This window comes from Duganella aquatilis (genome assembly GCF_009674565.1).
Classification (GTDB): Bacteria; Pseudomonadota; Gammaproteobacteria; order Burkholderiales; family Burkholderiaceae_D; genus Rugamonas; species Rugamonas aquatilis.
In genome coordinates this window covers 1-115099 of record NZ_WKJL01000006.1, presented here as the reverse complement: position 1 = coordinate 115099, position 115099 = coordinate 1, and the positions used below count along the sequence as shown (strand labels likewise).

Sequence of the window (115099 nt, the reverse complement as noted above, 5' to 3'; positions counted from 1 at the left end):
GCATCGAACAGCATCACAGGAACCACAGGATGGGTGCCCGGCTTGATGGTGAAACCGAGCGCTTCGATCTCTTTGCGGAAGTAGGCGGTGTTCTCGTGCAGGCGGTCGCGCAGCTCGGTCGACTGCGACAGGCGCTCCAGCACGGCCAGCGAAGCGCCGGCGATCGACGGCGCCAGCGTGTTCGAGAACAGGTAAGGACGCGATTTCTGGCGCAGCATCTCGATCACCTCCTTGCGGCCCGAGGTGAAGCCGCCCATGGCGCCGCCCAAGGCCTTGCCCAGGGTGCCGGTGATGATGTCGATCTTGCCGACCACGTTGTGGTGCTCGTGCGTGCCGCGGCCGGTCTTGCCCATGAAGCCGGAGGCGTGGCATTCGTCGATCATCACCAGCGCGCCGTATTTGTCGGCCAGCTCGACGATCTTGTCCAGCTGGGCGATGGTGCCGTCCATCGAGAACACGCCGTCGGTAACGATGACTTTATGGCGCTTGTCGGCGGCCGCCTGCAGTTGCTTCTCCAGGTCGGCCATGTCGTTGTGGGCGTAGCGGAAACGCGCGGCCTTGCACAGGCGGATGCCGTCAATGATCGATGCGTGGTTCAGCGCGTCGGAGATGATGGCGTCGTTCTCGTCGAACAGCGGCTCGAACACGCCGCCGTTGGCGTCGAAGGCGGCCGCGTACAGGATGGTGTCTTCGGTGCCGAGGAATGTCGAAATCGCCTGTTCCAGCTGCTTGTGCACGGTCTGGGTGCCGCAGATGAAACGCACCGACGACAGGCCGTAGCCGAATTTTTCGGTCGCATCGATGGAGGCTTGCGCCACCCACTCCTGGCCGGACAGGCCGAGGTAGTTGTTGGCGCACATATTAATCAGCATTCGACCATCTTCGCTCATCACTTCCGAACCCTGGCGGGAAGCCAGGACGCGCTCCGGCTTGTACAGGCCCTGTTCGCGCAGTTGATCCAGGTTTTGCTGGAGGCCGCTATAGAAGGTGTTTTTTGCTTGATTGCTCATGATGGTCCTTGTCTGTGATACGATTTCGCCATCTTATGCGAAATTCGTTATTTCGAATTCAAATTCGATATATTGAATTTTATCGAGAACCAGTGAACTCCGCAACCCAAACAATGAAAACAACTGTATCAACCAATGCGCCGCCGGAAGTTGGCGCCGCTTTGCAGCGCCTGCGCCTGGCGCGCGGCCTGACGCTGGAAGACCTGTCGCGCATCGCCGGCGTGTCCAAATCAATGTTGTCGCAAATAGAACGCGAGAAGGCCAACCCCACCATCGCCATCACCTGGCGCCTGGCCAATGCGCTGGGCGTGCAGATCGGCGAACTGCTGGCCACCGCCGAGCGCGAGACCGAAACCATCCGCGTGGTCGACGCCCACGAGACGCCTACCCTGCCCGGCCTGCATGCCGGCTACGTGCTGCGCATCCTCGGGCCGCTGGAACTGGCAAGTAAGTATGAATGGTATGAGCTGACGCTGTCGCCGGGCGGCGAGCTGGCTTCGCAAGGCCACGATCCGGGCGCGCAGGAGCACCTGACGCTGCTGCACGGATCGGTCGAAGTGGAAGTCGGCAATGACAAGAAGAAGGTCAAGCTGGGCAGCACCGCGCGCTACCCCGGCGACCAGCAGCACATCATCCGCAACGCCGGCAAGACCGAGGCGAAGGCGCTGCTGGTGGTGATCCACCGCTGAACTGCGGTCAGGCTCAGGCCAGCCAACAGCAATACCCAGCTTTCCGGTTCGGGCACAGGAAGCGCAGGGAGCGCTGCAACGCTGAAGTCATAGCTGATGCTTTGGACTTCGGCAACCGCTCCCCAACCGCCGGTGGAGGCGGCTAAAGCATTCAGGTAACCGTCGACCGCCAAAGCAGCACTGCCGGCGGTCGCGCCCGAGGAAAAAGCATAGTCTTCATAAGCATAATCGGAGGTGGTGACCACCTGGTACACCCCTACCGAGCCAGCGGACGAAAAGACGCCATTGGCAAAGGAGCCAATATTCAAATTCCCTCCGGAATCGACAGTGGCATAGCCGCGATCCTGCACGGCGGTGACATTATTCAAGTGCACCGCCATACTGGACAGCAGTTGATAACTGGCGTGGGCAACAATCACCAGGCCGGCCGTATAGCACAACAGTATCAAATTGAGTATATTTTTTGATATCTCCTGGCGAACACGCCGCGTCACCAGTTGGCTTCGCGTTCCGGCGTCGAGCTGATACGGTGGATCGACAGGTCGGCGCCCTGGAACTCCTCCTCCGGATCGAGCCGCAGGCCCATCGTCGCTTTCAACAGGCCGTAGATGGCGAAGCCGCCAGCCAGCGCGATCGAGACGCCCATCACGGTGCCCACCAGTTGCGACAGCAGCGACACGCCGCCCATTCCGCCCAGCTCCTTGTGACCGAAAATGCCGGCGGCGATGCCGCCCCAGGCGCCGCACAGGCCGTGCAGCGGCCACACGCCCAGCACGTCGTCGATCTTCCATGTGTTCTGCGCCAACGTGAAGGTCCAGACGAAGATCGCGCCGGCGATGCCGCCCACCACCAGGGCGCCCAGCGGGTGCATCAGGTCGGAGCCGGCGCACACCGCCACCAGCCCGGCCAGCGGGCCGTTGTAGGCGAAGCCCGGATCGTTCTTCCCCATCAGCAGCGCCACCAGCGTGCCGCCGACCATCGCCATCAGCGAGTTGACCGCTACCAGCCCGTTCATCTTGTCCAGCGCCTGCGCGCTCATAACGTTGAAGCCGAACCAGCCCACCGTCAGGATCCAGGCGCCCAAGGCCAGGAACGGGATCGACGACGGCGGATGCGCTGCCATCGCGCCGTTCTTCATGTAGCGGCCGCGTCGCGCGCCCAGCAGCAGCACCGCCGGCAGCGCCACCCAGCCGCCGACGGCGTGCACCACCACCGAGCCGGCGAAGTCGTGAAAACCGGCGCCAAACGCCTGCGTCAGCCACGCCTGCACGCCGAAGCGCTGGTTCCAGGCGATGCCTTCGAAGAATGGGTAGACCAGGCCGACCAGCAGCGCGGTGGCGATCAATTGAGGGTGAAAGCGCGCCCGCTCGGCGATGCCGCCCGAGATGATGGCCGGGATCGCGGCCGCAAACGTCAGCAGGAAGAAGAATTTGACCAGCTCGTAGCCGTTCTTGACGGCGAGCACTTCGGCCGAGGAAAAGAAATTGATGCCGTAGGCGATGCTGTAGCCGACAAAGAAATACGCAATCGTCGATACCGCGAAATCCACTAGTACCTTGACCAGCGCATTGACCTGGTTTTTTTTGCGTACCGTGCCCAGCTCCAGGAAGGCAAAGCCGGCGTGCATCGCCAATATCATGATGGCGCCGAGCAAAATGAATAATGCGTCGGCGCCGTCTTTATGTCCATCCATCAAATCACTCCCCAAAATAATGCAAAAAATTAAAACAGATGTAGACCAAAGCAATATCCGTTCCAATTTGGTGCAAATTTTAAGTCTATGATTTAACTATATTTTTATTTTTGGGAAAGTTATGCACCGACAGCGTGCGCACCGAAATATGGCATCATTTTGGTGCGCACGCCGTCAACCGCCTAGATCGGCGCGCCTGGCGGCACCACCGGCAGCGAGCGCAGCTTGACGCTACGTGGATCGTTCAAGTACGCGGCCATGTGCTCGGCGGCCTGCCTGCGGCTGTCGGCGATCACGCCCTTGCCCGGATTGTTGTTCAGCCACCGCACCAGCTCGCGCACCGACGCCCGCACTTCCGCAGCGGCCTGCGGATGCAGCTTGGCGCCGTCGAGCAGATTCAGCAAACCATCGACCACCACCCAGTCGGCCGCCAGCTGTACCGCTTCGCCGCCAACCACGGAGGCCGGCACCGGCTCGCGCCTCCAGGTTTTGGCCAGCAGCAGCGACAGCGCCTCCTGCACGCCGGGCTGCTGCGCATCGCGCGCGTGCTGCCATGCGAGGCGGTTGACGCGACCGGCGTCCAGCAGGAAACCGGCGGTCTGCGCGGCGCCGGCCTCGGCGATCGAGAAGGCGTCGAACACCGAGTCCATGCGGGTGGCGAAGTATTCGCGGCCGCGCTCGTAGCCAGCCGCCGGTGGCGTCAGCACGTCCAGCACCTTGGCCGGCAGCGCCAGGTATTCGGCGCGCAGGGTGTCGGTCAGCTTGTTCAGCGCCTGGCGCTGCACCGCCGCCGGCGTGACCTTGACGCCGGCGCTGGCGATGCCCGCCTTGATGTCGCCGGCACTGGCGTAGTCGAATTCCCCGCCGCCGATCAGGCGCGCCACGGCCTCGCCTTGATAGCGCTGCAGCAGGTAGACCGGCACCAGACGCGCTTCCAGTTCGCCGATCTGGCGCGCGTCCGGCAGCACATCGGGCGAGAAGGTTTGCAGCGCGCGCTGCCGCACCGCGCCCAGCTGATCCCAGGTCTTCAGCGTATCCGGACCGAAGTCCCACAGCAGGCCGTCGGGATGGCTGGCGCCCGGCAAGCGGTCGTCCTGGTCGCTGGAGTACAACATGCCGGCCGCGTGGGCGTCGCCGCGCAGCCTGGCCAACGCAGCCTGTTCCTGCGCGCCGCCGCCGAAATCGCCGTAGATGTACTTGACGATGTAATCGTCCCACGGGCCGACGCCGACGCCGTAGGCGTTGGCCAGGTCAACTTCGCCTTTGTCGTTCAGCTTGAGGATGGGATGCGGATAATCCATCACCGAGCCATTGCCCATGCGGCTGGCGGCGAAGTTGTGCGCGAAGCCGAGCGCATGGCCGACCTCGTGCGCGGACAGCTGGCGCAGGCGGGCCAGCGCCATTTCCTCGGCCAGCTTTTGCTTGTCGGCCGGCGCATTCTTGCCGTAGGGAGCCAGCAGGCTCTCGGCGATCAGGATGTCCTGCCGCACGCGCTGCGATCCAAGCGTGACGGCGCCGCGCAGGATCTGGCCGGTGCGCGGATCGGTCAGCGCGCTGCCGTAGGACCAGCCGCGCGTGGCGCGGTGCACCCAGTGGATGATGTTGTAGCGAATATCCATCGCATCGACGCCTTCGGGCAGCAGCTCGACGCGATAGGCGTCCTTGAAGCCGGCCTTTTCGAAAGCGCTGGCCCACCACGAGGCGCCTTCGATCAGGGCCGAGCGCACCGGTTCGGGCGCACCGCGATCGACGTAAAAGACAATCGGCTTCTTGACCGTGCTGACGGCGGCGGCCGGATCGGTCTTCTCCAGCCGATGGCGCACTTGCCAGTGCACGTCGATGCTGCTGGCCAGCGGCGTGGCGAAATCGAAGTAGTTGACGTCGAAGCCGCCGGAGAACGGGTGATAGGCGCGCGGCTGCCAGCCGGAACTGGCGTCCAGGCGCGGCAGCCGCACCATGCTGATACGCTGGCGCAGCGACAGGCTGGCCGGATCGGCGGCGACTTGCCGCACGTAGTCGGCCTGCCCCGGACCGGCGCAGGTCAGCAGCGATTCGAGTTCGACATTGTCGGGAAAGGCTCTGGCGTCGGCCGCCAGCACCGCGCTGCGCGCCACATCGACCGCATACGCGCCCTGCCTGGCGGCGGCCAGGCGTGCGCCGACGCCGTGACGGTCGGCCAGCAGGAAGCTGGAGAAGTCGATCAGGTAACGGTCGTTGTCGCTGGCGACGATATCGCCGGACCACAGCACCGCGCTGGCGAACGACTCCTTGACGGCGGCGCGTTCATCCTTGTCCTCCGAGGCGGCGATGTAGCCGGTGTTTTCCTGCACGAGGAACAGCCTGGCGCCGTGCTTCTCGAAATGCACCATGCGCATATCGCCCGGCTGGCCGCGATCGAGGCCGACGTCGTTGGAACCCAGCGCATACGGCAAGGAACTTAGCAACAGAAACGGCTGTTCCAGCGCGGCGACCGACAGCAGCACCCTGCCCTTGTCGGTATCGCGCCAGACGTCGATAAAGCCGGGCTGCGCTTGCAGGCCGCGCGTGGCTTCGGCGATCGGCCTGGCGGCGGGACCGTTGGACGTCGTGGCGGCGGGCGCGGAGGCGGCGGCAGCCGGCGCAACCGCCATCGGTACGGCGCCCATCATCAGCGCCGCCAACAGCAGCGGCGCGGCGGCTGGCGCGGCCCGCATCACTGCTGCCCCAAAGCTTTGGCGACGTCGGCGCCGGCATCCATCTTCAGCGCGCGCGACAGGAAGCCCCAGCGGTCCGCCACTTCCTCGATCTGCTTGGTGGTCGGCTTGCCGGCGCCATGACCGGCCTTGCTCTCGATGCGGATCAGAATCGGCGCGCCGCCGGGCGCCTGGTCGGCCTGCGCGGTGGCGGCAAACTTGAAGCTGTGGGCCGGCACCACGCGGTCGTCGTGGTCGGCGGTGGTAATCATGGTGGCCGGGTAGCAGGTACCCTTCTTCAGGTTATGCAGCGGCGAGTACTTGACCAGCGCCTTGAACTCGTCCGCGTTGTCGGACGAGCCGTAGTCCGAGGTCCATGCCCAGCCGATGGTGAATTTGTGGAAACGCAGCATGTCCATCACGCCCACCTGTGGAATCGCCGCCGCGAACAGGTCCGGACGCTGCGTCATCGCCGCGCCCACCAGCAGGCCGCCGTTGCTGCCGCCGCCGATCGACAGCTTGGCCGGCGACGTCACCTTGTGCGCCACCAGCCATTCGGCCGCGCCGATGAAGTCGTCGAACACGTTCTGCTTTTGCAGCTTGGTGCCGGCCGCGTGCCACGATTCGCCGTATTCGCCGCCGCCGCGCAGGTTGGCCATCACGTAGACCCCGCCCATTTCCAGCCACGCCAGGTTGGCCACCGAGAAGCTCGGCGTCAGCGAGATATTGAAGCCGCCGTAGCCGTACAGGTAGGTCGGGTTGCTGCCGTCCAGCTTCAGGCCTTTTTTCGAAACGATGAACATCGGCACCTTGGTGCCGTCACGCGAGGTGAAAAACTCCTGGCGGGTTTCAAACGCCGCTGGATCGAAGTCCACTTTCGGCTCGCGGTACACGCTGCTCTTGTTGGCCTTCAGGTCGTAGCGGTAGATGGTGCTTGGCGTGGTGAAGCTGGTGTACGAGTAGAAGGTCTCGGTGTCCGCGCGCTTGCCGCCGAAACCGCCGGCGGTGCCGAGGCCCGGCAGTTCGATGTCGTGCAATGCCTTGCCTTTCAGGTCGTAGACCTTGACCAGGCTGTGGGCGTCGCTCAGGTAGTCCACCAGCAGCTGGTTGTTGACCACCGACGCCGACACCATGGTGTTGCCGCCTTCGGGGACGATCTGCTTCCAGTTCAGCACACCCGGCTTGCGGGTGTCGATGCTGACGATGCGGCCGCGCGGCGCATTGCGCTCGGTGCGGAACAGGAACACCGCGCCGTCGTTGCCGATGAAGTCATAGGCGGCGTCGAAGTCCTCCAGCAGGCCGACCACCGGCGCATCCTTCCTGCTCAAATCCTTGTAGTAGACGCGGTTCTTGTTCTCCGTCCCTTGCGAGGCGTTGATGATCAGGAAGCGGCCATCCTCGGTGACCTCGGCGCCGAAGCCCCAGTCCTTGTGGTCCGGACGTTCGTACACCAGCGTGTCCGCGCTTTGCGGCGTGCCCAGTTTGTGGAAGTACAGCTTCTGGAAGTAATTGACGTCGGCCAGCTTGGTGGCTTCCTTCGGTTCGTCGTAGCGGCTGTAGAAGAAGCCGGAACCGTCATGCAGCCACGCGGTGCGCGAGAACTTGACCCACTTGATGTGGTCCTCGACATCCTTGCCGCTGTCGATGTCGCGCACCTTGATTTCGTTCCAGTCGGAGCCGGAAGCGGCCGTGCTGTAGGCCAGGTATTTGCCGTTCGGGCTGACCGCCAGTCCGGCCAGCGCCACGGTGCCGTCGGCGGCCAGCGTGTTCGGATCGAGCAGCAAACGCGGCACGTCGGCCAGCGTCTTCATGGTGTACAGCACCGACTGGTTTTGCAGGCCGTCGTTACGGCTGTAGAAATAACGGCCGCCTTCCTTGAACGGCACGGTGAAGCGTTCGAAGTTCCAAAGCTTGGTCAGGCGCGTCTTGATCGCCTCGCGGTTCGGAATCTGCGCCAGATAGCTCTGGGTCAGCTGGTTTTGCGCCACCACCCAGTCCTTGGTCTCGGCGCTGTTGGCATCTTCCAGCCAGCGATAGGGATCGGCGATGACGGTGCCGTGGTAGTTGTCCTGCTGGTCCACGGTGCGCGTCACCGGATAGTTGATTGCGGGGCCGGAGACCGGGCAGGTTTGCGCCATGGCGGCCTGGGAGATGATCAATGAAGCCAGAAGTGCTTTTCGTTGCATGTGTGATCCGTATCCAAGTAGGGTTCATCAGGAACACAGATCATAACTGGAAGCGGCCATCTTAGCAAAACGGCAAAGTCCTTTATTTGGCGTAGCTGACATCCGCCTCGTCGGCCGGCGCCGCGACGGATACCGGCGGCCGCCATTTCTCCAGCCACGGGATCATCTGGTCGGCCGGAATCGGACGACTCATGAAGTAGCCCTGGCCCTGGTCGCAGCCGAGTTCCGCCAGCAGGCGCCACACCGCTTCGCTTTCGATGCCCTCGGCCACCACGCGCAGGCCCATGTTGTGGCCAAGGTCGATGGTGGAGCGCACGATCTTGGTGTCGCCCTCGTCCTTCTCCATGTTCAGCACAAAGGATTTGTCGATCTTCAGTTCATCCACCGGCAGCCGTTTCAGGTAGGCCAGCGACGAATAGCCGGTGCCGAAATCGTCGATCGACAGGTCGAGGCCCATGGCGCTCAGGCGCTCCAGCGTATGCTGCGCGCGCACCGGATCGTCCATGATGGCGCTCTCGGTGATCTCCAGGCAGAACGAGCCAGGCGTCAGCTTGTGGCGCGCCAGCAGGTCGGCGAATTTGGCCGGCAGGTCCTGGTCCAGCAGGTCGCGCGTGGACAGGTTGACCGACACCTTCAGGTGATGGCCCTTGCTGGCCAGCTCGCGGCACAACTCGGCCGACTTTTCCATCACCCAGCGCGTCAGGATGCGGATGAAGCCGGTCTGCTCGGCGAATGGAATGAACTCGTCGGGGAATACGTTGCCGCGCTCCGGATGCACCCAGCGCACCAGCGACTCCATGCCCACCACCTTGCCGGTGTCGAGCGAAATCTTCGGCTGCACGTGCAGGCGGAACTCGTGGCGCTCGATGGCGTTGCGCAGTTCCGTCAGCAGCGACAGGCTCTTGGCGCTGGACTTGTCCATCGCCGCGTCGTACACCACGGCGCCATCGTTGCGCTGCTTGGCGGCGTACATCGCTACCTCGGCCATGCTCAACAAGGTCTCGCCGTCGTCGGCGTGTGCCGGATAGCCGGCGATGCCGAGGCCCGCGCCGATGTCGACCATCTGGTCTTCCAGCGACAGCGGGGTTTCCAGCGCCTGCAGGATTTCGGCGGCCATCTGCTGCGCGGCGTCCATGTCTGCGGCCGGCAGCAGCACGGCGAATTCGTCGCCGCCCAGGCGCGCCACCTGCGCCGACGACTGGCGGCGGTTCGCCAGCAGCAGCTGCAGGCGGCCCGCCACCTGGCGCAGCAGCGCGTCGCCGAAACTGTGCCCCATGACGTCGTTGACGTGCTTGAAGCGGTCCAGGTCCATCATCAGCACGAACAAGGCTTCCTCGCGGCCGCGCGCGTTGAGCAGCGCGTCGTTCAGCAGCAGCACGAACTGCGCGCGGTTCGGCAGGTTGGTCAGCGTGTCCCAGTACGCCAGGCGGCGGATTTCCTGTTCGCGCTTGGCGATCCCTTCGCGCATGGCGTCGAAGGCATGCGCCAGCTGGCCGATTTCGTCTTCGCGCCGGCTGTCGATCGACACCTTGTAGTCGCCCTGCTCCAGCCGCTTGGCGGTAACCGCCAGCTCGCTGATCGGCTGGGCGATGCGCTTGGCGGTAAACACGATGGCCAGCGCCGAGGCGAAGATGCCGCCCAGCGTCAGGCCGATCAGCCAGCGCTCCAGGCGGCGGTATTCGGCGGTGGCTTCATCGATGGAACGCGCCAGCAGCACGCTGGCGGTCTGGCCGTTGTCCTCGCCGATCGACATCAGGCGCGCGCTGTACTGCGAGGCTTCCACCGTGATGTCGAACGGGCCGTCGGGCGCCTTGGCGCCGCGCGCCTGCAGCTGGTCGACCACTTCCTGCGCCGACGGACCAACAAAGGTGGAACCGGCCGACAGCCACTTGCCCTGCGTGTCGCGGGTCAGCACCGTGGTGTGCAGCGAACTGACTTCGCGCATGTCGCCGGCCAGTTGGCGGTCGATCGGGAAGGTCATCACGATCCAGCCGATGGTGATCGGCGCCTTGACCGGCATGGCGACGATCTGGAACGGCCGGTGGTCGACGATGGCGATGCCGATCGCGCCGTCGGCCGCTTCGGCCGCGTCCAGCATCGACAGCGCCATTTTTTCCAGCCCGGCCGCCTGCGCCGGGTTGGTCGAGACGCTGATCTTGCGGTCGTCGCCGATCAGCATGGTCAGCGACGCCTTGATGCGGCGGCCGCTGTTGGCCAGCGCCGACTCGATGGTGGCGCGGTCGCTTTCGTCGTTGTTGCCGATGGCGGCGACGAAGGCCGTGTCGCGCGCCAGCAGGCGCGCGCCGAAGCGCAGGTTCTGCGCATTCTGGTCCAGCAGGCGGCGGAAGATCTTGGAGCCGTTGCCCAGTTCACTGCTGATGGCGAGGCGGGCGTTGTTGTCGATGCCGCGCTGGATCACCAGCAGGCCGACCACCTGGACAGCCACGATCAGCGCCAGGAACAGCGTGACGATACGGGTTTCGAGGCTGCGAAAACGGAGACGCATGCTCAGGCCAGTCCTTTAAAGCGCGGCGTCGTCGGCCGCGGTGGGTTTCATCGGCAGCTTGAAGACGGCCGTCGTCAGGTCGCCCGCCTTCACCGTCAGCGTCTGCTCCGGCGTGGCGCCGCCCACGGTGTTGTAATGCCAGGCCTTGACCACGTACTTGCCGGCCGCCGGCAGCTCGATGCGGACGGCGCCGGAGCCGTCGGTCTTGGCGAAATACGGCGTGTCGACCACCTTCACGTAGGCGATCATTTTGTCATGAATATTGCAGCCGAGGACAACCGTGCCAGCCTTGTCGAACACCTGCGGCGACGCCGCCTGGCCGGAATACAGCTTCTGGTCGAATTTGTGCGCCGGCGAGAACGAATAGATGTGGTGGCGCACCTTGTCGTTGTTGGGGAAGTTGATGGTGGCGCCGGTCTGCACCACGGTCACCAGCGGCAGGAATTTCAGGCCCTTCTGCTCGATCTGCGCGGTGGCCGGCTTGCCGGCCGGCGATGCGCCGCCTTCGAGTTCGACATAGACCACGGTATCCGGTAGCACCTTGCCAGTCGCGTCCTGCACCTGCACTGCAATGCCGCTGGCGCCGGCGCTGGCCGCGCTAAACAGGCTCAAGCAAAAAACGAGGGAACGACCATGCATAAATACCTGCTCTCTTAAACGACGGTGTGATTGTCAATTGTAGCGCGTGTCCAGGACAATATGTTTCTTAAATTCATCATCCGGTAACAAATTGCTTCTATGATCGTACAGTTAAACTGATATTTGGCAAACGATTCATCGTGAATTCCGCACTCCAGCCGTCCGCCGGCGCCACAGTCACTTACCTGACGCCTCGCGACGAGGACGGGGAGGAAGCGCTGCTGCGTTCGCAGTTGTACGAGATCCTGGCGCGCAGGCAGCTCAGTGCGGTGTTCCAACCGATTGTACACATGCAGAGCGGCGAAATCATCGCTTATGAAGGTTTGATACGCGGGCCGTCCGGCAGTCCGTTGCATTCGCCGATGAATCTGTTCAAGGCGGCGCGCGCCAACGGCCTGACGGCGCAGGTCGAGAACCTGTGCCGCAAGGTGGTGCTGGAGCGCTTTGCCGAGCTGGCCCTGCCGGGCCAGCTGTTCCTCAACGTCAGCCCGGAGTGCCTGCTGCAGCGCGATGCGCGCCATGGCGAGACGCTGGAAATCATCCAGCAGATCGGCATCCATCCCGGGCGCGTGATCATCGAGCTGACCGAAAACCAGCCCACCTGCGACTACGCCCTGATGCGCGAGGCGGTGCTGCATTACCGCCAGATGGGCTTTCAGATCGCTATCGACGACCTCGGCGAGGGCTTTTCCAGCCTGCGGCTGTGGTCGGAATTGCGGCCCGAGTATGTCAAGATCGACATGCATTTCATCCAGGGCATCAATCATGATCCGGTGAAGCTGCAATTCGTGCGCTCGATCCAGGAAATCGCAGAGAAATCCAACACGCTGGTGATCGCCGAGGGCATCGAGACGCAGCCGGAGCTGCTGGTGCTGCGCGACGTCGGCGTCGCCTACGGCCAGGGCTACCATCTGGGCCGGCCGCAGCCGCTGCCCGCGCGCAGCGCGCAGCCCGAGGTGGTCAAGGCGCTGTCGCGCAACGGCGTCGCCGTATATCCGCAGCGCCTCAACGACCAGCACGCTTCCAGCATCCACAAGCTGCTGCACGAGGTGCCGGCGGTGACGTCGAGCATGAACAACAACGAGGTGTACGCGATCTTCCAGCGCGACCCGAAGCTGATGATACTTCCGGTGGTGGACGACGGCCAGCCGCAGGGCCTGATCAACCGCTTCGACATGATCGAGCACTTCGCCCGCCCCTACGAGCGCGAGCTGTACGGCAAGAAGTCGTGCCAGCAGTTCATGGACCGCACGCCGCTGGTGGCCGACCGCAACACCAGCCTGCAGGAACTGAGCTACCGCATGGCCAAGGCCGAGGCGCACCACCTGTTCAACGGTTTCATCATCACCGACCAGGGCCGCTATCTGGGCATGGGCACCGGCCACGACCTGATGCGCGAGATCACCCAGATGCAGATCCATGCCGCGCGCTACGCCAACCCGCTGACACAGCTGCCGGGCAATGTGCCGATCACCGAACATATCGAGCGTCTGCTGGAAAGCGGCGCCCGCTTCTGGGTCTGCTATTTCGACCTCGACCATTTCAAGCCGTTCAACGACATCTACGGCTACCGCCGGGGCGACGACGTGATCCAGCTGACCGGCAACATCCTCAGCGGCTATTGCGATCCCGACCGCGACTTTGTCGGCCACATCGGCGGCGACGACTTCATGGTGCTGTTCCAGAGCGAGGACTGGGAACGGCGCTGCCAGGCGGTGCTGGACGAATTCGGCCACAACGTGCTGGACTTCTACAGCGCCGACGACCGCGAGCGCGGCGGCTACCTCAGCGAAGACCGCCAGGGCAAAAAAGTGTTTTACTCGTTGATGAGCCTGTCGATCGGCGCGATCCGCGTCGAACCGCACCAGTACCACACCCACCACCAGATCGCCACCGCCGCCGCCGAATCAAAGAAGCAGGCCAAGAAAATCCACGGCAACAGCCTGTTCCTCGACCGCCGCCTGCCCGCCCGGGCCTGAGTCAGTCCGACGCCCGGTTGTGCGGCACGTAGCAGGCGCGCGCATGGGTGTCGCGCCATGCGTGCACCAGCGCCTGCGCCGCTTCGATGGCCTGCGGCGTCATCACCAGCGCCATCTTGCGGCGGTTGCTGACCGCCGCCACGTCGCCTGCCTGCGCCGCCAGCGTCAGCCACATGAAGGAGCGGGTCGGATCGCGCTCGACGCCGCGTCCGCAGCCATACATTCCGCCCAGGTTGAACTGCGCCAGCGCATGGCCCTGCTCGGCAGCCTTGCCGTACCAGTCGACCGCCTGCGCATCGTCGCGCTCGACGCCGACGCCGTTGGCGTACATCACTCCGAGGTTGTTCTGCGCGCTGGCGTCGCCCTGCTCGGCGGCGCTGCGATACCAGACGGCGGCCAGCGCCTCGTCGCGGGTCACGCCGTTGCCATTGGCGTACATGACGGCAACGTTGAACTGCGCATGCGGCGTGCCCTGCTCGGCCGCGCGCCGGTACCACTCCAGCGCCATGCCCTCGTCGCGCTCGACGCCGCGCCCGCGCGCGTACAGGCCGCCGAGGTTGTACTGTGCCAGCGCGTGGCCGGCCTGCGCCGCGCGCCGATACCAGGTGAACGCCAGCTCGTCGTCCTGCTCCACGCCCTTGCCGTTGGCCAGCATCACGCCGAGATTGAACTGGGCGTCGGCGTCTTCCTGCTCGGCGGCGCGCAGCAGCCAGGCGTAACCGCGGCGGGCGTCGCGCGACACGCCCAGCCCTTCGGCATAGGCCACGCCGACCAGGCGCTGGGCCACCGCATCATCCTGCGCCGCCGCCTGCCGGAACCAGGCCACCGCCTGCGCCTCGTTGCGCGGCACGCCGCGCGCGTGCTTGTACATCAGTCCCAGCTGCAACTGGGCGTTGGCGTCGTTTTGCAGGGCGGCTTTGCGGAACCAGGCCAGGGCCAGCGGATAATTTTGCGTCACGCCATAGCCGTTGCAGTACGCTTCGCCGACCAGCGTTTGCGCGCTGGCCAGGCCCTGCTCTGCGGCACGGCAAAAACAGGCCAGCGCCACTTCGTCGCTCTGCGGCACGCCACGTCCCTTTTTGTACATGAGACCGAGATTCTGCTGGGCCGACGCTTCGCCCTGGCGGGCGGCGCAGCGGAACCAGTGCGCGGCCAGGTCGTCGTCGCTGTCGACGCCGCGGCCGTAGTAGTACATGGCGCCCAGCTGATTCTGGGCGTAGGCCAGCCCCTGGGCCGCCGCCTTGCTCATCCAGCGGCAGGCCTGCGCTTCGTCGCGCGCCACGCCCTCGCCTTTTTTGTACATCCGGCCGAGATTGAACTGCGCATAGGCGTTGCCACGCTCGGCGGCGTCGAGGAACCACAGGTAGACGTCATGACCTTCTTTGGCCGTACACTGTTTTTTCACGATATGCCTCTGACCAACATGACAACACAGTTGATCAAAGTGTAAAACGCGGCCCCGGACGGGATTTGACAACGCTCAAACGGGCTGGCCGCGCTTTTGCAGGAATTGCGGCACCTTGGCGGCCGCCAGCTTGTTGACCGACACCAGCAGTTCACTGTCAACGCGGTGGATGCCGTACGTTGAACGAAGATGGCCGCCGATGTGCACCAGCAGCCTGGCGGCGACCTCGGCATCGGCCTCGGCCCGGTGAGCCGCGCTGTTGAAGCGGATGCCAAGCGCGCCCGACAGATGGCCCAGCTTGTAACTGCCCAGCTCCGGGAACACGCGGCGCGACAGTTTCAGCGAGCACACCAGCGACGCATGGCGCGGCGTCAGGTCCAGCCGCTCGGCCTCGGCGCGCAGGAACTTGTCGTCGAAGCTGGCGTTGTGGGCGGACAGCGGATCGCTGCCGATGAAGTCCAGCAATTGCGGCACCACTTCGTGCACCGGCGGCGCCTTGTCCACCATGGCCTGGGTGATGCCGGTCAGGCCGGTGATGAAGGATGGAATGCGCACGCCGCAATTGATCAGCGACACATAGCGCTCGACCACCTCGCCGTCGACGATGCGCAGCGCCGCCACTTCGGTGATGCGGTCGCCCATCGCGGGCGACAGGCCGGTGGTCTCGAAGTCGAGCATGACGATGGGCTGGTCGAGCATGGGGCTTATCCGAACTTTCTGACGGCATCCAGCGCCAGGCCGGCGCCGATGCTGCCGAACAGATCGCCTTCGACCTTGCGCGCGGCCGGCACCAGCGCACCGATGCGTTCGCGCAGCTTGCGCACGCCGCTGGAACCACCGGTGAAAAACACAGTGTCGACGTCTTCCGGCTTGACGCCGGCGTCGCGCAGCAGGTTCAGCACGGTCGACTCGACCGAGCCGACCAGGTGGTCGATGGCGCCGTCGAACTGGTCGCGGTTCAGTTCCAGCGTCACCGGCGGCGCCAGGCGGTCCAGTTCCAGCTGCACCTGGGCGGCGTCGGACAGGGCGATCTTGCCCTCTTCCGCCTTCATCGCCAGCCAGTGGCCGGCGCGCTCGTCGATCAGGCGCTGCAGGCGGCCCAGCTTTTCCTGCTCGGCCGAATCGCGGATCAGGTCGGACAGCTGGGTCCACATCTTCTTGGTGTAGACCTGGTTGATGGTGTGCCAGGTGGCCAGGTTGAAGAAATAGCTGGACGGCACTTCACTGTTGTTGCGCAGGCGGCTGCCATAGCCCAGCAGCGGCATGATGGACGACAGGCTCAGGTATTTATCGAAGTCGGTGCCGCCGATGTGGACGCCGCCGTTGGCCAGGATGTCGTCGCGCCGCTCGGCCTTTTTGGCGCGTTCGGGCGACAGGCGCACCAGCGAGAAGTCCGAGGTGCCGCCGCCGATGTCGGCGATCAGCACCAGCTCCTCGCGGTCGATCTGCGATTCGTAGTCGAACGCCGCGGCGATCGGCTCGAACTGGAAGGCGATGTCCTTGAAGCCCACCGAGCGCGCCACTTCGGCCAGCGTGGTTTCGGCCAGTTGGTCGTTTTCCTGGCTGTCGTCGATGAAGTGGACCGGACGGCCGAACACCGCCGACGAGAATTGGCGGCCGGCCGAACGCTCGGCGCGCTTCTTCAGCTCGCCGATGAACTGCGCCAGCAGCATGCGGAACGGCAGCGCGCGACCGCCGACCTCGGTCTGGCCGTCGATCAGGCTGGTGCCGAGCAAACTCTTCATCGAGCGCATCAAACGCCCTTCGTAGCCGGCCAGGTATTCGGCCAGCGCAGCGCGCCCATAGGTGACTTCATCGTCGTCCGCATTAAAGAAGACAACGGACGGCAGGGTGACCTTGCCATCCTCCAGTCCCAGCATCACCGGATGGCCGGGACGCACCCAGCCGACGGTGGAATTGGACGTGCCGAAATCGACGCCGCAAGCTATGGCCATCTTGCCCCTTCCTTAATCACATCAGTTCAGCTAAAGGGGCGATATGCTATCAGAAAAACCCCCTCAACAGGATAAATTGCGTCATAGCCACATGGGAGAAGATATTTCTTTGTAGAAATGCGATATTTATTGCCATCCGGTAAGTTTTTAATTATGCTCGTTTCACTGACAAAAATGCAAACAAAACGGCTTCAGTCCCAAACACCAGACGATGACCAAAACCAAGCTGACAGTTGAGCATTGCGCAACAGAAGTGAAATCCGTGATCGCCCGCGAGAACCGTCGCGTTACGTCCTATGACGTGGCGCTGGTGGCCGGCGTATCGCAATCGGCCGTGTCGCGCTGCTTCAAGCCGGGCGCCAGCGTGTCCAAGGCCACCTATGCGCTGGTGATGAAGGCCGCCGCCCTGCTCGACTATATCCCGAACGCCGCCGCGCGCAGCCTGATTACCCGCCGCTCCAACATGGTGGCGCTGATCATGACCAACCAGGCCAACCTGTATTACCCGGAACTGCTGGCCGAACTGAGCCAGCAATTCACCGCGCACGGCAAGCGCGTGCTGCTGTTCACGCTGCAGCGCGAGGCCGATGTCGACCGCGTGCTGGCCGATGTCTGGCAATTCCAGGTCGACGGCGTGGTCGCGGCCGCCCGCCTGACGCCGCAACATATCGCCGAATTCGAACGCCGGCGCATGCCGCTGGTGCTGTTCAACCGCACCCTGCGCGACGCCTCGGTCAACACCGTCACCTGCGATCACCTGGAGTCGGGCCGCATGCTGGCCTCGCGGCTGGCGGCGGCCGGCCATCGCCAGTTCGGCATCATCGCTGGCAGCGAGGACTACAGTGTGGCCAGCGAACGCCAGCGCGGCGCCTGCGAACGCCTCGCCGAACTGGGCCTGCCAACGCCGGTGGTGGTGCCCGGCGCCTACGATTACCGCAGCGGCGCGCTGGGGCTGAAAGCCATCATCGCCCAGCTGGGCAGCGTGCCGGACGCCGTCATCTGCGGCAGCGACGTCATGGCCATCGGCTGCCTGGACTGCGCGCGCCACGAGCTGGGACTGGACGTGCCGGGCCAGCTGTCGGTGGCCGGCTTCGACGCCGTCGAGCCGTCCAACTGGATCAGCTACAACCTGACCACGCTGCGCCAGCCGATGCCGAAAATGGCCGCCGCCGCCGCCGACCTGCTGTGCGCACGCATCGACCACCACGAAACCGACACCGAACGGCGCGTTTTCAACGCCCAGTTCATCGAAGGCGCCACCGCGCGCCTGACGCCGGCCGGCGCGCCGCCGGCGCTGACCGCTACCGGCCTGCGGCTGCCGGTCGCTATAATGTAGCGGATGAACCAGCCCAAACCGCCCAATTCTCCCCGTTTCACTCCGCAAGGCCTGATCCCCACCGCTGAACAGCACGCCATCCAGCTGGCGCAGAACAAGGTGGTGCTGGTCGACGCCAACGCCGGCGCCGCCAAGACCACCACGCTGGCGCTGCGCATCGGCGAAGCATTGGCGCGGCAACTGGCGCCGGAACAGATCCTGGCGCTGACCTTCACGCCGGAAGCGCGCGACGTGCTGCGCCGCCGGCTGGTGGAAGTGGGCGTGCCGCCAACGCTGGTGGAACGCGTGGCGGTGCTGAGTTTCGAGGATTTCTCGGCCTGGATGATGGACCTGGCCGACAACGACGATGTGCGCCAATGCCGCGACGTGCGCGCGCTGAAGGACTACGCATTGCAGGCGACGGACCGCACCGGCGAGCGCTACGCCGGCAGCGTCGACGGCCTGGAGCTGCACACCCACAGCCTGGCGTTGAGCCAGTTCCTCGACGTCCAGCTGGGCCTGAAAGCCACCATGGCGCTCGACAGCGACGTCGAATTCATGGGCCACGACGAGGCCGCCGAGCAGCTGGGCATCACGCTGACCGACTATCTGGTCACGCTGGAATACGAGGCCATGCGGCTGGACGGCGGCGCCGGCGCGGTGTTCCGCGGCCCGTTCGACGCCACCTACGACCTGGCCTGCAACCTGCACGCCGGCGCGCGCCTGGCCGAGCAGTTCCCGGACTACCGGCTGGTGCTGTGCGACGAGCTGCACGACCTGAACGAAGCGGCCTTCCGCATCCTGGAAGCGCTGATCGACCGGCCGCAGTGCTTCTTTGTCGGCGCCGGCGACAAGGACCAGGTGATCCACGCCAAGCTGGGCGCCAGCGAGGAATACCTGAACCGCCGCTTCGCCGAACGCTTTCCCCGGCTGGTGCGCTATCCGCTGACGCAGACCTGGCGCCACGGTCCGCACCTGGCCTACGCCATGGCCGAGTTGAAGCACAAGCCCGTGGAATCAGGCCTACCGCTGCGCACCGAGATCCTGCACGCCCACTACGACAGCGCCGCCGATTGCGCCCAGCGCGTTGTCGCCGCCGTGCGCCAGTGGAAGGCCGACGGCCATGCCTACGACGGCTGCGCCATCCTGATCCGCGACCGCCACCAGTCGATGGCCATTGAAAACGCGCTGATCGAAGCCGATATCGACTACCGCACGCCGCCGATGGCCGGCTACCTGCAACGCGATGAAATCCTGTTCCTGCGCGGGCTGCTGGCCATTGCGCTGCGCGATTTCGCCGCCGTCAAGTCGGAGCAGGTGCGCGTCGCCATCGTCGATGCACTGGTGGCGTTCAGCGAAATGAAGTTCTCCACGCGCAGCATGGACAACTTCAAGCAGCAGATCCTGAAGAGTCCCGACCTGCTGGGCGAACTGTTCATGATCGAGGACGAGCGCCGCGACGGCGTCGAGCCGGGCTACCGCGACGTCGCCAGCCAGGCCACCAAGCGCGCCGTGATCGATGCGCTGGCGTGGCTGGCGACCGTCGATGCCGACGCGCCGGCCGCCGCCGTGCTGACCGAATTGTGCGAGCGCGTCAAGCTGGCCGCCACCGCGCGCCGCATCTTCGTGCGCGCCTACGACGCCAGCGTCATCACGCGGTCGATCGCCAGCCTGCTCGAATCGGCGGCCGCCTCCGGCCAGAGCCTGCGCGAATTCTGGAGCGCGGTGAACGCACGCGAAGCCTTCATCCGCCGCAAGCGCGACCGCAAGTCGGTGCTGATTGAATGTGCAGCCAATGCCAAGGGCAAGGAGTTCGACCACGTCATCCTCCCCTTTCTGGAGGAGGGCGAATTCCCCCACCCGGCCCATCCCAGAAGGGAGGAGGAAAACCTGTTCTATGTGGCGGCGACACGCGCCCGTGCGCGCCTCACATTGATGTCGCCGGCCGACGCCGGCGCGCGCAGCAGCTTCATCGCGCAGATGCGACTGCCTAAATCTTCAGCAGCTGCCGAGGGTGCGCTAGAGCGAAACCAGAGGGCGCCAGCCCCTGCGCCGGCCTCGCGCCACTACCTGACGGCCAGTTTCCACGACAAGGACGAGGTCAAGGCGCTGGGCGCAAAATTCGACATCGCGCGGCGCGCCTGGTATGTCGAAAGCGGGACCGATCTCACGCCATTTTTAACTTGGATGAAAAAATAATGCAAGGGACCAATATTTCCAAGGGAAACCCTTATATAATACCGGTCGCGGGCTGCGGAACAGCCTCACACCTAGCGTGTACACACCATGTCCCCCAAACAAAATCAATTCGGGAGTATTTCGATGAAAGCTAAAACCAATATCCTGCTGGCAGCCTGCACCATCGCTCTGTTGAGCGCTTGCTCGACCCCAGCACCAGCCCCTGCACCAGCACCGGCGCCAGCACCAGTTGCTGCGCCAGCACCAGCACCAGTGGCCGCACCAGTGCCAGCACCAGTTGCCGCACCGCTGCCAGCCTACCTGGACCCAAACAGCTCGATCTACAAAAACCGTAGCGTCTACTTCGACTTCGACAAGTACACCGTCAAGCCAGAATTCGATGCACTGGTTGCTGATCACGCCAAATTCCTGGCCGCCAACCCGAACGTGGCGATCAAAGTCGAAGGCAACACCGATGACCGCGGCGGCGCAGAATACAATCTGGCCCTGGGTCAGAAGCGCGCTCAAGCCCTGATCACCGCCCTGAAAGTCCAAGGCGTGAAAGAAGGTCAAATGGAAGCCGTCAGCTACGGTAAAGAAAAATCGACCGGCACCGACGACGCAGCACGCGCCCACGACCGTCGCGACGACATCATCTACCCAAGCAAGTAATTCAGCTTGATCAAGCGCCCGGCACTGCCGGGCGTTTTTCATTGTGACTCTCTCTTTTGAGAGCGGCGAAAAGCAGTTGTAGTCGTTATGCTGGAAGTTTCCATTCATCCCATTCAGGCGAAGGAAGTTTCATGAAGAACCTCACTACTGCGGCCGGCGCTCCGGTCGTCGACAATCAAAACACCCAGACCGCCGGTCCGCGCGGCCCGGTCCTGCTGCAGGACGTATGGCACCTGGAAAAGCTGGCGCACTTCGCGCGCGAAGTCATCCCTGAGCGCCGCATGCACGCCAAAGGCTCGGGCGCCTTCGGCACATTCACCGTCACCCATGACATCTCCAAGTACACGCGCGCCGCGCTGTTCTCGGAAGTCGGCAAGAAAACCGATATCTTCATGCGCTTTTCGACCGTTGCCGGCGAACGCGGCGCCGCCGATGCGGAACGCGATATCCGCGGCTTCGCCGTCAAGTTCTACACCGAACAAGGCAACTGGGACGTGGTCGGCAACAACACGCCGGTGTTCTTCTTCCGCGATCCGCTGAAATTCCCGGACCTGAACCACGTGGTCAAGCGCGATCCGAAGACCAATCTGCGCAGCGCCGAAAACAACTGGGACTTCTGGACCCTGCTGCCGGAAGCCCTGCACCAGGTCACCATCGTCATGAGCGATCGCGGTATTCCGAAAGGCTACCGCCACATGCACGGTTTCGGCAGCCACACCTACAGCTTTATCAGCCCGGCCAATGAACGCTTCTGGGTCAAGTTCCACTTCGTCTGCCAGCAAGGCATCGAGAACTTCAGCGACGCGGAAGCCGCGGCGCTGGTCGGCGTCGACCGCGAAAGCTCGCAGCGCGACCTGTACGACGCCATCGAGAACAAGGACTTCCCGCGCTGGAAACTGGCGGTGCAGATCATGCCGGAAGCCGATGCGTCGAAAGTGCCGTATCACCCGTTCGACCTGACCAAGGTCTGGCCGAAAGGCGACTACCCGCTGATCGACGTCGGCGTGCTGGAACTGAACCGCAATGCCGAAAACTACTTCGCGGACGTGGAGCAGTCGGCCTTCTCGCCGGCCAACGTGGTGCCGGGCGTGAGCTTCTCGCCCGACAAGATGCTGCAATCGCGCCTGTTCTCATATGGCGACGCGGCGCGCTACCGCCTGGGCGTGAACCATCATCAGATTCCGGTGAATGCGCCGAAATGCCCGTTCCACAGCTACCACCGCGACGGCGCCATGCGCATTACGCCGAACGGCGGCGAGCACACGCCATATGAGCCGAACAGCCGCGGCGAGTGGCAGGAAAGCCCGCAGTTCAAGGAACCGCCGCTGTCGCTGGAAGGCGCGGCCGATCACTGGAATCATCGCGTCGACACCGACTACTACTCGCAGCCGGGCAACCTGTTCCGCCTGCTGACCGCCGAGAAGAAGCAGCTGCTGTTCGAGAACACGGCGCGCGCGATTCATGGCGTATCCAAGCCGGTGCAGGAACGTCACATCTACAACTGCACCCAGGCCGATCCGGCCTACGGCGCGGGCGTGGCCGCCGCCATCGCGGCACTCGAAGGCAAATAAAGCCGGTACAATGAGGCGGCCCTCAACCGCCTCATTTGCCGATGCCTGTAATCTTCCTGATTCTTGCGCTGTTCGTTTCCGCTGCCGGCAATGCGGCTGATGCGCAGCGCATCGCATGGTTGTGGGACGGCGCCGCGTTGCCGGCGTGGTCGCAACCGGAAGCCGCAGTCCTCCAGCGTCATATTCTCCTGAGCGGCGACACCGCCCTCACCCGCCCGCGTGCACGCTGGCCGAACGCGTCGCGCAGCACGCCCGTCGTCCACGTGGAAGTCAGCAGCGTCAATCCGCCTGTCGATATCGAAAGCCGGCGGGCCATGATCGTGCGCGCGATGCACGAAGCGGCCGACGCCAGCACCTCCGGCTGGGTGCAGCTGGACATGGAAGCGAAACCGTCGCAGCGCGTGTTCTATCGCTCGCTGGTGCGCCAGCTGCGCGACGAGCTGCCGCCGCAGATCAAGCTAAGTGTGACCGCGCTGGCCTGGTGGTGCCGTTCGCCCGCCTGGCTGGACGATCTTGGCGCCGACGAAGTGGTGCCAATGTTCTTCCGCATGGGGAAAGACAGCGCGCGCCTGCGTGACATCATCCAGCATTCGCCGTCCACGCTGCACGCCAGTTGTCGCAACGTGGCAGGCTTTTCGCCGCAAGAAGCGTTTCCGTCCGAGGTGACGGCGCGCTATCCTAAAACCTACTGGTTCGACCGCTACGCGTGGAAGCGTGGCACGGACATTGAGAGCACTCCATGACACGTTCCCTTCGAATCGGCGCGTTGGCTGCCGCGCTGCTTGCCATCGCCAACGCGGGCGCCAGCGGCGATGTGCCGTACGACCGTTACGCCGGCCGCTACGCGCCGGACATCGCGCTGGAGCGCTATCAGGCAGGCCAGCTGGGTGTCGTGCTGCCGACATATGCACGCATGTATCTCTACACCGCATGGCGCGACGTGATGCTGGGCGCGCGCGACCTGAAAGCCTCGCCCGGCATTGAAAGCGGCCTGACCGTATCGGTGCACGGCCGGCCCGGCGGCTATGGCGACTGGCGCCAGAACGCGCCGGATGATGTCTACGCCGGCTGGCGCAAGGCGGTGAGCGCCGCAGCGAAACGCGAGCTGCTGCCGCCGGCGGACAAGGACAATGTCGCCACCACCTATCGCGCCTGCCCGGACAGCAGCTACGCCTTCGCGGCGCAGACGCTGACCGATCTCGCCAGGCGCAGCGACGCCACGCCGGCACGGCTGGAAGCGTGGATCGCCACCCAGCGGCAGGTGTTCCGCATTTGCGGCGACGATCCCGAAGTGCGCCGTCCCGGCTACGGCCAACCCAAGCTGGCGGCGGCGCAGCCGGTGGCGCTGCCGGCATCCGAAGCGCTGTACTGGCGCCAGATGCAGGAGTATCAGCTGGCGTCGGCCGCTTTTTATGCCGAAGATTACGCTGCCAGCGGCAAGCTGTTTGCCCGCATCGGCGCGACCGACAAGCATCCGCTGCGCCATTGGGGCGCATATCTGAGCCTGCGCTCGCAGGCGCGTGCGGCGAGCTATGTTCCGCCATCGGTGTCCCAGGAGGAGCGCTGGAAACAGCGGCAGGCGATCGCGCAGGAAGGCCCGCAGGCCGCCGCCGCGCGCCAGGCAGCGCAACAGAAGAAAGTGGACGCCATCCAGGAAACCATCAATGGCATTCTGGCGGATGCATCGCTGAAGGATCTGCATGAAGACGCCCGCGCCATCGGCCGCAGCATGCGCGCTGAACTGACGCCCAATACGCGCTTCGCTGAACTGAGCAAGGCGCTGGACGACCCGCGCGCCGATCCATACATCGACGACCAGCTGGGTGACTGGCGCCTGCTGGCAAACCAGCTGCTGCCCGTGCCCGCGCTGCGCAAATCGGCAGGCTTCATCGACTGGATACAAACCATTCAGCAGTGCTACGGCTACAAACCGGAATACACCTGCGCGCAAGAGCACGAACACGCGCTGGAACAATGGCGGCGCTACGCCAAGGACAGCAACAAGCCGCAAGCGCGCGTGTGGCTGATGGCCGCCGCCATGGGCGGCGACACGATGCCAGCGGACCTGGAGCAAGCCAGCCTGCAGGTCGCTGCCGACGCGCCGGAATACCTCACCGTGCGCTATGCGCTGGCGCGTCACTATCGCACCAGCAAGCAGGCCGACAAGGCGCGCGCGCTGGAAGACGCGGTAATGGCAAGTCCGCAACTGGCCGCTACCGCATCGTCCAGCGCGCGCAATCTGTTCCGCCAGGAGCGCCTTGCCATCGTTGTCACGCCTGCGGAAGCCGTGCCATACCTGCTGCGCACACCGACCGAATCGCGCGATGCCGACAGCGGCGAAAAAGCCTCCGCCAAGCCAACCGGAGAAGAACTGGCTTCCGACGGTCAGCGCTGGCTGAACAGCGGCCTGGCGACCGCCGACCTGTACGCGCTGAGCGCCGACAAGCGTCTGCCGGCCGCGCTGCGCGCGCGTATCGCCATCGCCGCATGGATGCGCTTCGACTTGCTGGGACAGGAGCCGCAAGCCATCGCCGCCGCGCAGCGCATCGAACAAAGCGTGCCGGCGCTGGCTGCCGACATGCGCAAATATCAGACATCCAACACGCAGGAACGCCGCCATCTGATGCTGCTCAGCGCCATGAAATGGCAACTGGCGCCAACGCTCACCTGGTACAACGCCACGCGCGACGAATTCGCGCAAGCGAATCCGGACGATGTCACGGCCAGCATGTGGTGCAAGCTGCCGGCCAAGCCAGGCGTCACGGTGGACGAAGACACCAGCATCGAGCTCGCCCCGCCAGCGCCGGAGACCGGCAACGCCGTGGTCCGCGACAAGGAACTGGCGCAGCTGGGCGCCTTAAAAACCGCCACCGGCTTCGTCGGCGACCACGTGCTGCGGCGCGTGACGGCGGCGCCGAGGGATCCCGATCTGCCATGGCTGCTGTACGTGGTGGTGCAATCCACGCGCGGCGGCTGTCTCGATGCGGATGCCAAGGCGTTGTCGAAGAACGCCTTCACCGTGCTGGGCAAACGCTACGGCAACACCGAGTGGAGCCGCAAGACGCCTTACTACTATTGATCCGTCTCAAACGCGGGGCATGGCGCCGGCCTAAGCTAAGATTTTTGGAGGCGCATCATGCAAACACTGGCCCAGCCCCGCGCTATTTCATGCTACGACAACGATTGGGTACTGTGGATAGACGCGCAGGTCCGCTTACTGTCGGAAAGAAGGCTCTCGGACCTGGACATCGAGAACCTGGTCGAGGAGCTCGACGGCATGAAAAAACAAGAACTACGCACACTGAAAAACAGGCTGAGAGTTCTCATCATGCACCTGTTGAAGTGCCAATTTCAGAAGTCCTATCCGCAGAATAAATGGCACTCCACGCTGATCGAACAGCGCTTGCGCATTCACGCTCTGCTCGACAGCAGCCCCAGTCTGCGCCGCAGGCTGGAAGAGTTCGCGCAATCAAACTACCCTCGACCACGACTTCACACCGTGACCGCGACGCCCGAGCGTTGCAGCAGCGCTTCACAGCGCTTGGACAGGTGCAGCACCCGCAGCGTTTTGCCCGCCTTGGCATAGCGCTCGCTCAGCGCAGCCACCGCCACCACCGCCGAGTGATCGACCAGGCGCAGGTAACGGCAATCCAGCACCACCTGCTGCGGATCGTCCTGCAAGTCGAACAATTCATTGAAATGTGCCACCGATGCGAAGAACAGCGTGCCATGCGGCGTATAGGTTTTGACGCCGGCGCCCTGCTCCACGTCGGCACGGATATCGCGCGCATGACGCCAAGCGAAACTCAACGCCGCAATCACAATCCCGCACAATACCGCCGTGGCCAGATCGGTCGCCACGGTAATCGCCGTCACCGCCACAATCAGCAGCGCATCATGACGCGGCACCTTGCCCAGCACCTGCAAGGAACTCCAGGCAAAAGTCTGCTGCGCCACCACGAACATCACCCCCACAAGCGCGGCCAGCGGAATGCGCTCGATCAGCGGCGATAAAAACAGTATAAACAATAAAATCATGATACCGCTGACCGCACCCGACACCCGCGTGCGGCCGCCGGAACTCAGGTTGATCATGGTCTGGCCGATCATCGCGCAGCCGCCCATGCCGCCGAACAGGCCGGACGCCACATTGGCCGCGCCCAGCGCCACGCACTCGCGATTCGGCAGGCCGCGCGTCTCGGTGATTTCATCGGTCAGGTTAAAGGTCAGCAGCGTTTCCAGCAGGCCGACCACCGCCATCAGCAGCGCATAAGGAAAGACGATGTGCAAGGTCTCCAGGTTCATCGGCACATCCGGCAGCGCGAACACCGGCAGGCCGCCGGCGATATGCGCCATGTCGCCCAGCGTGCGCACCGGCAGCGCCAGCGTCGCCGACAACACGCCCACGCCGACAATCGCCACCAGCGCCGGCGGCAGCGCCTTGGTCAGGCGCGGCAGCAGATAGACGATCAGCATGGTCAGCAGCACCAGGCCGCACATCCACACCAGCGAAGCCCCCTGCAACCAGGCGCCATCCGCCTTGAAGTGTTGCAATTGCGACCAGGCGATGACAATCGCCAAGCCATTGACGAATCCCAGCATTACCGGATGCGGCACCATCGTCACCAGTTTGCCGAGCCGCAGCACGCCAAACAACAGCATGATCAGGCCGCTCAACACCACCGTCGCCAGAAAATATTGCAGTCCGTGCTGGGCTACCAGCGCAACAATCACCACCGCCATCGACCCGGCGGCGCCGGAAATCATGCCAGGACGACCACCAAAAATGGCCGTGATCGTGCAAATGAAGAACGCACCATACAAACCGGTAAGCGGATTCAGATGCGCCACCAGCGCAAAAGCGATGCATTCGGGAACTAACGCGAAGGACGTGGTCAGACCCGCCAAGGCGTTTTTAGAAAAATTGGAAGACCACATGGGGGAATAAGCCGCAAAGAATCGATGCTAAATAGCAACAGCGGGTGTATTTTACACGTGCTGGGCTGTTTACTCATCGTCTTGGGTGAAGTGGCGCACATTCAGAATCGGGGCAAGACGGGCACAATGGCAACGCATCTCCGAATAACCCAGCCCGGTCAACTACGCCATGACTACCTTGATATCTGCCAGCTACGCCCTGCAACGCCAGAAAATCGCCGTGGAAAGAACGCTGTATGCGCGTTCGGCCGAAGAATCCCAGCTGGCGGCCCGCTGGGCCAGCGCCTGGCACAAGCTGGTGCAGCGCAAGCTGGATCAGGATCTGGCGGCCCGCATGCCTGCGCGGATGGATTTCGGCGGTTTCCTGATCGCTCCGCCGTCCCGCGTCCTGCACTAAATTCCTCTCTTACGCTGCGTAACGTGGCTGTGCCGGAGTCGCATTGATGATGCGGCCCTGGTAGCAGCTGCCTGCGCGGCGTTCCATCGCTTCACGGTCCAGTACGGTAACCAGGCCGCGACGGTAGATAATCAGTCCTTCCTGTGCCAGCTTGCCTGCCGCGCCCGTGATGCTTTCGCGACGCACGCCCAGCATGTTGGCGATCATTTCCTGGGTCACCTTCAGCTCGTTGGACAGGGAACGGTCCAGGCGTTCCAGCAGCCAGCGGCACAGCTTCTGCTCAATGCTGGTGTGACGGCTGCCGGCGACGCTTTGCGCCAGTTGGGCGAACATCATGCTGGTGTAGCGCATCAGTTGCTGGGCCAGAGGGCCGCCGGTGTAGAAGACTTCGCGCAGCATGGCGGTTTTCAGGCGGTAGCCGTAGCCGGCGGTCTGCACCACGGCGGCGTAGCTGGCGCGTTCAGTGGGATGCAATGCGACGCCGACGACGCCTTCACGGCCGACGACGGCGATTTCGGTGGTGGCGCCGTCTTCCATCACGTACTGCAGAGAAATAATGGCGTTGGTCGGGAAGTAGGTGTACTCGACGGCATCGCCATAATCGAACAGATGCTTACCTTCCGGCAACGTGACCAATTCCAGGCTGGCGAACAGGGCCAGCAGATCGTCGCGTGACAGCGCGCGCAGCAGGTCGTTCTGTTGAGCGCCGATCAGGCTGATTTGTGGCGCTGCAGCTGGAGTGGTGTGAAGTGCGTTCATGGTAAGCCTCGTAAGTGTCTGTCTGGTTGATGTAGACACTATATCGATCGGCCCACCCCGCCGGTATAGGAGCAACTTGTCGTCCTATGTAGGCTGCGAACATTGCAGAATGTCATCTTAGTCCTACGCACACTCCGGGGTCAGGTCCCTCATTTCTACACGGGCTGATCCATGCCAAGGCTTTCCGCGGCAGACAGGCTATTGTTGGGCGATGACCAGACCTCTTCGATTGGAATTCCCCGGTGCGCTGTACCACGTCACCAGCCGTGGCGACCGCAAGGCGCTCATCTATATGGATGACATCGATCGCTCAGTATGGCTGCAGACTTTGGGGGATGTCTGTGCGCAGTTCCGCTTCGCCATACATTCTTTCTGCCAGATGGGTAATCACTATCACCTGTTGGTGGAAACCTTGGATGGCAGGCTGGCGCTCGGGATGAGGCAACTTAACGGCGTTTATTCGCAGTATTTCAATCGTCGGCATAATCTGGCCGGCCATGTCTTCCAGGGACGCTACAAGGCGATTCTTGTCGATAGGGAAAGCTACCTGCTTGAACTGGCCCGTTACATCGTCCTCAACCCGGTACGCGCAAAGCTGGTTGCGGAGCCTGGGGATTGGCTGTGGAGCAGCTATAACCTGACTTTGGCGGAGGCGCCGCCGCCCGCCTGGCTGCACACGAATTGGTTGCTGTCGCGATTCGGCGATCGGAAGCAGAACGCCAAAGACGCCTATCGTCAATTTGTACTCGATGGCGTCGGTGTCGCAAGTCCTTTGACCAAAACATTCCAGCAAACAGTGCTGGGCAGCGAACAGTTCATCGCGCAACTCCAATCGGCAACCAGCGCGATCGCGCTAGCCGGCATCTCCCGCGCACAACGCAGTGCACTGGCGCCCACGCTCAACGAATGCCAGTTGATGTATCCCAATCGAGATGACGCGATGGCCTTCGCATACAGCACCCGTGCCTACACGCTGACGGAAATCGCCCACCACTTCGGCGTATCGCACGCAACGGCAAGCCGCGCCGCGAAAAAGCGTGGCTAACCGTTGAGCTCGTGTAGAAATGAGGGACCTGACCCCGGAGTTTTAGTAGGTGACGCGGAGTTGAACGTAGCCGGTGCGGGGCGCGCCGGCCATGCGACCGGCGTTGCCGTCGACGTTGCGGGTGTAGTAGCGCTTGTCGGCGATGTTGTTGACGCCGGCCGCCACTTCGTAGCCGCGCTGTTTCCACGAGACGTTGGCGTTCAGCAGGCGGAAGCCGGGAATCAGGCCGGCGGCGCCGTTGGCCGTCTCCGTCACCGTGTTGGCGGTGTCGGAGTATTGCTTGGTCTGGTGCGTGGTCGACAGGTTCGCGGTCCAGGCGCCGACGCGGTAGCGCGCACCGATGGTGTCGGTGGTCCGCGAGTAGAACGGCACGTCCAGCCCCGCGGTCGCGCCCGATTCCTGGATCGCCTTGGTGTAGGTGTAGTTGGCGTACACGTTCAGGCCCGCCAGCGCGCTGGCTTCGTCAAACGTGTAGTCGGCCGCCGTCTCGATGCCGTCGTGCTTGGTCGCGCCGATGTTCTGGAACGTCGCCGGCGTGATGCCCGGCACTTGCACGATCTGGTTGTCGAACTTGAGCTTGAAGGCGGTCACTTCGGCACTCACCGAACCGCTCTTCCAGCGCGCACCCAGTTCGGCCGTCTTGGCCAGTTCCGGCTTCAGCGGATTGGCCGGCGTCTGCGAATTCAACTGCGTGTTCTGCACCGGACCGAACGAGGTGGTGTAGTTGACGAACACGGTCAGCGCCGGATTCAGCAGGTAGGCGACATTCAGCGACGGCAGTGCCTTGGTGTTGTCGGTTTCAAAGGTGGATTTGGCGGCGACGTCGTTGCGCGTCGACGAGATCTGCTCGTAACGCACGCCCGGCGTGATGCGCCACGCACCCAGCGCGATGCGGTCGTCGATGTAGGCCGCGTGCGCGTCGGTGCTGTTGATGAAGCGGGTGATGGCGCCATTTACGCCGGTCGATACGGTCTGGATGTAGTTGTTGTCGTCGCCGCGCTCGCGCAGGTAGCGGTAGCCGACGGTCACGTCATGCAGCATGCCGCCGCCGTTGAAGCGTTGCGTGTAGCGCGGTTCAATGCCCAGCACTTCGTAGTTACGCGGCTGCCAGGTAATCTGCGTCTTGGCGGCGTTGATCAGCGCGCTCTGGCGGAAGCTTTCGTTGTAATACGCCTTGATCTCGAATTCCTGCGCAGCCGAGATGGTGTTCAGGTAGCCCACGTCCACGCCATGGCGGTCGCCGCTCCAGAAGTCGGTCGGACGGGTGTTCTGGAACGGGTCGGCGTTGTACTGCGCCACCGTCAGGCCACCCGGCGTGCGCGACAGCACGTCGTAGTAGGACACCTTGCCGTACACCTCGCTATGATTGTTCAGCGGGTAGCGGAACTTTAGCGCCACGTCGTTGACGCGCTCGTCGCTGCCCTTGCGCCATTCCGAACCTTCCATGCCCGAATACATCAGCGCCACGCCCAGGCCGTTGCTGGCGGTGCCGCCGACGAAGGCGCTGTACTGGCGGTTGCCATCGCCTTCGCTGAAGTGGTTGTAGCGCACGCTGGCGTCCCCGCTGATGCCCTCGCCTTCCGGAATCCCGCGGCTGCGGAAGTTGATGATGCCGCCGACGTTCTGCGGGCCGTAACGCACCGCGCCGCCGCCGCGCACCACGTCGATCGATTCAATATTGTTCAGGCTGACCGGCGCGAACGACAGCTGCGGCTGACCGTACGGCGCCACCGCCAGCGGGATACCGTCCAGCAGCACGGTCGAACGCGGCGAGTAGCGGCCGGTCAGACCGCGAATGCCGATGTTCAGCGAGATGGCGCTGCCGGCCGTGCCCGAGTTGTCGGTCGACTGCACGCCGGGAATGCGGCGCAGCACGTCACCGATGTTGGCCGCGCCGGTCTCGTCGATTTCTTCCTTGTTGACCACGGTACGTGCGCCGGCGAAGTTCTTCACGCTGTTTTGCAGGCCGGAGCCGAGCCAGCTGCCCGACACCTGGATCGATTCCATCGGCGCGTCTTCCGTCTGTTGGGCGTGCAGCGCGAACGGCGCCATCAGCAGGGACACCGCGGCGGCCAGGGCGGTCAGTTTGAAAGGCGCGACATTCAGTTGCAGTTCAGACATGTGAAGAATAGTTGTTGTGTGATAATAATTTGAATGATAACAGTTCTCATTAACAATTACCAGACTCGCAAGCTGTCAGTTATAATTTGCGGATGCTCTATTTCGTCAAACGCCAAACGCTGCACATCTGGATCGCCATGCTTGGCGTTCTGTTTGCCGCGCTGGCGCCGACGGTATCGCATGCCCTGGCTTCCACCACCACCGCCGCCCTGGCGGAAATGTGTACGGTGGACAGCGGCGCCAAGAAGGCGCCCACCAATATCATGCACGGCATGGAGCATTGCGCTTATTGCGTGATGCATGGCGGCGCGCCGGCCTTGCCGCCGTCGGCCCTGGGCGGTTTCGCCGTCATCGACGGCCATGACTTTTATCCACCGCTGTTCTACACCGCGCCGCAGCCGCTGCACACGTGGCGCGCCGCCAACCCTCGCGGACCTCCCGCCTTTTCCTGATCGTTAGTTCGTGCTCCGCCATCGTTGCGACGACGGCGGCTATCTATCCGTATCATCAGGAATACCATGAAAACCACCATGTCTCCCTTGGCATTGGCGCTGCTTGCCGCCTTTGCCACCCAGGTCCACGCCGATGAAGACGTGCCGCAGCATCAGCTGGGCACCGTCACCATTACCGGCAACCGCCCTACTTCGCTGCCGACGCAGATCCCGACCACCATCGAAGGCATCACGCGTGAAGAAATCGAGCGCGATATCAACGCCACCGATGCCGAAGACGCGCTGAAATACCTGCCCAGCCTTCTGGTTCGCAAGCGCTACATCGGCGACTACAATCACGCCGTGCTGTCCACGCGCGCTTCCGGCACCGGCAACAGCGCGCGCTCGATGGTCTATGCGGACGGCATCCTGCTGTCCAACTACCTCGGCAACGGCGCCACCTTCGCGCCGCGCTGGGGCATGGTCAGCCCGGAGGAAATCGAGCGTGTCGATGTGCTGTATGGCCCGTTCTCCGCAGCCTACGGCGGCAACTCAGTCGGCGCGGTAGTCGATTACGTCACGCGCATGCCGACCAGATTCGAGGCGCACGCCAAGCTGACGCTGACGCATCAGCCGTTTAAACTCTACGGCACCAACGACAATTACGACGGCAAGCAAGGCAGTTTCTCGCTTGGCGACCGCCAGGGCGCGTGGTCCTGGTGGCTGGCCCTGAGCCGCACCGACAGCGAAGGCCAGCCGCTGACCTTCCCGACGCGCGCGGTGTCCGCCGGCGCGGTCGGCAACGCCGGCACGCCGGTCACAGGCGCCGTCGCCGGCCTGGATCGCACCAACACGCCGTGGTATCTGTTCGGCGCCGCCACGCAGTACCACACGACGCAGGATCAGTTGAAGGCCAAGCTGGCCTATGACTTTTCGCCGACCATGCGCGCCACCTATACCTTCGGGCTGTGGCGCAACGATTCGGAAGGCCGCCCTTCCACTTATCTGCGCGATGCGGCGGGCCAGCCGGTCTACAGTGGCGTCGTCAACGTCAATGGACGCAGCTACACGCTGGCGCCGACCGATTTCAACCTGTCCAACGAAGACCTGCAGCACTATATGCACGGCCTGACCGTCAAGACCAACACCAAGGGCGTATTCGACTGGGAAGTCGCGGCCAGCCTGTATGACTACAACAAGGACCAGCTGCGCGCCGCCACTGTCGCCATGCCGGCCGCGTTGTCCGGTGGCGCCGGGCGACTGGTGAATCAGAGCGGCACCGGCTGGAACACCTTCGCCGCCAAGGGCGTATGGCGTCCGGACGTGGGGCACGTGGCGGAATTCGGCTATCAGCGCGAAGCCTACAAATTGAGCAGCACCGAGTCACCCACCACCGACTGGATCAATGGCGCGCCAGGTGGCGCCGCGACCTCCCGCTTCGCCGGCAGGACCGAAATCAACAGCCTGTACGCACAGGACACCTGGAAGTTCGCCCCGCAGTGGAAGACAGTACTGGGCGCGCGCTTCGAGCAATGGCACGCGCATGACGGTGTGACGGCCAATGCGCTCAAGGCCGTATCGCATGTCGAGCGTACCGAGAACTATGTGTCACCCAAGGCGGCGCTGGCCTACCAGGCCAGCGAGGACTGGGTGCTGAAAGCCTCGCTGGGCCGCGCGGTGCGCATGCCAACCGTATCGGAGCTGTACCAGGGCGGCGTCAACGCGGCCGGCCAGCTGACCAACAACGATCCGAACCTGAAGCCGGAAAAGTCCTGGACCACGGAGCTGAGTGGAGAACGCAAGCTGGCCACTGGCTACCTGCGTCTGACGGCATTCGGCGAACGCACCACGGACGCGCTGTATTCGCAGACCAATGTGCTGGTCACGCCCAACGTCACCAACATCCAGAACGTGGACCTGATCCGCACCAAGGGCCTGGAAGTTTCGTACGGCGCCAATGATGTGGGCCTGCGCGGACTGGATCTGAGCTCCAGCCTGACGTGGACCGACTCGAAGATCATCCGCAACGACAAGGCGCCGAGCAGTGTGGGCAAATGGCAGCCGCGCATTCCGGAATGGCGCGCCACCGGCGTGGCGACCTACACCGTCAACGACAAGCTGTCGGCGACGCTGGCGGCACGCTACAGCGGCAAGCAGTATTCGACGCTGGACAATTCGGATATCAACGGCTTTGCCTATCAAGGCGCCAGCAAATACTTCACCGCCGATGCGCGCGTGCGCTATCGCTTCAACGCGCAATGGAGCATGGCGGTGGGCATCGACAATCTCAATAACTACCAGTATTGGAACTTCCATCCTTATCCGCAACGTACCTACGTCGCTGAGCTGAAGTTCGATATCTAAGTCCACGGGCGCTGCCGGAATTTCGGCGGCGCCTCGTGCACACTTAAACATTCATATGTTATACTTGTTTTCAACGTAATCTCATAAAGATGAAAACACCATGCTTAGCACCGAACACAAAGCCATCATCACCGCCACCGTTCCAATCCTGGAAGAAGGTGGCGAAGCCCTGACCCGCCATTTTTATAAATCGCTGTTCCGCGACTATCCGCACGTCAAGCCGCTGTTCAATCAGGCCAACCAGCACGAGGGCCACCAGCAACGCGCACTGGCCAATGCGGTTCTGATGTATGCGAAGAACATCGAAAAGCTGGAGAAGCTTGGTCCGCTGGTCGGCAACATCGTCAACAAGCACGTGTCGCTGCAGATTCAGCCGGAGCACTACCCTATCGTCGGCGCCGCGCTGCTGAAGGCGATCCGCGAAGTCCTCGGCGAGCAGGTAGCCACCGATGCGGTGATTGAAGCGTGGGGCGCGGCTTATGGCCAGCTGGCGGATATCCTGATCGGCGCCGAGGAAAAGGCCTATACGGAGAACGAGCAGGCCGAAGGCGGCTGGCGCGGTGCGCGCGCCTTTAGTGTGATTTCCAAGACGATGGAAAGCGACGAGATCACATCCTTTGTGCTGGCGCCCGTCGATGGTGGCAAGGTGCTGCTGCACAAGCCGGGCCAGTACGTCGGCGTACTGGTGAACGTGAATGGCGATGAGCAGCGGCGCCAGTATTCCCTGTCCGCCGCGGCCAATGGTACGAACTATCGTATCAGCGTCAAACGCGAGCCGGGCGGCTTGGTGTCCAACTTTCTGCACGACCATGTGCAGGTCGGCGATAGCATCAATCTGTTCCCGCCATCGGGCGACTTCGTGCTGGCCGATAGCGACAAGCCGCTGGTGCTGATCAGCGGCGGCGTCGGCATCACGCCGACGCTGGCGATGCTGACGGCAGCCCTGACCAGCAACCGCTCTATCCACTTCATCCACGCGGCGCGTCACGCCGGCGTGCATGCGTTCCGCGATCATATCGATGCGCTGGCGGCCCGGCATCCGCAACTGCAACGCTTCTATTGCTATGAGTCCGTGGATGCGCACACGCCGCAGCCGCACGCCACCGGGTATCTGAATCCCCAGCAGCTGGCCGAGTGGCTGCCGGCGACGCGCGATCTGGACGCTTACTTCCTCGGCCCCACGCCGTTCATGAAGGCGATCAAGGCGCACTTGGCGGAATTGGGCGTGCCGCCGGCGCAGACTTATTACGAGTTCTTCGGCCCTGCACAGGCGCTGGCTTGATGCGATTTTCAACTATGTAAAGCTGGTTTTCTTCGTGTACCAGAAAGAGAGTGGATGTAATACTTTATGCATCCACTCCTCATATTGGGAACACATGAAGCGCAGAACCCTGTTGAAGCTGGCGGCCGGTAGTGCCGCCTTGTCCGGTTTGTCTCCTGTATCGCTGGTCGTTGCCGCGCCGCTGAAGGAGCTGCGGCTGGACTATGCCTATTATTCGCCTGTCAGCCTGGTGCTGCGGCGCTTTGGCTGGCTGGAGGAGGAGTTCAAGGCGGACGGCGTGCAGGTGCGCTGGGTGCTGAGCGCCGGCAGCAATCGCGCGCTTGAATATCTGAATGCGAACAGTATCGATATCGGCTCCTCGGCGGGCCTGGCTGCGTTGCTGGCCAAGGCGAATGGCAATCCGATCAAGACGCCGTATATTTTTTCGCGTCCGGAGTGGACGGCGCTGGTGGTGCGCAAGGATTCGCCTATCCGCACCGTGGCGGATTTGAAGGGCAAGAAGGTGGCGGCTACCAAGGGTACCGATCCTTATCTTTTCCTGCTGCGGTCTTTGCAGACAGCGGGCTTGAAGCGCAGCGATATCGAGCATGTGGGCTTGCAGCATGCGGATGGCCGCGCGGCGCTGGAGCAAGGCAAGGTCGATGCGTGGGCCGGCCTCGATCCGCATATGGCGGCCAGTGAGCTGGAAAGCGGCTCGAAGCTGATTTATCGGAATGTGGCGTTCAACACCTATGGATTCCTGAACGTGCGCGAGGATTTTCTGGCGACGCGGCCGGCGGAGGTGGCGCGGGTGATCAAGGCCTATGAGCGCGCTCGGACCTGGGTGCGGGCGAATCCGACGGAGGCGGCCAAGATTTTGTCTGAAGAGGCGAAGGTATCACTGCCGGTGGCGCTGTTGCAGGTGAAGCTGCGCAGTGATTTCAGCAATCCGCAGCCGGGCAGCGAACATGTGAAGGCTTTGCAGGTCGCGGCGCCGATTTTGAAGGAAGAGGCGCTGGTCAAGGCGGATACGGATTTGAACCGCGCCATCGCGGAGCTGGTCGATACCCGCTTCGCGCAGCCTTATATCACGCGGGCGTAGGAGCGTAAAACATGAGCAGCCAGGCAGCCGCGCAATCGCCAGGCATCCGGCCCGCAGCACAGCGCCCGGCGCCACAGGACACGCCCGCGCAAACTGCTGCCGCCAACGCTGCAGCGGACGCAGTGTCGCCTGTAGCAGCGGCGGACGCAAGGCGCGCTTCTTGGGTGCTGGCCGCCGCTTCGGGACAGCGCGTGCGGAGGATCTTGCTTGGCTTGCTGTTGCCGGTGACTGGGCTGGTCGCTATCGAACTTTCTGTTCGCGGTGGGCTGATTCCAGCCAATATGCTGCCGGCGCCGTCGCAGATTCTGGAGACGCTGCGCGATCTCGGTGCGCAGGGACTGCTCGGCCATATCGTCGCCAGCACGCTGCGCGTGTTCGCCGGCTTCGTGGCCGGTGCGCTGCTGGCGGTCCTGCTGGGCGCCGCTGTTGGACTGAGCCGCCACGCGGAAGCGATTCTCGATCCGACCTTCCAGGCCCTGCGCGCGATTCCGTCGCTGGCGTGGGTGCCGCTGTTACTGCTATGGCTAGGTATTGACGAAGCGCCGAAGATCGTCTTGATCGCCATCGGCGCCTTCTTCCCGGTCTATATGGGCGTGGCTTCCGGCATACGCGGCGCGGACCGCAAGCTGATCGAAGTCGCCCGGCTATACCAGCTCTCGAACATCGCCCTCACCCGCCGCGTGCTGCTGCCAGCCGCCCTGCCGGCCATCCTCACCGGTTTGCGCAACGGTCTCAGTCTGGCCTGGATGTTCATGGTGGCCGCCGAACTGATCGCCGCCAGCAAAGGCCTTGGCTACCTGCTATCGGACGGCCGCGAAACCAGCCGCGCCGACATCGTCCTCGCAGCCATCGCCCTGCTGGCCATCCTCGGCAAAATCAGCGACAGCCTGATGGCCGCCATTGAAAAACGCAGCCTCGCATGGCGCGACAGCTACGCATGACCATCGCCCTCGACATCCACATCAACGAAAAACGTTACGGCGCACGCACCGTGCTGCGCGACGTCAGCCTGCAATTGCAGGAAGGCGAAGTGGTCAGCCTGATCGGCGCCAGCGGTTGCGGCAAAAGCAGCCTGCTGTCCATAGCCTCGGGCCTGGACCGCGATTTCGACGGCGAGATTAAACTGGACCGCAAGCCGCTGCACGGCGTCAGCCGCGACATCGGCTTCATCTTCCAGGAACCAAGATTGTTCCCGTGGCTGACCGTGTCCGAGAATATCGCCTTCGACAGCAACAACGCGCCGTCGTCGCAACGGCTGGTCACACGCCTGCTGACTGAAGTCGGCCTGCAAGACCATGCCCAAGCGCTGCCGAAACAGTTATCCGGCGGCCAGGCGCAACGCGCCGCCATTGCACGCGGCCTGTTCACGCAACCGCGTGTGCTGCTGCTCGATGAACCGTTTTCCGCCGTCGACGCCTTCACCCGCATGAAACTGCAAGACCTGCTGCTGAAGGTCGCCTACCAGCACAAGCTCACCGTGCTGCTGGTCACGCACGACATCGACGAAGCGCTCTACCTGAGCGACCGCATCGTCCTGCTGGACGGCGGCCTGACCGAGTTCCATCCCGGCCCCGCGCCTCGCAAACGCGGCGACATCGGCGCCGCCAGACTGAAGGCCGCCATCCTCGACAGCCTTCACGTCTGAGCCATCAGAACTTGGCGCGCACGCCAAACACCACGTTACGGCCCGGCAGCGGCGAGATGTCCTTCAATACCGAGGTCGATACGCGGATCTCATCGTTGGTCAGATTCTTCGCGAGCAGGAACCAGGTCAGGTCGTAGCCGTCTACTTTCTGCGTGTACGACAGGTTGGCGTTTACCTGGTTGTAGCTTGGCGTATCGCTGGTTTCAAACGACGCCAGGCGATCCTGCGACTGCGCGTGCACCAGCGACAGACCGGCGCGCCATGCACCCATCTTGTACGCGGTGCTGACGCCGATGCGGTTGGCCGGTTGCAGCGGCAGGCTGCCGCCGCGATCCAGCTTGCCATGCGAGGTGTCGCCGAACAGGCGGCCGGACCAGCCGGCGCCGGTCGGGTTGTATTCCAGCTCCGCTTCCACGCCCTGGATGGTGGCGTCGGCCTGCTCGAAGATGCGCTCGCGCAGTTCGCCGCCCGGATTGCCTTCCGCGTCCACCTGGTTGCCGGTGACGTGGCCGTAGATGAAATCACTGACCTTGTTGCGGAAGACGTTGGCCTTCCAGCGCACCAGGCCTGTGGTCTTCTGCACATTCAACTCGATATTGCGCGAGGTCTCCTTCTTGAAATCGGCGTCGCCGATATCGAAGGTGACGGTGGCATCGTGCGGACCGGCCGAATACAACTCTTCGGTCGACGGCGCGCGCTGCGCGTAGGACAGCGTTGCGCCCACCGCGTAACCAGGAACGAACGGCCACATGGCGCCCACCGATCCCGATTGCAGGTTGAACGAACGGTTCACGCCCGTCACCGGCTCGCGCTTGACGCGCTCCACGCGGCCGCCGGCATTGAACTTGATCGGACCGAGGTCGGTTTCCTCCACCAGGAAGGCGGCGTTGGAGGTCGAATGCGTGACCGGCACGGTATCCGGGCCGCCCTCCGCGCTCAGTGCGGAGAAGTTGGTGTTCTCGGTCTGCACGCCAAAGGTGCCGTGCCAGCCGGCCACCGGCTTGTGCGTCAGTTCGAAGCGGGTTTCGGTCGAGTGGTTCTTGAACAGGACTTCCGGCGCGCCGTCTTCGCCGATTTCGGCGTGCTTGTAGTCGGTATAGCCGGCCTTGAACTTGAATGTCTCAAAGCCTTCAAACGGCGCCTTCACCATGCTGTCGATATCGTAGCGGGTCTGCTTCTGGTCGATTTTCGAACCTTCGTCGCTAGGAATGCCGTAGACATTGGACAGGCGCGAAACCGAAGCGCCGATGAAGCCCCAGCTGTCCACCCACGAACCGCCGATGCCGCCGGTGCGCTCGCGCGTGTCGGAGTGCGGCAGGCGGCCGGACGCCGAATCCGGATCGCCCAGCACGCGATTGCCCGGAATCTTGTAGTCATCCGCATTGCGGAAATTACCGTCGATGTGCCAGGCCAGCTTGTCAACCGAGCCGTCGATGGTGCCGGACAGATTGCGGCCGCTGTCGACCGTGCTGGCGCGCGCTTCCATCTGGCCGGTCAGTTTCGGTTCCAGCGCGGTGGGAATGCGTTCGTTGACTACGTTGACCAAGCCACCGATGGCGCCCGAACCGTACAGCAGCGCCGCCGGGCCGCGCAGGATTTCGATCTGCTGCGCCACCGCGCCTTCCGCCGCTACCGCGTGGTCGTTGGACAGGCCGGAGACATCGGAGACGGCCATGCCGTTTTCCAGCATCTTGACGCGCGCGCCTTCCAGGCCGCGAATGATGGGACGCGAAGCACCGGCGCCAAACGCCGATGCCGACACGCCCAGTTCCTGCGACAGCGTTTCGCCCAGCGAGCTGCCGGTCTTGTCGCGCAGTTCGTCGCCGGCCAGCACCTTGGCCGGGGCCAGGATCTGGTCATTGGCGGTTTTGCCGAATGGATTGGCGGTGACTACCACCTGCGGCACAACAGGTTCGGCGGCCTGGCCGAAAGCCAGTGTGGAATAGGCGGACAGGATCGCGCTGGCCAGCAGCGTGCGTTGAATCTTCATGTAAAACCTCTAGCGATGTAAGTGACAGCCGCGCGAACGCGCATGACAATGCGTGGCAAAGCCTTGCGGCCCGCAGCGGCAAAAAATCTCAATATTCAGAACGGATTTCGGGTGTCAGGCCAGAGGGGGTGCGCGCGGCTGGAAAACGCAGGTGGTGCGTTCGCAGGCCGGCAGCGTGGACGGCACGGTGACCGGGCCGGTGCTGAGGGTGGAAATGGCCAGCGTCAGCGGCGAGCTGGTGATGGCCGCGGCCATCTGCGCCACCGACACGCATTCCGCGCAGACCTTGTGAACGGCCACGCGCTTGCGATGCTCGGCGTGGTCCTCTTCGGTCAGCTGGATGTTTTGCGGCTGCTCGATGCCGCTCCAGTGCGAATAAACGTGCGTTACCCCGACCTGTTGCGTCAGGAGCAGCAGGAGCGCGAGGAACACATGTGTGAGGGAGCGGCGAATCATGGCCGGTATTCTAACCGCAATACGGGGCGTGTTACCATAGCGGGATGCACACAGATATCGCCGAATCCCAGATCCGAGCCACCGGCGCCCGCGTCACCCGCCAGCGCGTGCTGGTTCTCGACTTTTTACTGGGCCAGAATAAATCGCTGACTCATCACGAAATCCAGGCGCATCTCGCCAAGACCGCGCACGAAGAGCTGGACTCCGTCACGCTCTACCGCGTGCTGGAATGGCTGACCGACAATGAACTGATCCACCGCATCGCCGGCGCCGACCAGGTGTGGCGCTTCAGCGCCGGCGCCGGCCACCACGCGCACGAGCATGCGCACTTCCAGTGCACCAAGTGCGAACAGGTGACCTGCTTCACCGAAGTGGCGCTGCCGCGCAAGATCAAGCTGCCGGACGGCTTCCAGACGCAGGAAATCGACTTCCTCATCAAGGGCACCTGCCCGAGCTGCTCGCGTAAAAACTGAAAAATTAATTAACGCAAGTTAGTTGCGTTAACATTCGAATCCGCTTAATATGCAACTCGATTGCATTTATTAAGCGAGATTCAGCATGTCCAATCCAGACCCACGCCTGCCCGTCACCGTCCTTTCCGGCTTCCTGGGCGCCGGCAAAACCACCCTGCTCAACCACATCCTGGCCAACCGCGACGGCCTGCGCGTGGCCGTCATCGTCAACGACATGAGCGAAGTGAATATCGACGCCAGCCTGCTGCGCGACGGCAGCGCAAGCGCCGGCGCCGCCCTGTCGCGCACCGAAGAACGCATGGTCGAAATGAGCAACGGCTGCATCTGCTGCACGCTGCGCGAAGACCTGCTGCTGGAAGTGCGCAAGCTGGCCGCAGAGGGCCGCTTCGATTATCTGCTGATCGAGTCGACCGGCGTCGGCGAGCCGATGCCGGTTGCCGCCACCTTCGACTTCGAGGATGAACACGGCCGCTCGCTGAACCAGGTGGCGCGCATCGACACCATGGTGACGGTGGTCGACGCCCTCAACCTGCTGGCCGACTACAACAGCACCGACTTCCTGGCACAGCGCGGCGAAACCGCCGGCGAAGGCGATGATCGCACGCTAGCCAGCCTGCTGTGCGAGCAGATCGAGTTTGCCGACGTGGTGGTGGTCAGCAAAACCGACCTGGTGTCGATGGAGCACCTGGGCGAAGTGCGCGCGGTGATCAAGGCGCTCAATCCCGGCGCGGCCATCACCTACGCCGAGCGCGGCCAGGTGCCGATGCATAAAATCCTCGGCACCGGCAAGTTCGATCTGGAGAAAGCCAGTGAAATGGCCGGCTGGGCGCGCGAGCTGGCCGGCGAGCATACGCCGGAAACCCAGGAATACGGTATCTCCAGCTTTGTGCTGCGCGAGGAGCGCGCCATTCATCCGCAGCGCTTCAACCACTTTCTCGATCAAGCCTTCCCCGGCCTGCTGCGCGCCAAGGGCTACTTGTGGCTGGCCACTCGGCCGGAATGGGCGGTGGCGTATTCGCGCGCCGGCCGTATCGCATCGGTGGAGCCGGTCGGCCGCTGGGCCGAGCCTTACGACGAGCGCTTCAACGAGGTGGTGTTCATCGGCCAGAACCTGGACCGCGCCGCGATCGAGGAAGCGTTCTCTTACTGCGTGCTGACCGATGCCGAGCAAGCGGCCGGCGAAGCAGCCTGGAAGCGCTACGCCGATCCTTTCCCTGAATGGGTCGTTGAGTGATGATATGATGCGCGTCCATGAAAAAGACCATCATCACTCTTATCAGTGCGCTCGCCCTGGGCGCCTGCGCACAGCTTCCCGTCCAGCAGCCGAACACGGTTTCCAGCCTGCGCTTCATCGGTGAGCAGCGCCTGCCCTACCGCATGCAGTTCCAGGGCACCATGGTCGGCGGCCTGTCCGGCATCGACTACGACGCCGCCAACGATGAATGGGTGATGATCAGCGACGACCGCTCGCAGCACAATCCGGCGCGCTACTACCGCGCCAGGCTGGCGTTCGACGAACATGCGTTCCAGCCGGTGCAGCTGACCGGCGTGACCATGCTGCTGCAACCGGATGGCAGCGTTTATCCACCGAAGGAAGGCTACAAGGCCGGCCATGGCGTGGTGCCGGACCTGGAAACCATGCGCGTCGATCCGCGGGACGCCAGCATCTGGTACGCCAGCGAAGGCGACGTCAAGCTGGGCCTCGATCCGTTTGTGCGCCACGCCACGCGCGATGGCCGTTTCATTTCCGAGCTGCCGCTGCCGCCGCTGTTCACGGTGTCGAAGGAACGCAAGTTCGGGCCGCGCGACAACCAGGCATTCGAAGGTTTGAGCTTTGCGCCGGACGGTCGCACGCTGTGGGTATCGCTGGAAGGTCCGATGTACCAGGACGGCCCGGAGCCAGATCCGACGCATGGCGCGATCAACCGCATCACCCACTTCACGCGCGACGGCAAGGTGCTGGGCCAGTACGCGTATCCGCTGGATGCGATTCCGGCCACACCGGGCAAAGGCAAGGCGGCCGACAACGGCATCTCGGAGATGCTGTCGCTCAGCGATACGCGCCTGCTGACGCTGGAACGCTCCGGCGTGCAGGCCGATGACGACAGCTACAAGACCTATGTGCGCATCTACGAAATCGACGCCACCGGCGCCAGCGACATCCAGAACCTGCCGACGCTGCAAGGCGCACAGTTCACGCAGATGAAAAAACGCCTGGTGCTCGATCTGGCCAGCGTCGGCCTGCCGATCATCGACAACCTGGAAGGCATCGCCTTTGGCCCGCGCCTAGCCAACGGCCACGCCAGCCTGATGCTGATCTCGGACGACAACTTCAGCAAGTCCCAGGTGACCCAGTTCCTGCTGTTCGAGGTGATCCCCTGAGATGACCGGTGGCGACTGGCAGTTGTCGCAGCGGCAGCACTTCTCGAAACCGGGAACCGGGTCGCCGAAGTAATCCAGCAGCAGCTTCCAGCGGCAAAAGCCGCTTTGCGCATAGTTGATCATGCGTTCCAGCTTTTCGCGGTCGAGTTCATGCTTCTCGTCGGGCGCCTTGCTCTTCATCAGGAAGAACTTCTGCAGGCGGGTGTCGTCGTGGTAGTACAGCAGCGTGCACTCGGCATCCTCACCATCGCGGCCGGCGCGGCCCGATTCCTGATAATAGGCTTCCAGATTGCCCGGCACCTGCAGGTGAATGACGAAGCGCGTATCGGTCTTGTCGATGCCCATGCCGAAGGCATTGGTCGCCACCATCACGCGGCGTTCGCCGTTCATGAACAGGTTCTGGTTCTCGCTGCGCTCCGCCGCCTTCAGGCGGCCATGGTATAGCGTGACGCTTTCGCCAGCCTCCGCCAGCAAGGCGTAGGTCTCCTTCACCGCCTTGACGGTGGCGGCGTAGATGATGCCGACGCCGGGCGTGTTACGCACCAGCTCCAGCAGCACATCGTTCTTTTCATCAGGATTGGTCACCTGGCGCACGCGGTATTGCAGGTTGGGCCGGTAGATCCCCGTGTTCACCACGCGCATGCGCGGCCGCGCCAGCTGCGCGCGGATGTCGGCGATCACGTCGTCGGTGGCGGTGGCGGTCAACGCCAGCACCTGCGGCTTGCCCAGCGCGTCCAGCGCGGCGCCGATTTCCAGGAAGGCGGGCCGGAAGTCGTGGCCCCACTGCGAAATGCAGTGGGCCTCGTCGATGACCACCAGCGCAATCTCCTGCTGTTGCAGCAGCGCCTGGAATTCGGCTGTCGCCAACCGTTCGGGCGTGCAGAACACCACATCCTTGCCGGCGTTTTCAATCGCCTCCAGCGCTTCCAGCTCGTCGGCGCGCGACAGGCTGCTGTTGACCTGCGTGGCGCTGGCGATGCCGCCCTCTTCCAGCCGCTCCGCCTGGTCCTTCATCAGCGAGATCAATGGCGAGACGACCAGCGTCATCCCCTTCATCAGCCGCGCGGGCAACTGGTAGCACAGCGATTTGCCGCTTCCGGTCGGCATGACGGCCAGCGTGTCGCGGCCGGCCAGCACGCTGTCGATGACGCGGCGCTGGCCATCGCGCAGCGCTTCGATGCCGAAGACCTTGCGCAGCAGCCGGTCCACCTGTTTGTCGAGTTGTGTAGTCATGCTGCCAACGTAGCAAGAAACACAGTGCCCGTATGTGCGGCAGCACACGGCGCTGGCCGAGGGGGATGCGGATCTGTCATACTACTGCTTTTAGCGGCTATCCCAAAAAACGATGGACCCGAGACGAGAGCATGTAAGGCGCCTGCTTCAGGTGGACGCCTACATCACTGACACCCATGGCAAGAACACAACGCCCACGCAGATTATCGATATCTCGCGCATGGGCGTCGCCTTCGTCAGCGACCATGCGATGCCTACCGATGAACAACTGCTATTGAATTTCTGCTTCCCCGGCAGTTCGATCCGCAACGAGATCACGCTGACCGTGGTCCATAGCAGCACCGTAGGCACGCACGGGCGCTTCCGCAACGGCGCCCGCTTCATCGCCATCTCCGAGGCCTGCGCCGACCGCATCGTCGACTACGTCACCACCGCGCCGGCCTGACGCCCTACCACCCGATATCCCTGAGCAGCGGATAGGTCAAGTCGAATGGCGGCTTCACTTCGTGCGTCAGATCGGCGTTGATCGCCGGTTCCATCAGCAGGTTGGGCGTGGCGCTGGTGTCGTAATGCGAGACCGATGATCCAGGCTGATTGGGCCGCGGCGCATACATCAGCATCCGTCCCAGCGGATCGGCGCCGGCCCGCACGCCGAGATTCACGCCGAGATTGGCGAACATGCCCGAATGCGTGCGCGTGCGCTTCGCCAGCGCCTGCTTCAGCACCTGGCCGTCCTCCTGCGTGATGCGCACCGCCGGAATGACAATCGACGGATCGCTGCCGCCCAGGCCGGGCGGCGGCGCGCCGGCCACATTGTCGACCACAATCGCGCCGATGGCGCCGGCATCCTGCACATTGCGGATCTTGACCACGAAGGTGCACACGCCGCGGTCGACCAGCGCGATCTTGCCCTTGACCGCCAGCAGGTTGAGCGGCGACAGCGGTGCGCAGGCCAGGCCCAGGTCCGGCGGCGTATCGACCACCGGCATCACCTCGCCGGTCAGGCCCGGACTGGACAGCGGCGGGCCGAAGCCGGCGGTGCCGACCTGGTAGACGCCCGCCACTTCCGGCGGCGTCAGCACCGTCAGGATCGGCGTGCCGCGCTGGAGCACGCTCTGCGCGGCGGCCGTGACCAGTACGCCATTCCACACCAGCTTGCCGGATTTGATGGCTGACGCCGCCCGCTCGGCGTCGGTCATGTCCTTCCACACCTTGCCGGTGCTGGTGTCGAGCAGGAAGTAGTCCCAGATGCTGGGGATGCCGGCCAGCAGTTCGCCGCTCTGGTCGTCGGTGTAGGTCTGGAAGCCGAGGCCGTGCGCAAACTCATGCAGCAGCACGGTCACCAGGTCGGTGTACGGGCCGTGCTGGTTGTCCAGCCCCAAGTAGAACGGCGAGCCGGTGAAGCAGCCGGGCTGGCCGAGATTGACGTTGAAGCGCGCACGGATGTCCGGCGTGTCCGGGTCGGCGTCGAAACCGATCAGCTTGTTGGTTTCGGCCTTGCCGTACCAGGCGTTGGGCTGCGGCGCGCCGGGGAAGTCGGAAAACACTTCGAGCGCGCCGGCGCTGCCCAGCACGGCGGCGGTGTCGGTGCACGGCAAGGCGTCCCATGTCGCCAGCACGCGGATGGGCACGGTGCTGGTCAAGGTTTCGCCCCACTTGCTGGCGGCGGCCTGGAACGCGTTCAGACGCTGCGCGCCAAGCGTGATGCCGCTGTTGCCGCCCACCGGCGTGACCAGCGTGGGATCGTTGAAGCCGACACCCGGCGGGTCGCCGTTGACGATGGTGATGGTGGCTGCGGCCCAGCTGGTGGAGCCCAGCAGCAATGCAATCAGGAAGGTCAGCAGCTTGTTCATTGCTGTTCTCCCGGCTTGGGTTCGCAGGTTTCGGTGATGCTGCCATCGGCGGCCTTGCGCGCCACGGCGTAGCGGGCCTGGCGGTCGTCCAGCTTCAGGCTGACGCCGCCATGCTGCGCGCGCGCCACTTGCGGCGGCGCCTGCCTGGCGATGGGCGCGACCGCGCGGGCGGATGCCGTCAGCAAGGCGGCCTGTTCGGCGTTGGGGCCGGTCAGTTGACCGGTGACCGGGTCTTTATAGGCCATGAAGCCGCCCTGCTGCGGCGCGGCGGCCGGCGCCGGCTGCTGTACGATCTGCACGTGCGGAAAACTCATGACGCCGTCGTTCTGTGGCGATGCCGCCTGCGCGGCCAGCGCCATGCCGCCCAGGCCGGCGGCCAGCCAGCCGCGGCGGATGCGCTTGCGTTGACGCAGCGCCAATGCGCCCAGGCACACCAACGCTATCGTGGCGGGTTCCGGCAGCGCATTGATGCTGACGCTGTCGATGCCGACGTAGTTTCCGTTGAGGCTGGTGTCATCGACCACGTAACGGAAGCCGAAGCGGCCGCTGGCCGGCGCGGTCAGGCCGTTGATCAGTACGGTTTGATCTTGCCAGCCCGTATCGCTATCCGATTCGAAAGCCGCCAGGAACGAGAAATCGCCGCCAACGTCGGTGCTGGCGTCGCTGTCGCTGAAGTAGACTTCAACGCGGTCCAGCAGCCCTTCGCCGAGCAGACGCAACGAGAAGTTCAGCGATTCGCCATTGACCAGCACCACCTGCGGCGTCAGCAGCCAGTTGCTGACCTCACCGCCGAACGCGGCGTTGTTGAAGTTGGCCGCGATGTAGGAATCAGCCGGTCCGGCCGCTGCCGGGAAGAATGCCGGCTGTCCCTGGAACCAGCCCGTGCTGCCGGGCGGTGAGCTATTGTTGAGGAACACCCAGCCGCGTGCAGACAGTGTCGCCACATCATTAAAGCCCTCCGTCAACAGAGGCGCGCCTACGGCGGAGCAACTGGCGGCGGCCACGAGCAGCCCCGCCAGATGTTTAGTCAGGTCCATATCATCTCCCGGAAGTGGTTATACGGCTCAACTTGCTTTGGTTAGACCAAGCGCCAGCTGTACCAGTTCCCGGAAATGATAAAAATGATCAGGCGTAAAGGGTGTCAGTAACACCCTTCGTCTAAAGCTACAGCATCGACTTGCCCAGAGGAGATACTCGCAATTTTGGAATGTTCAAAATAGAACCTGAAGGCATACTTCTTATCAGGAGAGCTGATTGTGACTTGCCTATCCTCCACTGAACTATTTTGATTTGTAAACACTGCGTCCTGATAGTGGCGCTTCAACACAGCAAAATCGTCGCCAATTCGGACGCCACTTTTAGTTTGTCCGGTTTTTTTGGTCAGATCAATTCGGACAAGATGGTCGTGTCTGAACATCAGTGTCACGCCAGGATGATTCGTTGGCGATACGTGATAGCAGTCTGGCGATGCTTTAAGGCCAGGGGGTATCGGTTTAATTTCACTGGGCCAAAGTTTGGACACTTCATCAAACGTCTGTCCAATTTTAATGTCACCGATTCCATCGAATCTGATCCGATCAGAAGCAGTTGGTGCAGCAGAACAGAGTGCCGTGACAACTACGCACATACAAAATAGCAACGCGTTCTTGCTCATAGGGCCTCCGTGTCTGAATTGGTCTGGTGCGGCAAATCACGATCGGTGCGCTCAGCCGAGCGTGGTATCGATGCGCAGGCCGGCTTTGAGAGTCAGCGTGACAGGCGTCTTCTCGGCGATTTCGGCCATGCGGGCCTTTTGTTCGGCGTCCACTTCGCCCTGGATGGTCAGCGCGCGGCGGACCAGCATGGCGCCGTCTTCCGCGTGGGTCAGGTGCAGCTGGACATCGACCGATGTCACCGGCCATTGCTTGCGGTCGGCATACATGCGCAGCGTGATGGCGGTGCAGGCGCCCAGCCCCGCCAACAGGAAGTCATACGGCGCCGGCCCGGCGTCGTGGCCGCCGTTGCGAACCGATTCGTCGGCCGTCAGCGCGTGGCCGCCGACCTCGATTTTGGTGGTGTAACTGTCCTTGCCGATAGAAGCCGTTCCGCGTGCCATAGCCTATGTCCTTGTAATGTAAAGCCCGGGTAAAGAAGCGTAAATGCCGTCAATTCACGAATATTCAACTGGTATAATGGCAACTCTACCGTACAGAGACGGTGTCCCGTCCGAATCATGCAAAAGATACTGCTTACTTGCTGCCTTACGGGCAGCGCAATTCTGCCAGCTTACGCTCAAACCACCGTCCCCGAAAAGCCAGCCGCCAAGCCAGCCACCGCGACCATCAAGGCCAAAGACGCCAAGGAAGCCGCACCGGTTGTGCCGGAAGTAACCGTATCCGCAGAACGCCCAACCAACCGCATCGACCGCCAGGTGTATGACGTCAAGTCCGACATCTCCAGCACCAACGGCACCGCTGCCGATGCCCTCAACAACGTGCCGTCGGTCAACGTGGACCCGGACGGCACGGTCACGCTGCGCGGCAGCACCAACGTCCAGATCATGGTGGACGGCAAGCCGTCGGCCATGCTGCAAGGCGACAACCGCGGCCCGGCCCTGCAGGCGATGGCGGCCGACGACATCGAATCGGTCGAGGTCATCAACAACCCCGGCGCGCAATTCGGCAACGAAGCCGGCGGCGGCCCGATCCTGAACCTGGTGATGCGCCGCAACCGCAAGCCGGGCGGCACGGCCACCGTCAACGGCAACGCCGGCACCGCCGGCCGCTACAACAGCGCCGTCAACGGCAGCTACAACGAAGGCGCCTGGGGCTTCCAGGGCAGCGCCAACGTGCGCCACGACGGCCGCAACTCGACCGGCGAAACGGTGCGCGACACGCTCGACACCCGCACCGGCCAGTTCGTGCACAACACCCAGGATTCGGTCGGCCGCGGTCTGAACGACATGGCCGGCCTGAACGGCACGGTCAGCTACAACCTGAACCAGAACGACACCCTGACCGGCAGCCTTTCGTACAACAGCCGCACCAACGACCAGCGCTCCAGCGACCACTACGTCAACGGCGCCACCAGCCTGATCCCGGCGGCCGACTATGTGCGCACCACCGCCCGCAACGGCGACAGCAACAACTTCGGCTGGGGCGCACGCTACGACCACAAGGGCGAGCTGCCGGGCGAAACGCTGAAGATCGACCTGCGCGTCTCGGCCTCGGAAAACGACAACACCAACCGCTACACCAACGATTACGCCACGCCGGGCTGGATCGACACCATGGCGCACCAGCACAACCACAACGACACCCGCATCGTCGACTTCACCGGCGACTACGAGCGTCCGCTGTGGGGCGGCACGGCGAAAGCGGGCTACAAGGTGGCGACCAACGACAACAGCGTCGACACGCTGTACACCGACATCGATCCGATCACCGGCGTGGCCACCGTCAACAACGGCCGCACCAACGCCTACGAGCTGGATGAAACCGTGTACGCGCTGTATGGCACCTACCAGATGCGCCTGAACGACCGCTGGGGCGCGCTGGCCGGCCTGCGCGCCGAGTACACCGACATGGACATCAATCAGATCACCGGCAGTGTCGAGGCGAAGAACCACTACATCAATTACATTCCGAGCGCCTACGCTACGTACAAGGTGAGCGACAACGCCAACGTGCGCTTCGCCTACGCGCGCCGGATCCGCCGTCCGAACGCCAACGACCTGAATCCGTACGTGACCTACCGCGACGAGTTCAACGTGTTCTCGGGTAACCCCAACCTGAAGCCGACCAAGACCGACTCCTTCGAGGTGGGCTACGAGACCAAGATCGGCGGCCTGGAAACCAATCTGCGCGGCTACTACCGCAAGGACACAGATTCCATCGTCGACTACCGCTACTTCGTCGCGCCCAACGTGCTGCTGACCACCCGCGCCAACGGCGAAGGCAGTCATTCGAGCGGCCTGGAATTCACGGTCAGCGGCAAGCTGACGCCGTCGCTGACGCTGAACACCAGCGGCAACCTGGCGCGCTCGCAGCAGAGCTTCTACGACGACAGCGGCAATCTGATTACCCGCACCGCCAACTCGCTGAGCGGCCGCGCGCGATTAAACTATTCGTATGATGCCGCCAACCAGATCCAGATGGCGCTGCAAATGATGGGCAAGACCTTGTCGGGCCAGGGCTACCGTTCGGCCAACCACACCTTCAACATGAGCTGGCGCCACACGGTGACGCCGCAACTGACGCTGGTGGCCAATGTGACGGATCTGTTCAATACCAACAAGATGCAGACCATCATCGACAGCGATACCTTGCGTGAGACCAGTACCCGTCGCTTCGATGGCCGCGTGTTTTATGTGGGCTTGTCGTACCGCTTCGGCGGCACGGCGTCGAATGCCGAGAAACGTGAAGAAGGCTGGGGGCCACGTCCGGGTGGCCCGGGCGGTCCTGGCGGCCCAGGTGCTGGCGGACCACCGCCAGGCGCGTAATAACAGTTTGCAGCCCCCCTACCAAAAGGGTCTGACCCCGTACGGGGTCAGACCCTGGCAGCAGCGAAGTGCGGGTTTCAGGGGTGCCGCATGCCGTTACTGCATCATACTCAGGCTGCCGGAAACACCACCGTAACGCATAACCCTCGCCCCGCCTCCGCATCGCTGAGCCGAATCTCTGCCCGATGGTGATCGGCGATATTACGAACTATCGACAAGCCCAAACCACACCCCCAGGCATCATTACCATCCGGCCGGAAGAATCGATCGAACAACCGCGCCCGATACTGCTCCGGCACTCCCGGCCCATTGTCCCGCACCCGCAGCAGCGGCCTGCCATTCTCATAAGCCGACTGCAAATCCACCCTGCCGCCCTGCTGCGTGTACCGCAGCGCATTGTCCACCAGGTTATTCAGCAGCACGCGCAAACCATCCGGGTCCGCCGCCACCACCACCTGCGCCGGCGTCTCCACGCCAAGATCAATCGCCCGACTATCCGCCAGCGCGGAATGATCCGCCACCGCCGATTCCAGCAACAGCCCCAGGTCCACCGGCCGCAGCGCCGCCACCTGCGCATTCTCATGCCGTGCAAGACTCAACAACTGCTGCACCAGATGCGTCCCGCGATCCAGCCGTTCGTGCAGCTTGCCCAGCGCCGCGCGCCGCGCCTCGTCGCTGCCGGCCCGCTCCACCAGCTGCAATTGCAGCTTCAACGCCGTCAACGGCGAACGCAGTTCATGCGCGGCATCCGCCACAAATGTACGCTGCGCCGTCAGCGCCTCCTCAAATTTCTGCATCAGGCTATTCAGCGCCTCCACCACCGGCCGCATTTCCGGCGGCACCTGCTCCGCAGCCAATGGCGTCAGCGTATCAGCCGACCGCCCCGCCACCGCCTGCGCCAGACGATTCAACGGCCGCAGCGCACGTCCCACCACCGCCACCATCAGCACCGCCAACAGCAGCGCAAACACCAGCAGCGGCGCTCCCGCACGCAAGGCCATTTGCGCCGCCAGGTGATAGCGCGCCGACGTCGGCTGCGCCACCTGCACATAACGCCCATGCCGCGTTTCGCCGTACAGGCGCCAATGCTGGCCGTAGGCCGACACCCGCGAATAGCCCTGCACCGCATAACGCGGCAGCTGCGTGGCCGCCGACAGCTGCGGCAGCGGCTTGCCGGCTTCGTCCCAGGCTTGCAGCACAAATTCTTCTTCAGGGTCTTCGGCGGCCGGCGCAAATTCATGCGGCAGCGTGGCGGCCAGTTGGCGCAGCTGCAAATCGGCCAGCTCATTGGTCTCGTTGAGCAGCGAGCGATAAAGCGACGCGCCGGCGCCCAGGGTGCAGAACAGCGTCGCACCCAGCAGGCCAAGCAGCAGTTGGCGGCGGATGGTGCTCATGGCGCCGCCGGAATCTTGTAGCCGACGCCGCGCACGTTCTTGATAAAGTCGGCGCCGAATTTCTTGCGCAGGCGGTGGACGTAGACGTCGACGGTATTGCTTTCGACTTCGGTATTCCAGCCGTACAGCTTTTCTTCCAGCTGACTCTTGGACACCACGCTGCCGGGATTGTCCAGCAAGGCGCGCAGCACGGAAAACTCGCGCGCCGACAGCTTGACCTGTTCGCCGCCGAAGCTCACCTCGTGACTGGCCAGATCCAGCGTCAGGCCGCCATGTTCGACCACGGAACGGGTGCGATTGACCCGGCGCCGCAGCAGCGCGCGGATGCGCGCCAGCAGTTCGTCCAGGTCGAACGGTTTGACCAGATAGTCATCGGCGCCGGCATCCAGTCCTTCAACGCGGGCCGGCGTGCCGTCGCGCGCCGTGATGATCAGCACCGGCAGATCGTCGCCGCGGGTGCGCGCCGAGCGCAGCACCTCCATGCCCTGCTTGACCGGCAGGCCCAGATCCAGCAGCATCAGGTCGTAGGCGACACCGCCCAGCGCCAGTTCCGCATCGCGGCCGTCGCGTACCCAGTCCACGGCGTAGTTCTCGCCGCGCAAGCCATCCACGATACTCTCGCCGATCATCGGATCGTCTTCCACCAGAAGCAGGCGCACGCCGCTACCCCCATGCCATTGAACAAACGGTATTTTACTCCCTAGTTCATCAGCGCCCTGGCATCGGCGACCTGGCCACGGTAAGCATCGAAGATTTTCTTCAGCGCGTCGGCCATGCTGGTGGTGGGCTGCCAATCCAGCTCTTCGAAGGTGTTGGTGATCTTCGGCACGCGGTTCTGCACGTCCTGGTAGCCGGCGCCGTAGTAGGCGCCGGACGTCGTCTCGACGATGCCGACCTGGCTGGCGCCGGCGGCGTACTCCGGGTACTTGTCGGCCAGCTCCAGCATCATGCGCGCCAGTTCACGGATCGAGTAGTTGTTGACCGGGTTGCCGATGTTGTAGATCTTGCCGGTGGCGGCGCCGTTCTTGTTCTCGATGATCTTCATCAGCGCGTCGATGCCGTCGTCGATGTCGGTGAAGGCGCGCTTCTGGTGACCGCCGTCGACCAGCGAGATGTTCTCGCCACGGACGATGTGGCCGAAGAACTGGGTCACCACGCGCGACGAGCCTTCCTTCGGCGTGTGGATCGAATCCAGGCCGGCGCCGATCCAGTTAAATGGGCGGAACAGCGTGAAATTCAGGCCTTCCATGCCGTAGCCCCAGATCACACGGTCCATCAGCTGCTTGGCGTTGGAATAGATCCAGCGTGGCTTGTTGATCGGGCCGCAGATCAGCTCCGAGTTCTCCGGATCGAATTCCTCGTCATGGCACATGCCATACACTTCCGACGTCGATGGGAACACCAGATGCTTGCCGTACCTCGCGGCGGCGCGCACGATCGGCAGGTTGGCCTCGAAGTCCAGTTCGAACACGCGCAGCGGCGCTTTCACATAAGTCGATGGCGTGGCGATGGCAACCAGCGGCAGAATCACGTCGCACTTCTTGACGTGATAGTCCACCCACTCCTTGTTGATGGTGATGTCGCCTTCAAAGAAGTGCATGCGCGGATGCGCCAGCAGATCGGGAATACGGTCGGTGTTCATGTCCATGCCGTACACCTCCCAGTCGGTGGTTTCCAGAATGCGTTTCGACAGGTGGTGGCCGATAAAGCCGTTGACGCCGAGGATAAGAACTTTTTTCACTGCTGCACCATCAGGGTTAATCTTGAGAACTCGCCATTTTGCATGAGCCATCATGAACGGAACATTAAAGGTCCATGGCTAACCAGGCCGTCTTCGATTATGCTAGGCGTATCAGTGCCTATCAACCGGAGTAGATTCACCATGATGCTGCATATCCCCGAAGTCCTCACCCGCGAACAGGTTGCCTTCATCCGCCGCCGCCTCGACGAAGCCGATTGGGTCGATGGCCGCGCCACCGTCGGCACGCAAGGCGCCAAGGTCAAGCAAAACCGCCAGTTGCCGGAAACCTCGCCGGTGGCGCGCGAACTGGGCCAGATCGTGCTGGACGCGCTGGCCAACAGCCCGCTGTTCTTCTCGGCCGCGCTGCCGCTGCGCACCTGCCCGCCGCTGTTCAACAGCTATGCCGGCGGCGAGCATTACGGCAATCACATCGACGGCTCCATGCGCCGCATCCCCGACACCAACCAGTGGCTGCGCACCGATGTCTCCACCACGCTGTTCCTGTGCGATCCGGAAGAATATGACGGCGGTGAGCTGATCGTCGAAGACGCCTATGGCGTGCATGAGGTGAAGCTGCCGGCGGGCGACTTGATACTGTACCCGTCTACCAGCGTGCACCGCGTCGAGCCGGTCACGCGCGGTGCGCGCGTCTGCTCCTTCTTCTGGACCCAGAGCATGGTGCGCGACGATGGCCGCCGCGCGCTGCTGCTGGAGCTGGACCGCAATATCCAGGCGCTGCGCACGCGCCTGGGCGACTGCGACGAGATGGTCGGCCTGACCGGCCACTATCACAACCTGCTGCGCCAGTGGAGCGAAGTCTAGATCCTCAGTTCTTGCTGCATGCCGCGCAGCGCGACACGACCACCAGTTCCTGCTGCGTGTTGTAGCCTTCATGTTCGGCGGCGGCAGCCAGCTGCGTCGCCAGCGCCGGTTCGGCCACCTTGCGCCGCCGGCCGCAGACATCGCACTGAAAACAGCAGGCGCGCTTGTGCTGCGGTCCAAGCTTGACTGCGTAGCACGAACGGGTGCCCAGCGAATTGTGGTGCCATTCGCGTTCCACCAGCGCGTGCTGTTCCAGTTCCTTGAGAATGCGGTAGACGGTGGCCAGACTGGTCGGGTTGCCCTGCTCCACCAGCCCGCGCAGCACCGCTTCGGCGTCCACCGGTGTTTGGGCCTGCGCCAGCACCTTGACCACCGCCATGCGGCCTATCGTCAGGCGCAGCGGCGTTTTACGCATCCACTCCTGCACGCGCCGGCCGACTGGATCGTTGTCCCATTCGGGTGGTATTGCACATGGTAAGAGCATCGGTTGCATCCTTTCCCTCCTTTGCCAAGCGAGACGCGAAAAGGGGAACTATTTCAACGGCGATGTCACCACAACCACGCCGTCACCACGTGCACGTTCGATCATCGGCAAGCCGCGCAGACGCATGACGCCATACAGGTCTTCGCGGACGATGGCGTATTGCGGCACGCCACGGCCGGCGCTCAGCAGCCAGCGACCATAGAATTCATCCATCGACGCGACGCCGCGCCAGGATTCCTGCTGCAGGCCGAAATCCAGCTCGCCGGTGTAATGCACCGGGATCACGATGTGATGCATGTAGAACGTCATCGACTGCTCATACGTGCCGACCGAGTAAACCGGCGTATCCGGTTTCAGTTCGGCGCGGATGCTCAGCGCCGCGTCGCGCCCAGCCTGATGGCGGCCTGCCGGCTCGTAGGAAGCCATGCTCAGTTGCGTCAGCATCCAGCCGCCCAGCGCCGCCAGCAGCACCATGCCGGCGCGCTGTCCGCGCCATTCGGCCAGCCACGCCGCCGCACCGCAGATGATGGCGGCGGCAAAGCCGGCGCCCAGCAACAGCCTGTCGACCACCGTGATCAACGGCATGCACGCCAGCCCGACGACGCCGACGACGATCAGCAGCCCCGCCGGCGCCAGCGCGGCCTTGCGCGAAGCCCGTTCCAGGTAGACGCCCGCCAACAGCGCCATCGCCGGGAACACCGGCAGCATATAGCCCGGCAGCTTGGAGCTGGAATAGCTGAAGAACAGCAGGATGAAAGCGGTCCACACCAGCAGCAGCAACGGCGCCTGGAAGCGTCCGGCCACGCGCATGCGCGCGGCGGCCAGGCTGGCCGGCAGCGTGAGCAACCACGGCATGGTGGCCGGCACCAGCAGCACCAGGAAGTAGTACCACGGCCCTTCGCGGTGGTGCGTCTTCAGGAAGAACCGGTCCCAGTGCTCGTGGATGAAGAAGAACTGCGGCTGCTCGGGATTGCGCGCCGCCACCAGCAGGAACCACGGCAGCGACAACAGCAGGAACAGCGCCAGTCCGGTCACGGGATGCAGGCGACGCCAGATGCCACGGTCGCCGCTCACCAGCGCGTACACCAGCAGCACGCCGCCCGGCAGCACGATGCCGATCAGGCCCTTGGCCAGCAGCGACAGCGCCATGGCGGCCCAGCACAGCAGCATCCAGCGGCGGCGCTGCGCCACATCGGCGCCGTCCTGCTGTGCGATCAGCAGCGCGCACAGGGCCAGCGTCATGGTGGCGGCCACCGGCAGGTCCAGCGAATTGAATTGCGACGCCGCCGCCCAGAACAGCATGGAAGCCAGCACCATGGCGCCATACAGGCCGGCGCGGCCGCCGAACACGCGCTGGCCGGTGTAGGCGACCATCAGCACGCCGCCGATCCCGCATACGCCGTTCCACAGGCGCGCCTGCCATTCGCCGATGCCGAACAGCCCGAAAGCGACGGCGCTCATCCAGGTGTGCAGCGGCGGCTTCTCGAAGTACTTGATGCCGTTCAGGCGCGTGGTGACCCAGTCGCCGCTGAGCAGCATCTCGCGCGCCATTTCCGCATAACGGCCTTCGTCCGGCGGAATCAGGGTACGCACATCCAGCACCAGCAGGGAAAAGAGAATGAAGAAGGCGGCAAGCAGGTACAGCGCGTTCCTGGAACGGAGAAAAGCAGGCATTGAGCAGCGTGAAAGTAGGTTAATTGTTCGCAGTTTATTCGATAAACAATTAACCGCGTGTTAAAAGTACGCCGCACACGCAAAAAAAAGCCCGCTTGACGCGGGCTTTTGAGGGATACAACGATTAGTACTTGAAGTTGGCGGTCAGCGTAGCGCTGCGGCCGGGGCCAACACCGGCGTAGTGCGGCGACGAGACTTTATCGAAATAGAACTTGTCGTTCAGATTCTGGATATTCAACTGCAGCGAGATGTGCTTGTTGACGTCGTAGCTGGCCATCGCATCGAAACGGCTGTAGCCCGGCGCGTACTTGGTGTTGTTGATGTTGGCGTACACCTTGGATACGTAGTTGACGCCGCCGCCGATCACGACACCCGGCAGTACCGCGTACGAGGTCCACAGCGAAGCGCTGTTCTTCGGCGTGGTCGGGAACACGTTGCCGTTGTACGGCGACGGCTGCCAGTTCGGCGCCGCGGTGGTGCCGACGTTGACCGAACCATTGTCATCCACCTTGCCATCCAGGTAGGTGTAGCCGCCGAAGACCTGCCACTCCCTGGTCAGGTTGCCGCTGACGCCCAGCTCCACGCCCTTCATGGTCTTCTTGCCGACGTTTTGCGTGGTACCGTCCGGTGCGGTGACGCGGGCGTTGTTCATCTCGCTCTGGAACACGGCGCCGCTGACCGACAGGCGGCCGCCCGGCAGCACTTCCCACTTGGTGCCCAGCTCATAGTTCTTGCTGTCCTGTGGCTTCAGGTTCTGGATGGTGGTGCTCAGCGCATCCAGGCCGTCGCCGCCGTCATTGCCCGGCGGGGTAGAAGACGTACCGTAGGACACGTAGATGCTGCTGTTGGTCGATGGCTTATACACCAGGCCCGCCTGATAGTTGGTGAAGTTGGACTTCACTTCGGCGTGCGAGGCGGCGGTGGTGACGCCGCTCAGCGTGTACATAGGCACATCCAGCACGCTGCGATAGTCGTCCCAGCGCAGGCCCACGTTCAGCAGCCATTGCGGCGTGAACTCGACGGTGTCGAACAGATAGGCCGAACGGGTGTTGGTCACCACGTTGGTGCGCGCCGGCGAGACGCTGCGGGTGTAGACCCACGGATCGTTCGGATTCGGGTTGATGGTGGTGGTGCAGTTGTACAGCGTGGCCGCGCCAGAGGTAGGGCAGGTGGTGGTGCCGGTCAGCGGATTGTTGGTGCCCGGTGCGAACAGATAGCTGCTGCGGTCCGTGTCTTCGCGGCTGATCTCCACGCCGCCGGTGTAGCTATGCTTGATGCCGGCGGCGGTGAAGCTGCCGGTCAGGCTGGTGGCGTTGGCCAGCGACTCGGTGCTGGTGACGCGGGTATTGGCGCGGCGCCATACGGTGCCGTACAACATGGTGTTGCCTTTCGAGTCGTCCGGCTGGGTCCAGATGTAGTCGTTGTCGCTCTTGCCGTAGCGGCTCACGTTACGCAGCACCATGCCGTCGGCGAATTCATGGCGCAGGTCGATGGTGCCGATGTCGCTCTGGGTCTTGCGGAAGTCGCGGTCGACCAGGCCGTAGAAGGTCTCGCGCGGCACGCTGATCGGCGTGCCGTTGCCGTTCTTGGCGACGTTGGCGCCGCTGGTGAACGGGTTGTTGAACGGGATGCCGGTATCCGGCAGTTCGTCCGACTGCATGTGGTAGTAGCTCAGCGTGGCCTTGGTATTGGAGTGCATGCCGAAGGTGACGCTCGGCGCGATGCCCCAGCGGTTGCCGTTGACTTCATTGCGGCCGGCCACGTGGGCGTCATGGCCCATCAGGTTCAGGCGCACCGCCACGTCGTCGTTGATCACGCGGTTGATGTCGGCGGTGGCGCGGCGGTATTCGGCCGAACCCAGGCCCACGCTGGCGTTGCTGAAGTTTTCGGCTTTCGGCGATTTGCTCACCAGGTTGATGCCGCCGCCGGCCGACGAACGGCCGCCGTAGGCCGAATTCGGGCCTTTGACCACTTCGATCTGCTCCAGGTCGAAGATTTCGCGCGACTGCGAACCGGTGTCGCGGATGCCGTCGATATAGGTGTCGGTCTGCGCGTTATAACCACGGATGAACAGATTGTCGCCGACAGGATTGCCGCCCTCGCCCGCGCCGATGGTGATGCCAGGCACGGTGCGCAGCGCGTCGGTCAGCGACACGGCGCCGGTTTGCGAGATCACTTCCGAGGTGATGACGGTGACCGATTTCGGCGTATCCAGCAGCGGCGCGGTGAACTTGTCGCTGGCCGATTTGGTGGTCTGGAAGTCGCTGGTGCGGGTGGCGTCCACCACCACTTCCGGCAGCTTTTGCGGCTCCGGCAGGGTTTCAGCATGCAGCGCCAGCGGCACGGCCAGCGTGGCCATCGCGGCGACGTGGAGGCGGCTCAGTTTCGGAGTCTCGTGCTTGCGGCTTTTGATGCCGGCGCTTTTTTCTGTCGATTTCATAATCTTCCGTAGGTCAGTTTTGGTTGTTGGCTGGCGTGGGAGCGCGGCTCCCGGCTGGCTGTATAGGTAAAGATTCAGGATTGCCCGGCGGCCGGCACGCAGTCGCGGCAGCGCGCGGGAATGACGATTTCCGTCCCCAGCGCGTAGCCTTCCAGCGTCGCCACATTCGCCAGTTGCACTGCCAGCACCGCGTCCGCGATGCGCTGCTGACGGTGACAAACGTCGCAGCGGAACACGTAGGCGCGGCTGGGCGCCGTGACGCTGGCGATGGCGTAAACCGCCTTGATGCCCCCCGAGCTGACATGGCGGTCGCGCAGCACCAGGCCGTCTTCCTCCATCTGCTTGAGAATGCGGTACACCGATCCCAGGCTGACGTCCTCGCCGATATCCAGCAGTCGGCGGAACAGCAGCTCAGCGGTGATTGGTTCGGCCTGGCGCAACAACACCGCCGCCACGCTGGAGCGGGCGCGCGTGATCCGCAATGGCGACTTGCGCATCCATTCCTGGACGCGCTGCTGCTGCGTGGCTGTGTGGTGTGACGGCTGCATGGGATCTCCCTCTATCGCTGTGCAATGGTCCTGTACCTACCATGCCAAGCGAGTTTCCAAAAAGGGAACCACGAATGAGAATTATTTTTATTATTCTTCTTAGAATCGGCTGTGCAGGCCGATGCGCAGCGCGCGCGGCGTGCCAGGAGAGATATTGTTATCGTTATAAGACGAGGCGTAGTAGCCCCGGTCGAACAGGTTTTCGACGCTGATCTGCAGGCGGTTGCGCGGATTGAACTGGTAATACAGGCTGGCGTCCAGCCGCGCATAGCCGGGCAGCTGCACCAGATTGCTGGTGGAGCTGAACATGCTGCTGCGCGTGATGACGCCGAGCGCACCGTCCAGGCCCGGCGCCAGCGTGTGTGTGCTCCACAGAGACAGCGACTGGCGCGGCACATACGGCATCTGCGCGCCCGCCTGCGAGGTCGCCGACTGGGTAGCCGTCAGGCGCGAACGCTGCCACGCATAGCCGGCGTTGAGTTTCCAGTCGCGCGTGATGCGGCTGGCCAGTTCCAGTTCCGCGCCCTGCCCGCGCTGGCCTTCGACCAGCTGATTCTCGCCGGCGTTGACCGCATCGGCCACCAGCACATTGGCGCGCCGCAGCTGGTAGACCGCGAGACTGGCCGACAGCCGCTCGCCATCATCCCAGCGCGCGCCAATCTCCTGGTTGCGCACCACCTCCGGCGCCAGATCCTGGTTGGCCACCGTCAGCGACGCCATCTGCTCGCCCACACGCAGCGAATAGGCCTTGCTGTAGCTGGCGTACAGCGACAGCCGCACCAGCGGACGGTAGATCACGCCCAAGCGCGGCGACAGCGGACGGTCATGGCTGGCCAGTTGCAGATTGTTGCGCAGGTCGCGGAAGGCGACATCCAGCCTTTCCGCGCGCAGGCCGGCCACCACCTGCCATTGCGGCGACAGCGTCAATTGATCCTGCAAATACAGCCCGGCGTTTTCCGCCGTGCTGGCGGCGGCCATGTCGGTAGCCGATGGCCTGAAGCTGACCGGCAGGTTGAAGGTCGGCTGCGACACCGGCACCGAAACGAAGCGCACGTCCGTGCCCAGCGTGTCGAAGTAGCCGGTGGTGCGGGCGCTGTCGGCGCGCTGGCGGCCAAGTTCCAGTCCGGCGCTCAGGCGGTGCTGCACGCTGCCGGTACTGACCGTGGCATCCAGGCTGGCCTGGTAAAACAGGTTGCTACGGTGGGTGGCGGTGCCGTAGCCCAGCATGCGCACGGTCGCGCTGTCGTCCATGCCGCCGGGGAAAACGTTCTGGTAGTACTTGTCGTAGACGGCGTAATGCAGCTGGCTGCTGAATTGCAGCGTCGGCGCCAGTTGATGTTCCAGCCGCAGCGTCAGGCTGTCGATGTCGACGCCATTGTGGCTGTCCGCCGGATCGCCGAAAAAGATCGACGGATCGCTGGCCACCGGCCGGCCGCCGAACGAGGGTACGCCACGGTCGGTGCTGCGGCGGTCGCGGAAATGCTCGTAGCTGGCCTGCACCAGGGTGCTCGCGCCGTCGCGCCACGCCAGCGCCGGACTGACGCCGTAGCGTTTCAACCAGGCGTCATTGCGAAAGGAGCCGGAATCCTCGTCGACAGCGTTGAGCCGCCACGCCAGCTGCGGATTCAGCGCCGCGCCCACGTCCACGCTGGCGCGCCGCTGCCGCCATGATCCCAGCAATACGTCGGCATCGCCGATATCGCGCCACTGCGCCTGCTTGCTGACACGGTTGACGGCGCCGCCGGAGCCGCCGCGTCCCAACGCCATGGCGTTCGGGCCTTTCAGCACTTCGACTGTTTCGATGTTGTAGAAGTCGCGGAAGTACTGGACGTCGTCGCGCATGCCGTTCAGGTAGAAGTCGGCGCTGGAGTTATAACCACGGAAGACCGCGTTGTCGCGGTTGCCCTCGCCCAGGCTGGGACGTACGCCGGGCACGTAGACCAGCAGGTCGTCCATGCTGAGCAGGTTGCGGTCGCGGATCTGGCTGGCCTCGATGATGGTCAGCGCCTGCGGCGTGTCGCGCAGCGCGGCGCCGCCCTTGACGGCAAAGCGGCTGACGGCGTCGTAAGGGGCCACTGGTTCCGCGCGGGCGACGATTTCGGGCAGGCGGTCCAGCGCCTGTACTTCGGCCTCGCTCATCGGCGGCGCCGGCGCAACGGGTGCAACTGGTACGGCGGCGCGCAACAGGTAGCTGCCGTCCGGCTGGCGCACCGCTTCCAGGCCGGTGCCGGCCAGGATGCGCGCCAGGTCGCGCTCCGGCGCCGACAGTTCGGCCAGGCCGGGACTGTCGACGCCATGGGTCAGGCGGCCGTCGGCGGTCAGCAGCGCGCCGCTGGCCAGCGTCCAAGCCCGCAGCACCTGGTCCAGCGAGCCTGCGGGGATGGTCGGCGCGGCCAGCGCCAGCGATGGCAACAACGCCAGCAAGAACAGCTTCTTCATGGTCAGCGCGGCGTGACGGTCACCCACCACGACAGCGTGCGCTTGATGCGCACCGGCAGCGCGGCCTGCAGCATGTCCAGCGCCTGGTCGGTGTCGCCGAGCGGGTAGCTGCCCACCAGCCGCAGGTCGGCCAGCGACGGATCGCAGGACAAGTGACCATGGCGATAGCGCGACAGCTCGCCAAGGAAGTCGTCCAGCCGCATCTGGGTGGCGATCAGCAGCTTGTGCGACCACGCGGTGCTGTCCTCGGAGGCCGGCGTCATGGCGCCGGCCTTGCCGTCCACGATGTCGACCTGCGCGCCGGCCGGCACCACGGCGCCGGCGCCGACTTCCACCGCGCCGTCGTACACGGCCAGGCGCGTGCCCTGCTCCATCATGCGTACCGAGAAGCGCGTGCCCAGCGCCCGCAGACGCGCACCGCGCGCCTCCACTACCAGCGGACGCGCCGGCGCATGGCTGTCGGCGCCGCTGTGCAGCAGGATCTCGCCCCGCCGCAGCACGATCAGGCGCTGGCTGTCGTCGTAGGCCAGGTCGGCGGCGCTGTCGGTGTTCAGCCAGGCCTGGGTGCGGTCGGGCAGCGGCAGCAGCGCCACGGCGCCGACGGCGGTGCGATGCTGCGCGCCCAGTGCGGCCAGATAGCCGCCCTGCTCCTCGCGACGAACCACCAGTGCGCCCATGCCGCCGACTGCGCACAGCAGCAACAAGGTTTTCAGCGCGCGGCGGCGGTTGCGCGGAGCGGCGGATAGCGCGGCGCGCAGCGGACCGCCGGGCAAGGCATGGAGCTGGGTGTGGATGTGTTCAACGCGGCGCCAGGCTTCGCGGTGTTCGGGCGCGGCGTCCAGCCAGCGCTGCCAGGCCTGGCGCTCGGCGAGTTTGACGTCCGGCGCGCTGAGGGTGGCAAACCACTCCGCAGCCTGTTCCAGCACGTCGAAAGCAAGTGCGTTTGATTCAGGCATACCCATTACTGATTACTGATCAACAGGCATTGCAGCATCGCCTGCGCCATGTATTTTTTCACCATGCGCTCGGACACCTGCAAGTGCTCGGCGATGGCGGCGTAAGTCAGGCCGTCGATCTGCGACAGCAGGAAGGCTTCGCGCGCCTTGGACGACAGTTTGGCCAACATGGCGTCCACCTGCATCAACGCTTCCAGGGTCAGCGCGCGCTCTTCCGGCGACGGCTCCAGCGCCGCATCCTGCAAAGCCAGCGCTTCCAGGTAGGCGCGTTCCAGCGTCAGGCGGCGCCAATGGTTGACCAGCAGGCCGTTGGCGATGGTGCTCAGATAGGCGCGCGGTTCGCGCAGGGTTTCGACGGTGCCGGCGTCCAGCAGGCGCACGAAGGTGTCGTGCGCGATGTCGGCGGCGCCGTCGCGGCAGCCCAGCTTGCGCCACAGCCAATTGTGCAGCCAGCCGTGGTGGCTGCTGTACAGCGAGCCAACATCATCGGTAGAGGACGCAAGTGTGGACACGGTGGGCACAATCGGTGGACAAGAAATGAGAATGATTCCCATTATTGCATAATTAAAGCTGCCTGCCAATCGCCGGCTTATGCTAAGGTTCACGTTTTGACAACCTTTTAAATCGGATATCACATGCGTCTAGCGTTCGGCATCGCCGTGTTCATGCTGTCCCTGCCCGCCTTTGCGGCGGCCGATTTCGACTTGAAGCTGAAACGCGGTCCACACGCCGTCGGCATGAAAGTGCTGCAGCAATACGACTATTCGCGCGTCTACAAGCCGCGCAACGACCTGTTCACCGGCGCGGCCACCAAGGGCGAACGCGCACGGCCGGTGCAAACCATCATCTGGTATCCGGCGCAGCGAGGCGGCACGCCGGTGACGCACGCCGACTATCTGCGCACCTCGCTCACCGAAGAGACTTACAACCTTGCACCGGCGGAGATCGAACAACGCTGGTCCGCCTTTCTGGCGCAGCATCCCGGCGCCAAAAAGGGCATGGACGCCAAAATGTGGGCGGTGCGCGACGCCAGGCCGGAGGCCGGAAAATTCCCGGTAGTGGTTTACGCGCCGAGCTTCAACGCCTCCGCGCATGAAAACGCCGACCTGTGCGAATACCTCGCCAGCCATGGCTATGTGGTCCTGTCCAGTCCCGACATGGGCGCGCGCGGCCGCTCGATGACCGAGGATATCGAAGGCATCGAAGCGCAGGCGGCCGACATCAGCTTTTTGATCTCCTCCGCGCACGCGCTGCCGCAAGCCGATACGGCGCGTATCGCCGTGGTGGGCTTCAGCTGGGGCGGCATTTCCAACGTATTCGCGGCGGCCAAGGATGACCGCATCCGCGCCCTGGTCAGCCTCGATGGTTCGATCCGCTATTACCCCGAGTTTGTCGACGGCGGCGCCAAGGCGGCGTCGTACGTGACGCCGGCGCGGGTGGCCGTGCCCTACCTGTTCATCGCGGCGCAGCCGAAATCCATGGAAGTGCTGAATAACGAAAAAACCTCCACCGGCTACAGCTTTATCAACAACATGAAATACGCCGACGTCTACCTGGCCTCCATGCTGCCGATGCACCACGCCGATTTTTCCGCCGACGGCCTGCGCCGCAGCAGCGGCGATCCCGACGCCGCCTACAGCCGCGACGAAGTGCTGGTGGCCCACAGCTGGGCCATGCGCTATGTGCAGCAGTTCCTCAACGCCTATCTGAAGGACGACGCGCAAGCGCTGGCCTTCCTGCAAAAGCCGGCCACCGGCAACGGCTCGCCGCACCACATGATGACCATCGAGCAGCGGCACGGCAAGGAAACCCCGCCCGGCTTCGACAATCTGGCGCTGGAACTGAATACCAAGGGTTATGCGCAGGCGCAGGCCGCGTACCAGCGCATGCGGCAGCTGGATCCGGGCTTCCATCCCGGCGAGAGCCAGTTGAATATGTGGGGATATGGATTGCAGCGCAGCGGCCGCGCCGGCGACGCGGTCGAGGTGATGAAGCTGGCGGTCAGCATTTATCCCGACAGCTGGAATCTGTACGACAGCCTGGCGGAGATGTACGAGGCGGCGGGCGACAAAGCGCTCGCCGTCAAGAACTACCGGCGCTCGCTGGAACTCAACGCCGGCAACCAGAACGCGGTCGAGCACCTGAAAGTGCTGGAGCCGCAGTCCTGAGTTTTTACTTCATCACGGCCAGCTTCTGGCGCTTGGCGCCCTTGAAGGTGTAGATGGTCAGCACGCCATCCTGGACGTCGCCGCGGGCGTCGAAGGAGATATTGCCGGTTACGCCCTTGTGCTTGATCTTGGCCAGCACCGGCAGGTACTTCGCAGGGTCCGGCGAGCCGGCCTTCTGCATCGCGTCCACCATCGTCATCAGCGCGTCGTAGGCGTACGGCGCGTAGGTTTGCACCTCGATGCCGTAGCGCTTCTTGTAGGCGGCGCGGAAGTCTTCCATGCCTTTTTCCTGCGCCGGCTCGACGCCGCCCGCTTCGGCGCAGATCACCTGGCCGTCGCTCATGCCGTCACCGGCCAGACGCGGCACCGAGTCCGAGCACATGCCGTCGCCGCCCATGAACTTGACCGGAAAGCCCAGCTGCTTCATCTGGCGCAGCATCGGCGCGGCCACCGCGTCCATGCCGCCGAAGAAGATCATGTCCGGCTTGCTGGCCTTGATGGCGGTCAGGATCGCCATCATGTCGGTGGCCTTGTCGTTGGTGTACTGCGTGGCGACGATGGTGGTGCCGGTAGCGCCGCCCGTGCGCTTGACGGTCTTGCTGAATTCATCGGCCAGTCCCTTGCCGTAGGACGTGCGGTCGTCCACCACGGCGATGCGCTTGACCTGCATGTTCTGCATCGCGTAACGCGCCAGGGCCGGCCCCAGTTGCTCGTCGTTGGCGATGTTGCGGAAGGTGGTGTTGTAGCGCTGGCGCGTGTACTGCGGCGAGCTGGCCGACGGCGTAATCTGCGGAATGCCGGCGTCGTAGTACATGCGCGAGGCCGGAATCGCCGTGCCCGAGGTCTCGTGGCCGATCACGCCCTGCACCTTGGCGTCCACCAGCTTTTGCGCCACGGTGGTGGCCTGCTTCGGATCGCCGGCGTCGTCTTCCGCCTGCAGCACGATCTTGTATTTTTTACCACCGATGACGACGCCCTTGGCGTTCAGTTCATCGACCGCCATGCGCGCGCCGTTTTCATTGTCCTTGCCCAGATGGGCGATCGGGCCGGAGGTGGCGGCCACGTGGCCGATCTTGATGATGTCTTCCGCCTGCGCGGAGGCGGCGCCCACAGCGCCGACAAAGGCCAGCGCAAGCGCCTGGCAAACCTTTTTTGTTGTGAACTGCATAAAAATCCTCGTTGATTAACAGCATTAGGATACCAGACCCGTGCGCACGATTGGCAATACCCCCTTGCGCAAAGGGCTGATTAACGTAAGAATAAATCTTTCCTAAAGATAATCAATTATGGACATTTCCCGCCGCATCGCACGTTCCCGCCCCTTGGCCACCACCGCCATGCATGGCCGGGTCGATGGCATGAAAGCGCGCGGCGAGGACGTGATCGATTTTTCCATCGCCATCTCGCACTTCCAGGCGCCGCCTGCGGTTCTGGACGCGGTGCGCGCGGGCCTTGAGCGGCCATCGCTGTCCTACACCGCCGTCGGCGGCGACGCCGGCATCCGCGCCCGCCTCGCCGCCAAGGTGGTGAACGAGAACCGCATTCCGGCCACGCCGGCCGAGATCCTGATCACCAACGGCTGCAAGCAGGCCCTGTACCAGGCGCTGTATGTATTGGCCGATCCGGGCGACGCCGTCATCATCTTCAAGCCGCACTGGCCGGCCTATGTGGCCACCTGCAAGCTGCTGGAGCTGGAACCGGTGCTGGTCGATCTGCCGGCCGACATCACCGACGCGGTGCTGGACAGCCTGCCGCCGGCGCGCATCCTGATCATCAACAATCCGCACAATCCCACCGGCGCGGTGCTGAGCGATATGGAACTCGACCGCATCGCCGCCTGGCTGAAACGCACGGGCACCCTGGCGATCGTCGACGAAAGCTACGAGAAGCTGATCTTCGACGGCGTGCATGCCAGCCTGGCGGCGCGGCCGGACTGGCGGGACATCGGCATCGTCACCCTGTTCTCGGCGTCGCAAAGCTACGCCATGATGGGCTGGCGCGCGGGTTTCGCCGTGGCGCCAGCGCACGTGGTCGCGGCCATGGAAACCCTGCAAGGTCCGATCACCGCCGCCGCGCCGATGCTGATGCAGCTGGCCATGGCCGCCGCCTTCGAAAGCGGCGATGCGCACCTCATGCTGGCCGACTACCGCCAGCGCCGCGACCTGGTGCTGGACCTGGTGCACGGCCTGCCGTGGCTGACCATGCAAAGGCCCGCCTCCGGCCCCTACCTGTGGGCCGACATCTCGCGCCTGACCATGGACGCCGTGAACTTCAGCGAACAGCTGCTGGCCGACTGCGCGGTGGCCGTGATGCCGGGCGACGCGCTGGGCGTGCCGGGCCACATCCGCATCGGCTACATCTCGGACGACGTGGCGACCTTGCGCCGCGGCGTGCAAGCCATCATCGGCTACGGCAACGCGCTTTACCGCGCCAACCGCAGCGCCGCCTGAGCGCCGCATGGCTTTCCTGCTCTTCCAGCTGAATAGTCTGCGCAGCCGATTGATACTGCTGGTGATGTTGTCGATCGCGCCCAGCGCCATCATGACCGTCATTAACGGCGTGCGCGAACGCGCCCACGCGGTGGAGGTGGCCGAAGACAACCTGCAACGCCTGACCAACCTGGCCGCCGCCAACGAAGCGCAGTCCATCGCCGGCGCGCGCCAGCTGCTGCGCGACCTCGCCAGCGTGCCGGACCTGATGGGCGATGAGGAGGACTGCACCCGCCTGCTGGCCAACGTCCGCCGCCAGAATCCGGATTACGTCAACCTGGGCGTGATCCAGCTGAACGGCGACGTCACCTGCAATGCCGTCAAGGCAAAGAACATCGTCAACCTGGCGGACCGCTCCCACTTTCGTCGCGCCGTACACCTGAAGCGCTTTGTCGCCGGCGGCTACGTTTTCGGCCGCGTGATCCAGAGGCACACCGTCAACCTCACCTATCCGGTGCTGGACGACGACGGCAAGGTCAAGGCCGTGGTGTTCGCCGCGCTCGACCTGGTCAACCTGGACCGCTTCGTGGCCGACATCCAGCTGCCGCCAGGCTCGCTGCTGCTGACGGCCGATTCCGAAGGGTTGATCATCTCGCGCAAGCCGAATCCTGAATCATGGTTCGGCAAGCCGGTGTCGCCGGAGATGCGCAGCGCCATGGCGGGCGAACCTGGCAAGCCGGTGCTGCTGACCGGCCCCGATGGCGTCGAGCGCCTGCACCGCTTCGCGCGCGTCGGCAACAACGGCCTGTCCGACTACACCGTCACCATCGGCATTCCGGCCGACGCCATCACCGCCAGCGCACGCCATGACCAGATGCTGGACTTCCTGGCGTTATCCGCCACCATCGGCCTGGCGCTGCTGGCGGCCTGGTTCGTCGGCGACGTGCTGGTACTGCGTCGCGTGAAGCGGCTGGCCACCACCGCCAACAGCATCGCTTCCGGCACGCTGGAGGCGCGCAGCGGCATCAGCTACGGCAAGGAGGAAATCAGCGAACTGGCGCGCGCGCTGGACGCCATGGCCGAATCGCTGCAGGAAAAAGAGCTGCAGCACCTGAAGGCCGAAAGCCAGCTACGCGAGGCGGACCGCCGCAAGGACGAATTCCTCGCCATGCTGGCCCACGAACTGCGCAACCCGCTGGCGCCGATCAGCGCCGGCGCGCAGCTGCTGCAAAGCGGCCACGCCAACGAAACAGCGGTCAAGCGCACCGCCGGCATCATCGTGCGCCAGGTGCACCACATGACGCGGCTGGTGGACGACCTGTTGGACGTTTCGCGCGTCACGCGCGGGCTGGTGACGCTGACCCGCGCGCCGCTGGATGTAGCCCGCATCGTGGCCGACGCGGTGGAACAGGCGGAACCGCTGATCAAATCACGGCAGCACCGCTTTGAGGTGGTGCTGCCATCGGCGCCGCTGGTGGTGACGGGCGATCATAAGCGGCTGGTGCAGGTGCTGGTGAATGTGCTCAACAACGCCGCCAAGTACACGCCGGCCGGCGGCGCCGTCAAGCTGACCGCGCGCAGCGAAGGCAGCAACGTCAAGCTGATCGTCAGCGACAACGGCATCGGCATGTCGCCGGAACTGCGCAGCCGCGTGTTCGAACTGTTCGCCCAGGCCGACCGCAACTCGGACCGCTCGCAGGGCGGCCTGGGACTGGGGCTGGCGCTGGTCAAGTCGCTGGTCGAGCTGCATGGCGGCGCGGTGGAAGTACACAGCGCCGGAGAGCAGCAAGGCAGCACCTTCACCATCATCCTGCCGCGCAACCAGCAACAGCAGCCGGTGGCGCAAGCGCCGGCCCATAACGCCACGACGGGCCGCAAGCTGCGCGTGCTGGTGGTGGACGACAACGTCGACGCCGCGCAAACGCTGCAACTGCTGCTGGAAGCCGGCGGCCATCAGGTCAGCGTCGCCCACACCGCCATCGACGCGCTGGAAATGGCGCAGGCCACCTCGCCGGAACTGTGCCTGCTCGACATCGGCCTGCCGGACATCAGCGGCTACGACCTGGCGCGCGGCCTGCGCTCGCTGCCGGCGACCGCCCAGGCCACGCTGGTAGCGGTGACCGGCTACGGCCGCCGCGAAGACCGCGAGCAGGCCGATACCGCAGGATTCGATCACTACTTCGTCAAACCGGTGGATGTGGACGCGCTGCTGGCGCTGATCGCCCGCCTACCCTAATGGAGCTTCATGAAACACCTGCTACTCAGCCTCGCCATCGCCGCCGCCCTGCCCGTCCATGCGCAGGAGCAGGAACTGGCGCGCATCGCCGCGCAGCCCGCCGTCAAACAGGCGCTGGCCTATATCGAAAAGAACGAGCCGGGCACGCAGAAGACCATGTTGGCCATCAACGCCATTCCGGCGCCGACGTTTGCCGAAGCGGCGCGCGCCCGCGACTACGCGGAACGCCTGAAGGCCGCCGGCCTGGCCGATGTCCACATCGATGAAGCGGGCAATGTGCTCGGCCTCCATCGCGGCAGCGGCAAAGGCCCGTTGATCGTGCTGGCCGCGCACCTGGATACCGTCTACCCCGCCGCCACCGATCTCACCGTGCACGAGAAAGACGGCCGCCTGTACGCGCCCGGCATTGCCGACAACGGCCGTTCGCTGGCCGCCATGCTGACCATCGCCCACGCCATGCGCGAGGCCAGGGTGCAAACCGAAGGCGACATCCTGTTCGTCGCCAACGTCGGCGGAGGAAGGCCTGGGCGACCTGAAAGGCGTGAAGTATCTGTTCAGCCAGCGCAAGGACATCAAGGCCTTTGTCGGCCTGGAGCCGGCGCTGGGCACCGATGGCGATCCGGTGACCTACATGGGCGCGGGCAGCCGCCGCTTCAAGGTCACCATCCATGGTCCCGGCGGCCATAGCTACGAAGGTTTCGGCCTGCCCTCGGCGGTGCATGCCGCCGGCCGAGTGATCGCGCATATCGACGATGTGCGCGTGCCGTCGCAGCCCAAGGTGACCTTCAACGTCGGCGTGATCCAGGGCGGACAATCGGTGAACAGCATCTCCGCCGAAACCTCGATGCTGATCGATATCCGCTCGGCCGATGCTGCGCTGCTGGCCAAGGTCGAGCAGCAGATCAAGGACGCCATCCAGCAAGGTGTGGCGGAAACCAACCAGCGCTGGAACAGCAAGGCCATTACGGCGGATGTGACGCTGATCGGCGACCGTCCGGCGGGCCAGATGCAGAAGGACGCCACCATCGTCAGGACCGCGCTGGCGGCGGCCAGGGTGCAAGGCCGCCCGGCGCTGCTGGACGGCCCGCATTCGACCGACGCCAACCTGCCGATGAGCCTCGGCATCCCCGCCATCACCATGTCCGGCGGCGGCGACTCGGGCGGCTACCACTCGGAGAAGCTGGAATGGTGGTCTGCGCGCAATGCGCACACCGGTCCGCAGAATGTGATGCTGACCATTCTCGGACTGGCCGGCGTGCAGGGCGTGGCCGCCCCGCTGGCCAAATAAGCGGATTAAGCCAAGCCCCTGGCGATCTGCGCCAGCACCACGGCGGCGGCGCCCAGGCCGCCTGCAATCCAGCCGACGCGCACCATCGCGCGCGCGGCGTAGGTCAGCACCAGCACCATGCCGATCGCCGCAGCGGTCAGCATGCCGGCCCAGGCGACCCAGCCCTGGGAGCCTCCCCACACATCCAGACAGACCAGCAGCGACACCAGCAAGCCTGCGGCGCCGGACCGGCGCAGCGTGCGGCGCGTCCGGCCGGTGGGCAGATTGCCACGGCCATGCAGGGCTTCCCAGTGGCGGTCCATCGCCAGGCTCAATGCGGTAAAGCCGCCGACAGCGCTGGCAAGCGCCGCGACCATCCCTAGGATATTCATCATGCCGCCACCTTCGCCATCCTGACCCTGGCCGCTGCACCGTCGGCGCCCAAACGTTTGCAGGCCCACAGCAACATGCAACCGAACAGCAGCGACACCAGGTCGAAGCCGGCCACTGGCCATAGTCCGTGCGCCATGCTGGAGAACAGACCGGCGCCGCCAGTCAGGGGATTCAGCGCCGGCAACAGCGCGAACAGCACGCCGGCTGCCGCCAGCTGGATGCGCCACATCCAGCGCAGCGGAAAGGCCAACGCCGGCACGGCGGCGATGCCCCAGGCGGTGAAGAAGCACTGGATCTCCAGCTCCGGCCGCCCTTCCAGGCCAACCGGCAGCAGGCGGTTCGCCCAGAAGAATACGCTGATGGCGATCATCAGGCCGGCGATGCCGCCGAGGTTCAGGCCATCCACCAGGCGCAGACCAAAACCGATGCCGCCGTTGGCGCGCGCCTTCAAATGCTTGGGCCTTTCCTTGACGGCCCACAGCAGCACGCCGGTCGCCACCATCGCGCAGCCGGCCAGGCCGGAGAGGAAGAACAGGCCACGCAGCAGCGGGCTGGCAAAGCGGCCTATATGCAGGCCGTACATGACGCCGCGCGTTTCGACCGCCGCGCCGCTGGTCTGATTCGCTTCGGTCAGCAGGCCGCCGCTGACGCCATCGAAGGTCAACGTCGGCAGATGATTGCTGATGCCGTGCGCATCCTGCTGCGTCAGCGTGACGGTCGATGCGCTGTCGCCGGCCAGGTTGACGGTGATGCGGCCGACCTGCGCGCCGTCCCACAGCCTGCTGGCTTGCGCCACCAGCGGCGCCAGTGGCGTCAGCGGCGCGTGAATGCCCGAAGCCTGGGCCTCGGCTCGCGGCCCGCCATTCAGATCGGCGTAGAAGTTATCGCGCTCCGAATAGACCGCGCTCAGGCCCTGCGGCAGGTACATGAACATCAGCGTCACCAGGCCGGTGTAGGTGATCATCAGGTGATACGGCAGCGCCAGCACGGCGGTGGCGTTGTGCGCATCGAGCCATGAACGCTGCCCTTTGCCGGGACGGAAAGTGAAGAAGTCCTTGAAGATGCGCTTGTGCGTGACGATGCCGGAAATGATCGCCACCAGCATGAACATGGCGCAGATGCCGACGATCCAGCGTGCCCACATCACCGGCATGTAGTGCAGGTCGAAGTGCATGCGGTAGAAGAAATCGCCGCCGCGCGTGGCGCGCGCCGCATTCAGTTCCTGGCCGGTGACGGGATCGATGCTGGCGCTTTCGAAGCGGCGACGTCCGCGCTGCCAGCCGTCCTCTTTGGACGGCGCCCAGCTGGCGCGCACCGTCGGTTCGCGCCCGGTCGGCATGGTGATGAACCAGCGCGGGCTGGCCGATGCGCGCTGTTCCAGCAGGTTCTGGATCTGCGCCGCCGCCACGCCCTGCTCCACCACGGTGTGCGGGGCCTGGTGCAGCTCGGGCTTCATCCACAGCGTGACCTCGTCGCGGAAGTAGCTGATGGTGCCGCAGCAGAACACCATGAACAGCATCCAGCCCACCAGCAGACCGGACCAGGTGTGCAGCCATGCCATCGATTGACGGAAGCCCTCTTTCATACGCCGCCTCCGAGCCAGATGATTGCGCCCAGCAAGAGGCCGCTAACGAGCAGGCCGAGCCAGGCTTTCAAAACAGTGCGGGTAGCGAAGCACCACATCACGGCGCAGGGCATGACGACCAGGCCGATCAGCGTGGCGGCGACCACACGGTCGACGGCGTGACCGGGCAAGTTCAGTGCGAGGGCGGTAACCGCAAGGGAGGTGACAACGTAGCCGCCGCCGATTGCCGCCAGCGCGCGTGACGTCACGGCGAGGCGGTAGTGCATCAGGATTTGCATCATAACGAGCGCTACCTGATTGCCGGCGGGGAAAGGTAAGCTTAAATGTAATTGATAACTATTCTCATTCTAGTTATTGGATAGCGAAGTTGTCAAGGTTGCGAGCAAATGTCCCGCCAATGCCCGGCCACTCAGCCACGCGTCGCCCGCCGCGCCGCCGGACAGCCAATCGCCGCACAGGCCCACGCGCACGGCCGGCACCCAGATGCACTGTTCTTTTGCCGGCGCCATGCTCGCCACCTGCTGCGCCGTTGCCGGCAGCAGGGACTCCAGCAATGCCGCCGATTGCGGCGCGGGCAGCGCCAGCACCAGCACGTCGTAGTCCACGTCGTACGCGCCCTCTTCCATCGACGCCAATCGCCAGCCTTCTTCGTGCCAGATATCGCAAACGGTGGCGCCTTGTCGGATCGACACGCCACGACTTTCGATCTGCGCGCGCGCCGGATCAAATACAGTGACGCTGCAAACGTCGCTTTGCAGATGGCGGGCGCAAGACAATCCGGCCGGGCCGGCGCCGAGCACCGCTACATTGAGTTGGGTAACAGTCATGTGCGGAGTATATCGGCGGCTATGACGCTTTTGCCTGTCAAGTCCGGTTCAATACCGGTTCATGCTAGCATGCCCGAATGGAGGATCGTTAAAATGGATCAGAAGCTCGCCAAGGGGTATCGCAGCGGTGTCGCCGCGCGCCTTGCAGGACTGCCGGTGGAAACGCTGCGCGTGTGGGAACGGCGTTACGGCGTGTCCGATACCGGCCGCTCGCCGCAAGGCCAACGGCTGTATTCGGCCGAACAGGTGCATCGACTGGGATTGCTGAAGCGCGTGGTCGACCAGGGGCACGCCATCGGCACAGTTGCGACCATGGACATCGAGGAACTGGCGGCGCTGGCCGGTGTACTGCCATCCGCAGGCATGCAGCCGCTGAAGCTGGCGGTGGTCGGTTCGGCGCTGGCGCAACGGCTGAGCGCCGCGCGCACCGCGCCGCTGCTCGACATCATGCGCGTCAGCCCGCAACTGAGCGACGCGGCCACGGCGCTCAACGGCGTCCACGCCGACGTGCTGCTGATCGAAGCGCCCGAGATGACCGCCGACGCCCTGCCGCGGATACAGGCCCTGCGGCGCACGGTGACGGCCAAGGCGGCAGTGGTGCTGTACCGCTTTTGCGACAGCGCCACCGTGCGGCGCCTGCGCGAGCACGGCTGCCTGGTGGCGCGTGCGCCGTCGGATGCTGCGGAAGTAGCGGTGCTGTGCAATACCGCGCTGACCGGCGCCGCGCTGCCGCCAGCGCCGCCGTCCAAGCCCGCAACGCCGCGCCGCCTGAGCGACGAAGAACTGGCGACGCTGGCCGCCGCCTCGACCAGCATCAACTGCGAATGCCCGCGCCATCTGGCGGACATCCTGATGATGCTGTCGAGCTTTGAGCGCTACAGCGCCCAATGCGCCAACCGCAACGCGACCGACGCCGCCATGCACGAAGACCTGGCCCGCAGCGCAGGCCACGCCCGCATTCTGATGGAAGATGCACTTGAACGACTGGCCTACGCGGAGGGATTGCCCATGCCGGCCAGATGACCTGGGAAGCAATGAGACTTAAACTGATACTGGGCGACCAGCTGAATCATGAACACAGCTGGTTTGCCCGCCCGAACGCCGACGAACTGTTCGTCATGATGGAAGTGCGGCAGGAAACCGACTACGTGCTGCACCACGCGCAGAAGATCATCGCCATCTTCGCCGCCATGCGCGACTTCGCCCGCCGCCTGCGCGCCGAAGGCCACCGTGTGCACTACCTCGCCATCGACGATGCCGACAACCGCCAGTCCGTGCCCGCCAACCTGGACTACCTGCTGGCGCACCACGCCGCCACGGAATTCCGCTGGCAGGCGCCGGACGAATGGCGGCTGGACCGTCAACTGGCCGATTACGCCGCCGCCCTGCCGATCACCGCCGCGATGGACGACACCGAGCATTTCTACACCGCGCGCGACGAAGCGGCCCGCATCTTCGAAGGCCGCGACCACTGGCTGATGGAGCACTTCTACCGCCGCATGCGCAGCAAGCATGGCGTGCTGGTATCGGACACCGGCAAGCCGGCCGGCGGACAGTGGAACTTCGATCACGACAACCGCGAGGCCTGGCAAGGCATACCGTGGGAACCGGCCGACCTGCGCGGGCGTCACGACCACAGCGCGCTGTGGCAGACCATCCAGGCCTCCGGCGCAAAGAGCTTTGGCGAGCCGAATGCCGGCAACTTCGCCTGGCCGCTGAATCACGAAGAAGCGCTGGCACAGCTGGAACGCTTCGTTGAACTGGCGTTGCCCCACTTCGGCCGCTTCCAGGATGCGATGAGCGTCAAGGCCTGGCGGCTGTTCCACTCGCTGCTGTCGTTCGCGATGAACGTCAAGCTGCTGTCGCCACGCACCGTGATCGACCGCGTGCAAGCCGCGTGGCGCGACGGCGCCGTGCCGGTGGCGTCGGCCGAAGGCTACATCCGCCAGATTCTGGGCTGGCGCGAGTATGTGCGCGGCGTCTACTGGCGCCGCATGCCGGGCTACGACAAGCTGAACGCCTTCGGCCACGACACGCCGCTGCCGTGGTGGTTCTGGGACGGCAAGACGCGCATGCGCTGCGTGGCTGCGGCCATCGGCCAGTCGCTGGAGCACGCGCATTCGCACCACATCAACCGCCTGATGGTGATCGGGAACTTCGCCTTGCTGGCCGGGCTGTCGCCGGAAGAACTGCACCGCTGGTATCTGGGGATTTACATCGACGCCTTCGAATGGGTGGAGCTGCCCAACACGCTGGGCATGAGCCAGTTCGCGGACGGCGGCCTGCTCGCCACCAAGCCTTACGTCTCCAGCGCCGCCTACATCGACCGCATGAGCGATTACTGCAAGGGCTGTCACTATGATAAAAAAGCGCGGCTCGGCGAGCGCGCCTGTCCGTACAACGCCTTGTACTGGGATTTTTTCGACCGCAATCGGGAAAAGCTGGCGGGCAACCAGCGCCTCGGCATGGTCTACCAGCAGCTGCGCCGCATGGATGACGGCGCGCTGGCCGCGCTGCGCGAACGCGCGGCCGACCTGCGCGCCAGGGTGGCGGAGCTTTAGGTGCTGCCGCGCTGAATCAGTTCGAAGCCGGTGTTGACGACGCGCTCCGCTGGCGCCGACGTCGCACCGGCCGATAACCGGTCCAGCAAGGCCTGCGCCGACAAGGCGCCGATGCGGGCGCCGTCCACTTTGACGGTGGACAGCGGCGGATTGGTGTACTCGGAAAAATTCAAGTCGCCGAAGCCCATGATCGCCAGATCCTGCGGCACGCGCAGGCCACGGCTTTGCGCTTCGATCAGCACACCGTGGGCCAGCGTGTCCGAGCTGCAGAAAATCGCATCCAGTTCGGGATGCTCGTCCAGCAGCTTGACCGCGCCCAGGCGGCCTTGCGGCAAGGCGCCCGGCGCCTGCACCAGATGCGACGCGATCACGCTCACGCCGTGCTTGGCCAGCGCCACCTGGAAGCCTTGCGTACGCTGGCCCGCGCGCGGGTCGTTCGCGGTCAGCATGGCGAAGCGGCGATAGCCCTGCTTCAGCAGATGCTGGGCGCAGGTATGGCCCACTTCTTCGTGCGAAAAGCCGATCGCCATGTCGATCGGATGCGGCGTCAGATCCCACGCCTCCACCACCGGCGTGCCGATTTGCTGCAGGCGCTGGCGCGTGCTGTCGGTGTGCAGCGCGCCGGTCAGGATCACGCCGTCCGGACGGCGGCTCAGAATCGTCTCGACCAGGATCTCTTCGCGCCAGGTTTCGTAGCCGACGATACCCAGCAACAGCTGGTAACCGGCCGCCGTCAGCCGGTCGGTTGCACCCTGCACCATGTCGGCGAACGTTTGCGTTGAAATGGTCGGCAGCACCAGCGCCACCAGCTTGCTGCGGCTGGAAGCCAGGCCGCCGGCCAGCATGTTCTTCACATAGCCGGTGCGCTTGACGGCTTCCTGCACCTTGGCCAGGGTCGCCGGCTTTACCAGGTGCGGCTCGTTCAATGCGCGCGATACCGTGATCGGTGAGACGCCCGCCGCCTTGGCGACATCGATCAATGTGACGGGGGTGGCAGGCATCGTTTCTTTCGTAATGTTGATAGCGTAATCATTCTATCCAATTGACATCCCGCTCACAACTACCTACACTTCAAAATGATTGCGCAATCATAAGCCATAAAAACGAAGGAGACACCTTGAATACGCATCGTTACCGCAGCGCCGGTTTGACCCTCGCCGCCCTGCTGCCGCTCTTCGCGCTTGCCGCCGAACGCCAGTCAATCAACGACGGCTGGCGTTTCCAGCGCGGCGATCCGCAGGGCTACGCGGCCCAGTTGCAATACGATGTGCGGCCCGAGATCAAGCAAAGCGCCGACGGCAAGGTGGCCGATGCCCGTCCCGACGAGGCGGAAAAAGTCCAGCGCTCGGCGGAGGGACTGCTCAAACCATGGATACTCCCGAGCGGTAACGCCTTGGTGGCGGATCCGGCCCGGCGCGCGCAACGCCCTGCCGCCGATCCCGCCGTCTCCCCGCCGTTGCTGCGCGCCGACTTCGACGAACACGACTGGCGCGCCGTGACGCTGCCGCACGACTGGGCCATCGAGGGACCGTTCCTCGCCACCGGCCCATACGGCGGCATGGGCCGGCTGCAAACCTGGGGGCCGGCCTGGTATCGCAAGAAGCTGGACATTCCGGCGCGCGACAAGGGCAAGTCCATCTTCCTCGATATCGACGGCGCCATGTCGCACGCCAGCGTGTGGCTCAACGGCCGGCTGGTAGGCGGATGGCCTTACGGCTACAACTCCTTCCGCCTCGACCTGACGCCATACGCCACGCCGGGCGGCGTGAACCAGTTGGCGATCCGGCTGGATAATCCGGCCGAATCGGCGCGCTGGTATCCGGGCGCTGGCCTGTACCGCAATGTGTGGCTGACGGTCGCCGATCCTGTACACGTGGCGCATTGGGGCACGGTGGTGCGCACGCCGCAGGTGTCGCGCGAGGCGGCGCAGGTGGAACTGGCGGTCACCGTCGACAACGACGGCAAGGACGCGGCCGCGCTGGACGTCAGCACGCAGCTGTACGCATTGGACGACAACGGCAAGCGCACCGGCGCCGCAGTCGCCACGCTGCCGGCGCAACGCGTGAGCGTGAATGCGCGCGGCAGCGCCACTGTCAACGCATCCGCGCGCGTCGCACAACCGCGCCTGTGGGGACCGCTGCCGCAACAGCGGCCGAACCGCTACCTCGCCGTCACCACCGTCAGCCGCAACGGCAAGGTGGTGGACAGCCAGGAGACGCCCTTCGGCATCCGCTCGCTGCGCTTCGATGCGAACGAAGGCCTGTTCGTCAATGGCGAAAAGATCATGATCAATGGCGTCAACAACCACCACGACCTGGGCGCGCTGGGCGCGGCCTTCAACGTGCGCGCCGCCGAACGTCAGCTGCAGATCCTGCAGGAGATGGGCGCCAACGCCGTACGCATGAGCCACAATCCGCCCTCGCCGGAGCTGCTGGAGCTGACCGACCGCATGGGCATCCTGGTGATGGACGAGGTGTTCGATTCGTGGGAGCGCAAGAAGACGCCGCTGGACTTCCACCTGATCTTCCCCGACTGGCACGAACAGGACTTGCGCGCCATGCTGCGGCGCGACCGCAACCACCCGTCGATCATCATGTGGAGCGTGGGGAACGAGGTCGGCGAGCAGTACACCGGCGACGCCGGCGCGGCCATCGGCCGCAAGCTGGTGAGCATCGCCCACGAAGAAGATCCCACGCGGCCGGCCACCGGCGCCATGAACTACGCCAAGTCCGACATGCCCTTGCCTGGCACGGTCGATGTCATCAGCCTGAATTACCAAGGCGCAGGCATCCGCAGCCTGCCCGGCCAGTTCCCCAACTTCCACCAGAAGTTCCCGGACAAGATGATCCTCTCCACCGAGAGCGCATCGGCGCTGAGCAGCCGTGGCGAGTACCAGTTCCCGGTGCCGGGCGTGATCAGCGCGCCGGTGCGGCCTGGCGCGGGCGGCGATCCGAAACGCCAGCAAGTGAGCGCCTATGAATTGTTCGCCGCCGATTTCGGCAGTTCGGCCGACCGTTCATGGGCGGCGCAGGACCAGAATCCTTACGTGGCCGGTGAATTTGTATGGACCGGCTTCGACTACCTCGGCGAGCCGACGCCCTACTACGGCGCGCGCAGTTCCTACTCCGGCATCGTCGACCTGGCCGGCTTCCCGAAAGACCGCTACTACCTGTACCAGTCGCGCTGGCGTCCGGACCTGCCGATCGCGCACCTGCTGCCGCATTGGACCTGGCCGGAGCGCGTCGGCGAAGTCACGCCGGTGCACCTGTTCACCTCGGGCGACGAAGCCGAGCTGTTCGTCAACGGCAAATCGCAGGGCCGCCGCAAGAAGGCGCCCTACGAGTACAGGCTGCGCTGGGACTACGTGGTCTACGAGCCGGGCGAAATCAGCGTCGTCGCCTACAAGGATGGCAAGGAATGGGCGCGCTCCTCGGTAAAGACCGCGCAGGCCGCGGCCATGCTGGAAGCGAAGGCTGACCGCAGCACCATCGCCGCCGACGGCCAGGATCTGTCCTTCATCACCGTGCGCGTGACCGACGCCGGCGGCACCACCGCGCCGCGCGCCGACCAGCGCATCCGCTTCACGGTCGAAGGTCCGGGCGAGCTGGTGGCGACCGACAACGGCGATCCGACCAATCTCGAATCCTTCCAATCCCCGGAGCGCGCGGCGTTCAATGGCCTGGTGCTGGCCATCGTCCGCGCCAGGCCGGGGCAACGCGGCGCCATCACGGTGCGCGCCAGTGCGGAGGGTCTGCGCGGCACGGAGGTACAATTGCGCAGCAAATAAAAAACAGGGGAATCGATGAAGAATGCCGTGTTTTCCGCAGCGACGCTGACCATGCTGACCATCCTGGCCGCGCCGACACCGCCGGCCGGCGCGCAACCGGAGTCACGCACCGAGCTGTCGCGCCGGACCTGGACGCCGGACAACGGCAACGGCACCTTCACCAATCCCCTGTTCTACGACGAATTCTCCGATCCCGACATCATCCGGGTGAACGACTGGTTCTACCTCACCGGCACCACCATGCACGCGATGCCCGGCCTGCCGATGCTGCGCTCCAAGGATCTGATCAACTGGGAGTTCCTCGGCTACGCCGCCGAGCGACTGGATTTCGGCCCGGCCTACCGGCTGGAGGACGGCAAGAATATCTACGGCCAGGGCATCTGGGCGCCTAGCTTGCGCTTCCGCAACGGCGTGTTCTACATCTTCAGCAATGTGAATGGACGCAGCACGCAGATCTACTCCGCCATCAATCCGCGCGGCCCCTGGACGCATTGGGAAATGAAGCGCAGCCTGCACGACCTGTCGGTGCTGTTCGATGACGACGGCAAGGCTTACGCGGTGTGGGGCCATCAGGACCTGCACATCGCCCAGCTCACCGACGACCTGCTGGACATCGTGCCGGACACCGAACATGTGCTGTTCTCGAAAACCGACGGCATGGGCGAAGGTGCGCACCTGTACAAGATCGGCGGCCGTTACTACATCCTGAGCGCGAATTATGCAGGCGGCTTCCGCATGCCGGCGGCGCGCGCCAGTGCCATTTTCGGGCCGTATGAAGTCAACCAGGCGATCAGCAAGGACGAAGGCTTCGGCATGGTGGGCGGCTACCGGCTGAAGAACAGGCAGTATCCGTTCGAGGTGACGCCGCCGAATCCCGCCTCGCCCGACGCCACCGCCATGCACCAGGGCGGCATCGTGCTGACCGAGGCCGGCGAATGGTGGGGCCTCTCGATGATGGACTATAACTCGGTCGGCCGCCTGCTCAGCCTTGCGCCGGTGACGTGGCAGGATGGCTGGCCGTATTTCGGCCTGCCCGGCAACCTGGGACGCAATCCACGCACCTGGGTCAAGCCGCGCGTCGCCGAAGCGCAGCAGGTCAGGACGCCGTTCGTGCGCAGCGACGATTTTGCCGAACCCACGCTGAAGCCGATCTGGCAGTGGAACCATGCGCCGGTGGACGACAAGTGGTCCTTGACGGAGCGCCCTGGCTTCCTGCGCCTCCACGCCTTGTCGGCCGCCTCGTTCTGGGAGGCGCGCAACACGCTGACCCAGCGCGCCATCGGCCCGGCGTCGACGCCGACCGTGGCGCTCGATGCTTCGCGCCTGCTGGAGAACGACGTCGCCGGCCTCGGGCTGCTCAACCTGCCCTACGCCACGCTGGGCGTCGAGAAGAAAGGCGGCAAGCTGTCGCTGGTGCTGTTCGATCAGGCGCGCAATCAGGCCACGCGCGTCGCCATCGACGCCGGCAAGGTGTGGCTGCGCGCCGATTGCGATTTCCTGACCGAGAAAGCGCGCTTCAGCTATTCGCTCGACGGCCAGCGATTCCAGGGCATCGGCGATGAATTCACCATGATCTTCCAGCTGACCACCTTTCAGGGCGTGCGCTACGCGCTGTTCGCCTACAACACCGGCAACCAGAATGGCGGCATGGCGGATTTCGCCAGCATCGACATCGTCCAGCCCAATCCGCGCGGCCTGATGCGGCCCATCCCTTACGGCCAGCAGATCCGCCTCGGCGCCAGCGCCGGCCTGCAGACGCCGACCACGGTACTCGATATGGGCTACGGCCGCATCGCCCTGCAGGCCGGCCCGAGCTACGTGACGGTGGCGCCGGACGGCAGCGTCTCGTTCCAGCAGGTGCGGCCCGGCGTCGCCCAAAGCTTCCAGTGGATGGAGACGCCAACCGGCGAACTGCTGCTGATGTCACTGGCGACCAACCGCTTCCTGCGCATCGATCCGCAAAACGGCGCCGTCAAGGCCGACAGCCCCGGCCCGGCGCCGGACGGCAAGGACGGCGTGCGCTTCAACTGGACACAGGTTAAATAGCGGCCTGCTCCAGCGGCGCGGTGGCAAGCTGCAGATCGGCCAGCGTGGCCGGCTTGGTCAGGTGCAGGTTGAAGTCGGCCGCATAGGCGCGCTCCACGTCTTCCTTCTGGCCGTAGCCGGTCAGCGCCACCAGCCGCAGCGGCGTGCCGGCCAGCTGACGGCGCATGGCGCCCGCCAGCGTGTAGCCGTCCATGTCCGGCAGGCCGATGTCGAGAATGGCGACGTCCGGCGTCTGCTGGCGCAAGGCCTCCAGCGCGGCGGCGCCGGTATGGGCGACGCGAACCTCGTGGCCCATCAGTTCCAGCAGCGCCGAGCCGGTGGCGGCGGCGTCGATATTGTCGTCCACCAGCAGCACGCGCAGGCCGCCCGCACCGGCTTGCCCTGGCAGCGACGGCGCAACGGCGGGCGGCGTTACCAGCGGCAGCGTCACCGTGAAGCGACTGCCCTGCCCCGCGCCGGCGCTGGCGGCCGTCACCTGGCCGCCGTGCAGTTCAACGATCTTGCGCACGATCGCCAGGCCGAGACCCAGGCCGCCGGTGCGCCGCGCCAGCGATTGCGGCGCCTGCTGGAACGGTTCGAACACGCGCGCCAGCAGTTCTTCGCTCATGCCGATGCCGTTGTCGATGACTTCCAGCCGCGCGTGGGTGGCGTCCTTGGACAGCCGGACCTCGGTGGCGTTGCTGCCGAAGCGCGCGGCGTTGGACAGCAGGTTGTTCAACACCTGCGTCAGGCGGCTGTCGTCTCCGTCCACCCATACCGCCTCCGGCGCCGACAAGGTCAGCGACTGGTCGGGTGCGGCGGCCACGGCGTGCCGCACCACCTCGGCCAGGTTGATCGCTTGCGCGTCGATGCGGAATTTGCCCGAAGTGATGCGCGAGACATCCAGCAAGTCATCCACCAGCCGGCGCAGATGGTTGACCTGGCGCCGCATCATGGTGCGCTCCTTGCGGCTGGCCTGCTCGTCGCGGCGGTCCAGCAGGTCCAGCGAGGTGACGATGGGACTGAGCGGGTTGCGCAGCTCGTGGCCCAGCACGGCCAGGAACTCATCCTTGGCGCGGCCGGCCTGATTCGCTTCGTCCAGCGCCTGGTTGAGCGAATCGAGCAGCAGCTTGCGCTCGCGCTCCTGCGCGGCGCGCTGGCGGTCGGCCTGTTCCAGGCCTTTGCCGATGTCGGCGATTTCGCGGATCGACGATGGCGCCAGCACCAGCGGCGCGCCGGTGCCGAGCGCGGCGGCGCCCTGCTGCAAGGCCTTGATGGCCACCACCAGACGCCGCGACAGCAGCGACGCCAGGCCGATACACAGCAGCAGCGACACCAGGATGCCGGCGCCGTACATGCCCAGGCCCTGGAACACGGCGTGATGCTGTTCCGCCGGCCGTCCAACCACCGCCGCCCAGCCGTAGTGCGACAGGGTGGTGTAGGCGGTGGCCATGTCCTGCCCTTCGCGCGTGCGCGCCAGGCCGACGCCTTCCGCGCCGGTGGCGCGTATCAGTTCCACCAGCGACGGGCTGGGCGGCATACCAACGGTGCTGTCCTGGTTCTGCGAGCGCGCCACCACGGCCAGCGCGGTGTCGCGGATGGTGGTCACCGAGCCGCCCGGCACCTGCTGGCGCTCGATCAGCCGCAGCATGCGGTCCGGGCGGATCACCGCTGTCAGCGTGTACAGCTTGCCGTCCGCCGCCGTCACCGGCACGCGTACCGGAAAGGCTGCCCGTCCGCCAGCGCCGCGGGCGATGCGACCGGCGATGGGACGGCGCGTGGTCAACACTTCCTGCAGGCTGACGGGATCGGCAACCGGCGCGGACGGCGCGCCGTATTCATCCATCGTGCGCAGCAGGATCTTGCCGGCGTGGTCGGTCAGGATCACGCCCAGCCAGTCCGGCTGGGCCTTGGCCAGCGCCCGGGCGGCGTCGTAAAAGCCGCGCAGGTCGCCGTCATCCAGGGCCGGAGCGTGGCCGAGGCTGGTCAGGGTGGAGACGACGCCATCCAGTTCGGCATCGGCCGCGCTGGCGACCGCGCGCGCCAGGTCCAGCATCAGGCGTTCCTGGTCGCGCTGCTGGTAGTCGCTGACGGTGTGGATGCTCCAGGCGCCAAGCAGCGCCAGCGGCAACAGTCCGATCGCGGTGAGCATGATCAGCAGGTACCGCAGAGAAAACATAAACCGGGGCCGAGTGGGCATAGATTCCAATAAATTAAAAAGCTTGCGGTTTTTCGCAAGGCTCTGATTATATTGTCATTCCTGTTGAGTGAAGGGAAAAACAATGCCGCCTGCACGCCTTTCGCGCGTCGCCGAAAGACGGCCCCGTCTACAATGGGCCTCACAGGAGGAAACCATGAACGAACATTTAACCGCCCGCTACATACCGCTTGCCACCGAACGCACCAAGGATGCCGTCAAGGATCTGATCCCCGGCGAACGCCGCAAGATCGACCTGGTCAACCCGCTCGATCCCACGGATCGGCTGATTTCCGACATCTGGGTGGTGGAAGACAGCGACGGCGCCCACTTCACCTACCAGGACGGTCCGGTCGGCGGCGACGCCTATCTGGGCCCGGCCGATCAGGTCCGCATCGCCATCGAAGAAACGCCTACCGAGGAATAAATGCAAAAGCACCGCCATATTTGCTGAGGCGCAACACCCGCACCGCCGCCATCCCTACACTACGCATATTCGACCGCCACCGGAGTCGCATATGAAACCACATCGGCGCGCAGCCCGGCGCGGCAGTGTCCTGATTGAGTTGTCGCTCGCGCTGCCGGCACTGTGTCTGATCATGCTGAATCTGATCTTTGTCGGCGTGGTCCTCTTCAACTACGAAATGGGCCTCAAGGCGGCGCACGACGCGGCGTCCTACCTAGCCAGCGCAGAGCAGCGCGACATGAAGAACTCCGCCGCTGTCGGCGGGCACGTGGCAGTCGCGCGCGCGATCGTTGCGGAGGAATTGCAGTTGCTGAGCTTGGGCCCCTATCCGCCGTCCATTACCGTATCGTGCAATATGGCGACATGCAGCGGCTATTCGGTGCCCAGCACGGTCTCTGTCACCATCGAGATGCGTGTCGTGCCCAGTTCGCTCATCCCGTTGAGCAGCCTGTTTTTTTCCGAAGGCATCACGCTGACCGCCGTCTCGACCCTGCGTTATATTGGCACATAACGGCACATAAGCATGCGGCCCTTGGCCTGGCCTCCATTGCTCAGTTATAATCCGTCAACCCTTGGGGAGTAGCCTGCTTCCGCCCTGGAAGCGTCCGTGTCAACATACTCGACCTTCATGTCGTGGTACGGACAGCCGTTTCCGGCTTGGCAAGACCATCGGCATGGTATGCGCTCTGTCGGGCCGCATGGCATGCCTTTGTCATGCCCGACCTGGAAGCCATATGAATTTCCTAGCTACCGCCGCCCTTGCCCTTGCCATGTCCACCGACGCCTTTGCAGTCGCCATCGGCAAGGGTGCCGCCATCCAGAAGCCAAATTTGCGTCAGGCGCTGCGCATCGGCCTGATTTTTGGCGTGATTGAAGCCACCACCCCGCTCATCGGCTGGGCCATCGGCCAGGCGGCATCGCGCTACGTCGAAGCCTGGGACCATTGGATCGCCTTTGCCATGCTGACCATCCTCGGCGGCCTGATGATCCGTGAAAGCTTCGCCAAGTCCGAGGAAGAACAGCCGGAGCCGACCGAACAATCCTTCGCGCTGCTGGCGGTGACCGGGCTTGCCACCAGCATCGACGCCATGGCGGTCGGCGCCAGCCTGGCCTTCATCAACGCCAATATCTATGTGACGGCGGCCGCGATCGGCTTCAGCACCTTCCTGATGGTCACCATCGGCGTGATGGTCGGCCGCGCCCTGGGTACCATCATCGGCAAGCGGGCCGAACTTCTGGGAGGTGTGGTGCTCATCCTAATCGGCTGTACAATTGTTTATGAGCACGTTTATGCCGCTTCCTGAAAATACACCATGATCGTCAGACCCATGCAAAGCTGGTTCCGGATGCTATTCATCTGGAACGGTTCTGTCTTACAGAGCATCATTCCCCAGCTGATACTGCTGGGAGTGTTCAGCACCATCGCCGCCTTTACCCATGGCAGAGTGTTTGGCGAAAAAATCCCGCTCAGCCCGGGATCGTTCACCTTGTTTGGTCTGACGCTGGCGGTGTTTCTGGTCTTTCGCAACAACGCCAGCTATGCCCGCTTCATTGAAGCCAGGACGTCGTGGGGCAGCCTGCTGATTGCATCGCGCTCCCTGATGTCGCAGATCCTGAGCTATGCGCCGGAGCGCAATGACAGCGTCATGCGCAGCGAGATCATCGCCTTCGCCTACGCGCTCAAGCATCAGTTGCGCGGCAGCGATGCCCTGCCCGATCTGACCCGCCTGCTCGGCGCGCAGCGCGCGGCGTTGGTGACGGGCAAGGCTTACGCGCCGGTGTACCTGTTGAAGAACATCCGCGACCGGCTCGCCCAGCTCGGTCCCGCTGCGGAACAGGGATCGACGCGCTGGCTACTGGATGCGCAACTCAACGAGCTGGAAAAGTGCGTCGGCGCCTGCGAGCGTATCAAGTCGACGCCCATCCCTTTTGCCTACAGCGTTCTGCTGCACCGGTCGGTGTATGCCTATTGCCTGTTCCTGCCGTTCGGCCTGGTCGATTCATCGAACTATCTGACGCCGCTGCTGTGCATCTTTATTTCTTATACGATGATCGCGCTGGAAGCCATCGCCAACGAAGTTGCCGATCCTTTCGGCCTGGCGCCCAATGCCCTTGCGCTGGACGCCATCACCGTCACCATCGAGCGCTCGGTGCTGGAACTCTGCGACCAGCCTATTCCGCCTGAACTGGAACCTGGCCGTTCATACCAGTTGACCTGAACCTCCGGCCGCATGGGCCCCTGCTCCAGTTCAAATTCCGCTCAGTCGAAGCGGTAGCTCAAGGCCAGCAAGCCGCTGTCGAGCGTGGATCGCCGTACCAGCGGACTGTTGCGGATCGCCTTGCCCAGCCAGCTCCGTCGGACGTTGGCATTGACATACCAGCGTCCGCCGAGATGCATTTCGGCGAACAGCGCGGCAAACGGACTGCTGGCCGCGCCGGGGCGGGACGATGGCGTACCGTCGAAATAGCGCACATAGGCCGACGAGCGGTATTCCACCCCTGCCTGCGGGTACAGAGCCAGCGGCCCGGTGTCGAATTCGGCCGCGTACATGGCGTCGGCCAGATTGCCGCCGGATTTGCCGGCGTCGTGATAGACATTCAACATGAACGCACCCGCCGCCGTCACCTGCAAGGTGCCGAGCCCCACCGGCAGCGAGTCCTGCCGGCGTTGCACGCCAGGCGCATTCCCGCGTGGCGTGTAACCGTCCGACAGCACGCGGGTCAGCAGCTCCACGCTGCCAGCGCCGACAGGCAGCAACTTGACGCCGAAGGTGTCGATGCGGGCGAATACCGGGCCGTAGTCGGCGTTCAGGTAGGGAATCGCGCTGGTCTGCCGGGACTGCGCGCTCGCCGGCACCGGCGCGACATTGACGCCGGCGCCGATGTCGCCCACCAGGCGCCAGCCGGCGTCCGGCGCCGTGCCCTCGCCCTGCTGGGCGAACACCGGTGCGGCCAGCATCAACGCAATGCTGGCGATAAGGGCACGCTGGCCCACTGCTTTATTCATGGATGGTCCTTGGCCGGGGATGTCCGGCTGATGCGCGACAGTTTACCCGCAGCGCAGTCAGCCAGCGCCAATTTTTCGCATGGTTGCGCTATCATTACTCCAATCGATCTGACTAGACATGGAGACAAGATGGCAAATCGGCGGGACAGCCTGAAATCATTTGGCCTGGCGGCGCTTGCGCTGACCAAGCCGGCAACGGCAGATGCCGTCACAGCCGACTCCATCCCCGCTACCGCCGCCGGGCCGGACGGCCAGCGGCGGCCCGACCTGGGCAACGGCACCTTCCTGAATCCCATCATGGCCGGCGACCGCCCCGATCCATCGATCCTGAAGGACGGCAAAGACTACTACCTGGCCTATTCCACGTTTAACGCCTATCCCGGCCTGCTGATCTGGCACAGCCGGGATCTCGTCAACTGGCAGCCGCTGGCGCCCGCGCTGACCCGTAATATCGGCTCCGTCTGGGCGCCGGAACTGTGCAAGTATAAGGGCCGCTTTTACATCTACATCCCTACCCGCAAAAATTCCACCCCACAGTCGCGCAATACGTCATGGGTCATCTGGGCCGACAAGATCGAGGGGCCATGGTCCGACCCGATTGACCTGCACCTGCCCGACCACATCGATCCCGGCCACGCGGTCGGCGAGGACGGTACGCGCTGGCTGTTCCTGAATGCCGGCGACCGCGTCCGCCTTGCCGACGACGGTTTCAGCACCATCGGCAAGCCCGAGCACATTTACGACCCGTGGCGCTTTCCGGCGGAGTCGGACAGCGAGGGGTTTGCGCCGGAGAGGCCGAAGATCACCCGGCACGGAGACTGGTTCTACATGATATTGGCCGTCGGCGGCACGGCGGGGCCACAGACCGGCCACATGGTGACCGCCGCACGATCCAGGTCCATCCAAGGACCATGGGAACACCATCCGCGCAATCCCCTCGTGCATACCGAATCCGCCAGCGAAAAGTGGTGGTCCCGTGGACACGCCACCCTGGTCGAGGGCCCCGCGGGCGACTGGTGGTCGGTCTACCACGGCTATGAAAATGGCTTCTGGACGCTGGGACGCCAGACGCTGCTTGCCCCTGTGCGCTGGTCGGACGACGGCTGGCTCGATTTCGGCGGTGGCGATCTGTCACGCCCGATAGCCAAACCCAAAGGCGGCGAGCCGGGCCCGCACGGCCTGCTTTTGTCGGACGACTTCAGCACGGACAAATATGGCATCCAGTGGGCGTTTTTTAATCCCTCGCGTGACGAATCCAGGCGGCTGCGACGCGACAATGGCGTGCTGCACATGGCGGCGCGCGGCACCGCTCCGTCCGACTCGTCGCCGTTGCAGATCGTCGCAGGCGATCAGGACTACGAGTTTGAGTGCGAGATCGACGTCGATCCCGGCGCCCGGGCCGGCTTGCTGCTGTTTTATGACAGCCAGTTATATTGCGGCGTGAGCTTCGATGCCTCCACCTTTATCGGCCATAAATACGGCATCGAACACACCCGCTATCCTAACCCGCACGGAAACCGCTTGTTCATCCGCATGCGTAACATGCGCCACATTGTGCGGGTTCATATTTCCACCGACGGAAAGAACTGGAAGCGCTTCGAGCGCACCTTCGAAGTCTCGGGATACCACCACAATGTTCGCGGCGGATTCCTGGCGTTGAAGCCGAGCTTGTTTGTGTCCGGAAAAGGCGAGGCACGCTTCAGGGATTTCCGCTATCGGGTGCCGCCGGCGGACGCCTGACACGGGCATTCGGGTCATGTCACGAAAATGACATCTTATTTTGATACCATGGGGAAATTTTTCGCCTTGTAATAATTTGGCTCTTCAAGCCCATGCTTTCATTTTTTGCAGTATTCAAACGTCGTTGCGCTTCGCTTCTTACCAGCCAGCATACGTTAATTCCTGGCGCCTTCGTTCTCGGACTAGCCCTGCTGGTCTATCTATGGGCATTGCACTTCACGCGCATTCAGAACGAAAAGAAGCTGGCGCTGCAGGCGACCACGGAAAGCAGCCAGAATATCGCCACCATCGTCGCCACCAATCTGGAAGAGGTATTGGGCAGGTCGTCGCTGTACGCGCGCATCACCAGCAGCGACGGCCAGTCTTCCGGCGTAAAAAGCCGGCACTTCAATCCGCAGCAGGTCGGCGATTCCGCCTACCTGCGGGCGGCGCTGTATGACCAGGACGGCAAACTGATTTACTCGTCCGCTCACCAGCGGACCGAAGCGGAATTACAGCCGCTGCTCGATCAAGCACTGCGCGACGGCCAACACACCGAGCCGTCGCAAATCCTGATCGGCCATCCCCCTGTCGACGGCAATGGCGCCTGGCGGCTGCCCATCCTGGTGCCGCTCGGCGGCGAGCGCAGCGGAGGCTACTACGGCGCCATCCTCGACCTCGGCTACATCCTCTCCCGCTACCGCGAGGTCGAGCTTGGCCAGGGCGGCAGCATCGAGCTGATTCATTCCGATGGGCTGCCGCTGGCGGTGCTACGGGAAGGCGCCTTGTCGGTCGACACGCGCTTGCCCGGCTCCCACTCCACGCTGCCCAGCGAAATGGACGGGGCCACTTTTTCCAGCGGCCCGACCGACCTTGGCTATCTGTCCTCGGTACATCCGCTCGCCCACTATCCGATTCAGGTCGCGGTGACGCAAAATTCCGCCGTGGTGTTGGGCAGACTGTCGGCCCAGCACCAGGCCTACCTGGTGCGCTCCATGATCTTCTCGGCCGTCGTCATCCTGGTCATCGTCATTGTCGTGTTCAGCCTGCGGCACCAGCACCGCCTGCACCAGGTCGTTGCAGATTCCGAACAGGAGAAGAAGAAGCTGATCGATCTGCTGGAGCAGGAGAAGATCCGCGCCCTGGCCCTGGCCTCGCACGATTACCTGACCGGCATCCCCAACCGCCGGCAATTCCAGCAACTGGCCTCATCCGAGCTTAAGCGCGCCCGACGCAGCAGGAATTTGTACGCGCTGCTGTTCTTCGATCTCGACCGCTTCAAGCTGGTCAATGACAATCTCGGCCACGCGGTCGGCGATCTGCTGCTGAAGGCGGTTGCGGGCCGGCTTCAGGCGGCGGTCCGCAATTACGACCTGGTCGCCCGCCTGGGCGGCGACGAATTTGTGGTCCTGCTGTCTGAAATCCCGTCCGAGGATTTCGTCAGCCAGCTGGCTGCCAATCTCGTGCATGAACTGTCGAAAACCTATCTGGACCTCAATGGCCACAACGTCGAGACAAGCCCCAGCGTCGGCATTGCGCTGTATCCGCGCGACGGCCAAAGCGTGGACGAACTGTTGCTGCACGCCGACCATGCCATGTACAGCGCCAAGGCCAAGGGACGCGGCGTGTTCCGCTTCTACGACGCCTCGCTGAATGCATCGAGTGCGCGGCGCTCGGAACTGGCCTCGCGCTTCAAGTCCGCCATGCACGACAATGAATTCTGCCTGCACTTCCAGCCCAAAGTGGCGCTCGACGACTTCGCCGTCGCCGGCCTCGAAGCGCTGATACGCTGGGACCACCCGGAGCATGGCCTGATCTTCCCCGGCGACTTTATTCCGCTGGCCGAAGAGCAGAACTACATCATCCCGCTCGGACGCTGGGTCATCGACGCCGTCTGCCGCCAGATCGCGCAATGGCAGGCGCACGGCGTGCCGCTGGTGCCGGTGGCGATCAATGTCTCCGCGCACCAGTTGCGCGACAACCTCCTGCCCGAGGATGTGATCGCATCGCTGGTCCGCCATGACGTCAATCCGCAATGGATCGAGATCGAAGTCACCGAGAGCAGCCTGATCGAAGACACCGTGCTGGCGCGGCGCAATCTCGAATCGCTGGCCGCCATCGGCATCAAGATCGCCCTGGATGACTATGGCACCGGCTTTTCCGGCCTGAGCATGCTGAAACAACTGCCGATCAACGCCGTCAAGGTAGACCGTTCCTTCATCCGCGACATCCGCAACGACACCGACGACGCGGTCATCGTGGCCTCGACCATCTCCCTCGCCCACAATCTCGGCCTGATCGTGGTGGCCGAAGGCGTCGAGAGCAAGGACCAGTTGCTGCACCTGAAGGCGGCCGGCTGCGACCAGGTGCAGGGCTTCTTCCTGCAGCGTCCCGTGCCGGCGCAGGACATCGCGCCGCTGCTGCGCAAACGCCATTACACCTTCCCTTCGCCATGAACATCGTCCGCTTCTGCCGCGCGTTCGCGCCCCTGCTCCTGCTTGCCTGGCTGTGGCTGCACGCCCCCGCCGCCGGCGCCGAATGCGAAAATCCCGCCATGCTGCGCATTTCGATCATTCCTTCGGGAGACCTCAAGAAGGACATGCTGGCGCATCAGCCGCTGCTGCAAGAGCTGCGCGCGGCACTCGGCATTCCGGTCGAGATTTACGTCCCGCCGTCCTATGGCGCGGTGGTGGAAGGCCTGGTGTCCGGCGCCATCCAGCTGGCCCGCCTCGGTCCCGCCAGCTACGTCGCGGCCAAGAAGGCCGATCCGCAGCTCACAGCCTTCGCCAGCTTCGAGCACAAGGCGAACGCCTACCAGCAAGCGGGCGCCTTCTATCATTCGCTGCTGATCGTGCGGGCCGACAGCGGCATCGGCGATATCGCCGCGGTGCGCGGCAAGCGCCTGGCGCTGGTCGATCCGCAAAGCACCTCGGGCGCGCTGATTCCCAGGCATGTCTTCGCCAGACAGGTCGGCCGGCCGCTGGAATCCTACTTCGGGCAGATCGGCTATACGGGAAGCCATGTGCAGTCGGTCAGCCGCGTGCTCGACGGCCGGGCCGACGCCGCGTTTGTCGGCAGCGTCAACCTGGCGGCGGCCATCACTGATCCGGCCGCCATGCAAAAAGTCCGCGTGATATGGCGCTCGCAAGCCTTTCCCCTCGACCCATTCGTGTACCGCGGCCAGTTGTGCGAAGGACTGAAGAAAAAGATACGTGGCGTCTTCCTGAAAGGCGACGGCGCGCGCCAGGCGGCCGTGCTGGAAAATATCGATGGCGTGCGATTCGTGCCGATCTCGGACCAGGACTATCAGGCTGTCCGCGATATCTATTGAACGCTGAGAAGGCTATGGTGTGCACATGAAGACGAAAGGACGTCGTACGGCCACGGCGTTTGCAAGTGAAATTTGGCTTGGCAAATCCATCCTGACGCCCTGCTCCCGATGCAGACTGACCGACTGATTCTTTTCGAGCACAAAATCACCAATGTAGACGCTGCGACCTGAAGGGACTTCAAACGCAAGAAAGTCCCCTGACAGCGGACTCAGATCCGAAAACCTGGCGTATTTCCAAAGCCCCTCGACCTTCACGCCGTAAATGACGACAGCACGGCCATCCTGCGGATGGATCGCCGACGGATAATGTTCTGATCATACGATTGGAAGTTTGAAGTGGCCGTCACGGCGGACTGGCCGGGTGATCCCATTGTCGGTATATTAGCTTGTTGAATTGGAAATTACACATTTATTCACCCATCACCACTCAGGATTGCTCATGCAGAGATTATTCGCCTACGCCCTCACGGCCGCCATCGGCATCGCCGGCATCCAAGCAGATGCGGCCGCCGCCGATCCGCATCTGACACCCGACACCAGCGCCGCCCTCGATCGGATTTCAGCGGATTCCCTGCGCGGCCACCTGTCGTTCATTGCCTCCGACCTGCTGGAGGGCCGCGGCACGCCATCGCGCGGCCAGGACCTGGCGGCCGAATACATCGCCGCCCAATTCCGCCGCGCGGGACTCGAAGCGGTCGGCGACGACGGTTATTTCCAGACCGCGCACTGGAAATTCGCCGAGACCAATCTGAAGGATTTTTCGTTCCAACTCGACGCCGGCAAGGAGAAGCTGAGCATCCCCGCCAACCTCCTCAGCTTCAGCCTCGCGCAGTCACTGACGCTGGCGCCTTCCGCCATCGTCAAAATCGAAGCCAGTGACGCCGCCGCGCTCGACGCACAAAGCGCCGCGACGCTGGCCGGCAAGGTCGTCGTCACCAACCTGCCCGACTTCAACGCCATGCCGCACGAGCAGGCGATGACCGCCTACAAAGGCTGGCAGGCCTATGGCGCGAAGCTGGCAAAGCTGCATCCGGCGCTGCTGCTGATCGTCGACCGCGTACATCCAGCCGGCGACGCTGGCGGCAGCGGGCGCCTGATCGATCCCGAGAGCGGCGGCGAGACCGTGTCCACCGTGCCGCGCATGACCATCCATTCGACGCAGGCCATACAGGCGCTGGACGCGCTGGGCGCGGACGGCGGCGCGCGCGTCAGCGTCCATGTGGCGGCGCCGGTCGAACGCGCCGTCAAACTGCGCAATGTGATCGGCGTGCTGCGCGGTTCGGACCCGGTGCTGAAAGACACCTACGTGATGGTGACGGCGCATTACGACCACCTCGGCATCAAGGGCGGCAAGATCTACAACGGCGCCAATGACGACGGCAGCGGCACGGTGTCGGTGATGGAAATCGCCGGCGCACTGGCCGGCATGAAGCAGCGCCCCGCCCGCAGCATCGTCTTCATGACGGTGTTCGGCGAGGAGCTGGGCCTGTTCGGCTCGCGCTACTACGGTCGCCATCCCATCCTGCCGATCAAGCAGACCGTGGCCGACGTCAACCTGGAACAGGTGGGACGCACCGACAGCTCGGAAGGCCCGCAACTGAACAATGCGTCGATGACGGGTTTCGATTTCTCCGACGTCGGCGCCGTGTTCCAGAAAGCCGGCAAACTCACCGGCATCAACGTCTACAAGAACGAAGCCAACAGCGATTTCTATTTCGGGAAAAGCGACAACCAGGCGCTGGCCGATCAGGGCGTGCCCGCGCACACGCTGTGCGTGGCTTACGAATATCCCGATTACCACGGCCCGGGCGATCACTGGGAAAAGGTCGACTATGCCAACATGGCCAAGGTGGACCGCATGGTGGCGCTGGGCGTGCTGATGATCGCGAACGATCCCGTGGCGCCGAAATGGAATACCGCCAATGCGCTGACCAAGCCCTATGTCGAAGCCTGGACCAGGCAGTCCGGCCAATAAGCCGGGAAGTTGAGGCTTTCATTGCAAAATTCGCTCATTTCGTTCTATCATCATCCGCACCGTTGACCACTGGAGAAGTACCGATGACTGCGTTGCAAAATCGATCGATTCCCGAAGAAATGAAGGTTGCGCTCGGCGACTGGGACCGCATGGCGACAAGACTCACGCGTCTCTACGCACTCCTGGGAGCGCTCAGCGTGGTCTGCTCCCTGTTCGTTGCGACCTTTACGGGATCGGAAGCGGTGCCAGTCGGCTCGATCCGGGTGGTGGCATTTATCGGCACCGCGTCACTGGCGTGGATAGGCACCTTCAATATGGGAGCCAAGGCAAATGCGGCGCGCGGGGCCTGGCGCCTGCTGAACGCCGCATGCATCCGGTACAAGTACGAAGAAGCCTATACCTTCGAAGAACTCCACTCGCAGTACGTGGCTGGCGAGTCGCTATTGGGTGTGGTCACCATCTCCGAGCCGGCGCCAAAACATTGACGAAACTGCCGCCAATAAAAAAGCCGATCTTTTGAAAGATCGGCTTTTTTTTTAATCAGGCGTCCCTCGGATCTTCCCTTAGCCACATACCAGACGGGTGGCGAATTCGCTATGATCAAATTTGTAGCCGAAGCAGGCGCTATCGATGATAGTCCCACGCCCTCAGAAAGGTCTCCCCCATGAGTCAAGCAGCTAATAACAACGCAGCAGCGCCCGCCGGTTCCAAAGGCGTCTCCCGTCGCAAATTCATTGGGGCCGTGGTCGGCGCCGCCGCCGTCTGGGGCGGTTACTCGGTGTTCTTCGGCGGCCAGTTCCGCGCCGACAAGGCGGACCGCAAGGTCGACGTGCTGCTGATCGGCGGCGGCATCATGAGCGCCACCCTCGGCGTCTATCTGACCGAGCTTGAACCAAGCTGGACCTTCGAAGTGTTCGAGCGCCTGGACAAGGTGGCGGAAGAAAGTTCGAACGGCTGGAACAACGCCGGCACCGGCCACTCGGCGCTCTGCGAACTGAACTACACGCCGATGGACGACAAGGGTGTCGTGCACATCAACCAGGCCATCGGCATCAACGAGAACTTCCAGATCTCGCGCCAGTTCTGGTCGCACCAGGTGCGCAAGGGCGTGCTGGGCAATCCGCGCGAGTTCATCAATTCGACGCCACACATGAACCTGGTGTTCGGTCCGGAAAACCGCGAGTTCATCCGCAAGCGCGTCGCCGCCCTGAAGGCGTCGCCACTGTTCGCCGGCATGGAAATGACCACCGATCCGGCCAAGATCAAGGAATGGATTCCGATCATGATGGAAGGCCGCAAACCGGACGAAATGGTCACCGCCACCCGCTCGCCGCTGGGCACCGACGTCAACCTGGGTGCGATCACCCGCCAGTTCTACCAGCACCTGAGCCAGAAGAGCAAGATCTCGACCGGTCATGAGGTCCGTTCGATCACGCGCAACGACGATGGCAGCTGGCGCGTGTCGGCTTTCGACATCAAGGACAAATCCAAGGTCCAGACCATTGATGCCGGCCACATCTTCATCGGCGCCGGCGGCGCCGCCCTGCCGCTGCTGCAGCTATCGGGCATTCATGAAGCGAAGCAATACGGCGGCTTCCCGGTCGGCGGCGAGTTCCTGGTGACGGACAATCCGGCCATCACCTCGCGTCACCTGGCCAAGGTCTACGGTTTGGCCGACACCGGTTCACCGCCGATGTCGGTGCCGCACCTGGATACCCGCGTGCTGGACGGAAAAACCGTGCTGCTGTTCGGACCGTTCGCCACCTGGTCAACCAAGTTCCTGAAGAACGGCTCGTATTTCGATATCGCCAAGGCCACCACGCCGTCCAATATCATTCCGCAGCTGCAGGTTGGCGCGCATGAGTTCGCACTCGTGAAATACCTCGCGCAGCAGCTGGAGCTGTCAAAGGAGGAGAAAATGGCCGCGCTGCGTCACTACATGCCAGAGGCCAAGGATGAAGATTGGCGCCTGTGGCAGGCCGGCCAGCGCGTGCAGATCATCAAGAACATCCCCGATCAAGGCGGTGTCCTGAAGCTGGGCACGGAAGTTGTGGTGTCCGAAGACCGCTCGGTGTCGGCATTGCTGGGTGCGTCGCCAGGCGGCTCCACGTCGCCGGCGATCATGCTGTCGCTGCTGGAAAAAGTTTTCCCTGATCGGGTGAAGTCGGACGCCTGGCAGGCAAAAATCCACGAAATCGTTCCATCGTATGGCAAAAAGCTGAACGAGAATCCGCAGTTGCTGGCGACCACCTGGGCCGCCACTGCGGAAACGCTGCAACTGACGATCGCTTCGCCCAGCCTGGAAACCTTCGTCCCAGGCAGCGCTGCTGTCGAGCAACCTGGGCAAGTGAAAAAAGTGCCTGATATCGCGCTGTAAGCACGTGCCTGGTCATCGCTTTCGTGCCCGGATACGCCGCTATCAGCCAATTACGTGATCCTTCAGTGAGGGGCACGCCCGAAAGGAGTATTCATGAAAGCGATCACGTTTGACCAGTTCGGCGCTGCCGACGTATTGAAGATCGGCGAAGTCCCCGAGCCGGTATTGCGCCCCAACGACCTGCTGGTGCGCACCCGTGCCACCGGCGTCAACCGCGCCGACCTGACCCACCGTCGCGGCGGCTACGGCTGGCCGGACTTTGGCGACTCCACCATCATGGGCCTGGAAATCGCCGGCGACGTGATCGCTGTCGGTGAGAACGTGGAAGGTTACGCGGTCGGCGACCGCGTGATGGGCATCGTCGGCGGCGGCGCGTATGCCGAGGTGTCGCGCATCGACTATCGCATGGCGATGCCGATCCCGGACAACCTGGACTACATCCAGGGCGCCGCCATCACCGAGGTCTTCGTCACCGCGCACGAAGCGCTGCTCCACCTGGGCAAGCTGCAAAGCGGCGAGACGGTGCTGATCCACGCCGGCGCCGGCGGCGTGGGCGGTGCGGCCGTACAGCTGGCGCGCGCCAGCGGCGCCACCGTCATCGTCACGGCGCAGTCCGCCGCCCACGACCTGGTGCACCGCCTCGGCGCGCATCACGCGATCGATTACGTCGATGAGGATTTCGCCGACGTGGTCGCCAAATTGACCGACAAGCGCGGCGTCGACGTGATTCTCGATTTCATCGGCGCGCCCTACTTCGAGCGCAACGTCAACTCGCTGAACTTCGGCGGCCGGCTGGTACAGATCGGCATCATAGGCGGCATCGAGGATGCGCGCATTCCGCTCGACCGCCTGCTGTACCGCCATTTGCAGATCATCGGCACCGTGATGAAGTCGCGCACGCAGGAAACCAAACATGCGATGTCGCGCCGCTTCAAGGAACGCTGGCTGTCGCACTTCGCCACCGGCGCGCTGGCGCCGGTGATCGACAGTGTCTATCCGCTCGCCGAGGCCGGCGCAGCGCAGAAACGCATGGAAGATGGCCTGAACGCAGGGAAAATCGTCCTGACCACCTGATCATCTATCCAGGTCAGCCTCCCGCGCCCAGGAAGACCCAGCCGTCGCTCTCTTTCTTGAAGCGTCCAACCGCGTGGCCCATCGGGCCGTCGATTTCACACAAGAAGGCGTCCAGCTGCGCCTTCTCGCATTTGACGACCTTCACCGCCGCGAATTGGTCCTTTTGTTTTGCCGCGTCGGCTTTGCCGACGATGGCTTCGAGCTGCCGCAGCATCGCGGCCTGGACGTCCGATTCGCTCGGGCCGGACTGGCCACACCCCGCGAGGGCCAAGGCCGCCAGCGTCGAAGCGGTCGCGGCCATCACAGGTTTTATTTTATTGAGCATTGCCATACTGTTCTCCATTTACGACGCCGCCTTCATTGATTTCCTGCTGCAACAGCTCCATCCAGCGCGCCCGGACCATCGGCTCTTTCATCGCGACGCGCCACTGCGGCGCTTGCAAATCCTTCACCGTCAGGAACAGGCCGGTGTTGGCGCTGGCCTCTCGCGCCATCCGGGCGTTCGCGCCGGTCGCCGCGACATTGTTGGCGACGCCAAGGCCGCCAACGACACGCCCCGCCGTCTGCTCTTGGATGGCCCACTTGCGAATGTCATCGTAGGGATAGATCTTCCACACCCCATCGACCAGCACCCCGATCTGCCGCTTCGCGCGGCTCAAGGCGATGCCGGTCCCCTCCTCCGCGTGATCGAAGCCCGTCCCCTGGGGAACCCCGACGGCGCCGAGCATTTCCCGATGCAGCTTTTCGCGCTGGCCGGCGCGATACAGCGCGAACCAAACGAGCAGGCCCATCGGCCCCCATGCGAAAGCGCACAGCCCCAGGGCGGCCAGCCCGCCCGGAGCGGCGGGGATGAATATCGAAAAGAACAGCCCCCACAAAGCGAAAATCGTCGCGAAAAATCCCATGTCTTTCTCCTCACGTTGGCAGACGGGCGTAGCGCCCCAGAGGCCCATCGACACGCAGACGGCGTTGCGATAGCGGCGCTCAATAACCGGGAAATTACAGGTTCGCAGTCGCCATGGCTTGAATCCATGAGACGCCGCTTTAATTTTTTACAACTGAAAACGGGTTTGGTTTGAAACCGGCAGTGTTGGCGGATCGCGCCGACTCGTCGGCCCTCACCAGCCTCCGCAACAAGCTGGGCTGCATTCCGGCGGAAAGCTTGAATGACCGCGTCATGTGCGCGAGGTCCGCGAACCCCTCCTCCATCGCGATGGTCGTCAAGCTGTCCTCGGAGACCAGCCTGTCGCTCGCCCGCACGATGCGGGCGGCGGACCGAATGGCTTCGGCGGTAAGCCCCTCGCTCTGGAGCTTGCGCGCCAGCGATCGCGGATGGCAGCCCAGCTTGCGCGCCAGCTCCGCGATCGGCATCGCACCCTCGGACTCGAACACCAGCGCGACCTCGCCAGCGGCCGATCCCTCGACGCCAAGCTCTCGGGCCAGGCCCGACAAGGTTTGGAGCGTCGGAGGCTGGCTGTTCCTGGCGTTGCGCTCGGCGTTGGAGATCAGCGCCTCGAACAGGGCCAACGTGCCTATCCTGCACGGAGCCGGGTCGGCGGCCTCGACCCGCATCTCGCGGCGCGCCACGACCACGGGCGCGCGCCCTCCGGCTGCCGGCATCGACACGCTGGTGCGCACGGCCACGCCGGCCGAGGCGTTGTATTCATTGAAGCCCTCGACGATGCCGGCCGGCGACGACAAGCCGCCGATCAGCCTCACGCCCGGTGCAAGATCCAAAGCGAAGAACTCGCGGACCGCCTGCTCGATCTGCGTCTCTTTGGCGCCTTGGGCGGCACGGGAGCACCCCGCTGCGTTGTAGCGCTCGTAGGTAAGATGGCCATCGATGGTGTGCGCCACCACCGAGGCGAAGCGCGACATCGGCGTCCAGCCCGCACGTCCTTCCAGGGCATGGACCACGACATGGTATGCGAGGGATTGGTTCATCGCGCGGCGGGCAGTGCCAGGCCGAAGCCCCGCCTTGGGGCGCGTTCGACCAAGGATGGGCGGCTCCCGCGCAAGGCGCTTGGCGACATGCCGCAAGAGGATTTGAACACCCGCGTCATGTGCGCCAGGTCGGCGAACTCCTGGTCGGCCGCGATCTGCGTGAGGCTCGCGCCGGAGTGAAGCTGGTTGGTCGCGCCGACCACCATTTGCGCCAGGCGCAGCTTGCCGGCGGTGAGGCCCACTGCCTGAAGCTCGCGCTCCAGCGTCCGCTTGCGGCATCCAAGACGCGCGGCCAGGACGTCGACTGGGATGCGGCGCTCCCGCTCCAGGACCCACGCAGCCTCCGCCGCAGCGGACCGCTCGACGCCCAAGGCGCACGCGATGCCCGAAAGCGTCCTGTCTCCCCGAACCTGGCCGCACGCGCGCCGCTGGGCATACTCCACGGCGTAGTGGATGGTCGCCAGCGAGGCGATCTGGCAAATCTTGGGGTCGTCGAATCCATCAGGGGAGACGCGGCAGGCGTGGAGCCGGAATCCGTCTGGGCCGCCGCCGCTGGAGATCGACCAAAAGGGCGGCCTGTCGGCTAATGGCGAAGCCTCTCCGCCATCGACGTATTCGGCGAAGAGGCGGTCGCGCTGCCGGTCCCACTCGCGCCCCAGGTCACGCGCGTTGCTGGCGTTCATGCGCTCGACCACGGCGCGCGGATCCTCCAAGCCCAACAGGAATCCGTCCACGGGGTGAAAGGTCAGGCTCGTCGCCTCGTGGGCCGCGCGCTCCACCGCGTCAGCGCCGACACCCAAGGTGCGCGCCCGCCGTCCGGCGCCGAAGTATCTGTGGAATGGAAGCTGTCCGGCGATCGCGCTGAGAACCGAGCTGGCGAATCGGGACTCGGCAGTCCACCTGGCCTCGAATTCGATAGCGAAGACGAGCGAGCTGGGCACCCACCCGGCGCTGTCCTTGACCGTCATGTGCGCCCCATGCGACTGTCCACACCCATTTCAGCCCTTCCGTTGACCGATCGTCCAAATGGACACTTCTTTTATCATTTTGACATCAATGAGGTCTTTCCGCTTGAATCCATGCGACAAGTTGCACAATTGTCACCTTCATACGACACCCTGCCGAGGCTCGAATCAACAGCGCGTGGGATCGTCCGCCATTGCGCCAGCAGTCAATCAGGCGCTCCGCGGAAAATGTCGATGTCTGGTAGGGGTAGAGGTCACTTTACTCGGGTGCTGCGGCTTTCACGCTCTACCATCGTTTCTGCCGGCACGGCTGACTCGAACCTGGGCTCGCTGCTGGGATCGACAGTCTACGCTGGCGCGTCATTGCGGCCTCGCGATGTGGCGCCAAATGAAAAAAATTGCGACTTAGAAGTGGCGGGCTTTTCTTTTGGCGAACGAAGCCCGCCTGCATAACTAACCTTCGTCTGAAGCTTGGCAGCCTTCAGCTCTACCATTGAGCTACAAACGCATACTACGGTGCCGCTCCGCAGTCTCGTCGCCTACCGTGGCTCCGGACAAACGCATGTACAACGAATTTTATTGAATACTCAAATATGCTAGCGATATTGATGTCGATATGCTAACTTGAATATCGAAATAACGAGCCCTCTGCGACCCAAATGAAGATGCGCATTGATGTGGATATGTCTCAGGCAATCGCGAACGCGCTCGTTGTTGACGACGTACAGGGATCGGTTGCTGCTTGGAATTATCTAGTCAACCACGGAGTACCAACTCCGATCGCGCTGCGTGTTCTCTCCTCACCCTCACGACGTCGCGAGTCAGACCCTACCTACCCCACCTAGTAGTGCTCGCTTATAGCTTGTTCGCTCGTCAAGGCCGTGCTTATCACAGGCGTGCGCGTTGAGCGGCTGAATGATTGCAGCGCGGCCGACGCACGCGCCGGGGGGGACCCGCTACGAGCATTTCTGGCGCGATTCCGAATAGCCGTTAGCGGATGTGGCTTACGAGCCGTTCAAAGGCAGTCCAGCCCCCTACTCCGACCGGCTGCGGCCTATGCCGCGCTGTGGGAATCGATCAATGGCGCCGACAGTTGGGAAGCTAATCCTTGGGCCTGGGTGACTGAGTTTGCGCGGGCGGCAGCATGAAGGCGTGGCGACCGCGTCTAGAGGGGGCTTAGAAAGTGATGGTCCATTCGCCGGCAGCAGTTTCCTGACGGATGGCGGTGGTTTGGGTGGTGGTGCTGTTGGCAGCAACAGCCTGGGTGGGGGTCATGGCATAAGGGCTTTTCAGCTGGCAGGCGACGGCCGGCGTGGCTTTGGCGGCGGCAGCGGTGGCAGCGGCCGAGCTCTGCACGTTGCAGGACTCTTTCACTTCAAAGCTGACTTGCATGGAGGCGGTGGAGATTTTCCCGGCGGCGCTGGCCAGCAGTGGCAGGCTAAACAGAACGATGGCAAATACTTTAGCAAAAGTTTTCATTTTTACACAATTCGTTGAGGTGAGCATCGCTTGGATGGCTGCGTTAGTCAGGTGATCAAGAAGCTATGAAGTGTTGATCTACGGGAAGAATTTTATCGCACGAAAACAATCTATCGAATATTCACAATTCACACACAAAATTGGCCTGTGGAAATGTCGTGATTTTTGGTGAGTTTTGCGAGAGATTTTTTACTCTATTTATGAAGGAAAAAAGACGCGCAGATTAAGCTGTTTTCATAGGAGAAATAGTGAAAATCGCGCTCAGAAGAGGAGCCAAAATTGACGCGTAAAAATACGCACATTGTCACAGCATTCCTCTAGCACTCAAATGTCACACTTTCTTGCATCGAACATGCAAGTAACTCTACGTGAAGCAAAGTAACTATCCGAATTTTGTGGCTGGCTAGACATAAGAAATTGCAAAAATGAAACGCAAACTCAAAAGTGATCTATACCAATCTTTGCAAGCCCCGATGCCCAGCGACCCGCACTGCCGGCGCCGCGCATGGCAACTAATCGCCCTGCTCTACGGCGCGGCGGTGCTGGCTAACATCTGGTAGGCGCTGTCATGAGCGTGCGGGACACACTGCCGCCGCCCACGGCGCGCGATCTGGCGGACAGCATGACATGCGCATTCGCCGCGCAAAGCAGCGCTGCCGCCCGATCCTGCACCTGAGCGTCAAGCAGTTCATCACCGGCTTCTGCTGGCACAAGGCCGACGACGAGATGGTCGTCTACCTGGAGGGCATCACCAGGCCGGTCCGGCCGTGTGACATAACGATTATTGAGGAAGCAACGTGAACGATAAAACTGCAACAGCACCGCCGCACGACGACTTGCGCGACCTGATCGGCCAGGCCATCAGCGACGAGATCGCCGCTGGCGCCGAGCAGCCAGACTGGTGCGATAGTCGCGAGATCGACCGGCTGGCGGACGCAGTGCTGGCCGTGCGAGTTCGGCCGGCGCGCGTGGGCTGAGCGCGCCAGGCGCGCGGCGGAAGGCGGCGCCGCATGAGCCTCCACGAGATGCTGATGGCCTGGCCGCACGAGCGCCTGGTCAAAGAATTGAAGCGCTAAGCCGAGGCAAACGCCGCGCTGCGCCGCCGCGTGCTACAGCTGGAGGAGGAAGTCTTCTGGCTGAAGGTACCGGCCATCCAGGCGCACGCCGGCGCGCGAACGCGAGCTGTTCGAGTCGGCCGCTCGCGGCATCGGTTGGCCGGTTCGCGCGTTCGAGATTGACGGCGCCGGCGACTACCTCATCCGGTACACCCACTACAGCTGGGGCCTATGGCAAGCATGCGCGGCGCTGGCAAAGGAGACTCCGCCATGATGATGAACGAACGGAAACTGGAACGAATCGCTGAACTCGTCGCCAGCAAGACCACCGGCGGATTGAACCGGCAGCAGCTCTCTGCGGCAGCGAATCTACGATCCGCCGGCTTGAACAAAGCGGACGAGGCATTGGACAAGCTATCTAGCTTAGCGACGAAGTAAATTACACCCAAAAATTACACCCAACAAAAAAGCCGATCTTTTGACGGATCGGCTTTTTTGATAAGTGATTGAAATCACTAAGAATTCTTGGTGGGAAGTGCAAGTTTCGAACTTGCGACCCCTGCAGTGTGAATGCAGTGCTCTACCCCTGAGCTAACCTCCCGTTGAGTGCGAGCATTATAGAGCTTGCACCCGCTTGTTGCAAGTCCTGTTTAAGCGGCAGCCGGTGCGGCCAGCGATGCGGTCCAGATGCACTGCCCTTTCACCGCCTTGTCCAGGCCCGCCAGCGTTTCCGCGTGCGCCGCCAACTCATCGTCCGACGCCGGCACGAAGATGATGTCGGCCATCGCTACCGGCTCCAGCATGTCGCCGATGTTGACTACTTCCTCTTCCACATCCATGCCCAGGCTGTTCTGCCCACGCGTCATGGCCAGGTAGACGTCCGCCAGCAATTCCGCATCCAGCAGCGCGCCGTGCAGTTTGCGGTGCGAGTTGGAGATGCCGTAACGGTCGCACAGCGCATCCAGCGAGTTGCGCTTGCCCGGATGCAGTTCTTTCGCCTGCACCAGCGTGTCGATCACGCCGCCGATGTGCGAGTTGAAATCCGGCAGGTTCAGCAGCCGGAATTCGTGGTTCAAAAAGCCCAGGTCGAACGGCGCGTTGTGGATGATGACTTCGGCGCCCTGGATGTATTCGCGCAGCTGCTCAACAATCTCGTGGAATTTTGGCTTATCGCGCAGAAATTCGGTGGTCAGGCCGTGGACATTCAGCGCGCCCTCTTCCGATTCGCGTTCCGGATTGATGTAGAAGTGGAGATTATTCCCCGTCAGCATGCGGTTGTTCAGCTCGACGCAGCCGATTTCCAGGATGCGGTTGCCCAGCTTGGGGTTGATACCGGTGGTTTCAGTATCGAGGACGATTTGGCGCATAGTGTTCCGTAATAAGTTCCAGCAAGCAGTATATCAGCGCCCGCGCGCCACTTCCACGCCGCGATTGGCCAGCATGTCGGCGCGTTCGTTGCCGGGATGGCCGTTGTGGCCGCGCACCCAGCGCCATTCCACGGTGTGCATCTGCTGCGCCGCATCCAGCGCCTTCCACAGGTCTTCGTTCTTGACCGGTTCCTTGCTGGCGGTTTTCCAGCCGCGCGCCTTCCAGCCGTGGATCCACTCGCTGATGCCTTTTTGCACGTACTGGCTGTCGGTGTGCAGCACCACGTTGCACGGACGCTTGAGCGCGCTCAGCGCTTCGATCACCGCCTGCAACTCCATGCGGTTGTTGGTGGTGTCGCGCGCGCCGCCGCAGATTTCCTTCTCGGCGCCGCCGGACACCAGCAGCGCGCCCCAGCCGCCCAGGCCAGGGTTGCCCTTGCACGCGCCGTCGGTAAAAATTTCAACCTTGTCATCCATCCTGCTGTTCCCGTTGTTTGTTTGTGACCGGCACACCCGCCGGGGCGCTTGCCGTTTTTCTGGTCCATGCCGGACCGATCAGACGCATGCCTTTCATGCGCTTGATCGCTTGTACGATGTAGACGCTGCCGAAGTATGGCCACCAGCGCGACCCGGCATTATCCATGAAGGCGTAGCGGTTGAGCCATTTATCTGTGCGGCAGGCCGGCGCGTAGCAGCCGAAGTGGCTCTGGCTGGCGCTCATATTCAATAATTTTAACCAGTCTTTCATGCGCGGCATAGAGATCAGCTCTTCGGTCCTGGGCAGGAACGAGGTGCCGCCGACGCGCCGCAGCACGTGCCGCGCGCCCCACAGGCTGGCCGGGTTGAAGCCGCAGATGATGACCTGCCCTTCCGGAATCAGCACCCGCTCGACTTCGCGCAGCACCTGGTGCGGGTCGGTGGAGAATTCCAGCACGTGCGGCAGCACGATCAGGTCGATGCTTTGCGAGGCGAACGGCAGCTCGGTGTAATCCAGCGTGACGGCCACCGTGCGCTGCTCCTCCTGCGCGGCGCGCGGCTTGCGGTCAGCCAGCAATTTGTAGGGCATGCGGCTGGCCGCCAGTGCATCAATTTGAGGCATACCGATCTGCACCGCGTTATAGCCGAAGATATCCGCTGTTAAATTATCGAGACAGCTTTGTTCCCACGCACGCATGTACACACCTGCGGGCGTTTGCAGCCAGCCTTCCAGCGCTATAATGGATTTCTCCGACCCCGCCTTATCCATGCTTAGCCTTTTGCAATCCAATGACCATATCTTCTACTCAAGCTCTCAGTGTTCTAACGGTTCCTGCATTCCGCGATAATTATCTGTGGTTGATACATGATGGCACACATGCCGCGGTGGTCGACCCGGGCGACGCCAAACCTGTGCTGGCGGCGCTGAAAGAAAACGGACTCAAGCTCACCGCCATTCTACTCACCCATCACCACGCTGACCATATCGGCGGCGTTCCTGAATTATTACAGCATTATCAGGTTCCCGTTTTCGGCCCGCGCAACGAGACGATAGCCGCGGTCACTTTGCCCGTGGGCGAAGGCAAGATCGTCGACGTGCCGGGTCTGGCGCTGAAACTGTCGGTGCTGGACGTGCCGGGCCACACCATGGGCCACATCGCCTACGTGCGCGAGGCGCATGGCGACGAGCCGGCCTGGCTGTTCTGCGGAGACACCTTGTTTGCGGGCGGCTGCGGCCGGCTGTTTGAAGGCACGCCGGCGCAGATGATCAGCTCCCTCGGCAAGCTGGCCGCGTTGCCGGACGATGCCAAGGTGTATTGCGCGCACGAGTACACGCTGTCCAACCTGCGCTTCGCGCGCGTGGTGGACCCGGACAATGTGGCGCTGCAGGAACGGGTAAAGGTGGAAACCGACAAGCGCGAGCACGATGTGCCGACCGTGCCCAGCACCATCGGCCTGGAAAAGGCGACCAACCCCTTCCTGCGCTACCGCGAGCCGGCGATTGCGGAGCAGCTGGTGAAGGCCGGGCGTCTCGATCGCGTCGATACGCCGCTGGCCACCTTCACCGCGCTGCGTTTGTGGAAAAACGACTTCTAAAGAAAACGGCCCTTGCGGGCCGTGGTGTTTAGATTTCTTCGTACAGCGGCAGCGTCAGGAATTCCTCGAACGCTTCCGAAGTCGACATCTGCTCGAAGATCTGCGCGGCGCGCGGATAGGTCGGGCCGTCGCCGCCCGGCGCGGCGGCCTGCACCTTGGCCAGTTCTTCCGGAATCATCGCGCGCACCATGTCGGCGGTGACCTTGCGGCCGTCTTCCAGCACGCCCTTGGTGGAACGAATCCACTGCCACACTTGCGAGCGGCTGATTTCCGCCGTCGCTGCATCTTCCATCAAGTTGTGGATCGGCACGCAGCCGTTGCCAGCCAGCCAACTGCCCAGGTAGTGGATGCCGACGTTGATGTTGTAGCGCAGGCCGGCCTCGGTGATCGGCGCTTCCGGCTTGAAGTCCAGCAGCTGCGCCGCGGCCACATCGATGTCTGGACGCTGCTTGTCGATCTGGTTCGGCTTATCGCCCAGCACTTTCTTGAATTCGGCCATCGCCAGGTCGACCAGGCCCGGGTGCGCGACCCAGCCGCCGTCGTAGCCGTCGGTGGCGTCGCGCGCCTTGTCGTTGCGCACGCCGCCCATGGCGATGTCGTTCTTTTCAGGATCGTTCTTGATTGGGATCAGCGCGGCCATGCCGCCGATCGCCGGCGCGTTGCGCTTGTGGCAGGTCTTCAGCAGCAGCAAGGCGTAGGCGCGCATGAATGGCGCGGTCATCGTCACCTTGGCGCGGTCGGCCAGGCAGAAATCCTTGTCCAGCTTGAACTTCTTGATGCACGAGAAGATGTAGTCCCAGCGGCCGGCGTTCAGGCCGGAGCTGTGTTCGCGCAGTTCGTACAGGATCTCGTCCATCTCGAACGCGGCCAGGATGGTTTCGATCAGCACGGTGGCCTTGATGGTGCCTTGCGGCAGGCCCAGTTCGTTTTGCGTCAGCACGAAGATGTCGTTCCACAGGCGCGCCTCCAGGTGCGACTCCATCTTCGGCAGGTAGAAGTACGGGCCGGCGCCGCGTGCCAGCTGCTCCTTGGCGTTGTGCACCATGAACAGTGCGAAGTCGAAGATGCCGCCGGAAACGCGCTTGCCGTCGACCAGCACGTGTTTTTCATCCAGGTGCCAGCCGCGCGGACGCACCACCAGCGTGGCGACCTTGTCGTTCAGCTTGTAGGACTTGCCGTTCTGCTCCAGCGCAATGGTGCCGCGCACCGCGTCCTTCATATTGATCTGGCCGGTCAGCTGATTGTCCCAGTTCGGCGTATTCGAATCCTCGAAGTCGGTCATGTAGCTGTCGGCGCCGGAGTTCAGCGCGTTGATGACCATCTTGCGCTCGACCGGGCCGGTGATTTCCACGCGGCGACATTCCAGCGCTTTTGGAATCGGCGCGATGGTCCAGTCGCCGCTGCGGATGTGCGCGGTTTCGGCCAGGAAGTCAGGACGCTCGCCGGCGTCCAGGCGCTTGGCGCGTTCCACACGCACGGCCAGCAATTGCTGGCGGCGCGCTTCGAATTCGCGGCTCAGCTTGGCTACCATCCCGAGCGCTTCCGGCGTCAGGATTGCTGCGTAGCCCGGCTTGATCTCGCCGGTGATTTCCATGCCTGCTGGCAGAGTGATGGTGGACTGCGTCATGTCGTGTCTCCGTAGAAAAATATTAACGAATCGGTCTCATTATAGGCTTGTTGCAGTGCGATGTTTTTAGTGTGTTGGCTCGGTTACACACCGCATTGTTTTACAGTATATTCACTCTTTAGTTATACAAACTAGACTAAAAATCATTTCATCTATGCGTTTTTGTAAAAACTGACGGAGACAAGCAGGCATGGGGCAGTTCAGACAGATATCCACCTTTGTCGAGGTGGTCGCCAGAGGGAGCCTGTCGGCTGCCGCGCGCGCCGAGGGCATCGCCCCGGCAATGATCGGCCGCCGGCTGGATGCGCTGGAGGCGCGCCTGGGCGTCAAGCTGCTGCAACGCACCACGCGCAAGCTGGCGCTGACCGACGAAGGCGCCGCCTTCCTGGAGGACTGCCAGCGCATCCTGGCCGAACTGGAGGAAGCGGAATCGGCGGTGGCCGAACGCAGCTCGCACGCCACCGGGCATCTGATGATCTCGGCGCCGGCCGGCTTCGGCCGCCAGCACGTGGCGCCGCTGCTGCCCTCCTTCCTGTCCGAACACCGCGACGTCAGCGCCACGCTGAACATGAGCGACCGCGTGGTCGACATCGTCGGCGAAGGCATCGACGTGGCGATCCGTATCGCCAGCATGTCGGACTCCAACCTGGTCAGCATCAAGCTGGCCGACAACGAGCGCGTGGTGGTCGGCGCGCCGGCCTACCTCAAGCGCCACGGCGAACCGAAGACCTTGGCCGACCTGAGCAAGCACAATTGCCTGGCGATCAGCAGCGAAGGCAGCCAGCGCGGCTGGACCTTCCGCGAGGACGGCAAGAACGTGGTGCTGAAGGTGAACGGCAATATGGCCTGCAACGACGGCCAGGTGCTGCACGAATGGGCGCTGGCCGGCAAGGGCCTGGCGTGGCGGTCGATGTGGGAAGTGGGCAGCGCCATCGAGGCGGGCAAGCTGCAGACGGTGCTGGATGGCTATTCGGCGCCGGGCAATGATATTTATGCGGTGTTCGCGCAGCGCCGGCATTTGCCGTTGCGGATACGGGCCTTCGTGGACTTCCTGCGCCACACCTATGCGCAACCGGATTACTGGCGCAAGTCCGGAAAATAAAACAATCTAAAACATTCAGGCGAAAAAAAATCCTCGGATACCGAGGATTTCTTGATCGTTAGATCCAGCGTATTACAGAGGCTGAATGTTCGAAGCTTGCTTGCCTTTAGGGCCAGCGGTTACTTCGAAAGAAACGCGTTGGTTCTCTTGCAGCGACTTGAAGCCAGCCGACTGAATCGCCGAGAAGTGAGCGAACAGATCTTCGCCGCCTTCGTCAGGGGTGATAAAGCCGAAACCCTTCGAGTCATTGAACCATTTTACGATACCAGTTGCCATTACAATTCCTATTTCAGTTAATTTGGGCTTGCGCCCGTGATATCGTTTTTGAGGCAAGAAAGACAAACTGTACTACTCTTGAATCTAAACGATGCCGCATTATACCCATTTACGAGAGAAAAGCACGTTTTCACGAAAATAAATGCAAAGCGTCGCTTTTTTTGCTAGAAAACTCTCACGTGGGGCCGTGAATGTCACTATAGACAATTAAATCCTATAGGGTTTGAGGCAGATCAAGCGCACGATTAGTCGTACTGGCTTGCCTTGGCGTCACGGGCGGCCCACACCAGCAGCTTCTCGACTTCCGGCACCACCGGCGCCCAGCCTTCCCCGCTGCCCAGCACCGCGCGCACCATCTGTTCGATGCGGCGCGATTCCTGGCCGAACACGGCAAAGCCGAAGGTGCCGGCCGAACCGGCCACGCCGTGCAGCACTTCGTGCAGCTGGTGCAGCGCGGCTTGCGACGGCGCGGCGCCGGCGGCGACGTTTTCCGCCACACAGGCGGCCAGCGCGGCGCGGATCTTGTCCAGGGTGCCTGGCACGGTGGCGGCGAACTTGTCGTTCAGCGCGGCCAGCCTGGCGCGGAAATCGGGATCGACGGGCGTAGCCATATTATTTGGTCCCGAAAATGCGGTCGCCGGCGTCGCCCAGTCCAGGCACGATGTAAGCGTGGTCGTTCAAATGCGAATCCAGCGAGGCGCAGTAGATCTTCACGCCGGGATGGGCTTTCTGGAAGACTTCAATGCCTTCCGGCGCTGCCACCAGCGCCAGGAAGATGATCTGGTCGTCGGTCACGCCGCGTTTTTTCAGGACGTCGACCGCATGCACGGCCGAATTGCCGGTCGCCACCATCGGGTCGCACAGGATGAAGGTGCGTTCGATCGTGTCCGGCAGGCGCACCAGGTATTCCACCGGCTGGTGGGTTTCCGGGTCGCGGAACACGCCGATGTGGCCGACGCGGGCCGACGGCACCAGGTCCAGCAGGCCGTCGCTCATGCCGATGCCGGCGCGCAGGATCGGCACGATGGCCAGCTTGCGGCCGGCGATGACCGGCGCGTCGATGGTCATCAGCGGCGTTTCAATGGTGCGGGTGGTCAGCGGCAAGTCGCGGGTAATCTCGTAACCCATCAGCAGTGTGATTTCCTTGAGCAGGTCGCGGAAGGTACGGGTCGACGTATCCTTGGAACGCATATGACTCAGTTTGTGCTGGATCAGCGGGTGATCGGTAATGAACAGGTTAGGAAAACGCGGGTCTTGTTTCATTAGGCAGGCTCTTGTTCAGATGGGTGTATGCCGTCATTATACTAGTCTATTCCACCAATGCCCTAGCCAGAATGGCCGCGCAATCGACGCCCGGCGGCAGCCGTCCGTAAGCGCCGCCCGGTTCGCGCTTGAGGCGCGAGGCGACGAAGGCCGACGACACATAGGCTGGCGCATGGCGCAGCAGCAGCGCCGCCTGCACCGCCAGCACCACCCGCTCGGCCAGCACGCGGGCGCTGAATTCGTCGGCCTGCTGCTGCGCCAGATCGGCCAGCAGCGTGCTGCGGTAGGCGACGAAGAAAATGTCGCCATTGCCGGCCTGCGCCAGTTCCGTCGCCAGCGCCTCGCGCGCGTCGGGCGATTTGCCGAAGGCGCGCAGCAGGTCCAGGCACATCACGTTGCCCGAACCTTCCCAGATCGAATTGACCGGCAGTTCGCGGTACAGGCGCGCCAAAGGGCTGTCCTCGACGTAGCCGCTGCCGCCGATGACTTCCATCGCCTCGGCGCCGAAGCCCGGTCCGCGCTTGCAGACCCAGTACTTGCCGGCCGGCGTCAAAATACGCGCCAGCATCGCCTGCGCCGGGTCGCGCGATTCGTCGAAGCAGCGCGCCAGCCGCATCGCCAGCGCGGTGGCGGCTTCCGATTCCAGCGCCAGGTCGGCCAGCACGTTCTGCATCAGCGGCTGCTCGGCCAGCGGCCGGCCGAAAGCCACCCGGCGCCGCGCGTGGTGCAGCGCATGCGTCAGCGCCGCGCGCATCGCCCCGGCGCTGCCAAGCACGCAATCGAGCCGGGTGTGGCCGCCCATTTCCAGGATGGTCGGGATGCCGCGTCCCAGCTTGCCGATCAGCCAGCCGTAGGCGCCGGTGAATTCCACTTCGGACGAGGCGTTCGAGCGGTTGCCCACCTTGTCCTTGAGCCGCTGCACGCGGATGGCGTTGCGCTCGCCGTTCGGCAGGTAGCGCGGCAGGAAGAAGCACGACAGGCCGGCGCTGCCGCCGTCATCGGTCTGCGCCAGGATCAGGTGGGCGTCGCTCTGCGGCGCCGAGAAAAACCACTTGTGGCCGACGATGCGAAACACGTCCTCGCCCTCCTCGCCGAACAAGGCGCGCGCTTCGGAAGGCGCCACCGGCTCGGCGCGGGTGGTGTTGGCGCGCACGTCGGAACCGCCCTGCTTCTCGGTCATGCCCATGCCGATCAGGGCGCCGGTCTTTTGCTCCACCGGCAGCGAGCGCGGATCGTATGCGTTGGACAGGATCTTGGGCAGCCACCTGGCGGCAATGCGCGGCGCCTGCCGCAGCGCCGGCACCGAGGCGTAGGTCATGGTCACCGGGCACTGCGAGCCATTCTCCACCTGGCCGAACAGCAGATAGCGGGCGGCGCGCGCCACCTGGGCGCCGTTGCCGTCCATCCACGGCGACGAATGCGCGCCATGGCCGATCAGCAGCGCCATCAGCTGGTGCCAGGCTGGATGGAATTCCACCTCGTCAATGCGATGGCCTTCGCGGTCGAAATTGTGCAAGGTGGGAGAGTAGAGGTTGGCCAGGCGCGCCAGGTCCAGCGTTTCCGCCCGGCCCAGTTCGGCGCCCAGCGCGTGCAGCGACGCCGCCGCGTCGGCCGCGCCTTCGCGCGCCAAGGCTTCCTGCAAGGCCGGATCGGCCGCAAACAGGTTGATGTTCTCAAACGGCGCAACAGTATTGCGCACTTCGTGGGTATCGAAAGGCTGCATTTTGTCTCCGTTCAAATCGCTGTCGTCAATTTTCTTGAACAATGAGCAGACTAGCATACAAAAAAAGGAGATCCCATGAGCGACGCCTATATTTATGAAGCCATCCGGACGCCGCGCGGACGCGGCACGCATGACGGCAGCCTGCACAGCGTCAAACCGGTTTCGCTGGTCACCGGGCTGCTGCATGAACTGCGCGAGCGCCACCAGATCGACACCGCGCTGATCGACGACCTGGTGCTGGGCTGCGTCACGCCGGTCGGCGACCAGGGTGCGGACCTGGCGCGCATCGCCGCGCTGGCCGCCGGCTGGGACTGGAAAGTGGCCGGCGTGCAGCTGAACCGCTTTTGCGCCTCCGGCCTGGAAGCGGTCAACCTGGCGGCGCAGAAGGTGCGTTCCGGCTGGGAAGACCTGATCGTCGCCGGCGGCGTCGAATCGATGTCGCGCGTGCCGGAAGGCGCCGACGGCGGCGCCTGGTCGCTCGATCCCGACACCAGCCTGCGCACCGGCTTCATGCCGCAAGGCGTGGCCGCCGACCTGGTCGCCACGCTGGATGACAGCCAGCGCGAGCAACTGGACGCCTACGCGCTGCGTTCCCAGCTGCGGGCCGCCGCCGCGCGCGCCGACGGCCGCTTCCGCTCCGTCGTGCCGGTACGCGACCAGAACGGCGTGCTGATCCTCGAAGAGGACGAACTCGTCAAACCGTCCACCAGCATGCAGACGCTGGAAGGCCTGAAGCCTGCCTTCGCCGCGATGGCGGAAACCGGCTTCGCCAGCCTGGCCCTGCGCAAATACCAGCAGTTGGACGGCCTGCGGCACCTGCATACGGCGGGCAACTCCGCCCCCGCCGCCGACGGCGCCGCGCTGGCGCTGATCGGCAGCAAGGCGGCCGGCGCGCGGCTGGGC

Annotated in this window: 100 protein-coding genes, 1 tRNA gene and 1 riboswitch (1 of these 102 cut by a window edge); of the genes, 49 read left to right on the top strand and 52 right to left on the bottom strand. The window is 63.8% G+C overall.

The window, feature by feature from the left end; translation table 11 throughout:
• A protein-coding gene (gene kbl, locus GJ698_RS11235; protein WP_154357707.1) for a glycine C-acetyltransferase crosses the window boundary here: on the bottom strand, positions 1–1010 show its 5' portion. Its footprint begins 196 nt before the window's first position; the window shows 1010 of its 1206 coding nt (coding positions 1–1010); its start codon is at positions 1008–1010; its stop codon lies off the left edge, out of view.
• Between the two features lie 113 nt (positions 1011–1123).
• Here kbl and GJ698_RS11230 point away from each other — a divergent pair, with 113 nt between their 5' ends.
• Entirely contained in the window at positions 1124–1699 is a 576-nt protein-coding gene (locus GJ698_RS11230) for a helix-turn-helix domain-containing protein (RefSeq protein WP_154357706.1), read from the top strand.
• On the opposite strand, the gene GJ698_RS11225 is transcribed toward GJ698_RS11230, so the two are convergent.
• The 6 genes from GJ698_RS11225 to GJ698_RS11200 form a co-directional block, all read right to left on the bottom strand.
• Positions 1618–2193 (bottom strand): PEP-CTERM sorting domain-containing protein, encoded by a 576-nt coding sequence (locus GJ698_RS11225; RefSeq protein WP_154357705.1) that lies wholly within the window; start codon positions 2191–2193, stop codon positions 1618–1620. The genes GJ698_RS11230 and GJ698_RS11225 overlap by 82 nt on opposite strands.
• A complete protein-coding gene (locus tag GJ698_RS11220) occupies positions 2190–3392 on the bottom strand; it encodes an ammonium transporter (RefSeq protein ID WP_154357704.1) in 1203 nt (400 codons plus the stop codon). Before GJ698_RS11220 ends, GJ698_RS11225 begins: the two co-directional genes overlap by 4 nt.
• Before the next feature lie 182 nt (positions 3393–3574).
• Complete coding sequence (locus GJ698_RS11215) at positions 3575–6085, bottom strand: zinc-dependent metalloprotease (protein ID WP_154357703.1); 2511 nt, start codon at positions 6083–6085, stop codon at positions 3575–3577.
• Positions 6085–8250 carry a prolyl oligopeptidase family serine peptidase gene (locus GJ698_RS11210; RefSeq protein WP_208023808.1) on the bottom strand — a complete coding sequence of 722 codons (2166 nt, stop codon included), beginning with the start codon at positions 8248–8250 and terminating at the stop codon, positions 6085–6087. The genes GJ698_RS11215 and GJ698_RS11210 overlap by 1 nt, the downstream gene beginning before the upstream one ends.
• An 82-nt stretch (positions 8251–8332) precedes the next feature.
• On the bottom strand, positions 8333–10756 hold the full coding sequence (locus tag GJ698_RS11205; RefSeq protein ID WP_154357702.1) for a putative bifunctional diguanylate cyclase/phosphodiesterase: 2424 nt from the start codon (positions 10754–10756) through the stop codon (positions 8333–8335).
• Between the two features lie 15 nt (positions 10757–10771).
• The gene (locus tag GJ698_RS11200; protein ID WP_154357701.1) at positions 10772–11395 is read right to left on the bottom strand and encodes a methylamine utilization protein; all 624 of its coding nucleotides are present in this window, start codon (positions 11393–11395) and stop codon (positions 10772–10774) included.
• Between the two features lie 221 nt (positions 11396–11616).
• Between GJ698_RS11200 and GJ698_RS11195 the strand changes: the two genes are divergently transcribed.
• Entirely contained in the window at positions 11617–13374 is a 1758-nt protein-coding gene (locus GJ698_RS11195; protein ID WP_154357793.1) for a GGDEF domain-containing protein, read from the top strand.
• A 1-nt stretch (position 13375) separates the two neighbouring features.
• On the opposite strand, the gene GJ698_RS11190 is transcribed toward GJ698_RS11195, so the two are convergent.
• The 3 genes from GJ698_RS11190 to GJ698_RS11180 form a co-directional block, all read right to left on the bottom strand.
• Positions 13376–14779 (bottom strand): SEL1-like repeat protein, encoded by a 1404-nt coding sequence (locus tag GJ698_RS11190; protein ID WP_371865244.1) that lies wholly within the window; start codon positions 14777–14779, stop codon positions 13376–13378.
• Between the two features lie 75 nt (positions 14780–14854).
• Positions 14855–15478: a 3'-5' exonuclease gene (locus GJ698_RS11185; protein ID WP_154357700.1), complete on the bottom strand. Its 624-nt coding sequence runs from the start codon at positions 15476–15478 to the stop codon at positions 14855–14857.
• A 5-nt stretch (positions 15479–15483) separates the two neighbouring features.
• On the bottom strand, positions 15484–16734 hold the full coding sequence (locus GJ698_RS11180; protein ID WP_154357699.1) for an Hsp70 family protein: 1251 nt from the start codon (positions 16732–16734) through the stop codon (positions 15484–15486).
• Between the two features lie 253 nt (positions 16735–16987).
• Between GJ698_RS11180 and GJ698_RS11175 the strand changes: the two genes are divergently transcribed.
• The 7 genes from GJ698_RS11175 (at position 16988) to GJ698_RS11145 (ending at position 26056) form a co-directional block, all read left to right on the top strand.
• Complete coding sequence (locus tag GJ698_RS11175) at positions 16988–18070, top strand: LacI family DNA-binding transcriptional regulator (RefSeq protein WP_371865243.1); 1083 nt, start codon at positions 16988–16990, stop codon at positions 18068–18070.
• Between the two features lie 3 nt (positions 18071–18073).
• Positions 18074–20248: a 3'-5' exonuclease gene (locus GJ698_RS11170; protein ID WP_154357697.1), complete on the top strand. Its 2175-nt coding sequence runs from the start codon at positions 18074–18076 to the stop codon at positions 20246–20248.
• Positions 20249–20371: 123 nt separating this feature from the next.
• A complete protein-coding gene (locus GJ698_RS11165) occupies positions 20372–20899 on the top strand; it encodes an OmpA family protein (RefSeq protein ID WP_154357696.1) in 528 nt (175 codons plus the stop codon).
• 131 nt (positions 20900–21030) lie between these two features.
• On the top strand, positions 21031–22470 hold the full coding sequence (locus GJ698_RS11160) for a catalase (RefSeq protein WP_154357695.1): 1440 nt from the start codon (positions 21031–21033) through the stop codon (positions 22468–22470).
• 41 nt (positions 22471–22511) lie between these two features.
• The gene (locus GJ698_RS11155) at positions 22512–23213 is read left to right on the top strand and encodes a hypothetical protein (protein WP_154357694.1); all 702 of its coding nucleotides are present in this window, start codon (positions 22512–22514) and stop codon (positions 23211–23213) included.
• Positions 23210–25549 carry a hypothetical protein gene (locus GJ698_RS11150; protein WP_154357693.1) on the top strand — a complete coding sequence of 780 codons (2340 nt, stop codon included), beginning with the start codon at positions 23210–23212 and terminating at the stop codon, positions 25547–25549. Before GJ698_RS11155 ends, GJ698_RS11150 begins: the two co-directional genes overlap by 4 nt.
• 57 nt (positions 25550–25606) lie before the next feature.
• Entirely contained in the window at positions 25607–26056 is a 450-nt protein-coding gene (locus tag GJ698_RS11145) for a DUF29 domain-containing protein (protein WP_154357692.1), read from the top strand.
• On the opposite strand, the gene GJ698_RS11140 is transcribed toward GJ698_RS11145, so the two are convergent.
• Positions 25963–27408: a SulP family inorganic anion transporter gene (locus GJ698_RS11140; RefSeq protein ID WP_154357691.1), complete on the bottom strand. Its 1446-nt coding sequence runs from the start codon at positions 27406–27408 to the stop codon at positions 25963–25965. The genes GJ698_RS11145 and GJ698_RS11140 overlap by 94 nt on opposite strands.
• A gap of 169 nt (positions 27409–27577) precedes the next feature.
• Here GJ698_RS11140 and GJ698_RS11135 point away from each other — a divergent pair, with 169 nt between their 5' ends.
• Positions 27578–27805, top strand: coding sequence for a hypothetical protein (locus tag GJ698_RS11135; RefSeq protein WP_154357690.1), 228 nt, complete (start codon positions 27578–27580; stop codon positions 27803–27805).
• A 9-nt stretch (positions 27806–27814) separates the two neighbouring features.
• Here GJ698_RS11135 and GJ698_RS11130 read toward each other — a convergent pair whose 3' ends face one another.
• Positions 27815–28564, bottom strand: a complete 750-nt coding sequence (locus GJ698_RS11130; RefSeq protein ID WP_154357689.1) for a Crp/Fnr family transcriptional regulator — start codon at positions 28562–28564, stop codon at positions 27815–27817.
• Between the two features lie 211 nt (positions 28565–28775).
• On the opposite strand from GJ698_RS11130, the gene GJ698_RS11125 reads away from it, so the two are divergent.
• Entirely contained in the window at positions 28776–29609 is an 834-nt protein-coding gene (locus GJ698_RS11125) for a transposase (protein WP_154357688.1), read from the top strand.
• Positions 29610–29651: 42 nt separating this feature from the next.
• Here GJ698_RS11125 and GJ698_RS11120 read toward each other — a convergent pair whose 3' ends face one another.
• Positions 29652–31730, bottom strand: a complete 2079-nt coding sequence (locus GJ698_RS11120; RefSeq protein WP_154357687.1) for a TonB-dependent receptor family protein — start codon at positions 31728–31730, stop codon at positions 29652–29654.
• Between the two features lie 92 nt (positions 31731–31822).
• Here GJ698_RS11120 and GJ698_RS11115 point away from each other — a divergent pair, with 92 nt between their 5' ends.
• The 6 genes from GJ698_RS11115 (at position 31823) to GJ698_RS11090 (ending at position 38533) form a co-directional block, all read left to right on the top strand.
• On the top strand, positions 31823–32182 hold the full coding sequence (locus GJ698_RS11115) for a DUF2946 domain-containing protein (RefSeq protein ID WP_154357686.1): 360 nt from the start codon (positions 31823–31825) through the stop codon (positions 32180–32182).
• Positions 32183–32248: 66 nt separating this feature from the next.
• The gene (locus GJ698_RS11110; RefSeq protein WP_154357685.1) at positions 32249–34525 is read left to right on the top strand and encodes a TonB-dependent receptor; all 2277 of its coding nucleotides are present in this window, start codon (positions 32249–32251) and stop codon (positions 34523–34525) included.
• A gap of 100 nt (positions 34526–34625) precedes the next feature.
• The gene (hmpA, locus tag GJ698_RS11105; RefSeq protein ID WP_154357684.1) at positions 34626–35807 is read left to right on the top strand and encodes an NO-inducible flavohemoprotein; all 1182 of its coding nucleotides are present in this window, start codon (positions 34626–34628) and stop codon (positions 35805–35807) included.
• 94 nt (positions 35808–35901) lie between these two features.
• Entirely contained in the window at positions 35902–36888 is a 987-nt protein-coding gene (locus GJ698_RS11100) for an aliphatic sulfonate ABC transporter substrate-binding protein (RefSeq protein ID WP_154357791.1), read from the top strand.
• Between the two features lie 11 nt (positions 36889–36899).
• The gene (locus GJ698_RS11095; protein ID WP_154357683.1) at positions 36900–37829 is read left to right on the top strand and encodes an ABC transporter permease; all 930 of its coding nucleotides are present in this window, start codon (positions 36900–36902) and stop codon (positions 37827–37829) included.
• Entirely contained in the window at positions 37808–38533 is a 726-nt protein-coding gene (locus GJ698_RS11090; protein ID WP_229259937.1) for an ABC transporter ATP-binding protein, read from the top strand. The genes GJ698_RS11095 and GJ698_RS11090 overlap by 22 nt, the downstream gene beginning before the upstream one ends.
• A gap of 4 nt (positions 38534–38537) precedes the next feature.
• Here the strand turns inward: GJ698_RS11090 and GJ698_RS11085 are convergent, their stop codons facing one another.
• Complete coding sequence (locus GJ698_RS11085; RefSeq protein WP_154357682.1) at positions 38538–40523, bottom strand: TonB-dependent receptor; 1986 nt, start codon at positions 40521–40523, stop codon at positions 38538–38540.
• A 114-nt stretch (positions 40524–40637) separates the two neighbouring features.
• Positions 40638–40979 carry a hypothetical protein gene (locus tag GJ698_RS11080; RefSeq protein ID WP_154357681.1) on the bottom strand — a complete coding sequence of 114 codons (342 nt, stop codon included), beginning with the start codon at positions 40977–40979 and terminating at the stop codon, positions 40638–40640.
• Between the two features lie 44 nt (positions 40980–41023).
• Here GJ698_RS11080 and GJ698_RS11075 point away from each other — a divergent pair, with 44 nt between their 5' ends.
• The 3 genes from GJ698_RS11075 to GJ698_RS11065 all read left to right on the top strand — a co-directional run bounded on the left by GJ698_RS11075 (position 41024) and on the right by GJ698_RS11065 (position 43834).
• Complete coding sequence (locus GJ698_RS11075) at positions 41024–41452, top strand: Fur family transcriptional regulator (RefSeq protein WP_154357680.1); 429 nt, start codon at positions 41024–41026, stop codon at positions 41450–41452.
• 85 nt (positions 41453–41537) lie between these two features.
• Positions 41538–42686 carry a GTP-binding protein gene (locus GJ698_RS11070; protein WP_154357679.1) on the top strand — a complete coding sequence of 383 codons (1149 nt, stop codon included), beginning with the start codon at positions 41538–41540 and terminating at the stop codon, positions 42684–42686.
• A 17-nt stretch (positions 42687–42703) separates the two neighbouring features.
• A complete protein-coding gene (locus GJ698_RS11065; protein WP_154357678.1) occupies positions 42704–43834 on the top strand; it encodes an esterase-like activity of phytase family protein in 1131 nt (376 codons plus the stop codon).
• Here GJ698_RS11065 and GJ698_RS11060 read toward each other — a convergent pair.
• Positions 43739–45067 carry a RecQ family ATP-dependent DNA helicase gene (locus GJ698_RS11060; RefSeq protein WP_154357677.1) on the bottom strand — a complete coding sequence of 443 codons (1329 nt, stop codon included), beginning with the start codon at positions 45065–45067 and terminating at the stop codon, positions 43739–43741. The genes GJ698_RS11065 and GJ698_RS11060 overlap by 96 nt on opposite strands.
• 112 nt (positions 45068–45179) lie before the next feature.
• Here GJ698_RS11060 and GJ698_RS11055 point away from each other — a divergent pair, with 112 nt between their 5' ends.
• Positions 45180–45512 carry a PilZ domain-containing protein gene (locus GJ698_RS11055; protein WP_154357676.1) on the top strand — a complete coding sequence of 111 codons (333 nt, stop codon included), beginning with the start codon at positions 45180–45182 and terminating at the stop codon, positions 45510–45512.
• Positions 45513–45516: 4 nt separating this feature from the next.
• On the opposite strand, the gene GJ698_RS11050 is transcribed toward GJ698_RS11055, so the two are convergent.
• From GJ698_RS11050 to GJ698_RS11035, 4 genes are all read right to left on the bottom strand, one after another.
• Positions 45517–46920, bottom strand: coding sequence for a PA domain-containing protein (locus tag GJ698_RS11050; protein ID WP_154357675.1), 1404 nt, complete (start codon positions 46918–46920; stop codon positions 45517–45519).
• On the bottom strand, positions 46917–47957 hold the full coding sequence (locus tag GJ698_RS11045; protein WP_154357674.1) for a choice-of-anchor J domain-containing protein: 1041 nt from the start codon (positions 47955–47957) through the stop codon (positions 46917–46919). Before GJ698_RS11045 ends, GJ698_RS11050 begins: the two co-directional genes overlap by 4 nt.
• 104 nt (positions 47958–48061) lie before the next feature.
• Positions 48062–48574 carry a hypothetical protein gene (locus GJ698_RS11040; protein WP_154357673.1) on the bottom strand — a complete coding sequence of 171 codons (513 nt, stop codon included), beginning with the start codon at positions 48572–48574 and terminating at the stop codon, positions 48062–48064.
• Between the two features lie 51 nt (positions 48575–48625).
• A complete protein-coding gene (locus GJ698_RS11035; RefSeq protein WP_154357672.1) occupies positions 48626–49015 on the bottom strand; it encodes an OsmC family protein in 390 nt (129 codons plus the stop codon).
• Positions 49016–49132: 117 nt separating this feature from the next.
• Here GJ698_RS11035 and GJ698_RS11030 point away from each other — a divergent pair, with 117 nt between their 5' ends.
• Positions 49133–51400, top strand: coding sequence for an outer membrane beta-barrel family protein (locus tag GJ698_RS11030; protein WP_154357671.1), 2268 nt, complete (start codon positions 49133–49135; stop codon positions 51398–51400).
• A gap of 110 nt (positions 51401–51510) precedes the next feature.
• Here the strand turns inward: GJ698_RS11030 and GJ698_RS11025 are convergent, their stop codons facing one another.
• Genes GJ698_RS11025 through GJ698_RS11015 form a run of 3 tightly spaced genes read right to left on the bottom strand, consistent with a single transcriptional unit; the run spans position 51511 to position 54535 of the window.
• A complete protein-coding gene (locus GJ698_RS11025; protein WP_154357670.1) occupies positions 51511–52794 on the bottom strand; it encodes an ATP-binding protein in 1284 nt (427 codons plus the stop codon).
• Positions 52791–53453, bottom strand: coding sequence for a response regulator (locus GJ698_RS11020; RefSeq protein ID WP_371865241.1), 663 nt, complete (start codon positions 53451–53453; stop codon positions 52791–52793). The genes GJ698_RS11025 and GJ698_RS11020 overlap by 4 nt, the downstream gene beginning before the upstream one ends.
• A gap of 41 nt (positions 53454–53494) precedes the next feature.
• Positions 53495–54535 carry a bifunctional UDP-4-keto-pentose/UDP-xylose synthase gene (locus GJ698_RS11015; RefSeq protein WP_371865240.1) on the bottom strand — a complete coding sequence of 347 codons (1041 nt, stop codon included), beginning with the start codon at positions 54533–54535 and terminating at the stop codon, positions 53495–53497.
• Positions 54536–54676: 141 nt separating this feature from the next.
• Between GJ698_RS11015 and GJ698_RS11010 the strand changes: the two genes are divergently transcribed.
• The gene (locus tag GJ698_RS11010; RefSeq protein WP_154357669.1) at positions 54677–55357 is read left to right on the top strand and encodes a Fe2+-dependent dioxygenase; all 681 of its coding nucleotides are present in this window, start codon (positions 54677–54679) and stop codon (positions 55355–55357) included.
• 4 nt (positions 55358–55361) lie between these two features.
• On the opposite strand, the gene GJ698_RS11005 is transcribed toward GJ698_RS11010, so the two are convergent.
• The 7 genes from GJ698_RS11005 to GJ698_RS10975 all read right to left on the bottom strand — a co-directional run bounded on the left by GJ698_RS11005 (position 55362) and on the right by GJ698_RS10975 (position 64410).
• Positions 55362–55772: a Fur family transcriptional regulator gene (locus GJ698_RS11005; protein WP_166454850.1), complete on the bottom strand. Its 411-nt coding sequence runs from the start codon at positions 55770–55772 to the stop codon at positions 55362–55364.
• A 117-nt stretch (positions 55773–55889) separates the two neighbouring features.
• The gene (locus GJ698_RS11000; RefSeq protein WP_154357667.1) at positions 55890–57515 is read right to left on the bottom strand and encodes a glycosyltransferase family 39 protein; all 1626 of its coding nucleotides are present in this window, start codon (positions 57513–57515) and stop codon (positions 55890–55892) included.
• A 124-nt stretch (positions 57516–57639) separates the two neighbouring features.
• Complete coding sequence (locus tag GJ698_RS10995) at positions 57640–59955, bottom strand: TonB-dependent receptor (RefSeq protein ID WP_154357666.1); 2316 nt, start codon at positions 59953–59955, stop codon at positions 57640–57642.
• A 74-nt stretch (positions 59956–60029) separates the two neighbouring features.
• Complete coding sequence (locus tag GJ698_RS10990; RefSeq protein ID WP_154357665.1) at positions 60030–60503, bottom strand: Fur family transcriptional regulator; 474 nt, start codon at positions 60501–60503, stop codon at positions 60030–60032.
• Between the two features lie 99 nt (positions 60504–60602).
• Entirely contained in the window at positions 60603–62942 is a 2340-nt protein-coding gene (locus GJ698_RS10985; protein WP_154357664.1) for a TonB-dependent receptor, read from the bottom strand.
• Positions 62943–62944: 2 nt separating this feature from the next.
• On the bottom strand, positions 62945–63898 hold the full coding sequence (locus GJ698_RS10980; RefSeq protein ID WP_166454849.1) for a FecR domain-containing protein: 954 nt from the start codon (positions 63896–63898) through the stop codon (positions 62945–62947).
• A gap of 5 nt (positions 63899–63903) precedes the next feature.
• Positions 63904–64410: a sigma-70 family RNA polymerase sigma factor gene (locus GJ698_RS10975; RefSeq protein ID WP_371865238.1), complete on the bottom strand. Its 507-nt coding sequence runs from the start codon at positions 64408–64410 to the stop codon at positions 63904–63906.
• Between the two features lie 123 nt (positions 64411–64533).
• Between GJ698_RS10975 and GJ698_RS10970 the strand changes: the two genes are divergently transcribed.
• Entirely contained in the window at positions 64534–66066 is a 1533-nt protein-coding gene (locus GJ698_RS10970) for a CocE/NonD family hydrolase (RefSeq protein ID WP_154357661.1), read from the top strand.
• A 4-nt stretch (positions 66067–66070) separates the two neighbouring features.
• On the opposite strand, the gene GJ698_RS10965 is transcribed toward GJ698_RS10970, so the two are convergent.
• A complete protein-coding gene (locus GJ698_RS10965; protein ID WP_154357660.1) occupies positions 66071–67234 on the bottom strand; it encodes a branched-chain amino acid ABC transporter substrate-binding protein in 1164 nt (387 codons plus the stop codon).
• Positions 67235–67352: 118 nt separating this feature from the next.
• Here GJ698_RS10965 and GJ698_RS10960 point away from each other — a divergent pair, with 118 nt between their 5' ends.
• Genes GJ698_RS10960 through GJ698_RS10945 form a run of 4 tightly spaced genes read left to right on the top strand, consistent with a single transcriptional unit; the run spans position 67353 to position 72019 of the window.
• The gene (locus tag GJ698_RS10960; RefSeq protein WP_154357659.1) at positions 67353–68516 is read left to right on the top strand and encodes a pyridoxal phosphate-dependent aminotransferase; all 1164 of its coding nucleotides are present in this window, start codon (positions 67353–67355) and stop codon (positions 68514–68516) included.
• 7 nt (positions 68517–68523) lie between these two features.
• Positions 68524–70731, top strand: coding sequence for a hybrid sensor histidine kinase/response regulator (locus GJ698_RS10955; protein WP_154357658.1), 2208 nt, complete (start codon positions 68524–68526; stop codon positions 70729–70731).
• Positions 70732–70740: 9 nt separating this feature from the next.
• The gene (locus tag GJ698_RS30910) at positions 70741–71418 is read left to right on the top strand and encodes a M20/M25/M40 family metallo-hydrolase (protein WP_154357657.1); all 678 of its coding nucleotides are present in this window, start codon (positions 70741–70743) and stop codon (positions 71416–71418) included.
• Complete coding sequence (locus GJ698_RS10945) at positions 71363–72019, top strand: peptidase dimerization domain-containing protein (RefSeq protein ID WP_154357656.1); 657 nt, start codon at positions 71363–71365, stop codon at positions 72017–72019. The genes GJ698_RS30910 and GJ698_RS10945 overlap by 56 nt, the downstream gene beginning before the upstream one ends.
• A gap of 5 nt (positions 72020–72024) precedes the next feature.
• Here the strand turns inward: GJ698_RS10945 and GJ698_RS10940 are convergent, their stop codons facing one another.
• The 4 genes from GJ698_RS10940 to GJ698_RS10925 form a co-directional block, all read right to left on the bottom strand.
• Positions 72025–72393, bottom strand: coding sequence for a DUF3325 domain-containing protein (locus GJ698_RS10940; RefSeq protein WP_166454847.1), 369 nt, complete (start codon positions 72391–72393; stop codon positions 72025–72027).
• The gene (locus GJ698_RS10935) at positions 72390–73976 is read right to left on the bottom strand and encodes a PepSY-associated TM helix domain-containing protein (protein WP_154357654.1); all 1587 of its coding nucleotides are present in this window, start codon (positions 73974–73976) and stop codon (positions 72390–72392) included. The genes GJ698_RS10940 and GJ698_RS10935 overlap by 4 nt, the downstream gene beginning before the upstream one ends.
• The gene (locus tag GJ698_RS10930) at positions 73973–74257 is read right to left on the bottom strand and encodes a DUF3649 domain-containing protein (protein ID WP_154357653.1); all 285 of its coding nucleotides are present in this window, start codon (positions 74255–74257) and stop codon (positions 73973–73975) included. The genes GJ698_RS10935 and GJ698_RS10930 overlap by 4 nt, the downstream gene beginning before the upstream one ends.
• Before the next feature lie 66 nt (positions 74258–74323).
• Positions 74324–74803 (bottom strand): NAD(P)-binding protein, encoded by a 480-nt coding sequence (locus tag GJ698_RS10925; protein ID WP_154357652.1) that lies wholly within the window; start codon positions 74801–74803, stop codon positions 74324–74326.
• 93 nt (positions 74804–74896) lie between these two features.
• Here GJ698_RS10925 and GJ698_RS10920 point away from each other — a divergent pair, with 93 nt between their 5' ends.
• Both GJ698_RS10920 and GJ698_RS10915 read left to right on the top strand, forming a co-directional pair.
• Positions 74897–75826 (top strand): MerR family transcriptional regulator, encoded by a 930-nt coding sequence (locus tag GJ698_RS10920; protein WP_154357651.1) that lies wholly within the window; start codon positions 74897–74899, stop codon positions 75824–75826.
• Positions 75823–77364: a cryptochrome/photolyase family protein gene (locus GJ698_RS10915; RefSeq protein WP_154357650.1), complete on the top strand. Its 1542-nt coding sequence runs from the start codon at positions 75823–75825 to the stop codon at positions 77362–77364. Before GJ698_RS10920 ends, GJ698_RS10915 begins: the two co-directional genes overlap by 4 nt.
• Here GJ698_RS10915 and GJ698_RS10910 read toward each other — a convergent pair.
• Positions 77361–78365 carry a LacI family DNA-binding transcriptional regulator gene (locus tag GJ698_RS10910; RefSeq protein ID WP_154357649.1) on the bottom strand — a complete coding sequence of 335 codons (1005 nt, stop codon included), beginning with the start codon at positions 78363–78365 and terminating at the stop codon, positions 77361–77363. The two genes, GJ698_RS10915 and GJ698_RS10910, sit on opposite strands and share 4 nt — an antisense overlap.
• A gap of 116 nt (positions 78366–78481) precedes the next feature.
• Here GJ698_RS10910 and galB point away from each other — a divergent pair, with 116 nt between their 5' ends.
• Together galB and GJ698_RS10900 are read left to right on the top strand one after the other, a co-directional pair.
• The gene (gene galB, locus GJ698_RS10905; RefSeq protein WP_229259935.1) at positions 78482–81151 is read left to right on the top strand and encodes a beta-galactosidase GalB; all 2670 of its coding nucleotides are present in this window, start codon (positions 78482–78484) and stop codon (positions 81149–81151) included.
• Positions 81152–81166: 15 nt separating this feature from the next.
• On the top strand, positions 81167–83197 hold the full coding sequence (locus GJ698_RS10900) for a glycoside hydrolase family 43 protein (RefSeq protein ID WP_208023806.1): 2031 nt from the start codon (positions 81167–81169) through the stop codon (positions 83195–83197).
• On the opposite strand, the gene GJ698_RS10895 is transcribed toward GJ698_RS10900, so the two are convergent.
• Positions 83190–85355 (bottom strand): hybrid sensor histidine kinase/response regulator, encoded by a 2166-nt coding sequence (locus GJ698_RS10895; protein ID WP_229259934.1) that lies wholly within the window; start codon positions 85353–85355, stop codon positions 83190–83192. The genes GJ698_RS10900 and GJ698_RS10895 overlap by 8 nt on opposite strands.
• Positions 85356–85530: 175 nt before the next feature.
• On the opposite strand from GJ698_RS10895, the gene GJ698_RS10890 reads away from it, so the two are divergent.
• The 4 genes from GJ698_RS10890 (at position 85531) to GJ698_RS10875 (ending at position 88058) form a co-directional block, all read left to right on the top strand.
• On the top strand, positions 85531–85800 hold the full coding sequence (locus GJ698_RS10890) for a hypothetical protein (protein ID WP_154357648.1): 270 nt from the start codon (positions 85531–85533) through the stop codon (positions 85798–85800).
• 91 nt (positions 85801–85891) lie between these two features.
• A complete protein-coding gene (locus GJ698_RS10885) occupies positions 85892–86350 on the top strand; it encodes a TadE family protein (RefSeq protein ID WP_154357647.1) in 459 nt (152 codons plus the stop codon).
• A 47-nt stretch (positions 86351–86397) separates the two neighbouring features.
• A riboswitch (yybP-ykoY riboswitch) is annotated at positions 86398–86568 on the top strand.
• A 5-nt stretch (positions 86569–86573) separates the two neighbouring features.
• Positions 86574–87143, top strand: coding sequence for a manganese efflux pump MntP (locus GJ698_RS10880; RefSeq protein WP_154357646.1), 570 nt, complete (start codon positions 86574–86576; stop codon positions 87141–87143).
• A gap of 9 nt (positions 87144–87152) precedes the next feature.
• The gene (locus GJ698_RS10875) at positions 87153–88058 is read left to right on the top strand and encodes a bestrophin family protein (RefSeq protein ID WP_154357645.1); all 906 of its coding nucleotides are present in this window, start codon (positions 87153–87155) and stop codon (positions 88056–88058) included.
• 41 nt (positions 88059–88099) lie between these two features.
• On the opposite strand, the gene GJ698_RS10870 is transcribed toward GJ698_RS10875, so the two are convergent.
• Positions 88100–88846, bottom strand: coding sequence for a MipA/OmpV family protein (locus tag GJ698_RS10870; RefSeq protein ID WP_229259933.1), 747 nt, complete (start codon positions 88844–88846; stop codon positions 88100–88102).
• A gap of 129 nt (positions 88847–88975) precedes the next feature.
• Between GJ698_RS10870 and GJ698_RS10865 the strand changes: the two genes are divergently transcribed.
• From GJ698_RS10865 to GJ698_RS10830, 7 genes are all read left to right on the top strand, one after another.
• Positions 88976–90586 carry a family 43 glycosylhydrolase gene (locus GJ698_RS10865; RefSeq protein WP_154357644.1) on the top strand — a complete coding sequence of 537 codons (1611 nt, stop codon included), beginning with the start codon at positions 88976–88978 and terminating at the stop codon, positions 90584–90586.
• A gap of 209 nt (positions 90587–90795) precedes the next feature.
• Complete coding sequence (locus GJ698_RS10860; protein ID WP_229259932.1) at positions 90796–93021, top strand: putative bifunctional diguanylate cyclase/phosphodiesterase; 2226 nt, start codon at positions 90796–90798, stop codon at positions 93019–93021.
• Entirely contained in the window at positions 93018–93896 is an 879-nt protein-coding gene (locus GJ698_RS10855) for a phosphate/phosphite/phosphonate ABC transporter substrate-binding protein (RefSeq protein ID WP_154357642.1), read from the top strand. Before GJ698_RS10860 ends, GJ698_RS10855 begins: the two co-directional genes overlap by 4 nt.
• Before the next feature lie 439 nt (positions 93897–94335).
• A complete protein-coding gene (locus GJ698_RS10850; protein WP_154357641.1) occupies positions 94336–95871 on the top strand; it encodes a M28 family metallopeptidase in 1536 nt (511 codons plus the stop codon).
• An 83-nt stretch (positions 95872–95954) separates the two neighbouring features.
• Positions 95955–96356: a hypothetical protein gene (locus GJ698_RS10845; protein ID WP_154357640.1), complete on the top strand. Its 402-nt coding sequence runs from the start codon at positions 95955–95957 to the stop codon at positions 96354–96356.
• A gap of 179 nt (positions 96357–96535) precedes the next feature.
• Positions 96536–98248: a malate dehydrogenase (quinone) gene (mqo, locus tag GJ698_RS10835; RefSeq protein ID WP_154357639.1), complete on the top strand. Its 1713-nt coding sequence runs from the start codon at positions 96536–96538 to the stop codon at positions 98246–98248.
• Positions 98249–98341: 93 nt separating this feature from the next.
• Positions 98342–99322: an NAD(P)H-quinone oxidoreductase gene (locus GJ698_RS10830; RefSeq protein WP_154357638.1), complete on the top strand. Its 981-nt coding sequence runs from the start codon at positions 98342–98344 to the stop codon at positions 99320–99322.
• Positions 99323–99335: 13 nt separating this feature from the next.
• Here the strand turns inward: GJ698_RS10830 and GJ698_RS10825 are convergent, their stop codons facing one another.
• The 5 genes from GJ698_RS10825 to GJ698_RS10805 all read right to left on the bottom strand — a co-directional run bounded on the left by GJ698_RS10825 (position 99336) and on the right by GJ698_RS10805 (position 103710).
• On the bottom strand, positions 99336–99653 hold the full coding sequence (locus GJ698_RS10825; RefSeq protein WP_154357637.1) for a hypothetical protein: 318 nt from the start codon (positions 99651–99653) through the stop codon (positions 99336–99338).
• Positions 99637–100227, bottom strand: a complete 591-nt coding sequence (locus tag GJ698_RS10820) for a DUF4755 domain-containing protein (RefSeq protein ID WP_166454845.1) — start codon at positions 100225–100227, stop codon at positions 99637–99639. The genes GJ698_RS10825 and GJ698_RS10820 overlap by 17 nt, the downstream gene beginning before the upstream one ends.
• A 139-nt stretch (positions 100228–100366) precedes the next feature.
• Positions 100367–101266, bottom strand: coding sequence for a helix-turn-helix domain-containing protein (locus tag GJ698_RS10815; protein ID WP_154357635.1), 900 nt, complete (start codon positions 101264–101266; stop codon positions 100367–100369).
• Positions 101263–102234, bottom strand: a complete 972-nt coding sequence (locus GJ698_RS10810) for an AraC family transcriptional regulator (RefSeq protein ID WP_154357634.1) — start codon at positions 102232–102234, stop codon at positions 101263–101265. The genes GJ698_RS10815 and GJ698_RS10810 overlap by 4 nt, the downstream gene beginning before the upstream one ends.
• Before the next feature lie 1173 nt (positions 102235–103407).
• Positions 103408–103710 (bottom strand): hypothetical protein, encoded by a 303-nt coding sequence (locus GJ698_RS10805; protein ID WP_154357633.1) that lies wholly within the window; start codon positions 103708–103710, stop codon positions 103408–103410.
• A 627-nt stretch (positions 103711–104337) separates the two neighbouring features.
• On the opposite strand from GJ698_RS10805, the gene GJ698_RS10800 reads away from it, so the two are divergent.
• From GJ698_RS10800 to GJ698_RS10790, 3 genes are all read left to right on the top strand, one after another.
• Positions 104338–104511, top strand: a complete 174-nt coding sequence (locus GJ698_RS10800; protein ID WP_154357632.1) for a hypothetical protein — start codon at positions 104338–104340, stop codon at positions 104509–104511.
• Positions 104508–104687 (top strand): hypothetical protein, encoded by a 180-nt coding sequence (locus tag GJ698_RS10795; protein WP_154357631.1) that lies wholly within the window; start codon positions 104508–104510, stop codon positions 104685–104687. Before GJ698_RS10800 ends, GJ698_RS10795 begins: the two co-directional genes overlap by 4 nt.
• A gap of 348 nt (positions 104688–105035) precedes the next feature.
• Positions 105036–105203, top strand: coding sequence for a hypothetical protein (locus tag GJ698_RS10790; protein ID WP_154357630.1), 168 nt, complete (start codon positions 105036–105038; stop codon positions 105201–105203).
• Between the two features lie 88 nt (positions 105204–105291).
• On the opposite strand, the gene GJ698_RS10785 is transcribed toward GJ698_RS10790, so the two are convergent.
• From GJ698_RS10785 to GJ698_RS10770, 4 genes are all read right to left on the bottom strand, one after another.
• Positions 105292–105366: transfer RNA gene (locus tag GJ698_RS10785), tRNA-Val, on the bottom strand.
• Positions 105367–105415: 49 nt separating this feature from the next.
• Positions 105416–106132 carry a DNA polymerase III subunit epsilon gene (gene dnaQ, locus GJ698_RS10780; protein ID WP_154357629.1) on the bottom strand — a complete coding sequence of 239 codons (717 nt, stop codon included), beginning with the start codon at positions 106130–106132 and terminating at the stop codon, positions 105416–105418.
• A gap of 33 nt (positions 106133–106165) precedes the next feature.
• Positions 106166–106609, bottom strand: coding sequence for a ribonuclease HI (gene rnhA, locus GJ698_RS10775; protein ID WP_154357628.1), 444 nt, complete (start codon positions 106607–106609; stop codon positions 106166–106168).
• Positions 106602–107378 carry a class I SAM-dependent methyltransferase gene (locus GJ698_RS10770; protein WP_154357783.1) on the bottom strand — a complete coding sequence of 259 codons (777 nt, stop codon included), beginning with the start codon at positions 107376–107378 and terminating at the stop codon, positions 106602–106604. The genes rnhA and GJ698_RS10770 overlap by 8 nt, the downstream gene beginning before the upstream one ends.
• A gap of 20 nt (positions 107379–107398) precedes the next feature.
• Here GJ698_RS10770 and gloB point away from each other — a divergent pair, with 20 nt between their 5' ends.
• Positions 107399–108205: a hydroxyacylglutathione hydrolase gene (gloB, locus tag GJ698_RS10765; protein ID WP_154357627.1), complete on the top strand. Its 807-nt coding sequence runs from the start codon at positions 107399–107401 to the stop codon at positions 108203–108205.
• 28 nt (positions 108206–108233) lie between these two features.
• On the opposite strand, the gene aceB is transcribed toward gloB, so the two are convergent.
• Positions 108234–109832 carry a malate synthase A gene (aceB, locus tag GJ698_RS10760; protein ID WP_154357626.1) on the bottom strand — a complete coding sequence of 533 codons (1599 nt, stop codon included), beginning with the start codon at positions 109830–109832 and terminating at the stop codon, positions 108234–108236.
• A 190-nt stretch (positions 109833–110022) separates the two neighbouring features.
• On the opposite strand from aceB, the gene GJ698_RS10755 reads away from it, so the two are divergent.
• Positions 110023–110934 carry a LysR family transcriptional regulator gene (locus GJ698_RS10755; protein WP_154357625.1) on the top strand — a complete coding sequence of 304 codons (912 nt, stop codon included), beginning with the start codon at positions 110023–110025 and terminating at the stop codon, positions 110932–110934.
• A 72-nt stretch (positions 110935–111006) separates the two neighbouring features.
• Here GJ698_RS10755 and GJ698_RS10750 read toward each other — a convergent pair whose 3' ends face one another.
• From GJ698_RS10750 to GJ698_RS10735, 4 genes are all read right to left on the bottom strand, one after another.
• Positions 111007–111210 (bottom strand): cold-shock protein, encoded by a 204-nt coding sequence (locus GJ698_RS10750; protein ID WP_008448165.1) that lies wholly within the window; start codon positions 111208–111210, stop codon positions 111007–111009.
• Positions 111211–111455: 245 nt separating this feature from the next.
• Positions 111456–111821, bottom strand: coding sequence for an Hpt domain-containing protein (locus GJ698_RS10745; protein WP_154357624.1), 366 nt, complete (start codon positions 111819–111821; stop codon positions 111456–111458).
• Position 111822: 1 nt separating this feature from the next.
• Complete coding sequence (gene upp, locus GJ698_RS10740) at positions 111823–112473, bottom strand: uracil phosphoribosyltransferase (RefSeq protein WP_154357623.1); 651 nt, start codon at positions 112471–112473, stop codon at positions 111823–111825.
• 46 nt (positions 112474–112519) lie between these two features.
• Positions 112520–114196 carry an isovaleryl-CoA dehydrogenase gene (locus tag GJ698_RS10735; RefSeq protein ID WP_154357622.1) on the bottom strand — a complete coding sequence of 559 codons (1677 nt, stop codon included), beginning with the start codon at positions 114194–114196 and terminating at the stop codon, positions 112520–112522.
• Between the two features lie 75 nt (positions 114197–114271).
• On the opposite strand from GJ698_RS10735, the gene GJ698_RS10730 reads away from it, so the two are divergent.
• On the top strand, positions 114272–115099 hold an 828-nt coding region (locus GJ698_RS10730; RefSeq protein ID WP_154357621.1), incomplete at its 3' end, for a thiolase family protein.

Excerpts from the sequence above, each read along its gene's own strand:
- GJ698_RS11230 (WP_154357706.1), top strand. The coding sequence starts at position 1,124 with ATGAAAACAACTGTATCAACCAATGCGCCGCCGGAAGTTGGCGCCGCT.
- GJ698_RS11220 (WP_154357704.1), bottom strand. The coding sequence starts at position 3,392 with ATGGATGGACATAAAGACGGCGCCGACGCATTATTCATTTTGCTCGGC.
- GJ698_RS11215 (WP_154357703.1), bottom strand. The coding sequence starts at position 6,085 with ATGCGGGCCGCGCCAGCCGCCGCGCCGCTGCTGTTGGCGGCGCTGATG.
- GJ698_RS11210 (WP_208023808.1), bottom strand. The coding sequence starts at position 8,250 with ATGCAACGAAAAGCACTTCTGGCTTCATTGATCATCTCCCAGGCCGCC.
- GJ698_RS11205 (WP_154357702.1), bottom strand. The coding sequence starts at position 10,756 with ATGCGTCTCCGTTTTCGCAGCCTCGAAACCCGTATCGTCACGCTGTTC.
- GJ698_RS11200 (WP_154357701.1), bottom strand. The coding sequence starts at position 11,395 with ATGCATGGTCGTTCCCTCGTTTTTTGCTTGAGCCTGTTTAGCGCGGCC.
- GJ698_RS11185 (WP_154357700.1), bottom strand. The coding sequence starts at position 15,478 with ATGCTCGACCAGCCCATCGTCATGCTCGACTTCGAGACCACCGGCCTG.
- GJ698_RS11180 (WP_154357699.1), bottom strand. The coding sequence starts at position 16,734 with ATGGCCATAGCTTGCGGCGTCGATTTCGGCACGTCCAATTCCACCGTC.
- GJ698_RS11170 (WP_154357697.1), top strand. The coding sequence starts at position 18,074 with ATGAACCAGCCCAAACCGCCCAATTCTCCCCGTTTCACTCCGCAAGGC.
- GJ698_RS11165 (WP_154357696.1), top strand. The coding sequence starts at position 20,372 with ATGAAAGCTAAAACCAATATCCTGCTGGCAGCCTGCACCATCGCTCTG.
- GJ698_RS11160 (WP_154357695.1), top strand. The coding sequence starts at position 21,031 with ATGAAGAACCTCACTACTGCGGCCGGCGCTCCGGTCGTCGACAATCAA.
- GJ698_RS11155 (WP_154357694.1), top strand. The coding sequence starts at position 22,512 with ATGCCTGTAATCTTCCTGATTCTTGCGCTGTTCGTTTCCGCTGCCGGC.
- GJ698_RS11150 (WP_154357693.1), top strand. The coding sequence starts at position 23,210 with ATGACACGTTCCCTTCGAATCGGCGCGTTGGCTGCCGCGCTGCTTGCC.
- GJ698_RS11145 (WP_154357692.1), top strand. The coding sequence starts at position 25,607 with ATGCAAACACTGGCCCAGCCCCGCGCTATTTCATGCTACGACAACGAT.
- GJ698_RS11140 (WP_154357691.1), bottom strand. The coding sequence starts at position 27,408 with ATGTGGTCTTCCAATTTTTCTAAAAACGCCTTGGCGGGTCTGACCACG.
- GJ698_RS11135 (WP_154357690.1), top strand. The coding sequence starts at position 27,578 with ATGACTACCTTGATATCTGCCAGCTACGCCCTGCAACGCCAGAAAATC.
- GJ698_RS11130 (WP_154357689.1), bottom strand. The coding sequence starts at position 28,564 with ATGAACGCACTTCACACCACTCCAGCTGCAGCGCCACAAATCAGCCTG.
- GJ698_RS11125 (WP_154357688.1), top strand. The coding sequence starts at position 28,776 with ATGACCAGACCTCTTCGATTGGAATTCCCCGGTGCGCTGTACCACGTC.
- GJ698_RS11120 (WP_154357687.1), bottom strand. The coding sequence starts at position 31,730 with ATGTCTGAACTGCAACTGAATGTCGCGCCTTTCAAACTGACCGCCCTG.
- GJ698_RS11115 (WP_154357686.1), top strand. The coding sequence starts at position 31,823 with ATGCTCTATTTCGTCAAACGCCAAACGCTGCACATCTGGATCGCCATG.
- GJ698_RS11110 (WP_154357685.1), top strand. The coding sequence starts at position 32,249 with ATGAAAACCACCATGTCTCCCTTGGCATTGGCGCTGCTTGCCGCCTTT.
- hmpA (WP_154357684.1), top strand. The coding sequence starts at position 34,626 with ATGCTTAGCACCGAACACAAAGCCATCATCACCGCCACCGTTCCAATC.
- GJ698_RS11100 (WP_154357791.1), top strand. The coding sequence starts at position 35,902 with ATGAAGCGCAGAACCCTGTTGAAGCTGGCGGCCGGTAGTGCCGCCTTG.
- GJ698_RS11095 (WP_154357683.1), top strand. The coding sequence starts at position 36,900 with ATGAGCAGCCAGGCAGCCGCGCAATCGCCAGGCATCCGGCCCGCAGCA.
- GJ698_RS11090 (WP_229259937.1), top strand. The coding sequence starts at position 37,808 with ATGGCGCGACAGCTACGCATGACCATCGCCCTCGACATCCACATCAAC.
- GJ698_RS11085 (WP_154357682.1), bottom strand. The coding sequence starts at position 40,523 with ATGAAGATTCAACGCACGCTGCTGGCCAGCGCGATCCTGTCCGCCTAT.
- GJ698_RS11080 (WP_154357681.1), bottom strand. The coding sequence starts at position 40,979 with ATGATTCGCCGCTCCCTCACACATGTGTTCCTCGCGCTCCTGCTGCTC.
- GJ698_RS11075 (WP_154357680.1), top strand. The coding sequence starts at position 41,024 with ATGCACACAGATATCGCCGAATCCCAGATCCGAGCCACCGGCGCCCGC.
- GJ698_RS11070 (WP_154357679.1), top strand. The coding sequence starts at position 41,538 with ATGTCCAATCCAGACCCACGCCTGCCCGTCACCGTCCTTTCCGGCTTC.
- GJ698_RS11065 (WP_154357678.1), top strand. The coding sequence starts at position 42,704 with ATGAAAAAGACCATCATCACTCTTATCAGTGCGCTCGCCCTGGGCGCC.
- GJ698_RS11060 (WP_154357677.1), bottom strand. The coding sequence starts at position 45,067 with ATGACTACACAACTCGACAAACAGGTGGACCGGCTGCTGCGCAAGGTC.
- GJ698_RS11055 (WP_154357676.1), top strand. The coding sequence starts at position 45,180 with ATGGACCCGAGACGAGAGCATGTAAGGCGCCTGCTTCAGGTGGACGCC.
- GJ698_RS11050 (WP_154357675.1), bottom strand. The coding sequence starts at position 46,920 with ATGAACAAGCTGCTGACCTTCCTGATTGCATTGCTGCTGGGCTCCACC.
- GJ698_RS11045 (WP_154357674.1), bottom strand. The coding sequence starts at position 47,957 with ATGGACCTGACTAAACATCTGGCGGGGCTGCTCGTGGCCGCCGCCAGT.
- GJ698_RS11040 (WP_154357673.1), bottom strand. The coding sequence starts at position 48,574 with ATGAGCAAGAACGCGTTGCTATTTTGTATGTGCGTAGTTGTCACGGCA.
- GJ698_RS11035 (WP_154357672.1), bottom strand. The coding sequence starts at position 49,015 with ATGGCACGCGGAACGGCTTCTATCGGCAAGGACAGTTACACCACCAAA.
- GJ698_RS11030 (WP_154357671.1), top strand. The coding sequence starts at position 49,133 with ATGCAAAAGATACTGCTTACTTGCTGCCTTACGGGCAGCGCAATTCTG.
- GJ698_RS11025 (WP_154357670.1), bottom strand. The coding sequence starts at position 52,794 with ATGAGCACCATCCGCCGCCAACTGCTGCTTGGCCTGCTGGGTGCGACG.
- GJ698_RS11010 (WP_154357669.1), top strand. The coding sequence starts at position 54,677 with ATGATGCTGCATATCCCCGAAGTCCTCACCCGCGAACAGGTTGCCTTC.
- GJ698_RS11005 (WP_166454850.1), bottom strand. The coding sequence starts at position 55,772 with ATGCGTAAAACGCCGCTGCGCCTGACGATAGGCCGCATGGCGGTGGTC.
- GJ698_RS11000 (WP_154357667.1), bottom strand. The coding sequence starts at position 57,515 with ATGCCTGCTTTTCTCCGTTCCAGGAACGCGCTGTACCTGCTTGCCGCC.
- GJ698_RS10995 (WP_154357666.1), bottom strand. The coding sequence starts at position 59,955 with ATGAAATCGACAGAAAAAAGCGCCGGCATCAAAAGCCGCAAGCACGAG.
- GJ698_RS10990 (WP_154357665.1), bottom strand. The coding sequence starts at position 60,503 with ATGCAGCCGTCACACCACACAGCCACGCAGCAGCAGCGCGTCCAGGAA.
- GJ698_RS10985 (WP_154357664.1), bottom strand. The coding sequence starts at position 62,942 with ATGAAGAAGCTGTTCTTGCTGGCGTTGTTGCCATCGCTGGCGCTGGCC.
- GJ698_RS10980 (WP_166454849.1), bottom strand. The coding sequence starts at position 63,898 with ATGCCTGAATCAAACGCACTTGCTTTCGACGTGCTGGAACAGGCTGCG.
- GJ698_RS10970 (WP_154357661.1), top strand. The coding sequence starts at position 64,534 with ATGCGTCTAGCGTTCGGCATCGCCGTGTTCATGCTGTCCCTGCCCGCC.
- GJ698_RS10965 (WP_154357660.1), bottom strand. The coding sequence starts at position 67,234 with ATGCAGTTCACAACAAAAAAGGTTTGCCAGGCGCTTGCGCTGGCCTTT.
- GJ698_RS10960 (WP_154357659.1), top strand. The coding sequence starts at position 67,353 with ATGGACATTTCCCGCCGCATCGCACGTTCCCGCCCCTTGGCCACCACC.
- GJ698_RS10955 (WP_154357658.1), top strand. The coding sequence starts at position 68,524 with ATGGCTTTCCTGCTCTTCCAGCTGAATAGTCTGCGCAGCCGATTGATA.
- GJ698_RS30910 (WP_154357657.1), top strand. The coding sequence starts at position 70,741 with ATGAAACACCTGCTACTCAGCCTCGCCATCGCCGCCGCCCTGCCCGTC.
- GJ698_RS10945 (WP_154357656.1), top strand. The coding sequence starts at position 71,363 with ATGGGCGCGGGCAGCCGCCGCTTCAAGGTCACCATCCATGGTCCCGGC.
- GJ698_RS10940 (WP_166454847.1), bottom strand. The coding sequence starts at position 72,393 with ATGATGAATATCCTAGGGATGGTCGCGGCGCTTGCCAGCGCTGTCGGC.
- GJ698_RS10935 (WP_154357654.1), bottom strand. The coding sequence starts at position 73,976 with ATGAAAGAGGGCTTCCGTCAATCGATGGCATGGCTGCACACCTGGTCC.
- GJ698_RS10930 (WP_154357653.1), bottom strand. The coding sequence starts at position 74,257 with ATGATGCAAATCCTGATGCACTACCGCCTCGCCGTGACGTCACGCGCG.
- GJ698_RS10925 (WP_154357652.1), bottom strand. The coding sequence starts at position 74,803 with ATGACTGTTACCCAACTCAATGTAGCGGTGCTCGGCGCCGGCCCGGCC.
- GJ698_RS10920 (WP_154357651.1), top strand. The coding sequence starts at position 74,897 with ATGGATCAGAAGCTCGCCAAGGGGTATCGCAGCGGTGTCGCCGCGCGC.
- GJ698_RS10915 (WP_154357650.1), top strand. The coding sequence starts at position 75,823 with ATGACCTGGGAAGCAATGAGACTTAAACTGATACTGGGCGACCAGCTG.
- GJ698_RS10910 (WP_154357649.1), bottom strand. The coding sequence starts at position 78,365 with ATGCCTGCCACCCCCGTCACATTGATCGATGTCGCCAAGGCGGCGGGC.
- GJ698_RS10900 (WP_208023806.1), top strand. The coding sequence starts at position 81,167 with ATGAAGAATGCCGTGTTTTCCGCAGCGACGCTGACCATGCTGACCATC.
- GJ698_RS10895 (WP_229259934.1), bottom strand. The coding sequence starts at position 85,355 with ATGTTTTCTCTGCGGTACCTGCTGATCATGCTCACCGCGATCGGACTG.
- GJ698_RS10890 (WP_154357648.1), top strand. The coding sequence starts at position 85,531 with ATGAACGAACATTTAACCGCCCGCTACATACCGCTTGCCACCGAACGC.
- GJ698_RS10885 (WP_154357647.1), top strand. The coding sequence starts at position 85,892 with ATGAAACCACATCGGCGCGCAGCCCGGCGCGGCAGTGTCCTGATTGAG.
- GJ698_RS10880 (WP_154357646.1), top strand. The coding sequence starts at position 86,574 with ATGAATTTCCTAGCTACCGCCGCCCTTGCCCTTGCCATGTCCACCGAC.
- GJ698_RS10875 (WP_154357645.1), top strand. The coding sequence starts at position 87,153 with ATGATCGTCAGACCCATGCAAAGCTGGTTCCGGATGCTATTCATCTGG.
- GJ698_RS10870 (WP_229259933.1), bottom strand. The coding sequence starts at position 88,846 with ATGAATAAAGCAGTGGGCCAGCGTGCCCTTATCGCCAGCATTGCGTTG.
- GJ698_RS10865 (WP_154357644.1), top strand. The coding sequence starts at position 88,976 with ATGGCAAATCGGCGGGACAGCCTGAAATCATTTGGCCTGGCGGCGCTT.
- GJ698_RS10855 (WP_154357642.1), top strand. The coding sequence starts at position 93,018 with ATGAACATCGTCCGCTTCTGCCGCGCGTTCGCGCCCCTGCTCCTGCTT.
- GJ698_RS10850 (WP_154357641.1), top strand. The coding sequence starts at position 94,336 with ATGCAGAGATTATTCGCCTACGCCCTCACGGCCGCCATCGGCATCGCC.
- GJ698_RS10845 (WP_154357640.1), top strand. The coding sequence starts at position 95,955 with ATGACTGCGTTGCAAAATCGATCGATTCCCGAAGAAATGAAGGTTGCG.
- mqo (WP_154357639.1), top strand. The coding sequence starts at position 96,536 with ATGAGTCAAGCAGCTAATAACAACGCAGCAGCGCCCGCCGGTTCCAAA.
- GJ698_RS10830 (WP_154357638.1), top strand. The coding sequence starts at position 98,342 with ATGAAAGCGATCACGTTTGACCAGTTCGGCGCTGCCGACGTATTGAAG.
- GJ698_RS10825 (WP_154357637.1), bottom strand. The coding sequence starts at position 99,653 with ATGGCAATGCTCAATAAAATAAAACCTGTGATGGCCGCGACCGCTTCG.
- GJ698_RS10820 (WP_166454845.1), bottom strand. The coding sequence starts at position 100,227 with ATGGGATTTTTCGCGACGATTTTCGCTTTGTGGGGGCTGTTCTTTTCG.
- GJ698_RS10815 (WP_154357635.1), bottom strand. The coding sequence starts at position 101,266 with ATGAACCAATCCCTCGCATACCATGTCGTGGTCCATGCCCTGGAAGGA.
- GJ698_RS10810 (WP_154357634.1), bottom strand. The coding sequence starts at position 102,234 with ATGACGGTCAAGGACAGCGCCGGGTGGGTGCCCAGCTCGCTCGTCTTC.
- GJ698_RS10805 (WP_154357633.1), bottom strand. The coding sequence starts at position 103,710 with ATGAAAACTTTTGCTAAAGTATTTGCCATCGTTCTGTTTAGCCTGCCA.
- GJ698_RS10800 (WP_154357632.1), top strand. The coding sequence starts at position 104,338 with ATGCGCATTCGCCGCGCAAAGCAGCGCTGCCGCCCGATCCTGCACCTG.
- GJ698_RS10790 (WP_154357630.1), top strand. The coding sequence starts at position 105,036 with ATGATGATGAACGAACGGAAACTGGAACGAATCGCTGAACTCGTCGCC.
- dnaQ (WP_154357629.1), bottom strand. The coding sequence starts at position 106,132 with ATGCGCCAAATCGTCCTCGATACTGAAACCACCGGTATCAACCCCAAG.
- rnhA (WP_154357628.1), bottom strand. The coding sequence starts at position 106,609 with ATGGATGACAAGGTTGAAATTTTTACCGACGGCGCGTGCAAGGGCAAC.
- GJ698_RS10770 (WP_154357783.1), bottom strand. The coding sequence starts at position 107,378 with ATGGATAAGGCGGGGTCGGAGAAATCCATTATAGCGCTGGAAGGCTGG.
- gloB (WP_154357627.1), top strand. The coding sequence starts at position 107,399 with ATGACCATATCTTCTACTCAAGCTCTCAGTGTTCTAACGGTTCCTGCA.
- aceB (WP_154357626.1), bottom strand. The coding sequence starts at position 109,832 with ATGACGCAGTCCACCATCACTCTGCCAGCAGGCATGGAAATCACCGGC.
- GJ698_RS10755 (WP_154357625.1), top strand. The coding sequence starts at position 110,023 with ATGGGGCAGTTCAGACAGATATCCACCTTTGTCGAGGTGGTCGCCAGA.
- GJ698_RS10750 (WP_008448165.1), bottom strand. The coding sequence starts at position 111,210 with ATGGCAACTGGTATCGTAAAATGGTTCAATGACTCGAAGGGTTTCGGC.
- GJ698_RS10745 (WP_154357624.1), bottom strand. The coding sequence starts at position 111,821 with ATGGCTACGCCCGTCGATCCCGATTTCCGCGCCAGGCTGGCCGCGCTG.
- upp (WP_154357623.1), bottom strand. The coding sequence starts at position 112,473 with ATGAAACAAGACCCGCGTTTTCCTAACCTGTTCATTACCGATCACCCG.
- GJ698_RS10735 (WP_154357622.1), bottom strand. The coding sequence starts at position 114,196 with ATGCAGCCTTTCGATACCCACGAAGTGCGCAATACTGTTGCGCCGTTT.